The sequence below is a fragment of the Nocardia coffeae genome (assembly GCF_019890715.1).
Taxonomy (GTDB): domain Bacteria; phylum Actinomycetota; class Actinomycetes; order Mycobacteriales; family Mycobacteriaceae; genus Nocardia; species Nocardia jiangxiensis.
The window spans coordinates 57241-172583 of sequence record NZ_JAINZY010000010.1 but is presented as its reverse complement, the minus strand read 5'-3'; the positions used below and the strand labels follow the sequence as shown (position 1 = coordinate 172583).

Here is a 115343-nt window from a genome sequence, read left to right as displayed (position 1 = left end):
GATTGTCGAAGTCGTAGGCGGGCACTCCCTCGTAGGTGCTGTCGCTGTCGACCGGTGTGCTCATTTCTTACCCCTTGGCTGGTGGGCGGGTACGGATATCGCTACGTGATCGCGCCGTCGATCTTGAGAGCGATGAGTTCGTCGTCGCTCAGACCGGTCTCGCGCAACACCTCGTCGGTGTGTTCGGCGAACTGCGGCGCGCGGGTCAAAGTTGCCGGGGTCTGGTCGAATTGCACCGGGTTGCAGACCAACTCGCGGGCGACGCCGTCGGCATCGACGATCTCGGCGATCAGGCCGTTGGCCCGCAGGGACGGGTCCTGACCGACTTCCCACGAGTTCTGCACGGCCCCCCACTGCCCCTCGCCCCGGCCGAGGATCTCGGTCCACTCCGCGAACGGCCGGGTGGCGATGATCTCGGCGACGATCTCCGCGGCGGCCGGCGCGTTGGCCATCACCTTCTCGGTGGTGTCGAAACGGTCGTCCACGGCCAGGTCGTCGCGACCGACGAGTTTGCAGAACTCCGGCCAGTACCGTCCCGGCTGCAACATGGACAGCTCGATCCAGCGATCATCCGCGGTCCGGTATGCCCCGATCAGCGGGTTGGTCGCCGAGCCGTAGCGGCGCGGCGGATTCGGCGGCAGCGGGCCGCCGTTCATCAGGGCGAGGTTGACGGTGAACTGCGTGGCCCAGGCACCGACCCCGAGCAGCGAGACGTCGACCACCGACGGCTCACCGGTCGTCGCCCGGTGGTACAGCGCGGCGGCGATACCGCCCGCGATCGTCATGCCCCCCATCGAATCTCCGTACGCGCCCGCGGGCATCCGGACCATGCGATCGGCGCCCTCGGGTGTCACCCCGGCGGCGCTGCCGCCACGCGCCCAGAACGCGGTGCTGTCGTATCCGCCCTTACCCGCCTCGGGACCGCGCACGCCGAATCCGCTGCCGCGCACGTAGATGATGTTCGGATTGATCGCGCGCACATCCTCGAGATCGATGTGCAGCTTGGCTCGCGCCTCGGGCAGGAAGTTGGTCAGGAACACATCGCTGCCGCGCACCAGGTCCTCGAAAACCTTTCGCGCGGAGGGCTTCTCCAATGCGATGCCGACGCTGCGCTTACCCCGGTTGGGCCCCTCCATGATCGGGAAGAACGAGGACCCCTCGCTGGTCGCCGCGTAGCCGAGCACGCGGCTCAGGCCGCGCTGACCGTCACCGCGTTCGGCGTGTTCGACCTTGATGACATCCGCACCCCAGTCCGCGAGCACCGCGCCCGCCGCCGGGACGAAGGTGAACTGCGCGACCTCGAGCACGCGCACGCCTTCCATCGGTCTCTGCATCGGGGAAGCTCCTTCGCCGGTCGATCCGCTGAATCCTGAACAGGACACGCAATTATTCATCCGTCGTGGATCACGGGCGGATTCTTCGCCCATCCAGTGGGATGCACCAGAGAGCCGTATGCAGTTCCGTTCCAACGGCGAGGACGAAGGTTGTTAAAGAGTATCCTTTTTGGTAACGATTGGCCGGACTGTATAACCCCCTCGGAGGACCGATGCTGGATTATTCGATCGAACCGGAGTTCCAGGCCAAGCTGGACTGGGCCACCGAGTTCGTCCGGACCGAGGTCGAACCCCTCGACCTGCTGTTCCCACACGGCGGTGACCCGTACGACACCCGCAACGAGAAGGCGCGCGCCATCCTGAAACCGTTGCAGGAGAAGGTGCGAGACCACGGCCTGTGGGCCTGCCACCTCGGCCCGGAGCTGGGCGGACCGGGATACGGCCAGGTGAAACTCGCCTACCTCAACGAGATTCTGGGCCGTTCCTACTGGGCGCCAACGGTTTTCGGCACCGCCGCGCCCGACACCGGCAATGCCGAGATCCTCGCGATGTTCGGCACCCAGGAGCAGAAGACCCGCTATCTGCAACCGCTGCTGGACGGCGAGATCGTCTCCACCTTCTCGATGACCGAACCGCAGGGCGGCGCGGATCCGAAGGAATTCGTCTGCCGCGCCTGGCAGGACGGCGACGAATGGGTCATCGACGGGGAGAAGTGGTTCTCCTCCAACGCCCGCTACGCCGCGTTCCTGCTGGTCATGGCCGTTACCGATGCCGACGCCGCACCGCATCGCCGGATGTCGATCTTCATCGTCCCGGCCGAGACCCCCGGCATCGAGATCAAGCGCAACGTCGGCACCATGGACGAGCGCGACGAACTGGAGGAGGGCATCCACGCCTACATCCGGTACCACGAGGTCCGGGTGCCCCTGGACGCGATGCTCGGCGGTCCGGGCGACGGGTTCAAGGTCGCGCAGGCGCGCCTGGGCGGCGGGCGCATCCATCACGCCATGCGCACGGTCGGCAAATGCACCCGCGCCTTCGACATGATGTGCGAGCGCGCGCTGTCCCGCCACACCCAGGGCAACGTGCTGGCCGAGAAGCAGGCCGTGCAGCAGTTCATCGCGGACTCCTGGATCGAGTTGCAGCAGTTCCGGTTGCTGGTGCTGAACGCGGCCTGGATCATCGACACCCAGCCGCACGGCGCGGCACGCACCCAGATCGCCATGTGCAAGGTCGCCACGGCCAAGGTGCTGCACGACATCATCCAGCGGGCGGTGCACCTGCACGGCTCACTCGGCACCACGAACGAACTGCCGCTGGCGAAATGGTGGATGGCCGCGCCGAATCTCGCGCTCGCCGACGGCCCGACGGAGGTGCATCGCACGACCGTCGCCAAACAGCTGTTGAAGAACTACCGGCCCGCCGAGGGATTGTTCCCCAGTGAGCACATTCCGCCGAAGCTCGAGGCGGCGCGAAAGCGTTACGCTCACATCATCAATGACGACAGCCTGACAGGTGGGGTGAACGCGTGAACGACGAACGACCGGTCCCACCGAACGCAGCGGACATGTTCGACCTGAGCGGCAAGGTCGCCCTGGTGACCGGCGGCAGCCGGGGTCTGGGCCGGCAGATGGTCCACGCCTTCGCCGCGGCGGGCGCGGATGTGGTGATCGCCAGCCGCAAACTCGACGCCTGCGAGGTCGCGGCGAAGGAGATCCGGCAGCAGTTCGGTCGGCGCGCACTCCCGGTCGCCGCGCACGTCGCGCACTGGCAGGAGATGGACGGCCTGGTCGAGGCCGCCTACGGCGAGTTCGGCAAGGTCGACATCCTGGTCAACAACGCCGGAATGTCTCCCCTGGCGCCGTCCTCCGAGGAAACCACCGAGGACCTGTTCGACAAGGTGCTCGGAGTCAACTTCAAGGGCCCGTTCCGGTTGGGCTCCCTGGTGGGCCGCCGGATGGCCGACGGCGAGGGCGGCTCGATCATCAACATCTCCTCCTCGGGCGCCCTGTTCCCCCAGCCCAGATTCGGCCCCTACGCCGGCGCCAAGGCCGCACTCAACGCCCTGACAACGGTTTTCGCCATGGAGTACGGTCCGAAGGTCCGCGTCAACACCATCTCCGCCGGCCCCTTCCTCACCGACATCTCCAAGGCATGGGCCCCCGAGAAGCGCGAAATCTCCCGCAGCGCCCTGGGCCGTCCGGGCGATCCCTCCGAAATAGTCGGCACCGCACTGTATTTGGCGAGCTCGGCCTCCAGTTACACCACCGGATCGCTGATCCGGGTGGACGGCGGGCTCTACTAGTCCGTCTCGTCATTCGTTGTGCCGGCTGGGCAGTGGTAGCCCGGCTACCGAGATCGGGCCCGGCCGGCACTTCGACCCTCGGCAATTCCCACGACCGGGAAGTCGCATTCCCACTGTCGGCGATGACCCCCTCGGCTGAATGTACGGTATGTCCCCAATGCACAATTTCGCGACAAGTTGTTGGGGAGTATGTCGAGATTCACGAAGCTACTGACGGTTGCGGCCGCGGCTGCGGCCCTGTCGCTGGCGGTCGCGCCGGTACAGGCCCAAGAGGAGAAGCCCGGATACGCGCCGACGATGCTCGTGCTGGACGCGTCCGGCTCCATGCAGGCGGCCGACCCCGGCGGTGGGACCAAGATGGACGCCGCCAAGGCGGCCGTACACACATTCGTGAGCGCGGCGCCGGCCGAGGCGAAGGTCGGCCTGACCGTGTACGGGACCGGAACCGGGTCCTCGGATGCGGAGAAGTCGGCCGGCTGCGCGGATGTGCGGACGCTGCACGAGGCCGGCACCATCGACAAAGCCGCACTGAATTCCGCGGTCGACCAGATCCGGGCCAGCGGATACACCCCCATCGGGACCTCGCTGCGCAAGGCGGCCGAGGCGCTGCCGAAATCGGGTCCGCGTTCGATCGTGCTGGTGTCCGACGGCGAGGACACCTGCGCCCCACCGGATCCGTGCGAGGTCGCCCAGGAGCTGAATCGGCAAGGCGCGACAATCGTCGTGCACGCCATCGGATTCGGTGTCGACGCGGCATCGCGCGACCAGCTGACCTGTATCGCGCAGAAGACCGGCGGCACCTACACCGACGCGATCGACGGCAAATCCCTCGAACGCATACTTCCGCGCGTCACCCAGACGGCCTTGCGCACCTACAAACCGATCGGCACGCCGATTTCCGGCACCGCGACCTATCGGGACGCACCGACCGCGACACCCGGTCAGTATCTGGACACGATCGGTCAGCGCGAGACCAGGTTCTACGCCATGGATGTGCCGCAGGGCGCCATGGCGTATTTCAGTGCGACGACGGCCTTCCCCCATGTTCGGCAGCCGGGCGGCGCCAACGACAACAGCGTGCTGTATCTGCGGGTCTACGGCGCCGATGGTCAGGACTGCAACGTATTCCAGTTCGAGCAGGTGGTGAACACCGGCAACGGAGTGCCCCTCACCGTCACCAAGGCTTGGGACGGCGCAACGAAGACCAAGTCGGCGACCAGCGGTTCGGCGGACAAATGCCGTGGCGGCGGGCGCTACTACTTCGCGCCCGAGTGGCACGGCGTCGCGGACAACATGCCACAGCGGGTGCCGATCGAGCTGCTGTTCGGAATCGAGCCGGCCGTCACCGACGCGGGCGCGACGTCCTCCACGGCCTTCACCGCGCCCACCGGCACGCCAGCGCCGGTGTCGGGCGGTGGATCATTCAATGCCGCAACGGTATTGAACGGTTCCGGCAGCTACACCGATACCGTGCAGCGCGGGGAGTTCGTGTTCTATCGGGTCAAGCTGGACTGGGGGCAGGGCCTGGCGTACCGGGTGAACTTCCTCGACTCGGGCAGGCACGGCCTCGATGGCGTATCCAATGTCACCTCCACGCTGTACACACCTGTGCGCGAGAGGATCGACGGCGATTTCAGCTCCTTCGACGGTGACCCGGACAGTATGCCGACCGGTCGCCCCGCATTCGCAACCCTGCCCGTGCGCTACCGCAATCGCGACGCGAGGCCCACGGCAGGCAAGGAGCAGAGCCTGGCCGGCTGGTACTACATAGCCGTCTCCGTCGGCCCGTCCCGAACCGAAGGAGTCGGCGAGCCCGTACCGATTCGCTTGGAACTGACCGTGGCAGGGCAGCCCGAACCTGGACCGCATTACGAATCATCCACGGCGAATGGCATTTTCGGCGAGAACGCGACGCCATCGTCGACCGATACCACCAAGTCGGGCGGCGGAAGCGGGCAGTCGACGGTGTCGGCGGCGCCGGAGTCCGACGACGGAGTATCACCGGTGATCCTCGCGGTTGTCATCGCGGTTTCGGTGGTGTTGCCGGCACTGATCGTCGGCGCGGTGTTCGTGCTGCGCAGCCGTAAGTCCCTGCGCAAGTAGGGCCCAGGACCGGTGTGGCGGCCACCCGCCGCCACACCGATGTCGTCAGGACTTACCGGCCTCGATCGTCTTGGCGGAATCCCCGGCTCCGGTGATGCTGATCCGGCGGGGTTGGGCTTTCTCGGCGATCGGCAAGGTCACCGACAGGACCCCGTCGTTGTAGGTGGCGCTGATGTTGTCGGTGTCGATGCCGTCGCTGAGCGACAGTTGCCGCATGTAGCTGCCGGCGAAGCGCTCCGATGCCACCCATTGCACATGTTCGTCACTGGGCAGACTGCGTCGGGCCTGCAACGTCAGCGTGCCGTTGTCGACATTGACATCGATCGACCCCGGGTCCACACCCGGCAGGTCGGCGTTGAGCACATAGTGATCGCCTGCTTTGAACAGGTCCATCGGCATGAATCGTGGAGCACGCGTGGTTCCGACGGTTTCGCCGAGAAGTTGACGAGCGACGGTGTCGATGTCGTGAAATGGATCGAACCTCAGCACAGAAATCACCTCCGTGGCGACGATGGCGCCCACCACGGCGGTGAGCGCCGTGAGCTGTGCACCACCCAAGTTAGCACTCACCACAGCCGAGTGCCAGCATCGTCTCAGTCGGTCCCGCGAACCGTAGCAACACAATCCGACCAGCCGAATCCGGCCGAGATCTTGACGGCGCTGCCGACCATCCCGGAGGTCGTCTTCGGTGCTCACAGCGCAGACCGTGAGCACCGAGGACGTTCGCTTATTTGGCGGTGACCTTGACTCCCGGGATCTGTTTCCCGCAGACCGGTGAGCCGTTCGGGTCGGGGACGAAGGTGTTGCCTCGCAGGATGGTGATGAAGGTGCAGTCGCCGGGGCCGCCTACCGAATAGGCGTTGGGGTGTTCGAAATCGGTTGGCTGGGTGAACAATCCGCCGGCGGTCCAGGTTTTGTCGGGGCGTAGTGCGCTGATGAACTGTTTCTGGGTCGCGGTGCAGCCGGCCTTCTCCAGGCCGTGCAGCAGGAGGTCCGCGCTGAGCCAGCCGACTGCCTGGGAGAACGACGGGATTCCGTTGGGGGCGCCCGCGTATTTCTGCAGGGCGGCGGACCACGCCTTGGTCGCGTCGGTGTTCAGCTCGACCGGGGCGTAGGAGGTCATGAATCCGACGCCCTGAGCGGGTTCGATCGAGGGCGGCGAGTCGAGCAGTTCGGAGCCGTAACCCGTCGCCAGGAGTACGGATTTGAGCTGGACTCCGGCCTGGTGCAAACCGGTCACCAGGGCGAACGCGGTGTCGGGGTTGATCGGCGCGTACAGCACGTCGGCGCCGGAATCCTTGATGCCCAGCACTGTCGCGCCCACATCGGTGGTGCCCAGTTGCAGCCGCTCATTGACGTAGCCGCGCGCCAGACCGGCATGTTCGGCCGAGACCGCGGCGCCCTCGGCGGCCTTGGAGGAACTGGGCACGTTGTAGCCGACGACCGCGACCTTGGTGCCGCCCAGCTTCTTCCAGTAATCGCCCAGAGTCGTTGCCGCACTGTCCCAATCGTCGTTCGACATGGCCGGGAACAGATTCTCGAACTTCGGATTCGACCACTGTGCGCCCGCGTCGAACGCACCCCCCAGGAACGGGGTGGTGCGGGCCTGAGTCCCCGCGTACTGACCCGCGCCGAAGAAGAAACTGCTCGCGGGCAGGACCGCGAACGCCTTCTCCTGCTGGACGAGTCGCTGCGTCGCGGTCAGCGCACCCTGCGGCGTGGACTGATCGTCGGCCATGACGACGTCGAATCGACGGGAGGCGCATGTGCCGCCCGAGTCCTTGTATGCCGCCAGCCGCGCCTTCACCCCGCTCTCGGTCTGCGCCCAGTGCGCGACCGAACTGCCGCTGAGCGAGGTGAGCACGCCGATCTTCAACGGCCCGTTGGGGTCGTTCGCCCCGGCCCCGCCGCCACAGGCGGACACGAGCAGCGCCACGGAACACAGTCCCGCGGCGATCGCACCGAATCTGCGCATGTGATTTCCTCCGTTCTACGTCCGGCGACATTGCCGGACGGTCCATCTCGATACTCTCGACGCGGCAGATCAGTTACGGCGCAACAGGATTGCGCATCCGGGCGCGCCGCCGCCGGTCGTCACCACCGCGACCCGCGCGTCGCGCACCTGACGCTCGCCGCCCTCGCCGCGCAACTGCAGGATCGCTTCGCGCACATGGCCGAAACCGTGCAGCCGTCCGGCCGAGAGCTGACCGCCGTGCGGATTCACCGGCAGACGTCCGTCGAGCGCGATTCCCTTTCCCCCAGCGATGAATTCGGCCGCGCCGCCCGCCTCGCAGAAGCCCAGCCCCTCGAGCCAGGACACCGCGTTGAAGGTGAATCCGTCGTAGAGCAGGGCGAGGTCGACATCGTCGTGGGTCAGCGAGGTCCTGGTCCACAGGTGCCGGGACGGGCCCTGGGTCTGCGGCTCGTGGGTGAAAGTGTCCTGATCCCAGCTCAATCGCTCCAGCACCTGGGTGCCGACCGCGTCGACCAGGACCGGGGGCCGCGGGCGATCGGCGGCGGTCTCCACGGCCGACACGATCACGGCGATGGCGCCGTCCATCGGAACATCGCAGTCGTACAACCCGAACGGTGTCGACACCATCCTGGCGGCGAAATAGTCGTCCACGGTCAGCGGATCCCGGTACACCGCTTCGGGATTGCGCATCGCATTGGCCCGGCTGTTGACCGCGATCGCGGCCAGCATCGAACGATCAGCACCATAGCGGTGGAAGTAGTGCGAAGCCTGCATGGCGATCCAATTCGCCGCGGACATCGCGCCGAACGGCGCACGCTCGGCCATCATCCCGATCGCCCGACCCGACTCCGCGGCATATCTGCCCGACCGCACCAGCGCCGAATGCGAAGACTCCCAAGAGGTGTGGAAGCACAGCACATGACGGCACAACCCGGACGCCACCGCCAGCATGGCCGCGATGATCGCTCCGGCCTGTCCCGGAGTGTCACCGACGGCGTTGATCCAGGTGGGATGCAGCTGCAACGCCTCGGTGAGGGGCACGATCCCGCCCTCGGACATACCCGGCGGACCACTGCGGCCCGGATATGTGGATAGGCCGTCGATCTCGTCGAGTGTCAGTCCGGCGTCCTCGACGGCCCGCTGACACGCCTCGACGGTCAGCGACAGCGGATCGACGAGCAGCCTACGTCCGACCCGCGACTGACCGACACCGGTCAACGCGACCCGATCCTCGAATTTCGACACCGACGCCATCGGCCGCAGAGCGGAGCCGAGCTCCCGTGGTTCGGGAAGAGATACCTTCTCCCCCAACCGATCCGGGTCCGGCTCGAACAGCGGCAGATAGATCTCCTCGGTCTCGGGCCCGCACCGCTCGAACAACACCCGCACGGGCATACCGACATACACGTCCTCGGCCGCACAGTGCACGATATTGGTCGTCAGCCGCGCACCGTCGTCCTCGGCCAGCGCCACGATCGCGACCACGTACGGCGGCGGGAAGTCGGGCAGCCACTGCTGATGGTTGACGGTGAATCCCAGCACCACACCACGTCCGGACACCGCTGCCGCGTCCACGTCGGCACTGCGGCACACCCGGCACCGCGGCAGCGGCGGATGCGTGTACGCCCCGCATTCGTTGCAGTGCCCGATACGCAGCACACCGTCCGCGCCGGACGCCCAGAATCCGGCTGTGGCCGGCGTGGGTTGCGGAACTGGGCGCACGATGGGATGTGCTGCGGCAGAGTCACTCTCGGTTGTGTTGCTCATGATCGTGCCTCCTGTGGACTACGGACGCTCGGCGGTCAGGGTGGCGACGATGTCGCGGCGCACCAGCTTGCCGGTGACCGTGCGGGGAAGCTCCGGCCAGAAGTTGATGCGGTCCGGTGTTCTGGAGCCGCGCAAGGCTTTTCGCACTTCGGCACGCAGTCCTTCCGGATCCGGCTCTGCTCCGGCCCGGGACACCACGACCGCCTCGATCCGCTGGCCCCATTCCTCGTCGGGGACCCCGATCACCACCGCGTCGAGCACGTCCGGATGACGCAGCAGTACGTCCTCGATCTCGGCGGGCGCGATGTTCTCCGCACCGCGGATGATCGTGTCGTCGGCGCGGCCCGCCACGAACAGGTAGCCGTCGGGGTCCAGGTGGCCGTGGTCGCGGGTGTCGAACCAGCCGCGCTCGTCGGTGGCGCTGCCCTGTCCGGCGTATTCGCCCGAAACCTGTTCGCCGCGAACCCATATACGGCCGGAGACGCCCGGCTCGGTGACCGCACCGGCCTCGTCCCGGATCTCGAGTTCGATGCCGGGCACCGCCCGTCCGGCCGAGCCGAGCCGAGCGCGCACCGCCGGATCCGGGCTCGTCATCGCGGTCCGGTGATCGTCGGGTCCGAGTACCGCGATGGTCGAGGAGGTCTCGGTCAGCCCGTAGGCGTTGACGAACTCGACCCGCGGCCACTCGCGCAGCGCGGTCTCGATCACCCGGTGCGGCATGCGCGCGCCGCCGTAGGCCAGGGTGCGCAGGGAGGGCGCGGAGCGGGACAGGCCGGGGGCGTCCATGATCCGGGCCAGCATCGTCGGCACCACCATCGCGTTGGTGACCCGCTCCGAGCGCACCAGATCCAACCAACCCTCGGGGGTGAACTGCTCGAGGGTGAGCACCCGGCGGCCGGAGTAGAGGTTCGTCAGCACATTGGACACCGCCGCGATGTGATACGGCGGCACGCTCATCAGCGCGGCCTCGTCCTCCTGGGCTCCGGCGAATTCCACGGTGCCCAGGACGTACGACACCAGATTGTGGTGCCGCAGCACGACCCCCTTCGGGGCGGAGGTGGTGCCGCTGGTGTAGATCAGCACCGCCGGGGCGTCGGATTCCACCGGATCGCCGCCGTCGTCCGCGGCCTCCGCGTCGGCGAGCCATTCGGCCGGGCTGCGCACACCCAACCCTGCCGCGCGCAATGCGCTCGCTTGTTCCGGATCGCAGATGCCCAGCGCCCGTGGATGATTCACCAGAAGGGCAGCCAGCTGCTCGGCGCCCAGCCGGTAGTTCACCGGGACCAGCGGCACCCCCGCGCGAGCGGCGGCGAACAGTGCGACGTGGAAGGCCGGGCCGTTGACGGCCAGATAGACCACCGAGTCGGCATCGCTGCCCCGAATCAGGCGTGCCCCACCGGCGGCGAGTTCGCGAAGCCGGACCGGCGTCAGGCCGTCCACGCTGCGGCCCACCACCGGCCGGTCGCCGAATCCGTCGGTGGCCATGTCCAGCAACATAGAGACATTCACCCCGAGAAGAGTATACGACTTTAGTCTCCTCGGGCATGATCTTTCATTCTGCGGGACGGCCCGTTCACGGGCGTCTACCATGCAGATAACACCTTCCTCCGATGCCTGCTCACGTTACCCAACCGCATCTGACAGCCTTAATTTATTACACTGAATAAGTCTGACAACGAGGGAGTATCCGAATGGACCCGACAACCGTGCTGTTCGAAGTGGTCGAGCACGTCGCCACGATCACGCTGAACCGGCCCGAAGCGATGAACAGCTTCAACCAGACGATGCTGGAGGAGTTCACGCAGATCTGGCAGCGCGTCCGCGATGACGACGACATCCACGTCGTGGTACTGCGCGCCGCGGGCGATCGGGCGTTCAGCACCGGCATGGACGTCAAGCAGGGCTTCGACCGACACGACAACGTCTGGTCGCAGACCGATCCCGGAGAACGCCTGTCCCCCAAGCTCAATCAGGTCTGGAAGCCGATGATCTGCGCGGTGCAGGGCATGGCCGCGGGCGGCGCGTTCTACTGGCTGAACGAGGCCGACATCATCATCTGCTCCCAGGACGCCACCTTCTTCGACCCGCATGTGAGCTACGGCCTGACCGCGGCACTGGAGCCGATCGGCCTGGCCCGGCGCATCCCGCTGGGTGAGACGTTGCGCATCGCGCTGCTGGGTCTGGACGAGCGGGTGTCGGCAGAACGGGCGCTGCAGATCGGCATGGTCAGTGAAGTGCTTCCGCGCGAACAGCTTTGGGAGCGAGCGGACGAGCTGGCCCGGATCATCGCGGCCAAACCTGCTGCCGCCATCCAGGGTACGGTCCGTGCGATCTGGGAATCTCTGGACACCAACCGATCTCACGCGCTGCGCACCGGACTCTCGTACACCCAGATCGGCAATCCGATCGGCAAGGCCGAGGTCGATCGCGCGAGCATGGCACGGCCGAATTGGACCCTGCGATGAAATTCGGCATGTCCTGGCCGGGCCGCGAGGTCGCCCGCGAGGCGGAACAGGCCGGGGTGGCGGCCTTCGTCACCGGCGATTTCGTCGACCACGACGCCTATCTGAACCTGGCCGAGATGGTCGCGGGCACCGAGCGCGCCATGCTCGGCCCGGCCATCGCCTACGCCTTCGCCCGCACGCCCTACGCCCACGCCACCGCGATGCGCCAACTGCACGCGCAGGCCCCCGGCCGCCTGTTCCTCGGCCTGGGCACCGCGGCCTTCCGGATCAACCGGGACTGGTTCGGCGTGCCCGCCGACCGCCCGATGGCCCGGATCGCCGAGACCGCCGAAGCCGTGCGCGCCTGGTTACACGCGGAGAACGGCGAAAAGGTCAGGTACTCGGGCGAATTCCAGCAGATCGACGCCGATGTCCGCGCGCCGGTACTGGGACGCCTCGAAATCCCCGTCCTACTGGCCGGATTCAACACGCGCATGGCCGCCACCGCGGCCCGGGTCGGCGACGGCATCATCGGCCACGGCCTGTTCACCGCTTCCTGGTGGAACGAGATCATCCGTCCCGCTACCACTCTCGGTGCCCAGCAAGGCGGGCACGATCGAACTCCGCTCGAACACGGATGGATCATCACCGCCGTGGACGACGCGTCTCCCGAACGCGCGATCGCCGACGCCCGCCGAATGATCGCGTTCTACCTGACCGTCAAAACCTACGACCCGTTCGTCGACCACCACGGTTGGCAGGAACCGGTCGCCCGGCTACGCGCAGCCTTCCGCTCCGGCGACACCACAGCCATGGCCGACGCGGTCACCGACGAAATGCTCACCGAGATCGCGATCTGCGGCACCACAGCCGAAGCCCGCGCCACCCTCGCCCGCCGGGCGAAGGACCTACCGCGCGACATCGGATACCTCGCTCCCCCTTCATATCTCGTGAGCCACAAGCGCCGCGCCGCCTACGCCCGCTCCAGCCTCGCCCTGATCGAAGACCAGCCGAGCCGATAAGGCACTTCGCGGGTGCGGCCTCCACAACGCATTCCCGCGGCGAGCGGCCGCACCCGCGAGAACTCGGCACGACGACCACCAACCGCACCGGCGAGGACGTTGTGCGGTGACCTCACCTGAAGCGAGCCAGGCGAATTCGATCCGGGGTAGCTTCACTCGATTCGCCGGGTGGGCCGGGCGGGCGAGAATCCGCCCGCCGCGAGACCGTGCCACACCACTCAGCGGTGCACCCAGCCCGCGTCGTGCCAGTACGTCTCCAGTTCGGCCATCGGTGCGGGCCAGGTCTCGATGTAGGTGACGCCCTCGGGGCCGGCGGTCATCAGGTAGGGGGTTCCGGCGGTGCTGATCCAGAATTCGCCGGGGCCGATGGTGCGGCTGCCCTCTTCGCCGTTCTTGCCCCACGCGACGTGGAACTGACCCGCGAAGACGATGATCAACTCGTCGAGGTTGTGGTGGTGACGTGGCACGGCGAAATTGGGGACGCAGCGCAGGCCGTTGAAATTGAAGGTCGGATCGACCTTCGTGCAGAGTTGCATATTGCGCCCGAAAGTCTCGGCGAAATCGACGGGAGCGTCGGCGAGTAGTCCGCCGTCGGCCCAGAGGTACGAGGGCATGACATCGAGCGGCATGTCCATCCATCCGTCGTCGGACAGCAGGGTGAAGTAATCGATTCCCAGAGCGGTAGCCATAGGCCGACTCTCCCGAATTACTTCGTGGTGTGTCATCATCAAATTTCACTGGACGGGAATGTGTTCGGGGCCACAGATCGGCGCAATCACCGTCCCAACGAACGGAAAACTCCAGGTGGTCGGGCACCGCCGCGGACGTACCGTCGGCGATGTGACACTCATTTTCGGCGATCTCGTAGCGGATTCGGATTGGGTCCCGATGGACCTGAACCAGCAGAACGATCCGGCATACCTGTGGAAAGACGGCGGACTGCTGGCCGACGCACCGATAGATTTCGCGGCGACGTTCGACGGCGGAATGTGGGTGACCACCAAGCCGATCGACGTTCCGCGATTCAATCGCAACCCCTTGCGGGTGCGCCCCTACTTCACCGTGCCCCGACACCACCACAATATCGATGAGATGTTGTTCGTCTTCGCGGGCGAATACCACATCGAATTCGGCTATCCCGACGACGTGCAGACCGTCACGATCAGGCCGGGGGAAATGTTCCTGAGCCGGGCGGGCACGCCCTACACGATGACCGCCGGCCCCGAGGGCGTCACCTACATCGAGACCTGGCAGGTGCCGGTCACCCAACTCCAGACCGTATGGCACGACTTCGGCTGGGTGCATCGGTAAGCACCCGGAACACCGGCCCCGGTCACCTGCCCTCCGGGCCCCCTGCCGACAAGTCCCTCGCTGCCCGCCCTCAGCCCTGGCCGACGGCACTCAGCCCCTTCGAAGCCCCTCAGCCCTGCAAACTCGGCCCCTGCAAAGCCCTCGGCCCCGTGGCAATCACATTGCCACGGGGCCGATTTCGATCTTCGCTCAGCCGATGTCGCGGGCCGCACGAGCCGCGACATGCCGTCCGGCGCGATACCCCATCGTCACACTCGAGCCGATGCACGCCCCGCCGCCGGGATAGGTCGCCCCGAGCACCGCGGCCGAGGTGTTACCGGCCGCGTACAGCCCATCGATGATCGGCACCCGGTTGCCCAGCACGCGTGCGTCGGCATCGATGCGGCAGCCGCCGTTGGTACCGAGCGTGCCCGGCCACTGCTGTATCGCACCGTAGGGCGGCCCGAGAATCGGTTGGTGGTCAACGGTTTCGGGTCCGGTGAGCACATGGGTCTGTAAAGGATCGCCCCAGTCCGGATCCTGGCCCTTCTCCGCGAATTCGTTGTATCGCTGGACGGTGGCTTCGAGCGCGTCGGGATCGATGCAGATCTTCTCGGCCAGCTCGCGGATCGATCCGGCCGTGGCCACCCAGTCCGGCGGAGCCTGGCCGTCGGCCCCGGTCAGATTCATCTCGATCCCGGGTTTGGACCCCATGACGCCCTCTTCGAAATGCCGCTTGCCGAAGATCGCCCACGCCGGTGGCTTGTTGACGAAACCCGGATGACGCTGATCGTAGAAGCCGAAGGGATGCGAGAAATCGTTGTAGGTGTAACCGCCGTGCATGAACCGGCGGCCGAGTTTGTTCACCAGAATCGAGCCCGCGCCCAGGCCCATCATCATCTGCGGCAACGGATTTCCGTCGCGGCCCAGTTCCCACGGGTCGTAGATGACGCCGTAGCTGAAGAAGGTCGTCATCGAACCGAGCTTGGCCCCGGCTGCCATGGCCATCAGATGCCCGTCGCCGGTGTTGGACCACGGCGTCATCGGCTTCACTTCGTATCCGAGATAGGTCTTGACCATCTCCGGATTCCATTCGAAACCACCGCAGGCCAGCACGACGCCCTTGCGCGCGCCGATCCGGCGGCGGCCCTGCTCACCCTCGACGACGACGCCGATCACCGCATGATCCGCATCGGTCACCAATTCGACTGCGGGCGTGCTGATCCGCACCTGGACGTCGAGATCCAACAGCGCCTTGAACAGCGGCGCGATCAGGCCACCGCCCTTGGCGCGCCAGCCTTCTCGCTCACGCCGGGCCAGTTCCTCCGGCCCGACCTCGCCGCGCCGCTGCTCGGGAAAACTGACCTCACACGGCGGCACCCACGGCCCCTTGTTGATCAGCTCCGCGAGCTCGCCCAGCTCCGCACCGGCCGGATACGGCTTGACCGCGACACTGCGCGGAAACGGGCGAACCCCGGGAATCCGATCGCCGATCACCGAGTAGTAGTCGTCCAGCATGATGTGCGGCTCGGACCGGTACCCGGTGTGCGCCTCGAGGTATTCGTGCGCCTCGTGCGCGGTGTCGACGTAGACCTCGACCAGCGACGGATCCGATTCCCGCCCGTCCGACAACCGGCGCACATACGCGATGGCGTCCTCACGCGAATCCCTTTCCGCGACAAAGCGATTGTTCGGAATCCACATATCCCCGCCGGATACCGCGGTGGTGCCGCCGATGTACCGGTCCTTCTCCACGACCAGAACGCTCGCGCCGCCGTGCCGGGCCAGCAGCGCGGCGGTCAACGCCCCGCCGCCACTGCCGACCACGACGACGTCGAACACTTCGTCCCAGGCGCTGTGCTGTTGTTCAGACATCACGATCCCCCCGTCAGGGCGCCCAGATGAACCGGTCGGCGACCCGGTGGTGGTTGTAGATGGTCATCTCCTGCGCCTCGCTCAGGCGATGCCCGTCGAAGCTGGGCGAATGCATACCCACGGTCACCTCCTTGGCGTTCGCCATGTCCTGGTTGAAGACCTGGCCGAGTTCGGCGTCGTGATAGTCCTCGAAGATCTGCGGAGTGTGCTGATGCTTCTTGTCGTAGTCGGCGACCGCGATCTGATCCAGCGCGAAGATCTCGAACAGGCAGCTGTCCGGATCCGAGCCGTTGGGCCGTGCGCGGTACATGAACGACGAGCCCTGATTGGGCAGCAGGATGGTGTTCGGGAAGACGTTCCACGCGGTGCCCGCCTCGGCCCATTGCTGTGGCGAGATGTCCTGCCACGTATAGCCTTCCGAGATCACCAGATCCTGGTAGATCTGCATGAACAGATCGCCGGGAGTCATGCCCTCGGGCAGTTCGGTGGTCTTGAGCTTCTCCGCGGCACGCCAGCTGCGCTCGTTCTCCAGCCCGCCCATATCGTCGTAGATGTACTGCACGCTCATCGCGAATGCCTCGCGTGGATCGATCTCACCCTCGGTGGTCCGCTTCAGCGGATCCTTGGTGGCGTTGTCCTCGGTGGTCTCACTCTTCTTCTGCCCGAGGCTCGAATAGTGCGCGTGCCGTTCGTAAGTGGTCGTCGGCGACCAGACCCGGTTCTCGAGTTCCTTCATCGACAACAGGTTGTCGTTCGACTTGTCCAGGCGGAACAGCTGCGGATGCGTCCCGGCGACGTGATACGCCTCCAGGAAACCGTCCAGCGCCGTTTTCCAGTTGCAGGGCAGGATGATTCCCTTCTGCCACCGGATGCGCATGTTCTCGTAGTGGAAGGGCTCGAAGATCCGCGGGATCGGGTCGAGGTACTCGAGCAGCGGCACGGCGTTCGGATCCATGTTGATGAACACGAATCCGGCCCACGTCTCGGTGCGCACCTTGACCAGTCCCAGGTCGTCGTCCGAGCGCGGGGCGAACTCCTCCCGATCGAGCACGAGCCGGATGGAGCCGTCCAGATTCCACCGCCAGCCGTGGAACGGGCAGATGATCGAGCCGACCCGGCCCCGGTCCTTGGCCAGGCGAGTGCCGCGGTGCCGGCAGGCGTTGAAATACGCCTGCACCGAATCCTTGGCCTCGCGCACGATCAGAATGGAGTGCGCGCCGATCTCGTATTCCACATACGATCCGACGCCTGCCAACTCCTCCAGGCGACATGCCATCAACCAGGTGCGGGTGAACAGTTTGTCGAGTTCCAGTTGCAGGAACTCCGGATCGAGGTACCGCGCCTTGGGCACGAACGCTCGGTCGAGCCGGTATTTCTCCGGAACCTGTTCGGGGGGAACATCTCCCGTGAACCAGGGGGTCGTCCCGGTCAGCTTCCCGGCCTTCCCGGGTTCGAGCACCACGGACATTCGAATCAACTCCTCAACGGGTAGTACGTCGGACTGCGGGCTGTCAGTCCGCGTCGGGACCGGCGACCTCGACGCCGTCGGTGCGACGCACCACGTGAATGCAATTGCCGGGGCATCCGTCCGCGGCGTCGACCACGTCCAGGCGCAGGCTGTCCGGCACATCGGCCTGTGCGCCTTCGGATTTGAGCAGATCCGCATCGGCCGACTGTTTGACGTAGGCCAGCCCGTCGTCGCCGAACTGGAATACGTCCGGTGCGTACTGGGTGCACAGACCATCGCCGGTGCAGAGTTTCTGGTCGATCCAGACTCTTACTTCGTCGCTCATGAATTCATGCCCTTCCAGGTGACGAGACGCCGCGAGGACTCGGCGGCTCTCGGCCAGGCTGTAGCGGGCCGCCGGTCGTTCGGGATCACAGCGGGATCACCGTGATCGGGGTCTGCGCCGACTGTCCGCTACCGACGGCGGCCCGCGCATCGCCTCTCCCGCAGGACGGGAACGACCATTCGAGGCCGTCAATCCGGTGATCCAGTCATCCCATCAGGCGGAAAACCGCCAGGCGCCCGACCGGGCCGGTCATAGGCTCCGCCACGCCGCAGTACTGTCCCTTCACCTAGTTCAGGAGGTCGCATCCGTGGCCATCACCATGTCCACCGACATCCTCATCGTCGGCGCCGGGCCGGTCGGCCTCTACGGGGCCTACTGCGCGGGATTCCGCGGACTGCGCACCGTGCTCGTCGACGCGCTGCCCGAATGCGGCGGCCAGATCACCGCGCTGTATCCGGAGAAGCAGATCCGCGATATCGCGGCCGTTCCCGGCTCGCGCGGCCGAGAGGTCGTGAATGCGCTGAAGGCTCAGGCGGATTCGTTCGACACCGAATATGTGCTCGGCCGGGAAGCGGTCGGGCTGAGCTTCGCATCCGATGGACGTCCACAGGTCACGTTGTCGGACGACACGGTGATCGATGCGGGCGCGGTCGTGGTGACCGCCGGAATCGGCACCTTCACACCGCGCACACTGCCCGCGGGCGAGGAGTTCCTCGACCGCGGACTGAGCTATTTCGTTCCGGCACTGGACGATTACGCCGACAATGATGTACTCGTCGTCGGCGGCGGAGACAGCGCGGTCGACTGGACGCTCGCCCTCGCCCCGATCGCCCGCTCGGTGACCCTCGTGCACCGGCGCGGCCAGTTTCGGGCGCATGCGGCGAGCGTGCGCGAGATGTACGACTGCGGCGCGCAGATCATCACCGACGCCCAGGTCGTCGCCCTGCTCGGAGACGAGCGGGTGCGCGAGGCGCACGTACGGGTCGACGGCGAAGAACAACCGCGAGTGCACAAGGTCGACGCGGTCGTCGCCGCACTGGGTTTCCTGAGCAACCTCGGCCCGCTGGCCGAATGGGGAATGCAGCTGGACCGCAGGACGATCACGGTGGATACCCGCATGCGCACAACCCTGGACCGCGTCTACGCCGCCGGCGACGTGACCTCCTACCCCGGCAAGGTCAAGCTGATGTCGGTCGGCTTCGGTGAAGTCGCCACCGCGGTCAACAACGCCGCCGTCGTCCTGGACCCGGATCTCCCACTGTTCCCGGGACATTCGACCGACCACGCCTGATCGGGCCCGACCTGATCGCGAATGTGGCGAAGTCCTTTTCCTGCCACCATCGGGTGAGCGCCCTCCCCTTCCGCAGCCGCGTCAAAGGACGCCCCGGTTACATCTACTGCCTGCTGGAACACCAATCCGGTCCGGACCGGTTCATGGCGTTCCGGATGCTCGAGTACACCGTCCGAATCTGGAGCAAATACCTCGCCGACAATCACAAAGCGCACGAACTCGACCCCGGCAACGTACCGAGGACCACAACGCTGCCGGTGGTGATCCCGGTCGTGCTGCACGTCAACGGCGAGGGCGCTACTTGGTCGGCGACCGCGCCGACCGAACTGGCCGACCTGTACGACATCGACTCGGCGACGCGGGCGGCACTCGGTCCGCATCCGGCGCGGCTGGAGTTCTTCCTGGATGACGTCGCGGCCCAGGACGTGGGCCAGATCCGGGCTCGCGCGGTCCCCTCAGCGGAAGCAATCGTGACCACCGCAGATCGTATGGAAGCCAGGGGCGAAGCGCGTGGAAAAGCGACGGGGCGTATGGAACTTCTGCTCGACCAGATGACCGCGAAGTTCGGGGTCCTACCGACCGCCGTGATCGAGCGAGTTCGGTCCGCCGCCCCGACGCAGATCGACACGTGGGCGACACGGATCCTGACCGCCTCCACCCTCGAAGAGCTCCTCGCCTGAGCCCTCGGGTCCGAACGCCGGTCAGTCGCGTCCGGCGTTCGAGGCGATCTCGAGCTGGGTGAAGCCGTCCGCGCTCGCCTCGTCGAGTTCCATCACCTCTACGAAGTGGCCGAGTTCGGCGCGCAGATCGAGGTAGCCGAAGCGGATTCCGCCGCTGCGGCCGTACTGGGCCCAGCTCTTGCCTGCGGCGGTGACGACAGCGTCGACCTCGTCGAAATCGTCCACCACGAAACCCAGGTGGTGCAGGGTCGCCGGGACGCCGGGACGCACTGCTGCGCGATAGAGGTCGACTGCGCCGCCGACCGGGCGGATGATCTCTACATTCGTCGGCCCGGCATTGACCAGGGCTACGTCGATCGTCCACTCCTGTGCCGGTTTTCCGTCCACCACGACGAAACTCGCGCCGGGCTCGCCACCGGCCGACGGCGGCAGACCGCCGCCCAGCTCGGAACGGTAGTGCTTGACGCAGGTCACCGTGCCGAGGGTGGCTTCGAGATATGCGGCGGCGGCGTCGATATCGTCGGTGACGTAGCCGAGTTGCATGAAATTGCGCAACAGATCGCTGAGGGTTCGCATCGAACATCCTTTTCCGTCCGGGTGGCGACGCGGCCGATTGCCCTCGTCCGCCGGAGAACCCGGTGCCCGCCGCCAACCATCCATCGACCGGACCTCCGCGTCCACCGGCCATCCCGTTCTGCGGAAAGCGCGGTGGCCGTGCGTTTGCCGCGATGGGACCATTCGCCTCTACCAGCGGCCCGACCCGGAGGACAGCAGCCGTGACCACGTTCTCGAAGCAGGAATCCGTTGCCAACAAACTGATCACGATGCGCAAGTCGATCGGGCAACTCGAATCGCTGGGACCGGTGAACGGCGTTCGCCTGGAGAGCATTCCGCAGATCGGATTGGTCGCCGAACGAATCCTCACGCTCCTGCACGACCTGGCATTCGAGATCAACACACAGACCGCCGCCGCTTTCCTGAGCGATTCCCCGCACACCGCCACGGCCGCCTTCCGCGCGGCCACGAAGGCCGGGGTCATCGACGCGGCGCTGACCGCCCGGTTCACATCGGCAGACGAACCGCATCACACCCGATTCCAGCTGTGCCTGGACATCGACCCCGCCGACGCGGCGAAGATCGCATGCGACGGATTGTCCGCGTACGGCCAGTACACCGAACAGGTCTCCTGCTGGATCGCCCAGGGATGAACGGGGACCGGCCGCCCCAAGCAGCCGGCCCCCTGCTCGGTCAGTGCGCGACCACCGAAGCCGTCCCCTCGACCTCACCCGCATCGGACACCACGATCTGCTGGATCCGGCGCGGCAACGCCAGCGCCAGCACCGCCCCGATCAACCCGGCCGCCGCACCGATCAGGAACGCAACCTGGAATCCCCTCTCCGTGTACAGGATCGCGCCGTGCGAACCGCCCGGCAGCTGGGCGATGAACGAGTTGTTCAGCACCGCGAACGCGATCACCGGCAGGGCCGCGGACATCACGCTCTGCGCGACGTTGACCACGCTCGCCGTACTGGCCTGCAACTGCGGCGGAACGGCCTCGATGAGCAGGTTGGGCGTGGCTCCGTAGGCGAATCCGGTTCCCGTGCCTGCCATCGCGCTGAAGACCAACAGCAGCACCCGATCGTGGTGGTCGACCGCGACCAGGGCGTAGGCGGCGGCCAGCAGCAACGCTCCGAGCAGCAGTAGCGGACGTGGGCGGACCCTGCGGCCCATCAGCATGCCGACGACCGCGCCGCCGACCACCACCATCAACCCGAACGGCGTCTGGTAGAGGGCGTATCCCTTTGCGCTGACACCGAATCCGTAACCGAGACCCAGCACCGCGGGTGTCATGATCATCATCGGCAGCAGCAGAGCCAGCGTCGTGGCGCATCCGTAACAGCACGCCGAGGACAGGGTGATCAACAGGATCGGCCGGCGGCGCAGCACGCGCAGTTCCAGCAGCGGCTCGCGAATCATTCCCGCCGACACGACCCACGCGATGATCAGCACGAGTCCCCCGAGCAGGTACACCAGGGTCGAGGTCGCGGACCAGCCCCAGCTCGGTCCGAGGCTCAACGCGATGAATACGCCGCCGATCCCGGCCCCGAGCAGCACCGCGCCGAGTACGTCGATCCGGGAGCGCACCCGCACACTCGACTCGTCGGTGCTGATCGCGATCATGGCGCCGAATATGACGGACCCGGCGGCGAGCGCCCAGAAGATGCCACGGAATCCGGACTTGTCGATCAACCATCCGGCGAAGAACGGCGAGGGCACCGCGATCAGGCCAAGCCCGCTGGTGGCTATGCTGACCGCGAGGCCGATCGTCTTGGGCGGGAACACATCCCGGATCAGCGAGTACCCCAGGAACACACAGGGCGCGATGAATCCCGCGAGCGCCCGGCCCACCAGCATCATCGCGAAATTGGCGGCGATCGCGCACAGCAGCGAACCCACCGCGGAGACGGCTATGCAGCCGAGCATCACCTTGCGCTTGCCGTACAGATCGCCGAGTTTGCCCAGCAGTGGACTGGATACCGCGCCTACCAGCAGGAATACGGTCAACAGCCAAGCGCCCTGCGCGGTGTGGAAGTGCGCGGAGATCGACGGCAGTGACATCGAGATCATCAGATAGCTGAGGGTGAGCATCTCGAGCAGCAGCACGATGGATGCGAGGGAGAAGATCAGCCGCGGCGTCCAGGATTGTTCCGCGGGCGACGAGGTGACGGAAGGCGTATCAGGGCTCATGATCGAGTCTTTCGGGACAGAGCACGGTGACCTCGCGCGATGCGCCGGGCAGTCGAGCCGTGCCTAGGAGAGGAACCGCATCACCGCCACCCGGCGAGATGAATGCGTAACCGGAATAACAAGCTATCTGTGTCCCAGACCACAAACCGCCATCCCATCCAGTGGAAATTCGGGACGTTCACGTCGGCGAGCGAGTATTCAGGATACTTAACGTGGGATTGCCGGGCGTGCGGCACCACGACGCGCTCGGCATCAGGAGGGCATATGACCGCGGCCTATTCGTTCTCTGCACAGCTCTACATAGATGGACGTCGCACCGACGGTGAGTCCGACACTCGCCTGGTCGTCCGCAATCCCGCGACCGAGGAGACCATCGCCGAAGTCCCGCAATCCACTCCGGCGGACGTCCGGCGCGCCATCGCCGCCGCCCGCACGGCATTCGACGAGGGCCCCTGGCCCCGGATGCGGCCCGCCGACCGAGCCGCGGTCCTGCTGCGCATGGCCGACGAGATCGAGCGCCGACTCCCGGGACTGATCGATCTGAACATCGCCGAGGCGGGCTCGGTGCGCGGCCTCGCCGAGACGCTGCAGACGCGAGTTCCGTTGGCGCACTTGCGAGATATGGCCGAGCGGGTCATGCCGACGTTCCGCTGGGAGCGTCCGATGGATCCCACCATCGCCCCCGGCGCGGGCATCGGCCAGGGTGTGCTGCGGCGCGAACCGTACGGCGTCTGCGCCCTGATCGCCGCCTACAACTTCCCGTTCTTCCTGAGCATGATGAAGGTGATTCCGGCACTCGCGTCCGGATGCACCGCGGTGCTCAAACCCGCCCCGGCCACTCCGCTGGAGTCCCTGCTGCTCGCCGACTTCGCCGAGGCCGCGGATCTGCCGCCGGGTGTGCTCAACATCGTCACCGGTGACATCGAGGCGGGCCGCGAGCTGACCACGAATCCCATGGTCGACCTGGTCAGCTTCACCGGATCCGACACCGTGGGCCGGATGGTCTACAGCCAGGCCGCCGATTCGATCAAGAAGGTCGTACTCGAACTCGGCGGCAAATCGGTGAACATCGTGCGTGCCGACGCCGATCTGGACGGCGCGGTGCGCGCCGCGTTCATGGGGATGACCGCGCACGCCGGACAGGGCTGCTCGCTGCTGACCCGCACGATCGTGCACGAGTCTCGGCACGACGAATTCGTCGAGCGGCTGCGCGCCGCGCTGGGCCGGGTCCGGGTCGGCGATCCGGCGCACGAGGACACCACCATGGGCCCGCTCATCACCGAGGCACAGCGGAACAAGGTGGAGGCGCTGATCCGTCGCGGCGAGGCGGAGGGGGCCGAAATCGTCTGTGGCGGAGGGCGTCCCGCGGGGCTGGACCGCGGCTGGTTCGTGGAGCCGACCCTGTTCACCGGCGTCGACAACGCGATGGCCATCGCTCAGGAGGAGTTCTTCGGCCCGGTCGGCGTGGTCATCGGATGCCGGACCGATGCGGAGGCGGTGCGGATCGCCAACGACAGTCCGTACGGGCTGGCGGGCGCGGTCTGGAGTGCGGACACCGCGACGGCCTATTCGATGGCGTGCGAGATCCGCACCGGCGGCGTCTCGATCAACAGCAGCAGCGGCGGGGTGAATCCGCGCATCGCGTTCGGCGGATACAAACGCAGCGGCGTGGGCCGCGAATGGGGCGAGTTCGGGCTCGACGAATTCCTGCAGACCAAGAGCATCAGCTGGGCCGCTCGCTGAGCCCGCGAGCTGTGAGGAGCCACCGTTGCTGTCCTATGTCCTGGCCGGGCTCGCACTCGGTTCGATCTACGCCATCGCCGCCGCGTCACTGGTGGTCACCTACGTCTCGGCGGGCGTATTCAACTTCGCGTTCGGCGCGCTCGCCTATGCGGTGGCGCGCTTCTACTACTTCCTGCACGTCCAGCACGGCTGGGCGATCCTGCCCGCCGCGGTGGTCGCGATCGGCGTGTTCGGTCCGGTACTGGGCGCAGCGCTGTACGCACTGTTGTTCCGGCACTTGCGATTACGCTCATCGCTGATCAAGATCGTCGCGACGATCGGGTTGTCGGTGGCGCTGCCGCCGCTGGTCGATCTGATCTTCGGACAGCTGTCGAATGCGACCGCACCGGGACTCGCGCCGCAACCGGTGCGTACCTTCCGGGTGCTCGGCGGCGTGGTGAACCTCGATCAGCTGATCACCTATCTCGCGCTGATCCTCGTACTGGCCGTCGGGACGATCGTGTTGCGGTACACCGACATCGGGTTGCGAGTGCGCGCCCTGGTCGATTCCGAGGCGCTCACCGCGATGTCGGGCGTCAGCCCGACCCGGGTGTCGCTCGGAGTGTGGGCGGGCAGCACTCTGCTGGCCGGACTGGCCGGTGTGCTGGTCGCCCCGACCTCGGGGCTCACGGTGGACGGGATGACCTCGCTGATGGCGGCCGCATTCGCCGCGGTGGTGGCCGCGCGGCTGCGCAACCTTCCGGCCGCCGTCGCGACGGCGGTGGTCATGGGCGTCGCAACCACGGTCGTCCAGCGTTTCGTCGCCCCGCAGAGCGCACTGTCCGCGCAACTCGTGCCGAGCATCCCGTTCCTGTTCATGCTCGTGGCCCTGCTGTACTACGCGGTGCGCGGACAAGCGGGCGACACCGCGACCGGCGGAGCCCTGGATCGCGCCGTACATATCGCCGCGACCGGACCGCCGGGAGCAAATGTACTGCGCGGCAAGGGAATCAGATGGTCCTCTGCACTCGGCCCGGCCGTAGCGCTGATCGTGGTCGCCACGCTGCCGCTGGTGCTCGAGCTGTTCTGGGGCGGCGTGGTGGCCGGTGGGATCGCGCTGGCGATCGCACTGCTGTCGTACACGATGGTCACCGGCGAAGGCGGCATGATCTGGTTGTGCCAGACCACATTCGCCGGTCTGGGCGCGGTGCTTGCGGCCGAACTGGCCACCGACGCCGGATGGTCACCGCTACTCGCTGTGCTGGTGGCGGCGATCATCGTCACGCCGGTGGGCGTCGTGATCGGCATTCTGACCATCCGCCTGGGCAATCTCTACGTCGCCCTGGTGACCCTCACCTTCGGCCTGCTTGTACAGAACCTCGTATTCCTACGGGACCACATCTACAACTCCGGGCAGGGCGTGGTCCTGCTCCGACCCGAATGGGCCACGGACAACCGGGTTTTCGCGCTGTTCGCCCTCGCGGTATTCCTCGTCCTCGGCGTGATCGTGCTGAATCTGCGGCGCTCCACCGCGGGCCTGGCGGTCACGGCGGTGCGGGCGAGCGAGAGCGGCGCGCGCACCATGGGATTGAGCATCGTCCCGGTGAAGGTCCTGGTCTCGGCGCTGGCAACCTTCATCGCGGCCATCGGCGGCGGCTTGCTTGCGCTGAACTATCAAGCCGCGCTGCCGGATTCGTTCAACCCGTTCACCGGACTGGTCTGGCTTGCGGTACTGGTCACCATCGGCTCGCGCTCGATCACCGGAGCGCTGGTCGCGGGCGTGGCATACGGCCTGTTGCCCAGCGTCTTCCAGACCTACCTGCCCTCGACCTGGGCGCAGGTCCCGGTCATCCTGTTCGGCCTCGGCGCGGTCATGCTCGCCCGCAATCCCGACGGACTCGCAGCCATGCACGCACGCCAATTGCGGGCAGTGCGCGCACGGTTCGGCCGACCCGATGCGGCCCCGACATCGGCGGACACGGACGCACCTGCGATGGCGGGAGAGCACGCATGACGACGACAACGCCGCCTCGCCTCGAAGCACGCGGCGTCACAGTGCGATTCGGCGGGCTTGTGGCGTTGAACGACATCGATCTGGCTGTTCCGGCGGCGGGCATCGTCGGGCTGGTCGGGCCCAACGGCGCGGGGAAGAGCACTCTGTTCGCCGTGTTGTCGGGGCTACTGCGGCCGCATTCGGGGGCGGTGTTCCTGGACGGGCAGGAGGTGACCCGGACCAGTCCGCAGGCCAGGGCGCGGCGCGGACTTGCTCGCACGTTCCAGCACCCGGAGCTGTTCTCCGGCTTGACGATCCGTGATCACGTGGTGCTCGCCGATCGGCTCCGGCACGCGCGGGGGCGGATCTGGACCGATCTGCTGACCGCGGGCGGGTTCCGCTCCCCGGCCGCGGCGGAGAACCGGCGGGTCGAGGAGATCCTCGAGCTGTTGCATCTGAGCGACCAGGCACATCAGCCCGTCGCGGGATTGCCGCTGGGCACCGCCCGGCTGCTCGAGGTCGGCCGGGCGCTGGCCCTCGAGCCGAGCGTCCTGCTACTGGACGAACCATCCTCCGGGCTCGACACTCGCGAAACCGAGGAACTGGCAACGGTTTTCACCGACATCTCGCGGGAGCGCGGAGTGTCGCTGCTACTGGTCGAGCACGACGTGGAACTGGTCCTGGGGCTGAGCGACACGGTGCACGTCATCGATTTCGGCGTCGAGATCAGCGTGGGCGACCCGGCGCACATCCGCGCGGATCCCGCAGTGCGCGCCGCCTATCTCGGCGCGGAACCCGACGCCGATGCCGAGAGGACCACATCATGACCAGCACAACCGATCTGCTGAAGGTCCGTGAACTCAGCGTGCAGTACGGCCCGGCCGTGGCGCTGCGGGACGTGTCCTTCGACCTTCCGCCGAACAGCGCGCTGGCCGTGCTGGGCCCGAACGGAGCCGGTAAGAGCACGCTGGCGCGCACGTTGTCCGGGCTGGTGCCGCCGGTCGGCGGCAGTATCGAACTGGACGGACGGGATATCGCGGGACGCTCGCCGGAGTACATCCGCCGGACCGGACTGGTGCATCTGCCCGAGGGGCGAGGCGTGTTCGCGGGTCTGACCGTTCTGGAGAACCTGCGCATGGCGACCATGGGCGATCGCCGACGGCGCGCCGAGGCTCTGGACCGTGCGCTGCAGATCTTTCCGGTGCTGGGTGAGCGGTCCGGGCAGGTGGCGGGCACGCTGTCCGGCGGCGAACAACAGATGCTCTCGCTCGCCAGGGCGCTGATAGTGGATCCGCGGCTGGTGATCGCCGACGAGATGTCGCTGGGCCTGGCGCCGAAGATGGTGGACGTCGTATTCGAGAGTCTGGAGCGGGCCCGCGCGGCGGGCATCGCGGTGCTGATGATCGAACAATTCGCCACGCGCGCACTGGATTTCGCCGATCAGTGCCTGATCCTGCAGCGCGGCCGGGTCGCCTGGACCGGCCCCGCCGCCGATGCGGGCAGCGAACTGCTGCACCGCTATCTCGGCGATACCACCGCAGCGTGAACCACAGCCGATTTCCGCACACCGCAAGCACATCAGGAGGCCGACCGTGACCACACCGCCACACCTGCTCGTCGAACGCACCGACGCCGTCGCACGACTGACGTTCAACCGGGCCGATCGCCTCAACGCGCTCACCGCCGAACTGCTGAACGAAACCGCCGCGGCCGTAGAGGATTTCGGCGCTGATCCGGAGGTCCGGGTTCTGGTGCTGACCGGCGCGGGCCGGGCCTTCAGCTCGGGCGCGGACCTGTCCAGGTCCGCCGTGGCAGGTCCGCAGGGCGTCACCATCGATGCGGCCAACCGGCTGATCCGCGCATTACGCGCAGCCCCGCAGCCGGTGATCGCGGCGATCAACGGCCCCGCCGTCGGAGTGGGATGCTCGATCGCCCTGGCCGCCGACCTGACCGTCGCTCGCGAATCCGCCTACCTTCTACTGGCTTTCACCCGCGTCGGCCTGATGCCCGACGGCGGAGCCACCGCCCTGTTGCCCGCGCTGATCGGGCCCGCCCGCGCCGCACGCATGGCCATGCTCGCCGAACGCATACCCGCGACACAGGCCGCCGAGTGGGGCCTACTCTCCCACGTCGTGCCGGACGCCGACTTCGACACCGAAACAGGCTCGCTCACAACACAATTGGCAGCAGGCCCGACAGCCGCCTATACCCGCATCAAACGTGCTTTCAACAAGACGGCCCTGACTCATCTCGAATCAGCCCTGCAACTCGAACGCGAAGGCCAAGCCGAGTTGTTCGAGACCGCCGACGTCCAGGAGGGCATCGCCGCGTTCGCGGCCAAACGCCCACCACAGTTCCTCGGCCGCTGAAGATCACACTGTCAGGACCATCGCCGACCCCATACCGCCGCCCGCGCACATGGCCGCCACGGCCGTGCCACCGCCGCGACGACGCAGTTCGTGCGCGAGGGTGGCGATCATGCGAGTGCCGGTGGTCGCGACCGGATGTCCGAGACTGCATCCGCTGCCGAACGGATTCACCCGTTCGGGGTCCAGGCCCAGTTCGCGGACCGCAGCCACGGTCACCGATGCGAACGCCTCGTTGATCTCGAACAGGTCGACCTGCGCGAGGTCGAGTCCGGCGCGGTCGAGGGCCTTTCGGATCGCGGCCACCGGGGCCAGTCCGGTGCGCACGGGATCCACGCCGACGCTCGCCCACGCGCGCACGGTAGCCAGCGGGGTCAGTCCGTATTCCTCGGCGACCGCGCTGCTGGCGACCGTCACCGCGGCGGCTGCGTCGTTCACACCGCTGGAGTTGCCCGCGGTGATCGAGAACCCGTCGATCTCGGGATGCAGGACCTTCAGCGACGCCATTTTCTCTTCGCTGGTATCGCGTCGCGGATGCTCGTCGGTATCGAATACCGCTGTCCCGCCGCCGATCTCGACGGGCACGATCTCGTCGGCGAATTGCCCGGCGTCGATGGCGCGCACGGCGCGCTGATGCGATCGCACCGCCCAGGCATCCATCTCCGCACGGGAGATGTCGGCCAGCCAAGCGGTATTCCAGCCGACGAGTATCGACATGTCGTTGTGCGGCGCGTCGGGTGTCGACACGTGCGAGGGCGAGGACCACGGATCCTGCCACTCCTGCGTGCCGGGAATCCGCCATCGCGACATCGGCGCGGTCGAGGACGAGTGTGTGCCGCCCGCGATCACCGCACGATCCATCCCGGCGCGGATACTCGACGCGGCGGTGGCGACGCTGGCCAGCCCGGACGCGCAGTGCCGGTTGTGCGCGAGCCCGGGAACGTCGGTCAGCCCGGCCTCGAGCGCCGCATAACGCGCGATGACCCCGCCACCGGCGAGGGTTTCCCCCAGGACGACATCGTCGATGATCTCCGCCGGAAGCCCACTGCGCCGGGCGGCCTCGCCGACGACGCGGGTGGCCAGGTCGAAGGCGCTGGTGTCGCGCAGGGCGCCCTTGCGCGCAGTGCCGATCGCGGTGCGGCAGGCGGAGAGGATCACGGCATCAATCATGAATTCGTTATACTCTTATATTGCGCTCAGCGACAGAGTCGAACACTCCCGACGGCCGCGACCGCACGGAAAGCCAACTGGCAGATAGGCATTGAACAGCTCTTTCGCCGTCACGCGAGCAGATCTCCCACAGGCGCTGATACTTGACAGCTATGACAAACAGCGCATCCTCAAATAGGCAGGATCCGACCCGGCGACCGATTTGGATATCCGTTCGGCAGACAGGACGATGAGCGCATGGACAGTGAGATCGCCGAGGCGGTGCGCAACCTGCGGCCGATGCTGGCCGAACGGTCGGCCGCGGTCGATGCCGACGGCGTGATCCCGGACGAGAGCATCGCCGCGCTGGTCGAATCCGGCCTGTTCCGCATGCTGCGCCCGCGGTGGTCCGGCGGCCTGGAATCGGATCCGGTGGATTTCTACGACGCCGTGCGCACGGTGTCGGCAGCGTGCGGTTCCACCGGCTGGCTGGCCAGCATCCTGGGCGTGAGTCCCTGGCACGTCGCACTGTTCGACGAGCGGGCCCAGCGCGAGATCTGGGCCGCGGACCCGGATGCGCTGATCTGCTCCGCCTATGCCCCGGTCGGACGATTCGTCGCGGTGGAGGGCGGATTCGAGCTGACCGGGCAGTGGCGCATCGCCACCGGCAGCGCACATGCCTCCTGGGGATTGATGGGCGGAGCCCTGGTAGCCGAGAACGGTCAGCCGATGGATCTGGCCACCGCACTGGTTCCGCTGTCGGAATGTCGCGTGACCGGCACCTGGGACGCGGTGGGCCTGCGCGGCACCGGCAGCCGGGGGCTCCAGGCCGACCGGGTCTTCGTGCCGAGCTATCGCACCCTGCGGAATTACGACGTCGTCCTGCGGCACGCACCGGGCCAGAAGCTCAACACCGGTCCGCTCTACCGCATGCCGTACGGGGCGATGTACAGCACGTCCGTGAGCGCGCCGATCATCGGCATGGCGGAGGGCTGCCTGGACGCGTTCGTCGCACGGGTGCGCGGCGACAGTCGCCTCAGCTTCGGCAGCGGCGGCCCCGAAACCGCACAGCAGGTCGCGGTCGGCCGGGCGGCCTCGGAAATCGACGCCGCAGTCCTCCAGATGCACCGGAACCTGCGCGAACTGCACGACTGCGCCCGCCGCCGGGTCGAGATCCCCATGCAGCTGCGCCTGCGCACCCGCCGCGATCAGGCGGTCGGCACCGAACGCGCGGTGACCTCGGTGGACTCGATCTTCGCCGCGGCGGGCGGGATGGGGCTGCGCCGGGGGAATCCGATCGAACGGGCCTGGCGCGACGCCCACACCGGCCGCATCCACCTGTCCAACGACGTCAGCGCGGCACTGGAGCTGTACGGCCAAGGGGCACTGGGCCTTCCGGTCGACGACATGCTGGTCTGACCGAAAGGCCCGTGCGGCCTAGAACCACTCGCCGCGCTCCCCCATGGCGACCAGACGTCCCAGCGCCTCGTTCGCCGAGACGCCGCGCGCCGCGCCGACGGGAAGTACCGACTCGTGCCGCAGCCGATGCTGCTGCCGCGAACCGCCGCTCATCTTCTCCGAAATAGCGTGCACCGTATTGACCATCAGCGGCGCGAGCCGCTCCAGTGGCGCCTGCGCGTCACCGACCAGGGAGACTCCGGCGATCGGCCCGTCCGGCCCGCGCACCGCCATACCCGCGCAGGCGATGTTCGGGAAACATTCGCCGCGTTCGAAGGCCAGCCCGTGCCGGTTGCGAATGCGGTTGAGCTCCATGTGCAGTACGCCGAGCGCGTCGATACTGCGCGTCGTCCGCTTGTGCAGTCCGTGCTGCAATCGCGAATCGACCTGCTCGGCCGGCAGCCAGGCCAGGATCGACTTGCCCGCCGCGGTACACCACGCGGGTGCGTGCCCGCCGACCACCGATGGCACGCTCGAGGCGGCCCGGCCGCCGAACTTGTCCACGTAGACCACATCGGTCCCGTCGAGTACGGCCAGGTGAACCACCATATCCGTGCGCATCGCCAGCGCGTGCAGCAGCGGGAAGGCAACGGACCGCAGGGCGGTGTGCCCCTCCTCCCGGCCGCCCAGCCCGAGGGCCCGATCGCCCAGGCAGTAGACCCGGCCGTGCCGACCCAACCACGCCAGTTTGACCAGCCGTTCCAGGATTCGATGGCTCGTGGAGCGCGGTAACCCGGTGCGGCCCGCGATCTCCTCGAGCGTGAGACGCGTGTGCACATCCCCGAACGACTCCATGATCAGGGTCATACGATCGACCACCGAGGGGGGCAGCGTGCCGCGATCCCGCACACCGGTATCGCCATTGAGTACCGAGGTCATGCCACGGCCTCCTAACTTCGGAGACTGTCGCCTCCGAATTCCGGAGACTGAAACTTCACGAGTGATTCTAGCCACAGCCTAGCCAGGCGCAACGCTCTGGGCCAATATTTGTTATACCGATTTTCGCTGTGTCAGCACATTGCGGCTGTATCTACGCAACCAACCCGACTATAGGTACACTCTTCTATGTCCGAATTATCGGCACCTCGACTTGACAAGGACACTGGGACCTGATTCCGGAACCATGACAGATTCGCTTCTCTTCCAAGACCATTGGTCACGAACCGTCGCCGCCCACGGGGCCGCACCGTTCCTGATCTTCCACGACCCCAGCGGCACGACGCGGTACACCTACGCCGAGTTCGACGACATCGTCGCCCGGACCGCGGGCACCTTGTCCGCGGGCGGAGTGCGGCCTGGCTCGGCCGTCCACGTCGCGTTGCGCAATTGCCCCGCGTTCGTGGCGATCTGGCTCGCCGTCGCCCGGCTCGGCGCGTGGTTCGTCCCGGTCGACCCGGCCTCGGCCCCGCGCGATATCGCCAACCAGACCCGGCGCACGACGCCGGCGCTGGGCGTGTGCGCCCTCGCGCGCCAGGCCGAATATGTCGCTGGTACAGGGGATTCGGTCCCGGCAGTCATCGCATTGGCGGAGAACGCCGACGATCTCGCTCCCGGCGGAGCTCTGGTGACCGGTGCACCGATCACGACCGCGCAGGCCGATCTGTCGCCCGCCGATCGTCTGGCGGTCATGTTCACCTCGGGGACGACCTCGGAGCCCAAAGGCGTCGTGCTCACCCAGCAGAACTACGCGACGGTGGCGCAGACCATGGCCGAGGCCGTCGGCCTGACAGCACAGCACCGCTGGCTGGTGACCCTGCCACTGTTCCACGCCAACGCCCAGTACTACTGTTTCGCCCCGGCGATCACGGTCGGCGCGAGTGTCGCACTGACACATACGTTCTCGGCATCGCGCTGGGTTCAGCAGGCACACGACCTGGAGGTCACCCACGCCAGCCTGTTCGCCGCGCCGATCCGGATGATCCTGGCCCGCACCCCGGAACAGGCGCCGCCGCTGCATCTGTCGCACGTGTGGTTCGCGCAGAGTCTCGGGCGCGAACACTACGAGCGCTTCGCCGAACTCATCGGCCGCCGCCCTCGTCAGCTGTACGGGATGACCGAAACCGTCGCCGCGGTCACCGGCGATACCAGTGATCCGTTGCGGCACGACGTGATCGGATCGGCACTCGGCGGTCGCCGCATCGCCGTGGTCGACCCGCAGACCGGTCACCCCCGCGACCCCGGCGAGCCGGGCATGCTGCTGGTCCACGGCTCCCGCGGCGCGGACCTGTTCGCCGAATATCTCGACGCGCCGGAGGTGAACGTTCGCAGCTTCACCGACCTGGCCGACGGGACCAGTTGGTTCCGGACCGGAGATCTGGTCGCGGCGAACCCGGCGACCGGAGCGCTGCGCTTCGTCGGCCGCGCCGACGACGTCATCAAGGTCGCGGGTGAGAATGTCAGCCTGACCGAGGTCGAGGCGGTGATCTGCCAGGCGCCCGGGGTTCTCGAAGCCGTCGTCCTCGCACAGCCCGACCCGATCCGGGATCAGGTCCCGGTCGCCTACGTGGTCGCCCGGGATCCGGCCGCGCCACCCGATTCCGCGCAGCTCACCGACTGGGCGATGGGCAATCTGCCGCCCGCGGCTCGGCCGCGCGAGTGGCACGTGGTGGACTCCATCCCCCGCACCAGCGTCGGCAAGATCCGGCGATTCCAGGTCGCGGAGCGCAGATCCTGACCGAAGTCGTTCCGGCACAGGGCTTTCGCCTCGAAGCACCCGGACCGGCGACCACACCGCATTCGACGCACCGATTCGCACGAACGAAGGAGACTCGACATGGCCACCGAGACGGTATACGACAGCTTCCGGATGGAAGCCGGATCGGTCGCCGAGACCGGGCCGCGGACCGAAACCGAGCAGCGGATCCGCCGCGATCTGGCGGCGGCGTACCAGCTCTGCGCCAGGTTCGGCTGGGACGATCTGATCTATACGCACATCTCCGCGCGAATCCCGGGTCCGGAGCACCATTTCCTGGTCAATCCGTTGGGTCTGGCCTTCGACGAGATCACCGCATCGAATCTGATAAAGATCGATCTGGACGGGAATGTGGTCGGTGAGAACCGGCACGGGTATCAGCCCAACGCGGCCGGGTTCGTGATCCACGGCGGCATCCACTCGGTCCGCGAGGACGCGGGATGCATCATGCATCTGCACACCGAGGCGCAGATGGCGCTGTCCTGCCTCGAGGAGGGGTTGCTGCCGTTGACCCAGCACGCCATGCGATTCCACGATCGCATCGGCTACCACGATTACGAGGGCATTGCGCTCACCACCGACGAGCGGCGACGTTTCATCGCCGATCTCGGCGACAACGCCGCACTCGTGCTGCGCAATCACGGATCGCTGACGGTCGGGCGCGATGTGGCGCAGGCGTTCGTCGAGATGTACTACCTGGAGAAATCGGCGAAGACGCAATTGCTCGCGCGGGCCACCGGCCGGCCGCTGCGGCTCCCGCCGCGGGAGGTCGTCGAGTTGACCGCCCAGCAGTGGACGGCGTCGTTCTCCGCAGGTCTGGAATGGCCCTCGCTGCTGCGCACCCTGGACCGGACCGGTTCGACCTATCGGGACTGATCCGGCCGGAGCACGCACAGCGTTCTACAAGCCGAGTCCGGCAAGTAATTTCTCGCTCTCGATCCACAACCGGGCCGCGGCGGCATCGTCCTGCGCGCAGGGAGCCGGTGTTTCCTCGGCCTCGTTGTGAAAGTACCGCCCGCCCGCGCGGCCGCCCTCGTCCGAGGTGGCCAGCCATACCAGCGTGCGCGCCGGTTCGTCGGGCGAGACGGTATCGGCCGCGGCCATGTGCGCCTGCATTCCCGCATTCCCGTGCGCGGCGAAATTGCTGGCCACCACGCCGGGGTGCATCGCCTGCGCGACGATTCCGGCCGCCTGCTCACGACGGGCCAGCTCGCGGGTGAACAGGATGTTGGCGAGTTTGGCCCGCGCGTAGGCCATGGTGGTGTCGAAATCGTTCAGGCTCTGCAGATCATCCCAGTCCAATTCGGTGCTGATCCGATGAGCGCTGGAGGACACCGCGATCACCCGGGCCGCACGCGCGCGCAGCAGCGGCAGCAACTCCCGGGTCAGCAGAACGGGCGCGAGGTGGTTGGCCGCGAACGTCGCCTCGGTCCCCTCCGCGGTGACGATCCGCCGGTCGCGGACACCACCGGCATTGTTGATCAGCACATCCACCCGCGCGGTGTGCGCGGCGATCTCCCCCGCCACCCGCCGAACCTCCGACATGAGCGTGAAGTCGCCGCGCAGCATGGTGAACGTGCCGCCGTCGCGAGCGGCCGCGCCGAGCTGTTCGGTGGCCTCGGCACAGCGTCCCGGATCACGGCCGACGCCGATCACCTGCCAGCCGAGTGCGGTGAGCCGCCCGGCGGTGGACCGGCCGATCCCGGAGCTGGCACCGGTGACAACCGCGACGGGAAGATTCGAATCGATGGGCAAGATGTTGTCTCCCAAATACTTTCAGCACGACCTCGGGCATCGCGCACAGTGACGAAGCAGCTTAATGATACGCTTCAGTAGCTATTTTTGACACACTTCACTCGCCGCCGAGGCGCTCCCACCGCGACCGGGCCTGGTCAGTCGAAGGTGACGACCACTTTCTCGGCCGCCCCGGGAGTCAGCGTGAGTTCGAACGCGTGCGCCACCTCCGAGAACGGCACCCGGTGACTGATCAGTTTCGCGAAACGCTCCGCATGTTCGGCGATCTCGGGCGTCACCTCGAAGATCTCGGTCGGATACCCCTGCGAGGCGATGATGACCATCTCACTGCGCAGCATCGCGCCGATATCGATCGGCTCGGGCTGCTTGTGCATGGCGACCACGACGAGCTTGGCGCCCCACTTACCGGTGCGCAGCGCGGTGTTCACCACGACGGTCGCGCCCGCGGCATCGATGTAGACGTCCGTGTCGGGACGCGTCTGCCCGAGCGCGTTGCGCCCCGCACCGTGCAGTTCCAGCAGTCGCGCCGGAACGTCCTCGGCCGAGGAGTCGATGACCGCGTCGGCCCCGACCGCCAGCGCGGTCTCGAGCCGCGAGGCGATCACATCGGCCACCACCACATGCGCCACACCGCGCAACTTCAGCCAGATCACCGCGCCCAGACCGATCGGACCCGCGCCGAACACCACCACCTTGTCGCCTGGCCCGGCCTCGGATCGGTTCACGCAGTGCCGCGCGACGGCCATCGGCTCGTTCAGCGCGGCCACCTCGAAGGGCACCGAATCGGGAAGTACCGCAACACTTCTGCCGACGACCGCATTCTCGATCAGCAGGTATTCGCCCATCCCGCCGAGCGCACCGCCGCAGCCGATGATGCCCGAGGGCGCGGCCTGCGGATTGACCACCACGTGATCCCCGGCCTTCAACTCGGCCACCTCGGCCCCGACCTCGACGACCTCACCGGCCGGTTCGTGGCCCAGCGGCAGCGAACGCAGCGCGCCGCCGCCGAGTGGATCGCCGAGTGCGTCGATGGGCGTGCCGCCCATGTGCAGGAAGGTCACATCGGTGCCGCAGATTCCGCAGGCCCGGATCTTCACCAGGGCGTCGTTCGGGCCGGGGACGGGACGTTCCGCCTCGGCGACCCGGATCGCGTCCACGCCGCCGGTCTGCACGAGCTTCATCGAGGACATCTGCTGCCTGCTTTCTCGGTCGATGGATTCACCACTTCCTACGATTCCCCCTCCGACGTGCGACGACGAGGGGGCATGGTCCCGAACCGATGGTGTAGCGGGCTACACCATCGCCGCCGATTCACACCAGTGCGACGCCACCATCGACCTGCAACACCTGGCCGGTGACGAAAGCGGCCTGTTCCGAGGCGAGATAGACCGCGGCAGCGCCGATCTCGTCGGAGTACGCCTGCTGGCGGGGCAGTGCCGTGGGCCGCCCGATCGTGTGGAGTTGATCGGGCCGCTCACGCAGCGCCCTGCTGAACAGGCCGGACTCGGGATGGTACCGGCTGCCCGCACTGAACTCCTCCTGCGGATCCCGGGGCCGGGTGCCGTAGGGCGCGACGGCGTTCACCGTGATGCCCGTCTTCCCCAGCTCCAGCGCCAGCACCCGCGTGAAGGAGTGCACCGCGCCCTTCGCCGCGGAATACACCGCCAGCTGGGGGTCGCCGATGATCGCCGCCATCGAGCCGATGTTGACGATGCTCCCACTACCCTGCTCGAGCATGTGCGGCAGGACCGCGTGCGTGCACAGCAGTGTGCTCAGCACGGTCATGTCCAGGTCGGCGCGCCACTGCGCGGGCGTCGTGGAGACGAACGGCCCGAAATCGCCACTGCCGCCGACGTTGTTCACCAGCACGTCGATCCGGCCGAACCGGGCCAGCACCGCTTCGACCAGACCGCCGACCCGATCCTCGACGGTGACGTCGGCGGCGTGCCAGAGCGCGTCGGCCGCACCCTGTTCACGCGCACGTTCGGCCACTCGTAGGCCCGCCTGTTCGTCCCGGCCGACCACGACGATCCGCGCCCCCTCTTCAGCGAACGCGAGCGCGATACCGCGCCCGATATTGGCCGTCGCACCCGTGACGACCACGACCTTGCCGGCCAGTCCGGTATCCATCGATTGCCCTCTCGCCCTGCGTGATTCGAAATCTCACGTGCCGTCTCGATGCGGCTACATCAACGAATATCCACCGTCGACCGTGATCGTGGCACCGGTGACGTACGCCGCCCCCGGCCCCGCCAGAAACAGGTAGACGCCCGGCAGATCCGCGGATCGGCCCCAGCGGCCCAGCGCGGTGTGCCCGACGATGTCGTTCTCCCGCTCCGCATCACGATGCCAGTGCGCACCCATACCGGTGTCGAACCAGCCGAGCGCGACGGCGTTGACGGTGATCGCCCGCGGCCCCAGCTCCTGTGCGAGGGCCTGGACGAGCGCGTGACCGCCGCTCTTGGACGCCGCGTACGCGGCCAGCCCGGCGCGCGGACGACTCCCGATCACCGAGCCGGTCACGATGATCCGCCCGCCCTCCCCCATCACCGCGGCCGCCGCGCGCGCACCGAGGAAGGCCCCGGTCAGATTGACGTCGACGATATCCCGCCACACCTGCGGATCGGTCCGCTCGACCGTCGAAACCTGTGGTGAGACACCGGCATTGGCGATCCAGACGTCGACGCCGCCGAAGCGTTCGACCATCCGCTCGGTGACCGATTCGTTGAATCCCTCGGCGCGCACGTCCCCCGGGCACTCCAGCGGTTCACCGTTCAGCGAGCCGGCCACCTCGTGCAACGCCTCGGCCGACCGCGCCACCAATCCCAGCTGCGCACCGGCGGCATCGAATGCCGAGGCCAGGATGCGCCCCAGTCCGCGGCCCGCACCGGTGATGACCACTCGCCGACCGGCCAGGCCGGTATTTCCGATATCCATATCCACACTCCGCACACATTCGATCCCCAGACCGGTCGGTACATCACAGCGAAGCTAGCACAAAGTTCCCGTTGATTGTACCGACCGATTGTTCTAAAATTGGATCCCGATCAAGAGATACGTGACCCGATCGCGGCCGGATGGATTCGCCCGCAGCAGTGCGTGATCGCCACGCACACGCCCCGGCAACGGCGCCGGCCAGCGTCCCCGACGATGTGGTGCTGGGGGCGAATCCGGGCCGCGTGATGCCAACGCGAAGGAAGGCCAGATGAGGATCGGAGTCGTCACCGAATCGGTGGCCGAGGAAACGCGGGTCGCCGCAACCCCTGCCACGGTGGGGCAGCTGGTGAAACTGGGGTACGACGTCGCGGTCGAATCCGGCGCGGGCACGCGATCGGGTTTCTCCGACGAGGCGTATGCCGACCGCGGCGCGGCGGTCGTGCGGACCGAGGAAGCCTGGGACTGCGATGTCGTCCTGAAGGTCCTGGCCCCGGCCGAGCACGAGATCCCCCTGCTACACCATCAGGCCGTGCTCGCCGGATTGCTCGGTACCGCACAGCAACCCGAGCTGCTGGACACCCTGGCCGCCCGATGCGTGACCGCCCTGGCCATGGACGCCGTCCCCCGCATCTCCCGGGCGCAATCGCTGGACGTGCTGTCCTCGATGGCGAATATCGCGGGCTATCGCGCGGTGATCGAGGCCGCGCACGAGTTCGGGCGTTTGTTCACCGGCCAGGTCACCGCCGCGGGCAAGGTGCCGCCCGCGAAGGTCCTGGTCGCCGGTGCGGGTGTGGCCGGCCTGGCCGCCATCGGAGCCGCGAGCCGGTTGGGCGCGATCGTGCGGGCCACCGACCCGCGGCCCGAGGTCGCCGAACAGGTCGCGTCGGTCGGCGGAACCTATCTTCCGGTCGAGGTCGAGGAGCGGATGGACTCCGCCGACGGATACGCGAAGGCCACCAGCGAAGCGTACGACCGGCGTGCGGCCGAAATATATGCCGAGCAGTTGCGCGAGGTGGACATCGTCATCACCACGGCCCTCATCCCCGGCCGCGCCGCGCCCCGGCTGATCACCGCCGCCGATGTCGCCGCGATGCACCCGGGCAGCATCGTGGTGGACATGGCCGCGGCCCAGGGCGGCAACGTCGAGGGTTCGGTGGCCGGGGAGAAGATCGTGACCGCCGAGGGCGTGACGATCATCGGCTATACCGATCTTGCCGGTCGGCTGCCGGCACAGGCCTCACAGCTGTACGGAACCAATCTGGTCAATCTGATGAAGCTGCTGACCCCGGGCCAGGACGGCCGGTTGACGCTCGATCTCGATGATCCCGTACAACGCGGTATCACCGTCACCCATCACGGCGAAAAGCTCTGGCCGCCACCGCCGGTGGAGGTTTCGGCGGCTCCGCGTACCACACCCGGGACGATCGCGGTGACACCTGAGCCGGAGCGGACATCCCGATTCGGCACGCGGAGCAAGTACGCCCTCGGTGTGCTCGGAGTGCTCGTACTGTTCGCCGCCGTCGCGACCGCACCCAGCCCGCTTCCACAGCACATCACCGTGCTCACCCTCGCGATCGTGATCGGCTACTACGTGATCGGCAAGGTGCATCATGCGCTGCACACACCGCTCATGTCGGTCACCAACGCGATCAGCGGCATCGTCGTGGTCGGCGCGATGCTGCAACTGTCCGCCGGCGACACGGCCGTGCGGATCCTGGCCTTCGTCGCCGTACTCGTGACAACCATCAACGTCTTCGGCGGATTCGCCGTGACCCGACGCATGCTCGGCATGTTCTCGAAGGACTGATCGGCCTATGACCATATCCGGCGCGGCCACCGCCGCGTACATCATCGCCGCCCTGCTGTTCATCGCGAGTCTCGCGGGCCTGTCCCGGCACGAGACAGCCCGTCGCGGAACGACGTTCGGCATCACGGGCATGACCATCGCGCTCGCGGCCACCCTCGTGCTGATCGTGCACGCATCCGGGCTGCTCGCCGTCGCGCTGTTCGTCGTCGCCGTGGCGCTCGGCGCGCTCACCGGACTGACCCGGGCCGCGCGCGTCGAGATGACCGGCATGCCGCAGCTCATCGCGTTGCTGCACAGCTTCGTCGGGCTCGGTGCGGTGCTTGTCGGCTGGAACGGGTACCTCGCGTCCGGCGATATTCCCGGCAATCTGGTGCGGATCCACGACGCGGAGGTGTTCATCGGCGTTTTCATCGGCGCGGTCACCGTCACCGGGTCGCTCGTGGCCTTCCTCAAGCTGTCCGCGCGGATCGGATCCGCGCCACTGATGTTGCCAGGCAAGAACATTCTGAATCTCGGTGCGCTGGTGGTGTTCGTCGCGTTGACCGCGTGGTTCGTGGTCTCGCCGAATATCGGGCTGTTGATCGCGGTGACGGTTCTCGCGCTCGCGCTGGGCTGGCATCTGGTCGCCTCGATCGGCGGCGGGGACATGCCCGTGGTCGTCTCGATGCTCAACAGCTATTCCGGTTGGGCCGCAGCAGCTTCGGGGTTCCTGCTGAACAACGATCTGCTGATCGTCACCGGCGCACTGGTCGGCTCCTCGGGCGCGTACCTGTCCTACATCATGTGCACCGCGATGAACCGCTCGTTCCTGTCCGTGATCGCCGGAGGATTCGGCATCCAGGCAAGTACCGGCACCGATGCCGAGTACGGCGAATACCACGAGACCAGTGCCACCGAGACCGCCGAACTGCTCGACGGTGCCAGTTCGGTGGTCATCGTGCCCGGCTACGGCATGGCCGTCGCCCAAGCCCAGTACCCGGTCGCCGAACTCGTCGGGGCACTGCGCGGGCGCGGGGTACGGGTGCGATTCGGCATCCACCCGGTCGCCGGACGCCTGCCCGGCCACATGAACGTGCTCCTGGCCGAGGCGAAAGTCCCGTACGACATCGTGTTGGAGATGGACGAGATCAACGACGACTTCACCGACACCACAGTCGTTCTCGTCATCGGCGCGAACGACACCGTGAACCCCGCCGCCCAGGAACCCGGCAGCCCGATCGCCGGAATGCCGGTACTGCGGGTATGGGAATCCGAGAACGTCATCGTGTTCAAACGCTCCATGGCCGCCGGATACGCGGGCCTGCAGAACCCGCTGTTCTTCCGCGACAACACCCGAATGCTCTTCGGCGACGCCAAGGACCGCGTCCAGGACATCGTCCGCGCCCTGGACCGCGAAACAGTCCACTGACACCACCCGACACGACGAAGCCCCGCCCGGATGAGAAAGACGGGCGGGGCTCGTCGCGCAACGACTGTCGTGATCAGCCGTTGGCGGGCGCCGGGGCCGGGGCGGGCGCACCGCCACCGGCCGCGGACTTGGCCTGCAGCGAGTTGAACGTGGTCACACCGGAGTAGATCCCGGCCGGGACGGCCAGCGCCGCACCGCCCAGCACCGCGCCCAGACCACCGACCGCGGCACTGCCCACCAGGCAGCCGGCGGCGGCGGCCGGGATGCTGAGTGTCCCGGCGGTCGGAATCGCCATCAGCGTTCCGCCGGTGATCGCACCCAGCGGGCAACCGACCGCCACGCCGATCACCGTGCCGGCGGCGACACCGGGCCCAGTCGCGATACCTGCCGCGGTGTTGGCGGCCTCCCACGCCGCGTGCAGGTTGGAGTTGAAGTCGCCCGGCTGCTGCGCGGGAGCCTGATCGACCGGCTGCGCGGGCGTAACCGTCTTTGCCGCAACCTGTTCCGCGGCCGGGCCGGAGGCGCTCGCGGTGCCGGTCGCGGTCGCCACCGCAACCGCGGCCATGGCCGACAGGGCAGCCATCTGAGTCTTCTTGTTCATCGATCGCTCGTTTCTACGATTGGGGCGCCGGTACGGGCGCGGCGACCAGGCCGTTGGAGTGCAGTTCGCTGTACGCCTGCGGCCAGGCCGCGGCCACGGCCGGAAGACCCGTCACCGCACCACCGATAGCGCCGCCGAAGAAGCCGAAGGTGCCCGCGCCGATGATGCAGCCACCGACCGCGCCGAGCGGGGTCAGGGTGCCCGCGGACACGAGCATGGTGAGCGACCCACCGGTCACCGCGCCGACGCCACAACCGACCGCTGCTCCGGTGACCGCGCCGACAGTACGCCCGACATTGCTGTCGTTGCCGTACGCGCCCGCAAGCATGGTGAATGCCTTGTTGTATTCGGCAGCCGGATCCACCGGCGCGGCGGGAGCCGCAGGCTGCGCCGAATTCGGCTGGGCCGCAGGCTGTTCGGCGGATGCGGGTGATGCGCCCACCGTGGCAGCGGCCACCGCCGCCGCAGCGACGGCCGTCGCGAGCGCACCGGCCCGCGCGATACCGGTCACCGGACCGGAACTCGATTCTCCGCGGACCGCCGCGGACGTTCTGATGTGCATAGAGCCACCCCTCATCGGGTTTCCAAAGGATCGACCCGAAGTGTGACCACCCACACATTGCTTCATCGACCGTTTCCCACTGACCGGAAAACAGACGGGGGACGAGATCCTCCCCGCAGGCCGCGTCTCGCTCAGCGGCAATCGGGGGGCAACCCCCGGCAACGCAGCTCCCGAATATCGTGGCGGCACAACCCATCACGATGTCGGCGATCCCGGCGGTTCGAGAATACCGGGATTGCCGCGCACCCTTCCCCGCCCGCCGGACTCCGCCTCCGGAACAGCGTCGACCAACTCATCCAGCGGGGCACACCTTACTTCGACCGATCGGTACACTAAAGTCGGGCGGAACCCGATCGGAGGCACGAAGTGACCAGCGAGAGCACATCCGCAGCGGTGCGGATCGAACCCCATCCCGACGAGTCGCGACTGGGCATCCTGCATATCGACCGCCCGCCGGTGAACGCCCTGGATCAGCGGATGTGGGATCTGCTCGAGACGCACGCGCGATCCCTGCACGGCGAGACCGCCTACTCCGCGATCGTCATCACCGGCGACGGCAAGCATTTCGCGGCGGGCGCGGATGTGAAGGAAATGGTCGACCTGAGCACCGATGCGTTCGATCGGCGGAACCGGGTGTTGCAGAACGCCTTTCACCTGCTGGCCACCGCACCACAGATCACTGTCGCCGCGATCCGCGGCTACGCGCTCGGCGGCGGATGCGAGCTGGCACTGGCCGCCGATTTCCGCATCGCGGGCGAGGGCGCAACCTTCGGACTACCCGAGACCACCCTCGGCATCATACCGGGATCCGGTGGTACCCAACGTCTTTCCCGCACCATCGGCGTAGCCCGCGCCAAGGACCTCGTCCTGTCCGGCCGCTTCGTGGACGCCGCGGAGGCACTGAACATCGGCCTGGTGGATCAGGTGGTTCCCGACGCCGACGTCCTGGATACCGCGATCGAGCGAGCGCTCGAGTACGCCCGCGGCCCGATCGCGCTACGCTACGCCAAACAGGCCATCGACGAGGGCTTCGACCTCCCGATCGAGCAGGGCCTGGCCTTGGAGGCCGACCTGATCACCCGCTGCTTCGCCACCGAGGACGGGCGGCACGGACTGCACAGCTTCCTCACCGACGGTCCCCGCAAGGCCCGATTCAACGGCCGCTGACCTCGGCCGTCATATCCGCCACGATCTTGTCGACGGTTTCCGCAGCGCATCGTCGGTTGTCCCCGAGGCCCCCCTTCGCGCCCCGCTTGGCCCAGCCGACCACGTACAACCCGGCCACCGGCACGCCACTGTCCGGGCAGACCACCCGCCCGCCGCCGTTCGATACGACCCCGTCCGGGCGCATCGGCACGCCGTCGAGCACCGCGGCGGTGAAACCCATGGCGCACACCACCGAATCCGCCGCGAACACCCGGCCGGTAGCGGTGAGCACTCGCACTCCCGAACCGGTGGGGCAACACGCGGTCACCTCGTTCCCGAAGGACAAGGTCACCGTGGTGCGCCCGGCGATCTCATCGGCGACGCGGTCGGAAAGCAAGCGCCGCAACGGCTCCGGAAGGAGTTCCGCGCCGCGATCCACTACCGGCACCGCGCCCAGTTCGGCGAGTTCGTGGAGCGCCGACGCGGTGAACGAGGGCCGGCCCGGAGCCGATCGGGAAATCACCCGGATCCGCGTGATCGACTCTCCGGCAACGGTTTCGACACGGCCGCGCACCATACTCGCCACGACGTCCAGCCGCGTCACGGAATTGAGCAATCCCTCTTTGTCCAGGAAGACGATCAGGGGCTCGGCCGCGCGCCGGAACATCAGCCGATGATGCTCGTTGCGATCGATATCCCGCCGGACCGCTGCCCAATCCAATTCGGCCTCGCGATACAGCGCGGGATTCACCAGACCTTTGGCGATGAGATGCGCACCGATGGCGATGACCAGCATGCTGAGCACGCGCCTGAGTCGGCTCGCACGAAACAGCCGCTCCCGCAGCTTCTCCCGCGCGAAGGCCATATGCCGCGACTCTTCGACGACATGTACGTAGGAGGTTCGTCTGATCGGTTCGGCGACGCGGTCGTCGATCATCCAATCGCGTTGCATGACATCGAACATCTGCTCGCCCACCAGCACGATCCCGTAGGCGACCTCGTCCCACGCGAAGGTCCGGAACAGCCAGCCGAGAAAGGCCATGGAGCGATCGAGCCGGTAGTACCGCACCCCCAGACTTTCCAGGGCGTTGACGAACATCAGTGAATGCATGTTCTCGTCGGCACATTCGTTGAAGAGGAACTTCACGTCCGGCCGCATGGGATCCACGGTGTGATGCCGACGCAGCAGCGCGACCGATACCAGACTGGAGATCGCTCCAGGGCTCCCATCTCATCGAACGGAAGCACGCATCGTCGCAGGTCCGTGAACCGGCGCCACGGCTCCGGCCACACTCAGTGGTCGAGCCCCTTGTCCACCAGCACACCGAGCACGGAACGTCCGTGGGCCAATTCGGCCTCGAACGCGTCCGGATCGATCGGCTCGGCGAGAATGCCGTTCAGGAACAACTCGCAGTAGAAACCGGCGAGTTCGGCGACCGTCAGCCCCTTGCGGCGATCGAGCCACTGGTAGGTGTAGTTGTGCAGGTTCAGGAAGGTGAGCATCGCCAGCTCCAGATCCCGAACCCGCAGTGCGCCCGCACGTTCGCCGTCGGCGAGCACCGACAGAATCTGCGATTCGAAGTATCGTCGCTTGCCCCGGAACCGGACCCGATGCTCACCGCGCAACTGGCGATATTCGTGCAGGAACACCCGGACATGGTCCTGGCGGTGCACGATCTGGCGCAGCAGCGATTCCGACAGCAACCGCAGCCGGGCCTGAAAACCTATGTCCGCGTGCACGATCGCGGACGCCTCGGTGAGCAGCGGATCCATGACCAGGTCGTGGATCTCGGCGAGCAGCGCCTCCTTCGAACCGATGTAGTAGTAGAGCGCGCCGCGGGCCAGCCCGGCGGCCTCGCCGATATCCGCGACTCCCGTACTCGCATAACCATTTCGGGAGAACAGCTCGACCGCGACGTTCACCACCTGTTCGCGCTTGCGGTAGTAGCGCGCGGTCTTACCCCGCTCGGTTCGCGTTGCCGACATGATCCCGTTCCCCTCGCCATCCGTCATCGTCCCGTTCGGGGTGCGGCGATACCTCACCCACCCCGAACGGGCCCTCACCCGACCCTCGTACCAGTACTCAGACGGTCGCGACCGGCGTGAGCGGACTGCCCATCGTCCCGGGCAGCCGCAGCGGCGGCGCGGTGAGCAGGAACCGATTCCGGCCGTGCTCGCGCAGCCAGCTCGCCAGATCCGAGGTGTACCAGAGCTCACCGAGCGGAACGCCGAGCTTGAACAGGCACAGGTGGTGGATCGGCAGCAGCGTGTGCGGCTCCTCGTCGGGTCCGGGCCATCCCTCCACGGCGTAGTTGTCCGAGATGAGCGCGGAGATCTGCGATTCGTCGATCCACCGCAGCAGGGACTCGTCCTCGGCGTCCAGGTACGGGAACATCGCCTGGATCTCGGGTCCCGGGTTCTTCTCCCAGGCCATGATCTGATCGCAGAAGCCGGTGTGGAAGACGAGCATGTCGCCCGGCTCCACGACGACGTTCTGCTCGTCCATGAAGCCCTGCAACATCTTCAGGTTCACCGGCTGCCAGTCCTTGCCCAACCGGGAGACGTCCACGAGCACGCCGCGGCCCTGCACACCGTGCGCGGCCATATGCTCGAGACCCAGGTTCTTGGCGAACGCGACGCTGCCGCTGCCGTCTCCCTTGGCGTCCTCCTGCGGCCCGACGATCTCGACACCGGGCCGGAATCCGTTGTAGTACACCGGTTCCGCGACACCGTCACCGTCCGCGTCGAACAGTGCGCCCTGATGCGCCAGACCGTCCCACTGCGTCGAGTACTGCAGCCACAACGTCACCATGTCATCGCTCCACAGATCGATGAACGTCGGATCGATCTTGTCCTTGGCGATCACGTTGTAGAACGTGTCCTGATTGTGCTGCAGGTCCTCGGTCGGCCGCAGGATCGGCGGGTAGCGCCGCTGGTTCATGGCGCTGCCGCCCGGGTAGTCCAGCGGCAGGCTCAGGCTGAAGCTGATTCCGTGCTCGACCTCGCGAACACCCTGCAGCACCTTCTCCGGCGTCAGCAGGTTGATCCGGCCCAGCTGATCGTCCTCGCCCCAGTCACCCCAGGTCGATCCCGGTGGCCGCTGCTTCCATCGCTTCGTCACGGGTGGTCCTCCTTCTGTCAAACAGTCCGCATCGACTGAGGTCCCCATGCTATTTTGCATTGTACCGATCGGTCAACGAAATGAACTAATCAGGAGAAAACGATGAGCCAACCAACGGCTGCGGAGGTCGCCGCCGGGATACGCGCCACGATCGGCGCGCACACCCAGGCGCAGGATGCGGGCAGGGTCGACGATGTCGTCGCGCAGTACACCCCGGACGGCGTACTCGAGGTTCCCGGACAGGAGCCGCTGCGCGGGCACGAGGCCATCCGCGCCGCCTTCGAGGGGTGGGCGTCGCAGATGACGGGACCCTCCCGGCATTTCATCGCCAATACCGTCGTCACCTCGTGGAGCGAGGAGGAAGCCACCGCCGAGAGCGATGCGGCCCTGTTCGCCCGCGGCGAATCCGGTTGGGGCGTACAGCTTGTCGGCCATTACGAGGACACCCTGCGGCTACGCGACGGCGTGTGGCAGTTCCAGCACCGCAAGACCACCTACCTGACCTGATCCAGGAGAGACACGATGAACGCAACCACCCCGGCCGAAGTCGCCCACGGCGTGCACACCGCGATCGCCTCGTACACCCAGGCCCTGGACGCGGGCCGCACCGACGACATCGTCGCGCTGTTCAGCGCCGACGGCAGCAGCGAGATCGCCGGTGTCGGCGTCTTCGAGGGGCACGAGGCACTTCGTGCCGCCTACGCCGGAATGATTCCGACCGCGCCGCAGCGGCACATGACGGCCAACACCGTGATCACCTCCCGGAGCGCCGACGAGGCGGCGGCCACCAGTGATCTGGTCTTCCTCCTGCGCGGCGAGAACGGCTGGGCCGTCCAGCTCCTCGGGCGTTACGAGGATCTGCTGGTCCGCGACGGGCAGACCTGGCTGTTCCGGAGCCGGAAACTGTCCCTCACGATGTGAGCGCATCGACTCGATAGTCGGCCGAGCCACCACCCGGCGATGGCCTCGACGGAATCCGTTCCGGCGAGGCCACTTTCGGATACCGGCGTCATACGGCCGGGCGTCTCGTCACATTCGTCATTGATTGTATCGACCGGTTGTTCTAAAATTGAGCCTGCTTAACCGCCGCGATCCGCCGACGGTCGTCGAGAAGGAGTGATCATGACACTACGAGGCAGGAATGCCGTCGTCACCGGCGGCGGTCGCGGCATCGGCGCCGCCATCGCGTCCGTGCTCGCAGAGAAAGGCGCGGCGGTCGCGGTGTGGGATCTGGATGCCGAAAGCGCGGAGAAGACGGTGGCAGCCATTCAGGCCGCGGGTGGCACGGCCGTCGCCGTGGTAGGCGACGCCGCCGACCTCGATGCCGTCGCCGATGCCGCCTCGCTGACCCAGAGCGAGCTCGGCCCTGTCACGATCCTGGTCAACAACGCGGGAATCAACGCGGTCGAACCTTTTCCGATCATGAGCGAGGACGCCTGGGACCGGATGATCCGGATCAATCTGAAGGGCCCGTTCCTGGTCACCCGAGAGTTCGTCTCCGACATGCTGGCCGAGGGCTGGGGCCGGATCATCAACATCTCCTCGTCCTCGGCGCAAACCGGCGCACCCGGCATGGCCCACTACGCCGCCTCCAAGGGCGGGGTCATCGGCCTTACTCGAGCGCTGGCGATGGAATTCGCCACCAAGGGAATCACCGTCAACCACGTGCCCCCGGGTTTCATCGACACCCCGTTGACCCGCGCCACGGTGAACGTCGGCGCGGTCGCCTCCGCGATGCCGATGCGGCGGGCCGGTAGCCCGGAGGACATCGCCCACGCGGTGGCCTATCTCGCCTCAGAGGAAGCTGGTTACGTCACCGGGACGACCTTGAGTGTGAACGGCGGACGCTATCTGCTCTGAGTGGCATCCGCCCCGAGTGCTGTGCTCGGGGCGCAATGCTGTGCTCGGGGCCCGGCTTCCCGGATGTCCGCATCGCCGGCGAGTTACCGGTACACCGAAGTGCCGGGCGAGATTCGTTCTCGCCCGGCACTTTCCGAATCCGGCTCTACGGCTGCAGGACCACCTTGCCGAACAGCTCGCCGGCCAGCATCGATTCGAATGCGTCGCGAGCATCGGCCAAAGGCAGGACCGAGTGCACGGGCGGCTGAATATCGTTGTCCGCCACGAACTTCACCAGCTGTTCGAGATCATCGCGGGTTCCCATGGTCGTCCCGACGATCCGCAATTTCGCCATGTAGACGCGTTCGAGATCCAGCGGCGGATTACTGCCGGAGGTCATCCCGGCCACCACGATCGCACCGCCCGGACGAACCGCCTTGAGCGAGTGCGCCCAGGTTGCCGCACCGACCGTCTCGAGTACCGCATCGACCCGTTCGGGCAGCCGGACGCCCGGCTCGAACGCCTGATCCGCACCCAGTTCGACAGCCCGAGCGCGCTTTTCGGCGCTACGTCCGGTCACCCAGACCCGCACACCCGCCGCCCTGCCCAGCATGATCGCCGCCGTCGCGACCCCGCCCCCGGAGCCCTGCACCAGGACCGTACTGCCCGCGCTCGCACCGGCGAGCACGAACAGCATCCGGTACGCGGTCACCCAGGCCGTGGGCAGGCAGGCGGCCTGCTCGAAACTCAGCGACTCCGGTTTGGCGACCAGATTGCGGCGCGGAACGGCGACGCGTTCGGCGAAGGTGCCGTCCACCAGGTCGGACAGAATCGTCACGCCCGGGTCGAGGATCTCCTCCCCCGCCCAGTCCGGGTTGTTGATCAGCGCGTGGATGATCACCTCGCAGCCTTCCGCGTCCACGCCCGCGGCATCGCAGCCCAGCACCCGCGGCAGCGGCGCGCCCTTGGGGGTGCCGACGCCCCGCAACGACCAGATGTCGTGGTGATTGAGCGATGCCGCGCGCACCCGCACGACGGTCCAGCCCTCGGGCGCGACCGGGTCGGGATGCTCGCCGACGCGCAGGCACGACAGTGGATTCGACGCGTCCACACCGGTGATCGTGGCGGCTAGCATCGCGCACCCAGTTCGGTCGGCCGCACCTCGGTCACGAGGATCACCCGTTCACCGACATCCATGAAATTCTCCTCGTCGACACGCAATGCCGCGCCACCCTCGCCTCGATACCACTCGCCCCAGATCCGCAGTCCGGCAAGATCTTCGAACTCGAACTCGGTCACACAGTCGTAGGCCGGATCGGTATTTCCGCGACCGATGCGCACCGCGTGATCCTGTCGGTAGTTCTTGATCGCCGCCGCCACGTGTGCGGGAAGGATGCGCGCCGCCAGCGGCGCGTGCTCGTATTCGTAGTATCTGCCGAATTCCTCGGCGCTGACATCCGGACGGCGTTTGATCAGCACGATCATCTTGATCATGGTTAACTCCCTCACCGGATCATCGACACAGCGTCGATCTCGTTGTGCCGGTTCCGGTTCCGTGCGCCTATTCCTCGATGCGGATGGCCAGCGCGGGACATACCGCCGCCGCTTGCCGGACATCGTCGGCGAGTTCGGCGGGCGGATGCTCGTTCAGCAGCACCACGATCCCGTCTTCGTCGCGCTGGTCGAATACCTCCGCCGCGGCGGCGACGCACTGTCCGGCCGCAACGCACTTCTCTTCGTCGATAACGACTTTCATCTCATACTCCTGTCGGATTCAGCTGATCGGGCTGGGGGTGAACAGCGCGTCGAGGATCTCCTGTCGGCGCAGCCGGGTCTGTTTGGGCATATTCCAGCCGAGGACGCCGGTCACCAGGCCATCGGTGCGGTACACCGCGACGAAACGTCGCGCCGCCACCTCACCCTCCACGACCTGCACCTCCGCCTCGGGCCGCAGCACGCCGTGCACCTGGAGCTTCGCGTCGAACTGATCGGTCCAGAAGTACGGCACCGGGACGTACGGACGGTCCGAACCCAGAATGGTCTCGGCGACGGCCGCGGCCTGTTCGGTGGCATTGGTACGGTTCTCCAGCCGGATCAGCCCGAACTTCTCGTGCTCCCAGCGCGCGACGTCGCCGACTGCGTACACGCCGTCGGCGGCGCGGCAGCGCGCATCGCACACCACGCCGTTGTCCAGCCGAATCCCGCTGTCCTGCAACCATTGCGTGCACGGGATCGCGCCGATGGCGACGACCACCAGATCGGCGGGCAACTCCTCACCGCTCGCCAACCGCACGCCGGTGACCCGGCCCTCGCGCCCCAGAAGCTCGCTCACGCCCGTACCAAGCCGCAGCCGCACACCCCGTTCGGTGTGCAGTTCGCCGAGCACGCCCGCGACGAGCGGGCCGACCTGCATCGCCATCGGCGCGGACAGTGGTCCGGCGATGGTGACCTCGGCACCGAGAGTTCGTGCGGTAGCGGCGATCTCGGCACCCAGTACGCCTTCGCCGACCACCACCAGACGGGCGCCCTCGCGCAGCGCGGCGCCCAGTGCGAGTGAGTCCTCCAGGGTGCGCATGACATGCACACCGGCCAGGTCAGGCTGTCCGGGCAGAGTGCGGGGTCGAACTCCGGTGGCGATCACGATCGCGTCCGCTCTCAGGGCGCGCCCGGATTGCGTGCGCACCGTGCGGGATTCGACATTCAGCGCCGTCGCGGCATCACCGAGCAGGAATTCCGCTCCCAGCGAGCGGATGTCCTCCGCGGAACGCAGCTGAGCCTTGTCGGACTCCCAGGCGCCCGAGAGCACCTGCTTGGACAGCGGCGGACGATCGTAGGGCATATGCCACTCGTCGCCGAGCACTGTGATCTGACCCTGATACCCCTTGCGCCGCAGAGATTCCACCGTGGACAGCCCGGCAGCGGATGCGCCGACCACCAGCACGTGCGCGCAGTCGGAATGACTCATGGACGACTCCTGTCTCGTTCTGCGGCATGCGCCTGAGGTCAATATTAGAACAATCGGTCGGTACAATCAAACCACTATGGATCGGCAACATCGTGCGCCCGACTCGGCTCAGGCTTCGCTGTCGCGCAGAGTGCGCTTGAGGACCTTCCCCGAGGGCGTGCGCGGCAGCGCATCGATGTAGCGGATCTCCGCGGGGACCTTGTATTTCGCCAGACGTTCCCGGCAGAACTCCTGCAGCGTCGCGGCATCGAGCGAACTTCCCGGACGCAGCACCACGAATGCCTTGGGCACCTCACCCCAGCGCGGGTGCGACATGCCGATCACGGCGGCCTCCAGCACGTCCGGATGCTCGTACAGCACCCGCTCGACCTCGGGAGTGGCAATGTTCTCACCGCCCGAGACGATCATGTCCTTCTTGCGGTCCTCGATGTAGAGGTAGCCGTCCTCGTCCAGCCTGCCGATGTCGCCGGTGTGGAACCAGCCCTCGCGCAGCGCTTTTCGAGTGGCCTCCGGATCGCGCCAGTATCCCGCCATCACCTTGGGGCCGCGCACGGCGACCTCACCCAGCTCGCCGGCCGGAACCGGTTCGCCGTTGTCGTCGAGTACGGCGATGCGCACGTGGGCCACCGGGCGCCCGACCGACCCGACCTTGGTCCGCATATGTGCCGGATCGTTCACGGTGTCGCCGGAAACCGTCTCGGTCAGACCGTACGCATCGGCGAACCATGCCTGCGGGAACGCCCGGCCGATGCGATCCAGCAGCGGAATCGGCATCTTCTCACCACCGCCGGTGATGAACCGGATCGACGAGGTGTCACGCCCGAGAATGTCCGGAAGTTGCAGCAGGGCATTCATCATCGACGGCGCGAGCCACACGTTGGTCGGCCGCAACGTCTCGATCGCCGTCATCACCGCTGCGGCGTCGAAGCGGCGCACCAGGCTCATCCGTCCACCGGCATGCAGCGTGGCCAGGCCCGGCAGATCCATCCCGCCGACGTGGTAGAGCGGACCGCAGACCAGGGTGTTGTCGGCGTCGGTCAGGCCGAATTCGAGGATGTGCGCGAGGTTCTTCCAGATCAGATTCGCATGCGAGATCATCACGCCCTTGGGCCGCGAGGTGGTGCCCGAGGTGTACATCAGCCGTTGCAGCGCATCGGGTTCGACATCCACGATCGGCGCGCTCGAACCGAGATTCGAGGTCAGCAGGCTCTCGTACCCGAGCCAACTCCCGTTCGCGCCATCGACACTGAGCTTGTGTCGCACAGCGGGCAGCTTCGGCGTCAGATCGTCCATACTGCCGATGAACTCGGCCTCGGTCAGGATCGCGGCCGCCTCGGAGTGTTCCAGGATGAACTGCCACTCCGCCGGCGAGAGCCGGTAGTTCAGTGGCAGTACGGCCGCCCCGATGCGGTTGGCCGCCAACATGATCTCGACGAACTCGAGCCGGTTGTAGAGCAGTACCGCGACGATGTCGCCCGCGCCCAGCCCCAGCTGTCGCAGGGCGACGGACAGGGCCTGGACGCGGACGGACAGTTCCGCGTGGGTGAGTTCACGATCGGCTTCGGACAGGGCGACCCTGCCGGCGTATCGGTGCGCGCTGCGATCCAGCACGGAGGCAAAGTTGAACATGCACGGCCTCGCTGTGGGGAGGAGAATCCTCGAAGTTTCATGTACCGATTAGCCTAATAAACTCTGGCGTGGCTCACAACCAGCAATCCACCCGAAACAGGTGGGCGCTCACGGCAGCGAGTAGCCGCCGTCCACCACCAGCGAATGCCCTGTGACCCAGGAGGATTCATCGCTGGCGAGATAGACGACCGCACCCGTGAGGTTTTCCGGAGAGCCCAGCCCCAGCGGATGCTTCGCCTCGATGGCCTGCATCGCCTCGGCGGGCAGCGTGTCGTGCAGGGCCGTCGGAAAGGTACCCGGGCACACCGCGTTCACCCGGATGCCCTCCTTGGCGTATTCCAGCGCGGCCACCCGGGTCAGATGGATCACGCCCGCCTTGGACGCACAATAGGGCGCGGCATACGACCACGCGGTCAGGCCGCTGACCGAGGCGATGTTCACGATCGACACCGGCGAGCGCTTCCGCATGGTGCGGGCCACCGCCCGGATCGCGTGAAAGGTTCCGGTCAGGTTGACCGAGACGGTGCGTTCGAAATCCTGCGTGGACAGGTTGTGGATGCGCGCGTTCGGGGACACGATGCCCGCGGTGTTCACCAGGCCGTCGAGCGTGCCGTACCGCTCGGCGGAGGCCGCGACCAGCGCGTCGAACTCGTCGCCGTCGGTGACATCGAGCCGTTCCGCCGATGCCGTCCCGCCCGAAGTTCCGATCTCGTCGGCAAGTGCCCGCACGCCCTCGACGTTCAGATCGGCCAGTACCAGGCCCGCCCCCTCCGCGGCACAGCTGCGAGCAACCGCCGAGCCGAGCGCTCCCCCGGCCCCGGTCACCAGAATCGTCTTGCCCTCGAGTCTCGAACCCATGATCGGCCTCTTTCGGATATCGGCGTCGATTGTTCGGGAAAAGTTATTCCGAACAATCGGTATAAGAAACCATACGCCGCAATCCTGTCAAGACTCGCCGCGAGATCGCTACCGCTATGCGGCCGGTGCGGTGCGGTACACCGCCACGCCCGCTTCCACTGCCGCCAGATCGCAAGCGCCCCCGGCAAATCCGCCGAACAGTGTGGCGCAATAGGTCGCGGACAGGAACTCCGCATCCCACTTCTGCCCCGGCTTGACCCACTGATAAGTGTGGTTGTGCATATTGAGGAACTGCAACGTGGCCAGGGTCGGATCGGATCTGCGGATCGAGCCCTCGTCCATGGCGGCGGTCAGCAGCGCACGCACCACCCCCTCGAAGGCTTGCCGCCGCTCCAGCATACGGGTGCGATTCTTACCTGTGAGCTGGCGATAGTCGTGCTCGTAGACCCAGATGTGGTCCAGTCGCGCGAAGATCATGCTCAGCAGTTCACCGGACAGCAGGCGCAGTTTCACCAGCGCCGGAGCCTCGGACTCCAGGATCCGCAGCGCGGCGTCGATGAGCGGGTTCAGCACCCGCTCCTGAATTTCGACGAGCAGATTCTCCTTGGAGCCGATGTAGTAGTACAGCGCCCCTTTCGCGAGGCCGACCTTGTCGCCGAGTTCGACGATCCCCGTGGCGGAATAACCTTTCCGCGCGAAGAGTTCCGCGGCGGTATCGATGATCTCCTGCCGCTTGACCTCGTAGGCGGGGCCGTGTCCGGGTGGGCGGGGCATCGGATCCTCTCTTTCGCCTGATTTGCGCCGAAAGTCTGATCATATACTGTACCGACCATTCGATCTAACATGTCGGCGCTGGTCAGAACCGCGTGTCAGGACCGCATATCGAAGGACTCCCGGATCGCCGCCTCGATGCGCTCCTGATCCGGCAGCCAGAGTTGCTCCAGAGCGGGCGTATACGGCGCGGGCGAGGTACCGGCGGTCACCCGGATCACCGGCGCGTCCAGATGCCAGAATCCCTCCCGCACGGCACGCGCCGCGATTTCGGCCCCGATCCCGAACTCCCCCACCGCCTGATGCACGACGACCAGGCGATTGGTCTTGCGCAGTGAGGCCAGTACCGTGTCGAAATCCAGCGGGCTGATCGTGCGCAGATCGATCACCTCGACCGACAACCCCTCTGCCGCAAGGCGTTCGGCGACCGCGAGACAGTCGTGGATCGGCTTCGAATAGGACACCACGGTCACATCGGTACCGGGACGGCGCACGATCGCCTTGCCCAGCGGAACGATGTGATCGGCCGGCGGCTGCGGCCCCTTCATGCCGTAGAGCAGGCGGTTCTCGATGAACACCACCGGGTTCGGGTCCTGGATCGCCGCGCGCAGCAGCCCGTAGGTGTCGGCGGGAGTCGAGGGCATCACCACCGTTAGCCCCGGAATGTGCGCCAGCAGCGCCTCGAGGCTCTGGGAATGCTGACTCCCCGAGGATTTCCCCGCGGCGAACTGGGTGCGCACCACCAGCGGGACGCTCACCGCGCCGCCGGTCATGAACCGCATCTTCGCCGCCTGATTCATCAGCTGGTCCAGGCAGACGCCGATGAAATCGAAGTACATCAGCTCGACCACCGGCTTGAATCCGGCCATGGCCGCGCCGACGGCGGTGCCCATGATGGCGCTCTCCGAGATCGGAGTGTCCCGCACGCGATCCGGAAAACGTTGTGCCAGACCGCGAGTCAGCGCGAAGACGTTGCCGCCCTTGCCGACGTCGATACCGGCCAGGAATACCGCCGGATCATCCTCGAGCTCCTTGGTCAGCGCGTTGGTGACCGCGTGCATGACCTTCCAGGTTCCGGTGTCCGGCACCGCGGGTTCGGGCAGCTCCGGACGCGGCGAGGTGACGTAGTCCGCGACCGTCTCCGGAGCCGGATACGGTGCGGCCGTCGCCTTCTCGATCGCGTCGGCGATCTCGGCCTCGACCTCGCTCTCGATGGCCGCGAGGTGATCGCCGAGTCCGCGCGCGCGCATGCCCGCGCCCAGGATCAGCAGCGGATCGCGCCGCTTCCACTCGTCGAGTTCGGTGGTGTCCCGGTAGTTCTCGGGATCGCCCTCGTAATGTCCGTGCCAGCGATAGGTGCTCGCCTCGACCAGGATCGGGCCCGCGCCGCCGCGCACCCGGGCGACGATCGCGCCCTGCAACTCCGCCACCGCGAGCACATCGTTGCCGTCCACCGCGTGGAACTCCACGCCGTAGCCGATCGCGCGCTCGCGCAGGCTCGCGCGGTGCTGGTCGGCGGCGGGTGAGAATTCCGAATAGCCGTTGTTCTCACACCAGAACACCACCGGCAGATTCCACACCGCGGCCAGGTTGACCGCTTCGTGGAAGACGCCCTGGGCTACCGCGCCGTCGCCGAAGAAGGCGACCACCACTCCCCCGGCGCGCCGCAACTGGGCCGCGGTGCCCGCACCGACAGCGATCGGCAGGCCCGCGCCCACGATGCCGTTCGCGCCGAAGATGCCCCGGCGAGGATCGGCGATGTGCATGGAACCGCCACGGCCCTTGCAGGTTCCGGTCTCCTTGCCCATCAGCTCGGCGAACATGCCCTCGACGTCCAGACCCTTGGCGATGCAGTGCCCGTGGCCGCGGTGCGTCGAGGTGACCACGTCGCGATCGTCCAGCGGCCAGCAGGCCCCGACGGCGGATGCCTCCTGCCCGATGGACAGGTGCAGGAAACCGGGTATCCGGCTGTCGGCGTACAGGCGCGCGGCCTGTTCCTCGAACCGCCGGATCCGGAACATCCTGCGGTACATCTCCGACAACGCCGCCGGACTCGTCGTATCCGGTGGGGTCAACGCTGCTGCGGTCATAGGTCTTCTGCCAATCGGTCACGGGAGTCGCGGGGCGCACCGCCGGTTGACGCGGCGCGCCGATAGAGTCAATATTATACCGATTGTTCTAAAGAACAAGGGTCACCGACGTGACCACCGACAGGACGGACCCCCGACATGGATCTAGACCTACCCGCCGAGGCGCTCGAGCTACAGAAGCTCTGCCGTGACTTCGCCGCGGCCGAGATCGAGCCGTACGCCGAATCCTGGTCGGAGGCAGAGCGATTCCCCGCCGAGGTATTCCTGAAGATGGGTGAGCTGGATCTGACCGGCCTGCTGATTCCGCAGGAGCACGGCGGCACCGCCGCCGGATATCTCTCCTACGTCGCGGCCATGGAGGCGATCGGCGCGGCCGATCAGTCCTTCGCCGCCTGCTGGAACGCGCACTCCACGATCGCCTCGCTCCCCCTGGCCGTCTTCGGCACCGACGAGCAGAAGCGACGATGGCTCACGCCGCTCGCACAGGGCACCCACATCGGCGCATTCGGATTGACCGAGCCCACCGCCGGATCCGATGCGAGCGGGATCCGCACCACTGCCCGCCGCGAGGGTGACGAGTGGGTGATCGACGGCACCAAGATGTTCATCACCAACGCGGGCACCGAGATCAGCCTCGGGGTCACCATTCTTGCGGTCACCGGCCGAAACGACGACGGCGCCAAGCGGTTCGGCACCTTCTTCATCCCGACCGGCACCCCCGGATATTCCGTGGGCGCACCGCTGCGGAAGATCGGCTGGCACGCCATGGACAGCCGCGAACTGATCTTCGAGAACTGCCGCATTCCCGCCGAGAACCTGATCGGCGAGGAGGGCAACGGGTTGCGGCAATTCCTCGACGTCCTCGATGCCGGGCGCATCAGCGTTGCGGCACTGGCACTTTCACTCGCGCAGGAGGCGTTGCGCCTGGCAACCGCACATGCCGCCGCGCGCGAGCAGTTCGGCAAACCGCTCTCGGCGTTCCAGGCGGTGCAGCACATGATCGCCGATATGGCCACCGAGGTCGAGGCCGCGCGTGCCCTGGTCTACCGGGCCGCCTGGCTGGCCGACAACGGCCGGCCCTTCGGCCAGGCGGCGGCCATGGCCAAGCTGTACGCCTCCGAGGCGGCCAACCGCGCCGCCGGTGCGAGCGTGCAGATCCACGGCGGCTACGGCTACATCCGCGAATCCAAGATCTCCCGACTCTACGCCGATGCCAAGGTCCTCGAGATCGGCGAGGGCACCAACGAGATCCAACGAAACGTCATCGCGCGCAACGTCCTTCGCGCAGTCCCGCACCGGGCGTAGTGCGGATCAGGCCGGGCGGGCCCGGCGCAGCCACAGCGCCGACCCCGCGCCCAGCGCGACCGCACCCATGCCCGCGCAGGTGACCACCTGCCCGATCCCGGCCGCACCGACGGCCTCGGCGACCGGGGCGAACCCGACGGCCAGGGCGACCGCGGCGTTGAACAGGAACAGGAACCAGAGCGTGGACTTCTTGGCGAGCAGCGATTTCATGACGGATCCTTCGGAATCGAGGTGGTGAATGTCTGCGGTGAACGATTCCGTTTTTCGCCTCGCACAACGAGGGAGCGCGATCCCGAGTCCGTGGTGTAGCGGGCTACACCACGGACCGGTACCGGATTTCACCGGCTTGCGGCTCGCACTCGCATAGCCTGAGCACATGCGAAGGACAGTGCGACAGGCAGCACGGGCAACCCTGCAGCTAGCCGATGCCGCCGCGCTGGCGATCGGCAACTATCTGTTCATCACCATCCTGCTGCTCACGGTGGCGGGCGCGGTGGTGGTCGTCGGCATCGGCATAGTGCCCGTGACCGTCACTCTGGTGCGGCGGTTCGCGGGCGCCAAACGACGGCAGGTCACGGCGTGGACCGGCACCCCGGTTCCGGAGGCTTATCAGCCGATCGAGGGCGCACTGCGAGAGAGCCTGCGCGCGGTCCGCCACGACCCCACCGCGTTCTCGGATCTGCGGTGGATGGTGGCGTACTACGTCTACGGGCTGCTGGCCGTCGTGGTGATTCCGCTCTGGATCGCCGGAATCCTCGTCGACGGGGTGTGGTGTGGACTCCTCGGCCGGACGGCTGTCGTTCTGCCGCTGATCAGCCGGGTGGCAGATCTGGATGCCGAGTGGTCGCGGCGTCTGCTCCAGCCGCCGCCCAAAGCGCTGCTGGCCGCACGGGTGGCCGAACTGACCCAGACGCGAGCGGGCGCGATCGCCGCCCACGAGGCGGAGCTGCGGCGCATCGAACGCGATCTGCACGACGGCACCCAGGCCCGGCTGGTCTCCCTCGGGATGCGGATCGGCCTGGCCGGACGCGCCCTCGACAACGACCCGATCGCCGCGCGAACCATGCTCGATCACGCACAGCAGCAGGTCGAACAGGCATTGGCCGAACTGCGCCACATCGTGCGAGGCATCCACCCGCCGATCCTCACCGACCGCGGTCTCCCCGGCGCGGTCCGGGCGCTGGCAGCCGACAACGGGCTGGAGGTCACCGTGGACGCCGATCGCGCACTCGACACCGCACGCGCACCCGCGGCACTCGAAGCTGCCGCGTATTTCGTTGTCGCAGAAGCGCTGACGAACGCGGCCAAACACAGCGGGGCCCGGCATGCCGAAGTGACCCTGACGCACATGCCGCGCGGATTGCGGGTGTCGGTGTGTGACGACGGTATCGGCGGCGCGCAGGAGAAGCCGCCGGACACCGGCAGCACGCCGGGCGGTTCCGGCCTGGCCGGGATGCGCCGTCGCATCGCCGCGTTGGACGGCACCTTCTCCCTCACCAGCCCCGGCGGGGGCCCGACCGTGATCGAGGTGGAGTTGCCGTGCGTGTGGTGATCGCCGAGGACAACGCGCTGCTACGCGAAGGTCTGGTGCTGTTGCTGACCTCCGCCGGACACCAGGTGGCGGCCGTCGCGGGTAGCGGTCCCGAGATCCTGCCCGCCCTGCGCGAACATCGGCCCGATATCGCGGTCCTCGATGTGCGCATGCCGCCCGACTTCCGGGACGAGGGGCTGCGCGCCGCGCTCGCCGCCCGATCCGAACTGCCGGATCTGCCGTTGCTCGTGCTCTCGCAGTACGTCGAACACGCCTATGCCACAGAACTTCTCGGCGGCGGCGCGGCGGGGATCGGCTATCTGCTCAAGGACCGGGTCGGCCGGGTCGGCGAATTCCTGGACGCGCTCGAACGGGTCGCGGCCGGGGGCACCGCGCTGGATCCGGAGGTGGTGAGCCAGTTGCTCACCCGACGCAAGAACTCGCCCTTGGACTCGCTGACGCCGCGCGAACGCGAAGTGCTCGAACTGATGGCCGCCGGACACGACAACACGACCATCGCGGCAACCCTGGTGGTCACCGAGCGCGCGGTCAGCAAACACATCGGCAACGTCTTCCAGAAGCTGGGGCTGCCGCCGACCGACAGTGGGCACCGCCGTGTCCTGGCGGTGCTGGCCTATCTCGAGAACGCCTGAGCTCAGGCCGTCGCGGAGGTCTGCTCGAGCAGGGCGAGGATCTCCTCGGTGGTCCCGGTTTCGCCCAGGGACGGGAAGATCCGGGTGACGCTGCCCTCGTGCGCCTCGACGCTGAAATCCGTCATCGCGTCGGTGGCCAGGGTGACGTGGTAGCCGTGCTCGTACGCCTGGCGCGCGGTGGACTCGACGCCGAAACTCGTCGCGATACCGATCACCACGACCTGGGTGACCGCCAACTCCCGCAGCAGCCGGTCCAGCTCCGGGTTCATGAACGCACCCCAGGTCTGCTTGACCAGCTCGTAATCGGAGTCCTGCTGATTCAGCTCCGGAACGAGGTCCGCCGCATCGGCCGGTGGGCGCGGCGCATCGGACCTGCTGAACGATCGTTCGGTGCGGCCCGGAGCCATACCGGTCGCGCGGACCAGGATCACCGGCAGCTTGTGCGCCCGGAACCCTTCGGCCAGCCGGGCCGCATTACCGGTCACCTCGGTGACCGGATGGGCCAGGGGCAGCGCCGCGACACCCTTCTGCAGATCGATCACGATCAGGGCCGAATGCGGATCCAGTACGGTCAGCGACACGGTGACTTCCTTTGCGGGACTTGGGAAAAGACTGATCCGACGGTCACTCTACGGCAATCGCCCGCTCGGGACAGGCCAGCGCGCCCTCCCGGGCCGCGGTGGCCAGTTCGGCGGGAACCTCGCCGTCGTAGGCGACAGCGTAGCCGTCGTCGTCGAGTTCGAATACGTCCGGAGACGTCGCCCAGCAGCGCGCGTGACCGGAGCATTTGGAGGTATCGATGGTGATCTTCATGAGGCGGAACCGTTCTCGATGGTGGTGTGGTGGCGCAGGTGCATCGGCCCGGTGTAGGCCGCGGACAGCAGCGTCGACAGATCCGCGCCGGAATCGGCCAGCGCCTCGCGGACCGCGGCGACATCCTTGCGCAGGAAGGGCTCGACCGACGCGGTGAAGCCCGCGGATCCGCCGCGGGCGGCGATGTAGCGTCCCGCGGTGCTTCCGGCGCTGGCGAGGGCGAGCGCATCGAGCATCGCGGATTCGGTGATGTTCTGTGCGGCAGCGATTTCCGTGGCGTTCAGGGTCAGCTGGGCGATCGCGGCGAACAGCAGATTGTTGATCAGTTTCACGTGCAGGGCCGAGCAGGCCGGGCCGGTGTCGATGATCGAACCGGCGTAGCTGCCGATGACCTCGCGGGCCACCGCCACGTGCGCGGGCTCGCCGCCCAGGAAGACCACCAGCTCGCCCGCGCGCACCGCGTCGGCGGTGCCGCTGAACGGCGCGTCCACGATCGCGGGCGCGCCGTCGCGCGCGAAGTTGCGCAGACCGCGCAGGGTGGCCGGGGTGCCGGTGGTGTGCGAGAGCAGAACCGTCCCCGACGCCATCGCCCCGACCACCGCAGGCAGGACGGCCGCGATCTGATCGTCACTGAACAGGCAGCTGATCACCACGTCCGAGTCCGCGATATCACGAACCTGCGCAACGGATTCGGCTCCCGCGGCGACCAGCCGATCGCGGACCTCCGCCCGCCGCGCATACAGCCGCACCCGATGCCCGGCAGCCAGCAGCCGCTCCACCATCGGCTCGCCGATCCGGCCCGCGCCGACGAATCCGATCGTCCGACTCACGACTCGAACACCGTTCTTCCGCATACCGCACCGAATCTCGTCCACGACGGCAATCGCATGGCCGTGCTCCCTCCTCGTCTGGCAGTTCCTCGGGTGGCCGCGTGGGGCCGCATCCACGCCAGGACATCCCATCTGTAGCACCGCCCGAAAAAGGCGTCGCACATCATCTCGCCCAGTGGAAAGTCCTGCGCCGTCGCCCGTTTCGACTCGGTCGCCGGTGCCGCCGCACGCGGCGGACCTCCGGTCTCCGGCACCGGCGAGCTCACCGCGGCGGCGCCTCGCGGGGCAATCCCAGCCCGCGCTCGGCGACCTGCGTACGCAGGATCTCGTTGGCTCCTCCCGCGATCGTGTAGGCCCGCGAGTACAGCTGCGCGTCCTGCCACCAGCCACCGGCCACCGCCGCCGGATCTGCCTCGCTCAGCAGACCCGCGGTGCCCTGCAGCCGGACTCCGAACGCGACCAGGTCGTGATTGAGTTCGCTGAAGAAGATCTTGCCCAGGGGCGCGTCGGCGGGCTGCTCGCTGTGATGCAGCATGCGGGACTGGGTGAGCCCGAGAATCGCGGCGTTCACGTGCACCCTGGTGGCGAGTTCTCCGATGGTCCGGCGGGTCGCGGAATCTTCCAGTGCCGCAACGTTGTTCACATTGGTTTCGGATGCCAACCGGAGCAGGTCGTCCAACGTGGTGAGCAATTCCGCCCCGCGTGCGGCCACCCCCGAACGCTCGTGCCCCAGACTGCTCATCGCCGCCCGCCAGCCCTCGTTCACCCGGCCGATCACATTCGCTACCGGAATGCGGACCTCGTCGAGGAAGACCTCGTTGAAATCGGTGGTTCCGGTGATCTCGCGCAGCGGCCGGACGGTGACGCCGGGCGTGCGCATATCCAGGGCGAAGGCAGTGATTCCGCGATGTTTGGGTGCGCCGGGATCGGTGCGCGCGAGCAGATAGCCCATATCGGCGTGCTGGCCATTGGTTGTCCACACCTTCTGCCCGTCGATGACGAATACCGCGTCCGGCCCCTCCCCCTCGAGCCGGGCCCGGGTGCGCAGCGCCGCCAGATCCGAGCCCGCACCCGGTTCGCTGAACAGCTGACACCAGATGTCCTGGCAGCCGCGAATCCGGGGCAGCAGCCGTTGCCGCAGCTCCGGGGTACCGAAATCGATGATCGCGGCGGCGGCCAGTGTCGCGGCCCCGATCGGCGACCAGGTGCGAGCGCGGGCGATCTCCTCGGCGACGACGAACGATTCGAGCGGATGGGCGTCGGGACGACCGCCGAATTCCGCGGGCCAGTCGATGCCCAGCAGACCCGCCGCGTACAGCTTCGCGGTCCAATCCCGGATCGCCGGAACGAGTTCGGGATCGGGGGCGCGGACTCCGGCGTGCGCCTTGATGCCGGGGGCGTGTTCGGCGACGAACGCGCGTACCCGCTGCCGGAACGCCTCCAGCTCCGGCGTGGACTCCAACCGCATTACCCCACGCTCCTCGCCTCGAGCCCACAGCGCTCGCATTGAATACACTCAATATTCAGAGTTTCCGACGACTGTCCGGAAAATATCCCATTGATCGGGATGAAATATCTAAAAGAGTAAACTTTCTTCTGATGCCCACCTGACCGGAACAACCTACCCACCCCAGCGAAACAGTGGCCCGTAATCCAACTCGTCGCACGACCGGACCGCACGTCATGCCCGTCCCGGTCGCACCGCTGACTACACTGAGGATCCGAAACCCACCCCGAGGAGTGTCCATGGCGACCGCCATCGAGACCGAGCCCGCCGACGGCGAGCCGCGTGTCGAGACCGAAGCCGTGGGCGGCAAACTGGCCGCCCAGATCGCGCACCGCATCGAGGAAAGCATCATCCGGCAGGGCTGGCCCGTCGGGCAGTCGCTGGGTTCCGAAGTCGGCTTGCGCGAGCAGTTCGGAGTGAGCCGATCGGTGCTGCGCGAGGCGGTGCGGCTGCTCGAACACCATCAGGTCGCCCGGATGCGCCGCGGGCCCAACGGCGGGCTGTTCATCTCCGCACCCGACGCCGGTCCCGCCACCCGGGCCATCGTCATCTACCTCGAATACGTCGGCACCAGCGTTGCGGATCTGCTCGAGGCCCGGCTGCTGCTGGAGCCGATCGCGGCGGGCCTGGCGGCCGAGCGGATCACCGAGGACAGCATCGAATCCCTGCGCGCGATCCTGGCGCAGGAGTCCGCGCGCCGGGAGGAACCGGGAGCTTCCTCCGAGGACCCGCTGCACCTCATGCTGGGCACGCTGTCCGGAAATGCGGTGCTGCAGTTGTTCATCGAGGTGCTCACCCGCCTGACCGCCCGCTACGCGCACACCTCCCGCAGACTCTCCAAGGCCGAGGTCCTGGACTCCAAAACCGTTGCGCACGAGGCACATCGAGCCATCGCCGACGCGGTGATCGCGGGCGACGGCGCCCGCGCCCAGACCGAACTGACCGCCCACCTGGAAACGGTGGCCGAGTGGATCGAGAAGCATCGCGTCCGACGCACCTCCCGAATCAAGGGCCCGGTGGTCGAACCCGAGGTCGTCGAGAGCCCGGGGGCCAAACTCGCGGAGCTCGTCGCAGGCCGGATCCACGAGGACATCGCCGCGCGCGGCTGGCAGGTCGGTATGGTGCTGGGCTCCGAGGCCGATCTGCTGGCCCGCTACGGCGTCAGCCGCGCGGTGCTGCGCGAGGCGGTGCGACTGCTGGAGTACCACTCGGTGGCCCGGATGCGTCGCGGTCCGGGCGGCGGACTGATCGTCGCGGAACCCGAACCCCAGGCCAGCGTGGACACCATGGCGCTGTACCTGGAATACCAGGGCGTCACCGCAGCGGATCTGCAGACCGTGCGCAACGCCATCGAATTGGGCCTGGTCGCCCGAGTGACCGAGCGCCTCGCCGACGGTGATCCGGACGCGGCCGAGCGACTCGGCCAAGCCGTGCGCTGGCCGTCGGAGGGACCACCGGAGGATCCACGCAAGGCCGACCTGTTCCACACCGAACTGGCCGCGCTCGCGGGCAATCCGGTGTTGTCGCTGTTCCTGGCGATCCTCACCGAACTGTTCCGACGGCACGCGGCCGGCAGCGAACAGCCGCTGCCCGGCGCGCAGGCCGCCGACGAGGTCGAGCAGGCACACGGCCGCATCCTCGACGCGATTCTGCAGGGCGACGCCGGGATGGCGCGGCATCGCATGCGCCGCCACCTCGACGCCCTCACTCCTTGGTGGCAGTGAAAACCCTTGTGACACAGGCATTACGCGACGGGCCGTTCAGACACTGAACCGGGCCAGTTCGTGCGCCACCATGCCGTCCAGATCGGGAGCCGGGGGCGCGGGTAGTTCGACCGCGCGCTCGCGGCTGGGCAGCAGGACCACCGCCGTGCCCGGGGTGGTGATCTCGCCGCGCTGGTTCTCACAGCGCACCTCGAGGTGAACCTCGTTGCGACCGTCCACCTTTCGCTTGTCCACCACCGATCCGCGCACCCAGGTGGTGTCACCGAGGTAGTTGAACTTGCGGTGCTCACAGCGCAACTTCCACAACCAGCCGTCGTCACCGATCCAATCGGTGAGCAGATGCACCAGCCAGGTCTCGCGCATGCCGCCGTAATCGTAGGGATTCGGCAGACCGAGTTCGCGGGCGCGTTCGGGCTCCCAGTGCAGACGCTGCACGGTGTCGGGGATGTTCAACGGGTTCGGCGGATACAGGCCCGGTGCCTTGCGCCGGATCCCGGCGGCGATCTTGAACGCGCCCGGCGGGGTGAGCTGCATACCCCAGCCCAGATGCCACACCACCACATCGGTCGTGGTCAGCGGCCCTTTCACCCTGGGCTGCAGGACATCTCCGATTTCGACGTCCTCCCACCAGCGTGCCCGGGCGCCGCGTCTGGTCTCCGCGGCATAGGCGGCGTCGATCTCGGCGAGTTCGGCCGGAGTGTAGGGCTGCTGCACGAGCGTCTCGGCGGATCGCTTCTTGGAGGTGTGCCGCTCGGCGTTGATCCAGGTGCCCCGCCGGACCGCGTGCATCTCGCCGCGCCCGTTGGCGTACAGGTAGTCCTGGGTGACATGCGCTGTGCGCCCACCGAATCGGCTCGGCTTCAGGGCGACGCCGACCTGGGTCTGCAACACCCGGCAGCGGTCACCCAGCCGAAGTGGTTGCCACCATTCGTATTCCATGACGGCCTGGTACGAGCCGAGCCCGGCGAACGGGTCACCCTTGAGCAGCGCCTTCGTCTCGGCGTCCGGTGTCGGCGCGGCGTCCTCGCCCATGGTGTACAGGAAGGTGGGCGGCGCGATCAGCGAACCCCAGCGGGTGTTCGCCGCGTGCTCCGGATCGCAATAGAGCGGGTTGTCGTCGCCGTAGCCGAAGGCGAAGTGCCGCACGCCATCCCAGGTCACCTCGTAGTTGTGCGGCGGATTGTGCTGCGGCTTCGGCACACCCAGGCGCAAGCGGGATCGCTCCACCGCCTCGTCGGTCAGTACGCCGAACTGCGCGGCGCGCTGCGAGCTCGTCATCGAAACTCCTTCTCGATCGTTCACGTCGTGGCCCCCGTCGCGAGGCGGGCGCGCAGGAGGTCGAGAAGTTCGACCCGGCTCACCTTGCTCGACGGGGTGCGCGGCAATTCCTCCAGCACGACGACGTGCACCGGCACCTCGTACGGCAGCAGATGCGCCCGGCACAGCTCGACAAGTTCGGCCACTTCGGGTCCGGGCTGCCCGGAAGCGATCTCGACCGCCGCCACGGGCACCTGACCGAGCCGCTCGTCCGGCATGCTGACCACTGCGGCTTCCCGAACCGCTGCATGCTTTTCCAGTACCCGCTGCACGGTTTCGGGCTGCACCTTGAACCCGCCGCGGATGATCGCGTCGTCGGCGCGGCCCTCGATCCACAGGAACCCGTCGGTGTCCATCCGGGCCAGATCGCTCGTGCGCACCCAATTTCCAGCGCCCTGCCCGGTCTGCGCGGTGCGGACCTCGAGCCGACCCGGCTGTCCGTCCGGGAGTTGCGCGCCGTCGTCACCGGTGATGCGCAGCTGTGCACCCGCGAGCGCACGACCGGCGCTGCCTGCTTTGCGATCCCACCACTGCCGGTGCAGTGGCAACGTCCATCCCGCGACCGCACCGGCGAATTCGGTGGCGCCGTAGGTCATCAGCACCGGAATGCCGTAGGTGCGAAAGAATCTGTCCGCCAACTCCTTCGGGCACGGGGCGGTACCAGAGGTGACGACCTCCAGACTGGCGATCCGGTCCGCGGGCACATCGGCGTCCAGGACGGTCCGCAAAGCCGCCGGAACCAGGCTCGCGGCACGCAGCTTGTGTCGTTCCACGGCCGAGACCCATTCGTCGAGAACGAATTTGGGCATCAGGATCATCCGGCGACCGGTGGCCAGGCAGGCCAGCGCCCGCCACAGCCCGCCGATATGCACCAGCGGGGCGGATACCAACGAGGCCGAGCGGGAGAGCAGACGGTCGGCCCTGGGCACCTGTCCGCCGGAGACCAGCGCCTGGTCGAGTTGCTCGAACCGCAGATTCACCGTCTTCGGTGCGCCGGTTGTTCCGGAGGTCAGCATCTCCACGGCCACACCGGGATTCACCAGAGGGGAGGCGTTCGAGTCGCCATTCGGACTACGAACCTCCCCGCCCGCCCGATGCACCGTGCCATCAGTGCGCAGTTCGAGCGCCAAGCCCCCCTCCCGCCGCACCGCGTCGAGTACGCCGGGCCGGGACAGCGCTTCGGTTCCGGCGATCACGACCGGCGGTCCGGACCGCGCGATGTGGGCGGCAAGACGGGCAGGGGGCTGCAACGGGCTGAGCGTCACCACGCAGCGACCGGAAGCGATCAGGGCCGCTACCACGGCGACATGCTCGGGCCGGTTCTCCAGCACGACGCCGACGCGAGCGTCCTCCCCCAGACCGGCCGCCTCCAGTTCGGCGATCACGGCTTGCGCGGTCTGCCGCACGCGCCCCCAGGTCCACCAGTGCTCGTCGTGCTCGATCGCCTCGGCATCGGCGGGCGCCTCTGCCAGAAGCTCAGACAGCCGGTCGCGAATTCCCACGTGGTCAGCCTTTCGCCAGAACCGAGCCGCGCTCGGCACGATTGTTCGTTCCCGGGTCCTCCCGCACGATTCCCACCAGCTCGGCCAGCCTGGACCGATGCAGTGCGGGAGCGCCGAACAGCTGCTCGGATGCCTTGGCGCGCTTGAGATACAGATGCGCGTCGTGTTCCCAGGTGTATCCGATGCCGCCGTGAATCTGAATGTTCTCCTTGGCCGCCCGGGTGAAGGTCGCCGAGCACCAGGCCGCCGCCATCGCCGCAGCGGCGGGCACTGCACTCGGTTCCCCGGCCGCGACCGACGCCGCGTGATACGCGGCCGAGCGCGCCGCCTCGAGGTCGAGCAGCAGGTCCGCGCATTTGTGTTTGATCGCCTGGAACGAACCGATCGGCCGGTCGAACTGAACGCGGATCTTGGCGTACTCGACCGCCGCGTCCAGGCATGCCTGGGTTCCGCCGACCTGTTCAGCGGCCATGGCTGTCACCGCCAGATCCAGCACTTCGCGCAGATAGTGCGTCGCATCGCCGTCGGGTCCGACGCGTTGCGCCGGTGCGCCGTCCAGGTCGATCCGCGCCAATCTTCTCGTTGCGTCGAATGTTTCGATGGGACGGCGAGTGAGACCGGCCGCCTCGGCGGCGACCGCGAACAGCCCCGGCCCCGATTCGGTCCGCGCCACCACCAGCAGCAGATCGGCGTGGTGGCCATCGATGACGAACATCTTCGTGCCCGAGAGCGTCCAGGCCCAGGGGCCGGGCGCGGCGACGGTCGAGACGTCTTCCAGCCTCCAGGACCCGGATTCCTCGGCGAGGGCCAGGGTGGCGATCACCGAACCGTCCACAATGCCCGGCAGCCAACGCTCTTGGGCCGCAACATCATTCGATGCCATCAGGGCCTGGCCCGCCAGCGCGACCGTGGCGAAGTACGGCGAGGGGACCAGAGCCCGCCCCAGCTCCTCCAGCACGATACCCAGCTCGACCGGGCCGCCACCCGAACCGCCGAACTGCTCGGGCAGCGCCACACCGTGCAGGCCCAGTTCCGTGGCCATCCGACGCCACAGCTCGGGGTCGTAGCCGTCGACGCTGTCGATCCAGCGTCGCACCTGCGCGCTCGGTGATTTGTCGGCCAGGAACCGGCGCACCGTCGCGCGCAGCTCATCCTGTTCGGCGGTGAAGACCAGGCTCACAGCGCCGCCCCCGGTCGCGGGAGTCCGGCTGTCGCGACGCGGTCCACGATGCCCGTCCGGGCGCGATTACATACCCTCTTCATGATCTCTCCCCGCCTTTCCACCGAAGTTTTCTGAGCATCTTCGATAAAGAGGATACTCTATATGGCAGGCCCTGGTCGTGGCCGCGGGCGGACACCGCGAACGTGTGCCGGTCGTATGCGCGGCAGACCAGGGCGAACAGCAGGACCGACAGGTTGGCTGCCACGATGAGCCCCAGCATCACGTGACCACGCCGTCGGCCGTGCGCACACCGCGCTCCCGCTCGGACCGGCCCCCGGGAATCGTCAGCGACGGCAGCACCGCGGCGGCCGGTATGTTCGCCGCGAGCAGCCAGGCACCCTGGACGATCCGGAAATTCGCCGACACCACGGGCGGCCCGGACGATTCACGCGAATGCACAACAGCATTCATCGTCGACTCCTTTCGAGATCTGCACATGCGCGTCGCGGCCCGCGACGCATGTCGCACATCACAACCGTTGCGCGCGAACAACACCCGCGTCCTTCCATTGAGCGGAAACTCTCGCGCAGGCGGGCAACGAGCCGATCCGAGCCTTCCGTCGCCAGACATGTGCTCGAACATGTCCGCAGTCTCGGATCGGCCACCGGATCGGCAGCGATGCAGCCGATCAATACCACATCCACTGCGTCAATTTATTACACTCTGTTTGCGCCTCGGCGCTCGTGGCCGGGTAGTTATTGAGACGAGAGGTCGACTTAGGTCGTAAAAAAGGATACTTTCATCTACGCAACGACCTCTTGCGGACACGGGTGGTGACTGATGAACTTCGAGCTCAGCGAAGAGCAGGCGATGCTGCGAGAGATCTCGCGCGACCTGTTGTCCGACCGGGCCCCGATCGGAGTCGTACGAAGTTGGCTCGACAACGAGCAGGACGTGGATCCGGAATTGTGGCGGCTGGCCGGGGAACTCGGCTGGCCCGGTCTGGCCCTCCCTGAGCAGTACGGCGGCACGGGTCAGGGTTTGATCGAACTCACTCTCGTCGCCGAAGAGGCCGGTCGTGCACTCGCTCGCGGACCGTTTCTGTCGACCGCGATCGTCGGGGCCGCCGTGGCGACAGCCGGGCCACCGCATCTGCGCGAACGTGTCTGCACCGAGCTGGCGAGCGGATCGAGCTGGGCCACTTGGGCTTTCGGTGAGCGAGACACACCTTGGACGCTCGACGGCATCCGAACCATCGCCCGCACGGACGGCGACTTCGTCGTACTCGACGGAGTCAAGACCGCGGTACAGGACGCGGGCGGTGCGCGCTGGCTGCTCGTCACCGCGATCCACGACGACGCACCCGCATCGTTCCTGGTCGACCGGAACGCGCCGGGGGTTCGGCTACGGCGCGAACACTCACTCGACTCGACCCGAGCGTTCTACGAAATTCGTTTCCAGGACGTGCGCGTCCCGGCGGACCACCGGCTGACCGGCGGACCGGACGAGGTGCAACGCGCACTCGACTACGCGACCGTCCTGTGCTGTGCCGATGCCCTGGGGGCCATGCAGCGCACGCTCGAACTCACCGTCGACTACACCAAGGTCCGGGTGCAGTTCGATCGCCCGATCGGCAGTTTCCAGGCGGTCAAGCACGCGTGCACCGATATGGCGATGCTCGTGCACGGCTCCCGCGCTGCCATCTACTACGCGGCCATGGCCGCCGATGGCGAGGCGCACGACCGCGCGCGGGCCGCGTGCGTCGCCGCCTCCTACACCTCCGGCGGGGCCGCCGACGTCGCGGATTCGGCCCTGCAACTGCACGGCGGCATCGGATTCACCTGGGAACACGATCTGCACCTGTACATCCGCCGCGCCAAGACCGACTGCGTGCTGTACGGCGACACGGACGTCCACCGCGACCGCCTGTGCACCTTGCTGCAACAGGCCGCGACAGCTCTTTAGCTCGAAAGGAATTCGATGGAGATCAGCAACCGGAAGGCCGTGGTGTTCGGCGGCGCGTCGGGCATGGGCCGGGCCACCGCGGAACTGCTCGCCGCGCGCGGGGCCAGTGTCGCGATCCTGGATCGGACGGGCTCGGCGGGAGCCGAGGTGGCCGCGACGATCGGCGCGAGCTTCCACGAGGTGGACGTCACCGACTTCGACGGTACCGAGAAAGCACTCGCCGCCGCCGTGGAAACCCTCGGCGGACTGCACATCTCCGTGACCACCGCAGGCGGTGGCAGTGTGCAGCGCACGCTCGGCAAGCAAGGCCCGCACGATCTGACGGCCTTCCGCCGGATCCTGGACCTCAATGCTGTGGCGACGTTCAACATCAGCCGGCTGGCCGCATCCCATATGAACCACAATGAGCCCGAGGATCCCGACGGCACCGGGGAGCGGGGCGTCATCATCAACACCTCGTCCATCGCCGCCTTCGAGGGCCAGATCGGGCAGGTCGCGTACTCGGCCGCGAAGGCCGCCATCGCGGGAATGTCGCTCACCATGGCTCGCGATCTCGGCTCCCGCGGCATCCGCGTGGTGGCCATCGCGCCCAGTCTGTTCGAAACCGGTGCGACGGAGAAGATTCCGGCGGAGACCAGAAGCGCGCTGGTCAAGGATGCGGCTTTCCCGCACCGGCTGGGACGGCCGCAGGAGTACGCGAAACTCGCCCTCGCCGTCGTCGACAACCCCATGTTGAACGGCCAGTGCCTGCGCCTGGACGCGGGCCAGCGATTCGCACCGCGCTGACCCGGTGAAGTACGAGAGGTAAGTGAGTAATCTTATGGCAGACAACGAATTCCAGGACAAGGTCGCCTTCATCACGGGCGGCGGGCGAGGATTCGGCAAGGCGTTCGGCGCGGCCCTGTCCGAACGCGGCGCCCGGGTCGTCCTGGCGGACATCGACGGCGAGGCCGCCGCATCGGCCGCCGCGGAACTGTCCGCGAACGACGCGGACGTCACGGGACTGGCCTGCGATGTCGCGGACGAATCCGGCGTCGCCGCCGCGATGGACGCGGTCGCCGCACGCCACGGCGGCCTGGACATCCTGGTCAACAATGCCGGACTGCACGCGGCCTACAACCGCCCGTTCACCGAACTGGGCCTGCCCACGGTCCGGCGGGTATTCGACGTCAACGTGCTGGGCACGGTGGTCTGCACGATGGCCGCGCATCCGCTGATGACCGGTCGTCCCGGGGCTGCGGTGGTGAACATCTCCTCCTCCGCCGCGTACGCGAACCACACCGTGTACGGCGTCTCCAAACTCGCCGTGCGCGGTCTGACGATGTCCTTCGCGCGCGAGTTCGCCCCCGACGGCATCCGCGTCAACGCGATCGCGCCGGGACTGATCCTCACCGACACCGTCCGCGCGCAGTTGCCCGAGGCCGACCTGAAACGCGTTCTGGGCCAGCAGATTCTCACGCGCGAAGGCAGCGAGAACGACATCGTCGAGGCGTTGCTGTATCTCGCATCCTCGAAATCCGCCTTCGTCACCGGTGAAACGCTCAGGGTGACAGGCGGTTTCGCACTTTCGGCGTGAGCAGTTCGCGGTGCCAAGCGGGTTCAGCCCGCCAGCACCGCGGTACGCGTCGCCGCCGGAGCATGGACCGGGCTGATATCGGCGGCGGCACACGCACCGCCATCGACCAGCAGATCGATGCCGTTGAGGAAACTCGCCTGTTCGGACAGCGCGAAAGTCACCACCGCGGCCACCTCCTCCGCGTGCCCCATCCGTCCCAGGGGCGTCGTCTGCACGATCCGGTCGATGCCCGGGAACTCCGCGGCATCCATCCGCATCGAGGGGAGGTCGATGATGCCCTTGGACACAGAGCAGATCCGCGCACCGACCGCGCCCAGCCGCACCGACTCCCGGCGCACGAAACGGTGAATGCCGCGGTTGGCCCAGGTGGACGCCGCGGCCGGAGTGTCGATGGAGGCTCCCAGGACCTCGCGCATCCGCTCCGCGAATCGCGGGTGCAGCGGATCGTCGAGAACCGCCAGCGCGGCCGGATCCGGGATGTTCGGGTCCAACATCGGCGACATGGCCGACAGCACCACAGTGGCGGTTCCGTTGCCGGCCAGCGGCCGGAGTGCTTCGGCGAGCCGGGCGGTGGCGACCAGATCGGTGAGCAGTTCCCCGGCGGTGGCCATGGACGGTGTGCAGAAATCCATGTGTGCCACCGCACGCAAGGTGCCGAGTTCACGGATTCGCGCGGCCAGCCGCTCCGGACCGTCCTCGTGGGCGACGTCGAGAGTGAACGGTTCGGCGGCCACACCGGCGTCGTGCACGAGTTCGCGCGCCGCGGCCGCGGCGGCATGCGGATCCCGGTCCGCCAGTAGCAGCCGGTCGACGTGATCGACCAGCTGACGGGCGCAGGCCGCGCCCAGTGTGCCACCGACACCGGTGACGACGCCCAGCGTCGTGTTCTGGAGTTCGTAGCTGCTGTGGTTCATGACACCTCCATACCGGACACCGCTGTCCGGTACTACGCTACACGCATGCCGCAATCTCCGAAAGCAAATCGCGGACCCAGTGCCGGGCCCGCCAATCGGCAGGCCCTCATCGACGCCGCGCGGGAGGTCTTCGCCGAGTTGGGCTACACCGCCCCCATGAAGGAGATCGCGCGTCGGGCGGGCGTCGGACAGGGCAGCATGTACCGCCATTTCAGCGACCGGATAGCGCTCGCCGCGGCGGTCTTCGAGCCGAGTATCCACGAGTTGGAATCGCTTGCGGTACAACCGGACACCACTCTGGCCGACCTGTTCGACCGGGTCACCGAACAGGCGCTGAGCTCGGCGGCGCTGACCGAGCTGATGAACTCCAACCGGGGCGATCCGCGGGTGACCCTGCTGGGCGATCGCACCCGCGACACGATCGCCCTGATCGTCGAGCGCGAACAGGCCGCCGGGACCCTGGGCACCCACCTTTCCACCGATCACGCGATGGTCGCGGTCGCGATGCTCGCGACCATGATCGCGAAATCCGACCCGCAGGACCGCGCGGACACCGCGCGCCGCGCCCGGGACATCTTCGACGCCGCCTTCACCCGAACCTCCCCCGGACATGCCGCAGCCGCCGCACCGCGGACTCGACAGCACGCAGCGCGGCGGCTGAACAGCTGACCTGTCGTCCACCACGGGCATCCCCTGTTCACGAACAGATCTCCGTCGATCTACCAGCCGACCATCCGGTCCAGCACAACCGGCGCGGTGGCGAGGTAGTCGCCGTAACCACCGCGGAAGAACAACAGCGGAGTTTTGATCGACTCCGCCCGCAGCTCGTGGACCCGCCCCACGACCAGGTAGTGATCGCCCAGTTCCACATCCCGCTCGACCAGGCAGTCCACCCACGCCACCACCCCGTCCAGAATCGGATTCCCCAATTCTGAAGGCCGCCAGGACACTCCGGCGAACCGGTCGACGGCGCGCCCGGACAGCTTGCGGGACAACGGTTCCTGATCCCCGGCGAGCACACCGGCGCAGAATCGCCCGGCGGCCAGGATCGAGGGCAGTGTGGACGAGGAGCGGTCCACCAGGAACGACACCAGCGGCGGATCGAGCGAGACCGAGGCGAAGGTGCCCACGACCATGGCCCGCGGGCGCGCGTCGGCGTCCGTGGTGGTGATCGCGACGACGCTGGTGGGAAAGTGCCCGAGCACGTCCCGGAAGTACCGCCCCTCGATCATCAGATCAGCACCTGCATAGACGGGGGCAGTTCCAATCCCATCGCGGTCAGGGAGTTGGCGTGGTATGCCACACCCGGCACGTGGATCATGTGCGCCAGCCCGACGTGGGCATCGCGCCAGAACCGCTGCAGCGGGTTGTCCCGCCGCGGCGCGTTGCCGCCGGAGCGGGCGAAGATCTCGTCCAGCGCCGCGACCGCCCGCCACGCGCAACGAACCTGGTTGCGCCGCACCATCGATCGGTCCTCGATGGTCAGTTCGACACCGGCCTCCATCTTGTCGTAGAGCCCGCTGATCCCGTCGATCAACTGCATCCGCGACGCCTGGATCTCCGCCGCGGCCTCACCCGCGGCGAACAGCACGTAAGGATCGTCCTTGACCTGCACGCCGGTCACCGCGACGCGATCGCGCTGCTGAGCCAGGTGCAGCGCAAGCCCGCCCTCGCAGATGCCGATCACCGCGGAGGTGATGCCCAGCGGGAACATCGAGGTGAAGGGCAGCTGATACAGCGTCTCGGTCCGGCCGAAACGCGCTGCGGCAGTGCCGAATTGCACATCGCTCTGATCGACGGTGCGATACTCGGGCAGGAACGCGTTCTCGACGACGACATCCTTGCTCCCGGTCCCGCACAGGCCGATGACATCCCAGGTGTCCGGCATGATCGGCGCGTCCGAGCGCGGCACGAGCACGTGCAGTACGCCGGGCGGCTGCGCGGGCTTGCCCTTGCCGTCACCGGCCAACGCGCCCAGGAAGTTCCAGTCACAGTGGTCCGACCCCGAGGAGAACGGCCAGCGGCCGGTGAGGGTGTAACCGCCGTCCACCGGATCGGCGATGCCGTTCGGCATGTACGGCGAGGCGATCCAGGTGTCCGGGTTCGCGCCCCAGACATCTTGTGCCACACGGGGATCCATCTGCGCCAGTTCCCACGGATGCACGCCGACCACGCCCGCGACCCACCCGGCGGCCCCGTCGTACCGGGCCAGGGCCATCACGGCCTCGGCGAAATCGCGCGGGTGCGCGGCGTATCCGCCGTACTCCTTCGGCTGCAGCAACCGGATCACCCCGGCCGACCGCATCAGCTCCGCGGTCTTGTCCGAGAGCTTGCCCAGCTTCTCGTTCTCCGGCGCCAGGGCGGCGAACTCCGGGCCCAGCTTCTCGATGCGTTCGACTACTTCGTGTGCCACGCCATACACCTCCGGAATGCTGATTGGTTGTCCCGGCCCCCGCGACGCGGAGAACTCACGCCGCACTGTCCCTGGTGAGGAATTCGATCGCGACACGCTCGAATTCGGCCTTGCGCTCGACCTGCAGCCAGTGCCCGCAGCGGGCGAAGGTGTGCAGTTCGACCTCCGGCAGCCACCGGTTGGCGAAATGCGCCTGGTCGTAGGGCAGCATCCGGTCGTCGCGACCCCAGAGCATCAGGGTCGGGGTGGTGAAGCTGCTCGCCCGGGTCCACAGCGGGGTGTACGTCGCGCGCCGGGCCGGATCGAACATCGAGCCGAAGATCTGCTTCATCCGCGGGATCACGCCCTCGGCGGTGGCGTTGGCCATGCGCTCGTCGACGAGTTCGTCGGTGATCAGCTCACGGTTGAAGACCATCGTCTCGATCCACGCGATCATGCCTGCGCGACTTGGCGTTTCGAGGAATTCGAACAGACGCTTGAAGCCCTCGCTCGGTTCGGCGCCGAAGATGCCGACCGACAGTCCGCCCGACCCCATGATCGCCATGCGCCGCACCCGTTCGGGATACAGCGCGGCCAGATCGGCGGCGACCGCGCCGCCCATGGAGTTGCCGATGAACGACGCGGATTCGATGCCCAGGTGATCCATCAGGCGCACGATCCAGCGCGCCGCCGCCACCGTGTACACCTCGTCCAACTCGGGCAGTCCGGACGCACCGAACCCCGGCATATCGGGCATGACGGTCCGGAAACGCTCCGCGAAGACCGGTAGGTTGTGCCGGAAGTTCGTCCAGGCGCTCACGCCGGGCCCGGAGCCGTGCAGCATGATCAGCGGCTCGCCGGTCCCGGCCTCGTGGTAGTTGAGCGTGAGACCGTCGATTTCGGCTGTGGCGCGGGTGGATTCGTAGGTGAGCTCGGCCGTCGCGGTCATGCTCGCAGTCCCGCCGACGGCGTGGTCTCCAGGAACTTCGCCCCCGGGCCGACGTCCAGCACGTTGCCGTACCAGGTCTGGCCGTACTCGGCCTCCAGCGGCGTCCATTCGATCTCGGGGAAGTCCGGATCCATGATCTGGTACCCACCGGAGTAGAGCTCGACTCGGTGGCCCGAGCCCGGATCGTGGATGTACAGGTACATCGCCTGACCGATCCCGTGTTTGCCCGGCCCCGCGCCGAATTCGATGTCGATGTCCTTGAGTTCGTCGGCGATACGCAGGACGTCGCTGTAGTTCTCGATATTGAACGCCACGTGATGGAACCGGCCGTTGGTCTCGTCGGGGCTGATGCCGATCGCGATGTCGTGCGACTGATGCGTCACCGACAGCCACGAAGCCATCACCGTCTGCGGGGCCTGCGGCACCATGATGTACTCGCGGCGCTTGAACCCGAGCGCCTCGCGCAGCCAGCCCTCGGCCTGGTTCACGGTGCTCGGACCGGTCTGCACGTTCAGGTGGTCCAGGCGGCGCACACCCCAGCCGCGGCGGCGCGAGCTGTTGGTCGGCAGCTTCGAGCGCAGTTCTTGCGGTGCGAGCGGCTTATCGATGTCGTAGTACAGCTCGATCGGATGCTCACCGCCCGGGATCAGGAACCGGATGGCGGTTCCGCGACCGGTCTCGTGGCCGGCGGGCAGTTCGATGACCTCGACGTCGGATTCGGTGAGCTGCTGATGGAACAGCTCGACGTCCTCTGGCCGCCGGACCCGGAAGCTGTAGGTGTTGACCTGCGCCTCGGGCTGCTCGGTCAGGACCAGCGAATGGTGCGTGAGCTCCTGATAGCCGCGCAGGTAGGCGACACCGTCGGACTGCGCGGTGACCTCCATGCCCAACAGGTCGCGGTAGAACTTCAGCGAGCGCTCGAGATCCGGCGTGCCGAGGTTGATACCTGAGGCGTGGGCGATCTGTGGGCCCGGATCGTAGTCGCGGGAACCGGCCATGCGAGTTCTCCTTCGAATCGGCAAATGCGTGCTGGCACGCAAGTCTGGGCACCCGCCGAACCTCGCACCCGGGACTTTCCACACACCGGAAGGGCACCGCCGCCTACCCGAACTCTCCTGCCCGGCAACGCCGCAGCGGCGCGTTCTCCCGCTCAGCGGAAACGCGTCCGCGGCCGCGCGCATACCCCCACGAGACTTTCTCGAATTCCGGACTGCCGACGCAGTTCACCGTGCGGTTCCAATCCACGGTCCCGAATCCGAGCCATGAAAATCGAAGGAGATGGTCATGTCCGCTGTCGAGGAAACCTACGACGTCATCGTCGTCGGATCTGGAGGAGGGCTGGTCGGTGCGTATACCGCCGCGTCCCGCGGTCTGCGCACGCTCGTCATCGAGAAGACCGATCGCTTCGGTGGAACCGTCGCGTATTCCGGTGCGGGACTGTGGTTTCCGGGCAGTGCGCCGTTGCGCCGGGCCGGGGTGTCCGATGATGTCGAGCCCGCGCGGACCTACCTGCGCGATATTGTCGCGGACCCGTCGCGCGAGGCGCGCCAGGACGCCTATCTGGCCACCGCGCCGCAACTGATCGACGAACTCGAGCAGAACCCGTCGTTCGGGCCCTTCGAATACGGTCCGGTGCCCGACTATTTCAAGGGACGTCCCGGCGCGACGGCCGAGGGCCGCACCATCTTCCCCGTCGAGATCCCGGCTGCCGAACTCGGTGAGCTCGCCGCGCTGGTCCGGGACAACATTCCCGTCGAACGTCATGGCCGGGAACGCAATCCGGTACTGGTCGGCGGACGCGCCCTGATCGCCCGCGCGCTGCGCGCATTCCTGAACACCGGCAACGGTTCCTACCTGCTCGAGACCGCGGTGCAGGGGTTGATCGTCGAGGACGGCCGGGTGGTCGGCGTCGAGGCCGTACGCAACGGCGAGCAGCTGAGTATTCGTGCCTCGCGCGGGGTGATCCTGGCCGCCGGAGGTTTCGAACGCAATCGCGAACTGCGCGAGAAGTACGGTGTGGCGCCCTACAACGGCGACTGGTCCAACGGCTCGCCCGGCAACACCGGCGACGTGTTGCAGGCGGCCGTCGCGATCGGCGCGGCCACCGATCTGCTCGACGAGGCGTGGTTCATCCCCGGCCTGGTCCAGCCCAACGGCCAGCCCATCTTCCACACCGGCGTGCGCGGCGGATTCTGGGTCAACGGCGCCGGCGAGCGGTTCATGAACGAAGCGATGCCCTACGACCAGGCCGGGCACGAGATGTTGCGTCTGCACAAGGCCACCGGCATCCCGCACATCCCCGCACACTGGGTGTTCGATCAGCGACAACTCGACCGGGACAGCTTCGGCGGCGACCCGTCCCTGCCGCCGCGGCCCGAGTGGTTCGAATCCGGTGCGCTGCGCAAGGCGTCCACGCTGGCGGAACTCGCCGAGATCATCGACGTTCCGATCGAGAATCTGCGTAAGACCGTCGCGGAGTACAACGATGCCGCGGCCAAGGGCGTGGACGAGAAGTTCCATCGCGGTGAGGGCGCCTGGGACGGAATCCACGTGCACGTCGTCGGATTCCCCGCGGGACAGCCGATGAACTACGTCACCGGCCCGAACACCGACGCCCCCAATCCGCTGCTCCCCCTGCTGGACACCGCGCCCTACTACGCGGCCACGATCGTGCTCTCCGACATCGGCACCAAGGGCGGCCTCCAGACCGATGAGAACGCCCGCGTACTGCGGGAGAACGGCGAGCACATCCCCGGTCTCTACGCATCCGGCAACACGATGGCCGCGATGTCCGGGCGGGTCTATCCGGGCGCGGGCACGCCGATCGGTTCCAGCCTCGTCTTCTCCTACCGAGCGGTGCTCGACATCACCGGAGCCGAGCAGTGAGCGAGAGCCACAGCGCCTGATCACACGGTACGTCGAACGGTCCCGGACCTCTCAGGTCCGGGACCGTTCGGCTTTTCCGACCATCTAAGCCCGAACAGCGAATCATGTTCGCGTTCAGCGCTGTTCACCTGCTGCCGAGGCATCCCGACACATCGAGATGCCGCAGATGCGCGGCGAGGTCTCGGCGCCGGGACAGCCCGCCGTATTCCGGCCCCGGCACCGATGACCATCGGCGGCGATCAGTGCGCGAGCACCGGTACGTCCTCATCGCCTTCAGCACCGGCAGGTGCGGCGAACCGCTCGATCCGGCGCGGCAGGCCTATGGCGGCCAGGGCGCCGATCAGCGCGCCGACTGTGCCGATCAGGAAGGCCACCCGGTAACCCTCGTTCGTGTAGAAGGTCGCGCCGTGCGTCATCTCCGGCGGGAACGGCGCGCGGAAGGAGTTGTTCAGCACGGTGAATACCACCAGCGTCACCACCGAGGAGATGATGCTCTGGATCGCGTTCACGACGCTCGAGGTGGTGGCCTGCAACTGCGGCGGAACCGCCTCGATGAGAATGTTCGGAATCGACGAATACCCCAGGCCGATACCGATACCCGCGACACCCATGAACACCATCAGCAGCACCTTGCTGTCGTGCTTCACCGCGATGAGTGCGAAACCCACGGCGAGGATGGTCAATCCGGAGGCCAGCAGCACGCGCGGGCGGATGTTGCGGCGACCGATCAGGAGTCCGGTGATTACGCCGGCGAGTACCACCGTGATGCTGTTGGGCGTCTGGAAGATCGCGAATCCCTTGGCGTCGACGCCGAATCCGTAGCCCAGGTGCAGCATCGCGGGTGTCATGACCACCATCGGCACCACGACGGTGAGCAGCGCGCTGCCGCCGTAGCAGAACGAGGAGGCGATCGCGGTCAGGAACACCGGACGACGTCGCAATACGTTCAGGTCGATCAGCGGTTCGGCGACCTTCATCGCGGACACCAGCCAGAACGCCAGCAGCACGACTCCGCCGATGAGATAGGCGAGCGTCGACCCGTTCACCCAGCCCCAGGTCGGCCCGAAACTGATCGCGACCAGAACCGCGGCGATGCCCGCGCCCAGCAGTACCGCGCCCAGCCAGTCGATCCTGGACCGCAGGCGGACGGGGGATTCGGGAGTGCTGAGCATGATCATGACGCAGAAGACCGCCAGCGCGACCGTGAAGAACCAGAACATGCTCCGGAAGCCGTAGGAGTCGATCAGCCAGCCGCCGAGGAATGGTGCGGCGATGGCGATCAGCCCCATCCCGCTGGTACACAGGCTGACCGCCAGCGCGACGGTCTTGCGCGGGAAGATGTCCCGGATCAGCGAATAGCTCAGGAATACCGCCGAGCCCAGGAACCCCGTCAGGCACCGGCCGAAGATCAGCAGGCCGAAGCTCGGCGCGACCGCCGAGATGAGCGAACCGACAACGGAAACGGCCACACTGCCCAGCAGCACCTTGCGCTTGCCGTAGACGTCGGCGAGCTTGCCCAGAATCGGCCCGGTGATCGCGCCGACCAGAAGGAACGCGGTGATCAGCCAGGCGCCCTGCGCCGTGCGGAAATGCGCCGAGATCGATGGGATCGCCATGGAGACCATGGCGTAGCTGACCGCCAGCACTTCCAGCAGCAGCATCATCGAGACCAGGGAGACGATCAGCCGCGGCGTCCAGCCTTCGTCTCTACCGGGTGAATCGCCTTGTGTGACAACGTTGTCCATTGCCGATGTCCTTTCGAGCGGAATACGCTCCGCGACGGTGAGTGGCGGAACGTAAGCCACATCACAGCTTGCGGCCGAACGAGGGCCCCGGCGACCTTCCACTGAGCGGAAACTCGAGCACCCCGGCGACGAGGCCGAAACGTCCGCGCCGGGTTTCCGCTGAGCGGGACATGAGCGCGGCCCCGGGTGTTTTCTCCCCGGGGCCGCGCGAACGTGCTGCTGCTCAGGCATGCACCGGAGCCTTCTTCACGCTCTTGTCGAAGCCGACCACGTCGGCCAGGGTGCTGCCCAGGATGATCGCGCGCTCGTCGTCGGGGACGCCGCGGAAGTTGAACTCGATGCAGTCCCGGCTGCCGCGGAAGGTGCCCTCGGCGTGCGGATAGTCGTTGCCCCACATGATCGTCGACATGCCGGTGATGTGCCGGGCCTGCACCGCGACCGGATCGTCGGCGAACTGCACGTGGATCTGCCGTTGCAGGTATTCGCTGGGCTTCAGCGGATAGGGCCAGCGGCCGTTGACGGCGAACAGGCGTCCCATGGCGGGCTGATCGTTCGCCGGGCGCGAATCGTCCCAGAAGCCGAGCCACCAGTCCGCGTCCTGGCCGATGCCCGTGCGCCAGGACTTGTCCATCATGCCGACGAACGAAACCAGCCATCCCGCACCGAATTCGGTGAGATTGAAGTGCAGATCGGGAAACCGCTCGCACACCCCGCCGCCGATCAGCGAGGCGATGATCAGCTGCGGACTGGCCGAGGCGGTATTGCCGCCGCCCATCGTCCGTCCGGCGACCATATCGTCGGTGAGCTGGCCCTTGCCCATATTCATCGCGGTCATCAGGCCGCGCACGGTGGTGGCGGTTTCCGAGACCTGCTCCTTGACGTATACCCCGCCCGTCGCGACGTGGAAGAACACCGCCAGGCCGTTGGCCTGCGCCGCAGCCCAGATCGGGTCGTAGTCACGCGACCAGTACGGCATCGGCGGAGTCTCCGGCAGCAGGATCGCCCTGATTCCCAGCCGCGCGACCCGCTCGATCTCGGCGACCGCGTCCGGAACGTCGGTGAGCGGGATCGCGGCGGTGGGGCACATGCGGTCCCGGTACGGCAGATAGCGTTCGACGACGTAGTCGTTCCACACCCGCGCATGCGCCATGGACAGTTCGTGATCGTCGGTGAACAGCACGAACAGCGACAGATTCGGGAACATCACCGAGGCGTCGACGCCGTCGAGATCCATATCGCGGATGATGTTGTCCGGATCGCCGTCCGGCGTCCGGCCACCGGTCTGCCGGTACTTGGAGATGGTCCAGCCGTCGAAACCGATGGTGTGCAGCTTCTTGAACTCGGTGTGCCCGCCCGCCACGATCGGCTCGTCGAGGGTGAATTCCTCCTCCCACAGCGCTCGGTTCCGCATACTCTTCGGCAATCTGGTCTTGAACAGATCCACCGGCTCGATGATGTGCGTGTCGCCGGACACGACGAAATACTCCGCCACGACGTACTCCTGGTTGTGCTTCTTCGGACTCGAACTCATGAATGAGACTCAGTGTCAGAATAGATCCTGACACTCAATTATGAAACGGGATTGCGAATGGTAGCTTCAGGCTCATGATCGGAACCCCCCGTTCGAGACTCGTCGCCCGTGCCGCGGTACGCGCGGCCCTGGCCCAGGCCGCCTTCGAGATCACCCGGGACCGCGGATTCCAGAACGTCACCGTGGACGACATGGCCACCGCGGCCGGAGTGTCCCGCAGTACGCTGCTGCGCTACTTCGGTAGCAAGGAGGAAGCGGTGCTGAGCGCCTTCGACTCGCACGCCGCGCATTTCGCCGAGACACTGCGCGCCCGCCCCGCCGAGGAGGACGACTGGACCGCGCTGCGCCGCGCGCTGGACGGAGTCGCCGACTTCTACCTGCAGGATCCGGCCGGTGCGCTCGCCTTCACCCAGCTCATCCTGAAAACCCCCGAACTGTTCGGCAGGCATCTGGAAACCCAGCACAGCTGGCGTCCGGCCCTCACCGCGGCTCTGGCCGAGCGCGCGGGTCTGACACCGGACGAGGTGCCGCTCGAGATGGCGGTCAAGGCCGCCGCGGCGGTCGGCTGCCTGACCATCGCCGTCGAACGCTGGGCCGACTCCGACGGAACTCTCGACCTGACGAGCCTGCTCGACGCGGGCTTCGATGCGCTGGCCGCCGGGCACGACTCCTCCGGCCCCCGCCGTGCGGGCAGCGGCCGGACGTCGGCGAGCCATCACCGACGCCGATCGGCCGACCACGCCTGAGCCGCGGATCGGGGCCGAAACGCCGATGCCACCGCAGATCCGTTGCGGGACAGACATTCACCTCACGGGAGGGGCGCATTCTGCCTGTCCGACACAGGCAGCCTCCAGCACTCGAATTGAGTACCCTTATTATCGACAGGAGGTATGGTCGAGACCGTGGTGGTCGCACCGTGAACGGAGTGAGCAATGGATCCACAGACTTACGAGAAGGGCCGCGCGATGCGGACCGCGGTGCTCGGCGAAGCCTACGTCGCCGCGGCCGCGGGTAACGCCGACGAGTTCTCCGCTCCCTTCCAGGACCTGGTCACCGAGTACTGCTGGGGCGCGGTGTGGAGTCGCGAAGGTCTGCCGCCGAAGATTCGCAGCATGCTCAACCTCGCGATGATCGCCACGCTCAACCGCCCCCACGAATTGCGTACCCACGTGGGAGGCGCGCTGACCAACGGCGTGACGCGCGAGGAGATCCGGGAGATCTTCATGCAGGTCGCGGTCTATGCCGGTGTTCCGGCGGCCGTGGACAGCTTCCGCATCGCCCGGCAGGCGTTCACCGAGTACGACCAGGATGCGTGAGGATATGACCGTCGGTTTCATCGGCCTGGGCAATATGGGTTTTCCGATGGCCCGGCGACTCGCCGACGCGGGCAACGACCTGGTGGTCTACGACACCCGCAGCGAGATCCTCGACGCGGCAACCACATTCGGTGCGACAGCCGCATCCTCGCCGCGAGACGTGGCCGACCGGGCGGATACGGTGCTGGCGAGCCTGCCCTCGTTGCAGGCCTCCACGGAGGTGGCCACCGGCGTCCTCGGGGGTACGCGAATTCGCCGGTTCGTCGATCTGTCGACGGTGGGAAGCACAGTCGCGCAACATAATCGGCAGCAGCTCGCCGCACATGACATCGCCGCGCTCGATGCCCCGGTCAGCGGCGGGGTCGGCGGTGCGGCCAACGGAACGCTGGCCATCATGGTGTCCGGCCCGCGCGAGGCGTTCGACACCGTCGCACCGCTGCTCGAGGCACTCGGCCGGCCGATTTTCGTGAGCGCGGAACCCGGTGCGGCACAGACGATGAAGCTGCTCAACAACCTCATGGCCGCCGCGACGCTCGCCGCGACCGCAGAGGTCATGGTGACGGGCGTGAAGGCCGGTCTGGATCCACAGGTCATCCTGGATGTACTCAATGCCGGTTCCGGCGCGACGCACGCCAGCCGTGACAAGTTCCCCCGAGCGGTCCTGCCCCGGACCTTCGATTTCGGCTTCGCCACCGGTCTGATGGTCAAGGACATCCGGCTCTATCTGCAGGAGGCTCGGGCGATGGAGCTGCCGACGGGAGTGGCCGATGCCGTTGCGCGGCTGTGGGAAACGACTGTCGAGCGTGAAGGTCCGGAGTCCGATTTCACCTCGGTGGTGAAACCGGTGGAGGATGCCGCCGGGGTGATCATCGGCGGCCCCGGGCCCTCGGCCACCGACCGAGCGCTCTGAACCCCCTGGCGGCGGCCACATTTCGGCACGACCGCCGACGCACGCACAGAGGAATGACTTGTGTGCTCGTTGACGCCTCGGCCGGTTTCAGGCGCTCAGTGCTGTGTCTGGGCCCGTTCACGTACCTGCGCCCGGGGCAGACCGAGATGATCACGCAGAGTTCTGCCCTCGTACTCGGTCCGGAACAGCCCGCGCTGCTGTAGCACCGGCACCACCAGCCGGACGAAATCCTCGAACGCGCCGGGCAGATGCGTTGCGGCCACGACGAATCCGTCGCATGCCTCGCCGAGGAACCACTCCTGCATCTGATCCGCGACCTGCTCGGCGGTGCCGACGAAACGCGGACCCTGCAACAGGGTCGCGCGATGTGCCGCGAGATCCCGCAGCGTGATGTCCTCCCGGCCGAGATGACGGCGCACGCTCACGGCCAGCCCGCGGATGCCGGAACTGGAGTCGATGATGTCCGGGGTGATGACGTCGTCGAGGTCGTGCCCGGAGAAGTCGTAGTTCAGCACCTCCGACAGCAGGGTCAGCGATGCCATCGGGTGCACGTACCGGTGCAGGAACAGCTGTTCCTTCTCCGCGGCGATGGTCTCGGTCTCCCCCACCACCACGTAGGCCATCGGCAGGATCTTCACCTCCGCGGGATCCCGCCCGGCGGCTGCGATCTGCGCCCGCTGCTCGCGGTAATGCTGTTGTGCGACATCGATTCCGGGCGCCGCGGTGAACAGCAGATCGGCCCACTGCGCGGCGAATTCGCGCCCGCGCCCGGACTGCCCGGCCTGCAGCAATGTCGGCCTGCCCTGCGGTGTGCGCGGCACGGTCAGCGGCCCGCGCACATCGAACCACTTGCCGTGATGGTCGACCTCGTGCACCTTGTCCGGGTCGGCGAACAGGCCCGTGTCCTGGTCCATGGTCAGCGCGTCGTCCTCCCAGGAGTCCCACAGCGCGCTGACCGCCTCGAGAAACTCCTCGGCCCGGTCGTACCGCTCGTCGTGCGCGAGGTGCTGGTTCACGCCGAAGTTCTGCGCCTCGGAGTCGTTGACGGAGGTGACCACGTTCCACGCGGCCCGGCCGCCGGAGAGGTGGTCGAGTGTGGCGAAGGTGCGAGCCACGTGGAACGGCGAGTAGTAGGTGGTCGAATAGGTCGCTCCCACGCCGATTCTGCTTGTGGCACCGATGATTCCGCCGAGGATGGCGGTCAGATCGAGTTTGATCGGACGCGCGCCGTACCGCACGGCCTCGGCGACCGAATCGCCGTAGACGCCGGGCATCGCCAGGCGGTCGTCGAAGAAGACGAGGTCGAACTTGCCCTGTTCCAGGGTTCGCGCGACCCTCAGGTAGTACTCGAGTTCCAGGAAGGACAGATCCGCGGACGGATACCGCCAGGACCCCGAGTAGACGGTCACGTTACCGGCCTGCATGAAGCCGACCAGGGTCATCTGCCGCTGCGGCTCGGATGTGGTCATGAGATTCCTTTCGGTCAGAGTCCGAACAGGTCGGCCCTGCGGGTGATGTTGTCGGCGTGCCGCAGATGCGCTGCGTCCACGAGCATTCCGTCCAGGGCGCTGGCGCCGCGGCCGGAGGTTTCGGCCGCGTGGTAGGCCGCGACGACCTTGCGCGCGTGCGCGATCTCCTCGGCCGTGGGGCTGAACGCCGTGTTGGCGATCTCGACCTGGCTCGGGTGAATGGCCCACTTGCCCGCGTACCCCATCGCCCCGGCCCGATCGGCGGCGACGCCATACGCCTGCGGATCGCGGTAGTTGGGGAACGGTGCGTCGATCGCGTCGACACCGGCCGCGCGCGCCGCGACCACGACCCGCGCCCGCGCGTACCCCCAGAAGTCGCCCGGAAAGTCGATCAGCGGATCGAAATTGGTGTCCACGCGAGCGCCCTGCGAGGCCGAGAAGTCACCGGCGCCGAAGATGATCGCCTCCAAACGGTCACTCGCACGGGCGATCTCGTCGACGTTCTGCAATCCCTCGGTCTCCTCGATGAGCACCTCGAGCCCGATCCGCTTGCTCAACCCGAGCTGCTCCTCGAGCTGGGTGAGCAGCACGTCGACCCACCACACGTCACGGGCCGAACGGACCTTCGGCACGATGATGATGTCCAGTGCCTCGCGCGCACCGGTGACGACCTCGATGACGTCGCCGTAGGCCCAGTGGGTGTCGATGCCGTTCATCCGGATCGCGCGAACCGTTGTGCCCCAGTCGAGTTCACGCAGAGCGGTGATCACTTTGCCGCGCGCCGCCTCGCGCTCGGACGGGAGGGTCGCATCCTCCAGATCCAGGAACACCAGATCCGCCCCGGATTCGATCGCCGTGGTGAACATCCAGTCGTTGCTTGCGGGAGTGGCCAGTTCCGACCGGCGAGCCCGAACGGTCATGAGTACATATTCCTTTCGATTGTTGTGAACCGGATATGGTTGCTATAAAATGGGTTTCAGATAATTCCGTCGTGCTGCAACCGCTGATAACGGTCCGCGTCGAGGCCGAGCAGATCGCGATAGATCTCCTCGTTGTGCTCGCCCAGCCGCGGACCGAGGTGGTCGATCGAACCGGCGGTATCGGAGAAGCGGGGTACCGGGCCCTGCACCGTCATCGACCCGAGTTCCGGATCTGGATGCGAGGTGTAGACGCCGCGGGCCCGCATCTGCGGATCGGCCAGCAGCTGTGGCGCGTCGTAGACCGGGGCGGCGGCCACCTCGGCCTCCTCGAAGACCGTCATGGCCTCGTCGAGGGTGCGCTCGGCGATCCAGTCCGCCATTATCTTGTCGACCTGCGCTGCATTGGCCAGCCGCTGCTGTGCCTCGGCGAACCGCGGATCGGTGGTCAGATCCGCACGCCCGACCGCCCGCAGGGCGCGCATCGCGATGGTCGGCGCGCTGCCGGACATCGCCAGCCAGTGCCCGTCCTTGGTCCGGTAGGTGTTGCGCGGTGCGCTGATATCCCAGCGATTGCCGGTTCTCGTCGGCACGGAACCGGTTTGATCGAAGGTCAGCACCGGCTGCTCGATCAGCCGGGCCAGGGGTTCGATCAGGTTGATATCGATGAGCTGACCGTCCGCACCGTGCACGTCCCGGTGATACAGCGCCATCATCACCGCATAGGTCGCGGTCAGCGCCGCGACGCCGTCGGCGAGCATGAACGACGGCAGCGTCGGCGGGCCGTCGGGATGTCCGGTGAGATGGGCGAATCCGCTCATCGCCTCGCCCAGGGTGCCGAATCCGGGCCGGTCGCTCTTCGGACCGCCTGCGCCGAATCCGGTGACGTGCAGCAGCACCAGACGCGGGTTCTCCGCCTTCATCCGCGCGTAGTTCAGCCCCCAGCGATCGAGGGTGGAGGGGCGCAGATTCAGCACCAGGACGTCGGCTTCGCGCGCCAGGGCGCGCAAGATGTCCCGGCCCGCCTCGTGGCGCAGATCGAGGGTGATCGATTTCTTGTTGCGCCCCAGGCTTTTCCACATGAGCCCGATGCCGTCTTTCTGCGTTCCCCACTGGCGCAGCGGATCTCCGCCCTCGGGCTGCTCGACCTTGATCACCTCGGCGCCGAACTCGGCCAGCCAAGTGGCCACGAGCGGCCCCGCGGCGAGGGTGGCCGCATCGATCACCCTGAGTCCCGACAGCGGGCCTTCGGACATAGCGGCCTTCCTCTCCATAGACAGGTCGTGCGGAACCGCGGGTGGTCGCTCGACCACGGCCACGAGCCGCAGAGCCAATGTAAACGATTACATCGGAATTGAGTAGACCATTAGATCGCAAGTACCGTCAATAGCGCGAGTAATCTGACCTACAGTGGCGTTACCCGAGAGAACAGTGAACTTAATGAAGTCAAGGAAGCCGCGGGTGATGGCCGCTCGGTGGCGCGGTGGAACCGCCCAAGCGGAACTCCGGCGTGATCAGATGCCGTTCAGCGGCAACCTCCACACCGGATTCCCGGGCGTCCAGAGCCTCCGAGAGCAGACGCGCGGCCGTGCGCGCCAGCTCCGCATAGGACACCCGGAGCGTCGTCAGCGACGGATTGCTCAACGCGAACCACTCCGGATCGCCGTACACGATCAACGAGAGCTCGTCCGGGACGCGAAATCCACTCGCGCGCACGACCTCTGCCGCCCCCACCGACAACGCCCCGCCGCCGACCAGCAGTGCGGTCGGCCGATTCGGCATCGCCAACAGTTCGGCGGTCGCCACCCGACCGTTCTCCTTGGTCGGCTCGAGCAGCCGGATCGGCATCCGATCCGGATCCAGCCCGGCCAGCTCCATCCCCCGCCGCACCGCCCCCAGCCGGATCGCGCCGTGCGAGAGCTCGCGCGGCGTGCCCACGTAGGCGATCTCGCTGTGCCCGAGCTCGGCGAGGTGCGCCACGGCATCGATCAGCGCCTGTTCGTCGTCGCTGAACACACCCGGCGCGCGGATCCCGCAGGCGCGGTGCAGTTCGACGACCGGCATCGCCCCGAGTATGGTCAGGGACTCCTCGAGGATCCCCGCGCTCGGCGAAATAATCAGCCCCGCAACGCGGCTCGCTGTCATCTCGCGCAACTGGCGCAGCTCGCGCTCGGGATCGTTCTCGGTGATGGTCAGGATCATCTGCGTGCCGTCGGTGGACAGCAAGCGAGCGCACTCCGCCGCCACCGTGGAGTACGCGGGTGTGTCGACGTATGGGACGACGAAGCCGACGAACGCCCGGCTCCTGGACGCCGACAGACCTTTCGCCAGCCGATTCGGGACATACCCGCGGGCCGCGGCGTGGGCTCTGATGCGCTCGGCCTGCTCGGGGCGCACGGCCGGGCTGCCGTTGAGCGCGCGCGACACCGTGGCCGTCGAGACGCCCAGCTCACGAGCCAGGTCGACGACCCCGACCGAATCGGAGCGTGCCCGCTTGCCCACAGTCCATCCTCGCGTCCGAATGCAGCGCCCCACTGCGCTGTTCCGTCACACAAGCATGGCATATGCCCACCCCCATCCATCTCCGCAGGAAATCAAGGAGTCCTCCGATGACGAAGTCGCACACCTCGAATCACACCGCAGCACCCACCCTGTCGTTCATCGACGGCGCCTCGCGCGAGTCGAGCGCCTGGTACCCGAACATCGATCCCTCGACCGGCGAGCCGCTCGGCGATATCGCGCGTGGCGGCGCGGCGGAGATCGATGCGGCGGTCCAGGCCGCCCGGGACGCCTTCCCGACCTGGCGACGCACCACCCCCGAGCATCGGGCGCAGTTGCTGTGCGAACTGAGTTCCCTGATCCTCCGCAATCTCGAGGCGCTGGCCCGGCTGGAGAGCGAGGACTCCGGAAAACCGTTGTCCCAGGCGCGAAACGACGTTCGCGTCTGCGCACGATACTTCCGGTTCTACGGCCAGGCCATCGAGTCCTACTACGGCCTGGCGATTCCGCTGCGGCCCGATCTGCACGTGTACACCCGGCGCGAGCCGCACGGGGTGACCGGCCACATCGTCGCCTGGAACTATCCGCTGCAACTGTTCGCCCGCGGTGTCGCGCCCGCGATCGCGACCGGTAACTGCGCGGTGGTCAAACCTGCCGACGAGACGCCGCGATCCGCGGTGTTCGTGGCCGCGTTGGCGATCGAGGCCGGGTTTCCGCCCGGTGTGGTCAACGTCGTCACCGGTCTGGGGCCCGAAGCCGGTGACGCGCTGGCCAATCATCCAGGCGTGGACCATCTCGGATTCGTCGGTTCGACGCGGGTCGGCAGCATCGTCGCGGCCGCGGCCGCCGAGCGGGTGTCGCCGGTGGTGCTGGAACTCGGCGGAAAATCGGCGCAGCTCGTCTTCGACGACGCCGATCTCGACAAGGCGGCCCAGGTCGTGGCCTCGGCGATCCTGCAGAACGCCGGGCAGACCTGTTCGGCGGGCTCCCGCGTCCTGGTGCACGAGAGCGTTCACCAGGAGCTGCTGAGCCGTCTGGTGACTCGCTTCGAAGGCGTGTCGATCGGTCCCGCCGTGCAGGACAACGATCTGGGCCCGCTGGTCTCGCGCAAACAGCAGGAGCGGGTTCAGGGATATGTCGAATCCGTTGCGCCCCAGCAGATCATCTACGGCGGACGGGTCGCCGAGCCGCACGGAATCACGAACGGCGCGTACTTCGCGCCGACCCTCATCGATGGCGTCGATCCGAGTTCACCGATCGCCCAGGAGGAGATCTTCGGCCCGGTCCTGACCGTCATGCCATTCGCCGACGAACAGGAGGCGATCGCCCTGGCCAACAGCACCGATTACGCACTGCTCGGAGCGGTCTGGACCGCCGATCTGTCCCGCGCCCACCGCCTGGCGGCCGAGTTGGAGGCCGGTCAGGTGTACATCAACACCTACGGCGCGGGCGGCGGCGTCGAATTGCCCTTCGGCGGGTTCCGCAAATCCGGATACGGCCGCGAGAAGGGCGTCGAAGCACTCGACTCCTACACCGCCACGAAGACCGTCGTGGTCCAGATCTGAGCACCGGAAATGACTGTGCTGCAACACTATAGGTCGTCTAATCAATACTCCTGGCATCCGGCTCCGACTCCGTGAGACGGTGTTGCGCGGCCGGACGCCGGGGACCGCCGAGCGTGTCCGCACCATACCGGTCGGTCTCGGCGGCAAGATCCAGCGGCATCGACGGCGCCGTCATGTTCCCGAGTTCCGTTTCGACCGCGGCATCGGGAACCAGCCAGCACACTTCGAACTCGATGCCATCGGGGTCCATCCCGTAGAGCGATTTGGTGACCGCATGATTCGCGGCTCCGGTCAACGCATCGGCCGATCGCAGCACGATTTCGAGCCGTTCCAGCTCACGCAGGGTGTCCACCTCCCAAGCAAGGTGATACAGCCCGACCCGCCCGGTGCGAGATGCACCGGGCGGGGGCTCCGCGGTCTGGAACAGACCCAGGTCGTGGTCATTGGACGACCCCGCCGCCTGCAGAAAGACTCCGCCGGGAATCGCACCGATCAACCGAAATCCGAGAACATCGCGGTAGAACGCCGTCGAGCGCTCTACATCGGACACGAACAGGACGGCATGGTTGAGGCGGTGGATCGGCACGGGAACGGCTCCGTTTCGAAATCGTGGTCAGCAACTGCCCGAAGCTGATCAGGATTCTGTTTCCGGCGCAACGGATCTCCCGCTCCGTGGTGAGCGAAATCGATCATGGAATCGAGACCGCAGTGTCGATGCCACATCCGCGCTCCAACCGGGAAATCCACCGCGGACAGCCTGCACCGAGCGCCCTCGACGGATACCAGCCCTCCACAGCGCCGTATCGCTCCGCGCCATGCGAGGGCCGCGCCGAGGCCCTGTGCAGCAGCCAATTTCGTGAGCTCTTCGCGTTCGGGGGTGTGCGCGGAGTTCAACACCGCCGCGATATCGAGGTTGGATTCGACCGCACTGGTCAGCCCCATCGCGTCGTACGCGCGGGTGATCGCTCGGTTGGTGTAGCGAAGGATCGACAGCGGGGTCAGCGCGATATTGCGGGCGAGTTGGTCGACAGTGTCGGCGAGTTCGGCCTGGCGACAACCCGATTGACCATGCCCAGCTCCTCGGCCGGCTCGGCGGCGAGGTGGCTTTCCGGCAGGCTTTCGGTCACCGTCCGTGTCGATATCCTTTCTCGGCGAAGTTGGTGGCTACCGGTGTGCTCTGACGCCACCGGTGGGACAGCGGGACTCCGGCAGCACCTGCGAGGCGTGGACCTTCGGAGCGGCGGCACGTTCGTCTCGCTCAGCGGAAATCGGGCGCCGACCGAACGGGCGTACCCATCACACTGTGGGCCGCCACTCTGCCATGACCCAGGTCACTCATCGCACGGCGCGGGGCGAGCAGCCGCTCGAACTGCGGTGCGGCCGAGGGCTTTTCGTCGACTTGGCCCGGTGCCGAGTGGTTCTGAGACAAGACAGCAAGGAGATAGCTATGTCCACTGACGAGGAAGCCTTCGACATCGTGGTCGTCGGATCCGGAGGCGGTGGCCTGGTCGGCGCCTATGTGGCCGCCTCCCGGGGCCTTCGAACTCTCCTCATCGAGAAGACGAGCTTGTTCGGCGGCACGACCTCGTATTCCGGCGCAGGAATTTGGTTTCCGGGCAGCGCTCCGCTGGAACGGGCCGGTATCACCGACGGCGTCGACGGCTCCCGGGCCTACCTGCGCAGCATCGTCGCGGACGACTCGCGAGCCTCGCGTCAGGATGCCTATCTGCGAGCAGGGGCTCAACTGATCGACGAACTCGAACAGAATCCGTGGTTCCAATCGTTCGTGTACGCACCGGTGCCGGAATACTTCGCCGGCCATCCCGGCTTCTCCCCCGCGGGACACACGATTTTCCCACCCGATGTCGCGATCTCCGACCTCGGCGAACTCGGCCCACTGGTGCGGCGCTCCATCCCCGAGGAACGCTGGGGTGAGCCGGAAGGCCCGGCCCTGCGTGGAGGCCGCGCCCTGATCGGCCGTGCCGTCAAGGCATTCGTGGAGACCGGCAACGGTTTCTACCGCCTCGACACCGCACTGACCGGCCTGCTGGTAGAGAACGACCGGATCATCGGAGTGCAGGCGGTGAGCAAGGGCGAACCGGTGACGATTCGCGCCCGGCGCGGGGTACTGCTGGCCGCGGGCGGCTTCGAGCACAATGCCGAGCTGCGGGAGAAGTACGGTGTGGTACCTCCGGCCGACGAATGGTCGCACGGCGCACCGGAGAACACCGGTGATGCGCTGCTGGCCGGAATCGCGGTCGGTGCGGCCACCGAACTGCTCGACGAGGCGTGGCATGTCCCCGGCCTGATCCAGCCCGACGGGCGGCCGGTCTTCTTCGCCGGTCTGCGCGGCGGAATCTGGGTCAACGGCGAGGGCCGGCGATTCATGAACGAGATCGAGCCCTACGACCGCGCCGGACACGATATGCGCCGGGCGCACACCAGCACCGATGTCGAACATTCCCGCGTCCATTGGATTCTCGATCAGCGGCAACTCGACCGGGACAGCTTCGGCGGCGACCCGGCCGCGCCGGTGCGACCGGAATGGTTCGATTCGGGTGCGCTGCGCAAGGCCGACACGCTCGAGGAACTGGCCGAGATCATCGGCGCACCGGTGGCGAATCTGCGCGAAACCGTCAGGGAATTCAACAGTTACGCCCCCGGCGGGGTGGACGAACAATTCCATCGCGGCGAAACGCCGTGGGACCAGATGTACCAGCATGTGGTCGGGTTCTCCGCCGTGCCGGGCACCCCGGAGTCGGGCACGACGCTGAACTACCTGGTGCCGATCACCGGCGAATGGCCCAATCCGCTCGTGCAACCGATCGAGCAGGGACCGTTCTACGTCGCCACCATCGTGCTGTCCGACATCGGCACGAAGGGCGGACTGCGCACCGACGAGAACGCGAGAGTTCTGCGCGAGGACGGTCGGCCGATCGAGGGGCTCTACGCCACCGGTAACACGATGGCCGCGATGTCGGGCGGGGTGTACCCGGGGGCCGGCACGCCGATCGGCTCCTCGCTGGCATTCGCCTACCTCGCGGTGCTCGACATCGTGAATGGAGGAAAGTGATGACGGCACCGAAATCCGATGCGGCACAGGAGATCAACACCACTCCGGCACACAGCGACGCGGTCGCCGAACTGATCGCCAAACAGGCGATCACCGAACAACTGCACTCTTACAGCCGCGGGCTCGACCGGATGGATCGCGCTCTGGCCGAACAGGTCTGGCACTCCGATGGCACCGCCGACTACGGTCCCGGCTATCGCGGCAGCGGATCCGGATTTCTGGATTTCGTCTGGGCGTACCACGCGGGCTTCCGAGCCCATTCACATCTGGTGGGCAACACCCTGATCACGGTGGACCTCGAGGCGGGCACCGCGGTCAGCGAAACCTCTGTCGCGGTGTGGCTGCAGACCGTCCCTGCGGATGGGATGGTGACCGACCAGCAGCATCGCGGCCGATATCTGGATCGATGGTCGCGGCGCGAGGGCCGGTGGGCGATCGATCACCGGATCTATGTCGCCGACATCCTGTACGAGGGACAGCACGCAGCGATACCCGACACCGAGTATTCGGCACCGAGCGGGACCCGGGATCGGACGGATCTGTCCTACCCGGCTCTGGGCTGGTAACAGGGCGATGGCCCGCCGCGATCACGCGGCGGGCCATCGAGCACTCTCCGCCGAGTAGTTCATTCAGTCAACTTATCGAGCCGTATCCGAAGAGTCAGTGGCCGAGAACCACCGATGCGGCACCGGGCTCATCCTCACCCGCCACGCCCCCGACAGCCGCGGCTTTCACCTGCTGAATCTTCCGCGGCAGCAGCACCGCGGCGATGGCCCCGACCGCCGCGATCACCGCGCCTATCTGGAACGCGACCTGAAATCCGTTGTCCGTGTACAGAGTTGCGCCATGCGTGAGCGCTCGCGGGATCGGCGCGATATACGAGTTGTTCAGCACGGCGAACACCACCACCGGCATCGCCGCCGACGATATGGTCTGGAACGTATTGGCGATACTGGAGGTGCTGGCCTGCAGCTGCGGCGGGACCGACTCGATCAGCAGGTTCGGCACGGCCGCATAGGCGAATCCCAAACCGGTGCCGGTGATTACGGCGAACACGATCAACAACGCCTTGTCGTCGTGTAGCAGCGAGGTGAGCAGAAATCCCGCGACCACGAGAACCATGCCGATCGTCATCAATATGCGCGGCCGGACGTTTCGCCCCACCAGCACCCCGACGAGTGCGCCACCGACCACGATCATGCCGCCCTGCGGCGCCTGGAAGATCGCATAGGCCTTCGCGCTGACACCGAACCCGTAACCGAGTCCGGTCGAGCGGGGCGGCATGGTCATCATCGGCATGAGGACGGTATAGACAGTACTGAGACCGTATGCGGCGGAGGCGGATACGGTGATCATAACGATCGAGCGCTGCCGCAGAACATTCGGGTCCAGCAGCGGCTCACGCACCATCCGGGCCGACACCAACCAACCGACGATGAACGCGATACCGCCCAGCAACCAAGCCAGCGTCGAACCGTTCGTCCACCCCCAGGTAGGACCGAAGCTCACGGCCACCAGTACTCCCGCGATGCCCAGACCCAGCAGTGCCGCGCCGAGGAAATCCATCCGCGACCGCAACCGCAGGGTGGACTCGTCGGTGGTGAGCAGGATCAGCAGCCCGAAGACCGCGGTCGCGATCGCGAAGAACCAGAAGATGCCGCGGAAGCCGAAATTGTCCAGGCACCAACCGGTCAGGAACGGCGCGGGAATCGCGAACAGCCCGAGGCCGGTGGTGACGATACTGACCGACAGTGCGATCGTTCTGGGCGGGAAGACATCTCGGATCAGCGAATAGGCAATGAACACGCAGGGCGTCAGCGCACCGGCCAGCGCCCGGCCTGCCACCATGACCCCGTACGTCGGCGCGGCCGCGGTGACGGCCGAACCCACCGCCGACAACCCGATGCAGATCAGCAGGATCTTCCGCTTGCCGTACATGTCCGCCAGCTTGCCGAGCAGCGGAGTGGCGACCGCGCCGACCAGCAGGTACGAGGTGAGCATCCAGGCGCCTTGCGTCGTCTGAAAATGTGTCTCGATCTGCGGCAACGCCACCGAAACCATGATGTAGCCGACCGTCAGCATTTCCAGCAGCAACACGATCGAGGTGAGGGAGAGAACCAGGCGTGGTGTCCACGTGCCGGCGCCGCCGGTCGGTTCGCTCGGATGAGCAACAGCACTCATCGTCGAGTCCTTTCGAGAATCTGCACGTGCTCTCGATTTCAGCGTCTTCGAGCGCCGGATCCGTGCAGGAGTGAGGATCGCATTCGCCGGTGGTCCGTAAGTCTCAGGCCGCGACGAGTGCGATCGGCTCGACCGTCGCGGTGCCTTCGGCCAGTTCCTTCTCCTCGTTCTTGACCGCCTTCAGCAGCAGAATCGGCGTGGCGATCTTCCACACGAAGTACACCAGCGTCGGAATGGTGTTCGCGAGCAATCCATTCCACGCGAGCGGGCCCGACTTGAACATGAATACGAACGCCCCCGGGATCAGCAGAACGCCCAGCACAATGCTCAGCCAGCCATACCAGCGCGGGAACACCGGCTTCGCGCCCTTCGCGCCCTGCTCACCCTTCCCGCGCCTATCGATCAGCGCGGCATAACCGATCGACCAGACCTGCAGCACGAAGATGCAGGCGTCACCCACGAACATCAGCCAGAACAGATCGTTCATCGTGGAGAGCATGTCGACCGAATGCCGCTCCGGGTGGAACGCCGCGGCCGACAGCACGGCCATCGGGAAGAAGAAGCCGATCGGGGCCACCACACCGGTCAGGAGCTGGATCATGGAAAGAATTCCCCATCCGCCCTCGATCCGACGCATTTGCAAGCTCGTGACAACGACATACGGATACTCGAACGGTACGGCCAGCACCATGATGCTCGTCGCGGCCAGAATTCCGCCCTTGTGCTGAATGATGAAGTCACGCACCTGATCCGGAGCCAGATTCGGGTCCATCGGCGTCAGGATGCCCGCGAGGGCGAAGGCGATGACGAACCCGACCAGGAGCAGGAATCCGAACCACGCGGAAATGCGTTCCAATCTGAAGTAGGTATGCCTGTTCACGAATAGATCTCCTTCGATCGCTGTGCCGTCGCCGGCGCGCAATGTCGTCCACATCGACGACAGCCCGATCAGTGTGATCAGGCGCACTTGCGTAGGCGTCCCCGATTTCCGCTCAACGGAATCTTCGACCGAACGCCCGAAACCCCACTCGTGCACTTCCGTTCAGCGGTGTTCACCAAGCCCCGATGAATGCCCGGCGGCCGGTGCACACCCCCAGCGCATGGCTGACCTCGATGTGCCCGAGCCGGAGCGGTATGTCCGCTACGCACTGCGATCAGCGGTCGGCCGGCGAGACGATGCCGCACAACAGGCACCCGTACAGTGTCAGCTAGATATCAACGGCCACGAAGACCGTCGTGGTCCAGATCCGAGTTCGGCGTCCGGCCACGACCTACCGCTGGATCGGAATATCCAAGCGGCCGAACGCTTCTCGCACGATGTGTTCGGCGATGGCCAGCGCGGAGGTGGCGCCGGGCGACGGGGCGTTGCGCACGTGCACGGTTCGGGCGGTGCCGCTGATGGCGAAATCGTCCTCGAGGCTGCCGTCGCGGTTCATCGCCTGGGCCCGGACTCCTCGCGGGCCGCGGTGCACATCCGAGGTCGTGATGGCCGGGACGTAGGCGCGGGCCTGTTCCACGAAGGATCGGGTGCTGAACGCGGTGCGCGTCTCGCGGATCGCGGCGGGGACGTTGTTCGCCGCGAATCGCCAGAATCCGGGAAATCCGATGGCGCTCAAGGTGTCCGGGAACGATATCCGGCCACGGCGGTAGGCCTCGCGACCGAAGGACAGGAACGCGTTGGGGCCCAGCACGATGGTGTCGTGCACGGTGCGGGTGAGGTGTACGCCCAGGAACGGGTACTTCGGGTCGGGAACCGGATAGATCAGCCCGTTCACCAGATCCGTCTTCGCGGCGTCGAGCACGAAATAGTCGCCGTAGAAGGGCACGATCCGCGGATACGCGGCCTCACCGGAGGACACCGCCAATCGGTCCGATTGCAGTCCGGCACAAGCGATCACGAGATCGAACGATTCCGCTGAGCCGTCGCTGTGCAGCAGAACCTCACCGGAGCGCTCCTGAATCCGGGTCACCCGGCGACCGAGCCGGACGGTACCGCCGGCCGTCTCGATCTCGGCGGCAAGGGCCCGCGCCACCGCCGGGTAATCCACGATGGCCGTCTCGGGTGAATGCAGCGCCGCCAGGCCGCGTGCGTTCGGTTCGATGTCCCGGATTTCCTCCCCCGGGATCATCCGGATCCCTGGAACACCGTTGGCCACAGCGCGTTCGTGGATGCCCCCCAGCCGCACCTGCTCCTCGGCGCTCTGAGCGACCACGAGTTTCCCGCACTTGTCGTACCGGATGTCGTGGCGGTGTGCGAATTCCTCCAGGAGTCCGACCCCGCGACGACACAGCGCGGCCTTGAGACTCCCCGGCTCGTAGTACAGACCCGCGTGGACCACCCCACTGTTGTGACCGGTCTGATGCGTGCCCACCGCCGTCTCCTTCTCGAAAACGGTGACCTCGGCGTCGGGAGCCCTGCGGACGATCTCGCGTGCCACGGCCAGACCGATGATGCCCCCACCGACGATCGCGGTCTTGTGCACGGACATGCAGCTGTTCCTTTCTCCCCGAGCCGGAGGAGTCTCAACGGTATCTCCTGTCTCCCCCGGCCGTATCCGCACCCGGCGAGCACCGCACCGCCGCCCTGCGGGAACACCCGATCCGGTCAGCTCCGGACCAGGGCGTCGCCCACTTCGGTCTGATTGTCGTTGTGTCCGAACGGATTCGGTCGGGCGGGCGGCCGAACTCGGTGCAGGACCGCATAGCCCGGTATGGCGATGACCAAGGCAACGAGGATCCCGAGGTTGCTGTTGCCCAGACTTCCGGCGCGCGCCGCCGGAGTGAACAGATAGCCGAGCAGTGGGCCGATGTGCGGGTCGGGAGAGGTGATCAGGCCGAATCCGATCACAGTCGCGACAGTGAGACAGCCGATTCCGGCGAGGTTCAGTTTGCCGTAGCTGCCGACCGGGCTGAACAGGGCCGTGCGGTCGTATCCGATCCGGCGTCGCTGCCACAGGTCGACCAGGAAGATCCCCGACCAGGCGGCCATCACCACTGCGGTGGTGGTCAGGAACGCCTGGAACGGCGCGAAGAAGCCGGGCGCGGCGAAGACGACGTAGCCGCCCGCGCCGGCGATCACGGCGGCATCGATCAAGACGGTGTAGTGCCGGGGTATCCGCACGCCCAGGGTCTGCAAGGCCAGCCCCGAGGAGTACAGGCCGATGATGGAGCCCGAGACGAAGCCGACCAGTGCCAGGATCAGGTACGGCACGAGAAACCAGGTCGGCAGATGGGTCGACAGTGCGGCGATCGGATCGGTTTCGGCCATGGCCGCGATCTTCGGGTCACCGGAGGCGAGCAGTGTTCCGAATCCCATCAACACGACGGCGGGTGCGGTGCCTCCGAAGGTGGTCCAGCCGACGAGTGCCCGCTTGCCGGATTCGCGTGGCAGGTACCGGGTGTAGTCGGCCGCGGTGTTGACCCAGCTCAGGCCGAGCAGACTGGCGATCAGCAGGACCCCGCCCGCGAACGCGCCCACGCCGGCTCGACCATGCGTCTCGAACGAGATGTTCGGCAGCGTCAGCACCATGTAGACGACGGTCAGCGCGGTGAATGTCAGCGCGAACCACTTCTGGATCCGCAGGATCACGTGACAGCCGTACATTCCGACCACCGCACTGGCGAGGATGACCGTCACGAGGATGGCCACCATCAGCGGCGTGGTGGACATGTTCGGATCGAGCCGCCGAGCCACCGTCCGCGCCGCGAGGGTCGCCAGGACGGCGGAAAAGGTCTCCCAGCCGACCAGTGCCACATAACTGATCAGGGTGGGGATCTTGTTGCCGTGGAACCCGAATGCCGCTCGGCCCGCCACCATCGTCGCCGCGCCGCCCTGCTGCCCGGCCAAGGACACCAGGGCCAGCAGCAGGAAGGACAACACCGCGCCCACCGCCGCCGCCAGTGCCGCGAGCTGCCAGTCGAGACCGAGCGCGGTGACGTACGGTCCGAACGACACCAGCAGGACATTGCAACTGGTACCCGCCCACGGCCAGAACAGCGCGCGCGGCGTGCCCCGCCGCTCCTGGTCGGTGACCCATTCGGTGCCTTTGCGTTCGAAAGACCACCCCGAAGGGTTCGCTGAACTCATCTTCATGCCGAATCCATTCATCGAACGGGTTGACACCACGTACGTGCCGCCAGCCCCGTAATGCACACTTGTTCATTGTGCCGTTAAATAACGACTCATTATATGGCGTTCTATAGATCGCCGATATGATCGTTGACGTAACATGGTTGCGCCACAACGGATCCGGCAGCGATGACCACCGGTGAACCTGCGCCGGTGCACGATGGATCGGTACGCAGATGAGGGAGCCTGCCGATGCCGTTACGACCGACGGTTCCACGGCAGTGGTTGAGCTCGGATTCGGCCCCCGGAGTTGCGCTGCTCGGTGCGACTGCGGCAGCCATGGTGTGGCTGAACTGCGCGGGTCACAGCTATACGACATGGTGGAGCATCGAGTGGGGGCCCTCGGGCGTCGGGCTGCATCAGGATCTACGGGCGTGGGTCGACGATGCGCTGATGACGCTGTTCTTCTTCGTCATCGGTCTGGAACTCAAAGCCGAGCTGACCCGGGGTCGGCTCAGGCATCCCCGCCAGGCGATCGTGCCCGTGGTGGCTGCCGTCGGCGGGGCGATCGTACCCGCGGTGCTGTTTCTGACATTGATTCGCGGCGGCGACGCGGCCGCTGGGTGGGGCGTACCCATGGCGACCGATCCGGCCTTCGCGCTCGGCGTGCTGGCCCTGATCACTCGACGAACACCGGGTGGTGTGCGAACGCTGTTGCTGGCGATCGCCACCGTGGACGATGCGCTGGCAGTGCTGGTGATCGCCATCGGCTACGCCGAGAGCGTCGGATGGGGATGGCTCGCCTGCGCGGCAGCAGGCTGTCTGCTGGTTGTCGGCATGCGCCGGGCAGGCATCTCGAGCATCTGGCCGTACGTACCGGTCGGCGTCGCCGTCTGGTTCGCCACATTCCACAGCGGAGTGCACGCCACGTTCGCCGGTGTGGTGTTGGCGCTGCTGACCCCGGCCGGGCCGGTGGACGGCCGGCACGTGCTCGACGATCTACTCCACGTGCTGACCCCGATCTCCACATTCGTCGTGGTGCCGGTTTTCGCGCTGGTCAACGCGGGTGTGCGCCTGGATGCGGCGGCACTGGGCGCAGCGGCGGGCTCGATGGTCATGTGGTCGGTGTGGGCGAGTCTGCTCATCGGCAAGTTCGTCGGTGTCGCGGGTTCCATCGCGGTGACCACCGCCAGCGGACTCGGGCGGCTTCCTGCCGACGTGGGCGCGGGTCACGTGATCGGCCTGGCGCTCACGGCCGGACTCGGATTCACCGTCTCACTGTTGGTTGCCGAACTCGCCTACACCGATTCGGCGATGATCGAAGATGCCAAGATCGGTGTGATGGCAGCGTCACTCGTCGCTGCCATCGCCTCGGCCGTGGCTCTGACACTGGCCGATCGCCGTATCAGGATCTGAATCGTCATGGACGTCGCCACATCCGGTCGCGAGGACGAGGATGGACGGATGTCGCAAACCACGAATCCACTGCCCCGAGCGGTCGCCGACGCCTATGTCGACGAGCTCATCGCCCTCGATCCGGTGACCGGCACTTACCTTGGCGTACAGGAGAGTTCGAGCAGACTGCCCGATCTGTCGCCCGCGGGTCAGGAAAAGCTCGCCGACCTGGCGCGGCGGACGCTGGCCCGGCTCGACGAAGCCGAGCCAGGGCCCGGCGCCGACAGTGATATCGAACGCCGGTGCGGTCGCCTGCTGCGGGAGCGGCTGACCGCGGAGTTGGCGGTGTACGAGGCCGGAGAGGGCCTGCGGCAGGTGGGCAATATGGCCACGCCCGCGCATTCGGTGCGCGAGGTGTTCACCGTGACGCCGACCGAAACCGACCAGGACTGGGCCGCCATCGCCGAACGGCTGCGTGCCGTACCCGGCGCGTTCGCGGGCTATCGCGAATCCCTCGCACTCGGCCTGGAGCGCAACCTGTTCGCGGCACCGCGCCCGACCGCCACCTTCGTTCAGCAGCTCACCGAGTGGTCGGATCCGGACGACACCGGCCGCGGCTGGTTCGAGGACTTCGCCTCGGCGGGCCCGGAATCGCTGCGCGCGGAGCTGGACGCCGCCGCCCGCACCGCGACCGCCGCCGTCGTCGAGCTGCGCGACTGGATGCGTGATGTGTACGCACCGGCGATCGAGGGCGCGCCGAATACCGTGGGCCGCGAACGCTATGCGCGCTGGGCGCGCTTCTTCAACGGCGCGGACCTCGACCTGGACGAGGCGTACGCGTACGGCTGGTCCGAATTCCATCGCCTGCTCGACGAGATGAAGCGGGAGGCGGAGAAGATCCTGCCCGGTGCCGAAACCCCTTGGGTCGCACTGGCATACCTGGACGAACACGGTAAGCACATCGAAGGCGTGGACGAGGTCCGCACCTGGCTCCAGGGATTGATGGATCAGGCCATCGACGAGCTCGACGGCACCCACTTCGACCTCGCCGAACGGGTGCGGAAGGTCGAGTCGTGCATCGCGCCTCCCGGCGGAGCCGCGGCGCCCTACTACACCCAGCCCTCGGAGGACTTCTCCCGGCCGGGCCGCACCTGGCTGCCGACCATGGGGCAGACCCGTTTCCCCGTCTACGACCTCGTCTCGACCTGGTATCACGAGGGCGTCCCGGGACATCATCTGCAGCTCGGGCAGTGGGTGCACGTCGCCGAGAACCTGTCCCGCTACCAGGCCACCGTCGGCGGCGTCAGCGCGAACCTCGAAGGCTGGGCGCTGTACGCCGAGCGACTGATGGACGAACTCGGCTACCTCACCGACGCCGAACAGCGGCTGGGCTACCTCGACGCCCAGATGATGCGCGCCGCCCGGGTCATCGTGGACATCGGCATGCACCTGGAACTGCCGATCCCCGCGGACTCCCCCTTCCACCCGGGCGAACGCTGGACCCCCGACCTGGCCCAGGAATTCTTCGGCGCACACAGCAGCCGCCCGGCCGACTTCGTGGAGAGCGAACTGACCCGCTATCTGACCATGCCGGGCCAGGCGATCGGCTACAAACTCGGCGAACGCGCCTGGCTCACCGGCCGGAACAACGCCCGCACCCGCCACGGCGACGACTTCGACCTCAAAGCCTGGCACATGGCCGCCCTCTCCCAGGGGTCCCTGGGCCTGGACGATCTGGTGGACGAGCTCTCCCGGCTCTGAGCTCGCAGCGCCTGCGCACCTCGATCACTCGGGGTGCGCAGGTCCGGGTCACCGGACGAGGCGAATCACCTTGCGCCGCTACGGTTCCGCGGTCAGTCGATCGTCCGTTGCCAGTTCGGTCAATTCGTCACGAAGCCGATCGGCACCCGGTGAGCCCAGGACCGCGACGACGCGCTCCTGGGCAGCGCGCCACAGCTCGAGCGCTCGCTCGAACCGCCGCCGCCCCTCCTCGGTGAGCGTGACGTTGACGCTGCGCCGATCCGCGACGTCCTTGTCCAACCGCACCAGACCGTCGCGCTGCAACGGGCGCAACGAGTGGCCCAGACCCGAGCGGTCGAGTACGAGAGTCCGCGCCAGTTCGTTGATCGTGACCGGCTCGCCGTCGGCGAGTTCGGCGAGGATGGCGTACTGCGTCGAACGCAACCCCGCCGGGGCCAGCACCTCGTCGTAGAGCGAGGTCAACCGGCGCGAAGCCTTGCGCAGCGCCGTGGCATAGCACTCGCGCGTCACCGAAGCTCGCGGATCCACCATCTGCACACCTCCGGTCCGTCACGGATCCGCTGCGGATCCGGTCCTCGCATACCTGGTCAACGTCCCGTCTCCCGGCCGCATGCCCAAAATACGGGCATGCGCCCCTGATCACAACGGGCATATGCCCCTATCTCTCGGCGTTACACGAGTCGGTTGCTCAGTCATCCACTCTCGGAAGGGACTTCGTCATGACCGGCCACATCCTCATCACCGGCGCCACCGGCAAGACCGGCGCGTACGCCGCGACCACACTCCTGGACCAGGGCCAGCACGTTCGTGCCCTGGTGCACCGCGCCGACAGCCGGGCCGACCGGCTCGCCGACGCCGGCGCGGAGATCGTGGTCGCCGATCTGCTCGACATCAACGCGGTCAGCGCGGCCGCCGCAGGCATGGACGCGGCCTACCTGACCTACCCGATCGCGCCGGGCCTGCTCGAGGCCACCGCCACCCTGTTGCAGGCCGCCGAGGAGAACGACCTGCACGCGATCGTCAACATGTCCCAGATCTCTGCCCGACGCGATGCCGTCAGCAACGCCGCCCGCCAGCACTGGCTCGCCGAACGCATCCTCGACCACTTCAGCGGTGCGGTGACGCACATCCGGCCCACCTTCTTCGCCGAATGGCTCACCACCTTCTACGACCCGAAGACCGCACAACTGCGCCTGCCGTTCGCCGACGCCCACCACGCTCCCATCGCGGCCGAGGATCAGGGACGCGTCATCGCGGCCATCCTCACCGACCCGGACGCCCACGCCGGGAAGACCTATCCCCTCTACGGCCCGGTCGAACTCGACCACCACCGGATCGCCGCCGCCATGAGCCGCACCGTGGGTCGCGAAATCACCTACGTGCCGATCGAACTCGACGAATTCCGAGCCGAACTCGAACAGCGGGGCATGCATCCCCATCTGGTGCAGCACCTGGTGAACGTCGCGATCGACTACCGCAACGGCATCTTCTCCGGCACCGACGACACCGTCCGCAGGATAACCGGCGTCGATCCGCTCACCGTCGAAGCCTTCACCGAACGAAACAAGCAGCACTTCGAGCGGACGTGAAGGCCGGTCAACTTCCTGAAGTTCGGTTGCGGGACGAGCCGACCGCGCGCCCGTCCCGCAACGTGAACTACCGCTCCTCGACTCCGTCCTCGTGCGCCATCCAGTGCACGAACCGGTGTAGTGGATACATCGCGTCGTGCGGGTTGCCGATGGTGCTGGGGCCCGCTTCGCCGAGGTGGACGATGCGTTGCGCACCGCCGCTGGCCAGCCGGTCGCGGTAGTCGGACATGCGGTCGAACGGGTAGAATCCGACCGTCTGCGTGGCCACGTTGACGTACCGCATCGCATCGTCGAGCGAGTCGACCCGGACCACGTTGGAGATCTTGTTGATCGGGTGGAAGTCGACCGGTTCGTCCGAGCGGATCACCAGACCGGTGCCGTCGGTCCTGCCGAACACCCGGAACTCGTCCAGCATGGTGAGCATATCGACCTGATCCCGCAGTTCGCCGTCCAGCGGACGGGCGTCGCCGGAGGCCGCGGCCTTGGCCACGATACGCGCGTGCAGCCGCTGCGCGAAGCGGTCCACCTCGTCCGCGCCCGCCTCGACGAATACGAAACGGCTTGCCACACAAGCCTCTTGGTTGAGCACCATGACGTCGGAGGCGGCGAGTTCGGCGGCGGTGTCCAGCGATTCGTCGGACTCGAACGCCTCTCGCCCCACCATCGAGATCGAGGTCTTCGGGTCGAAGGACACCAGCTGGAAACCGGGACCCAGGTACTTGATCACGTTGTCGATGGCGTCGCCGCCGCCCCACGCCACGATCTTGTCGAAGTACTGCGGCCGGTACAGCGCGCGCTCCACGGTATCGTCCCCGCCGCGCCAGTAGACCGCCGACATCGATTGCACCACAGCATGATCCGGATCGATATCGGCCATCGTGCGCAGGATCGCGACGGTGGTGAACGGATCACTGGAGGACATCTTGAACAGGTTGACAGCCTTGACCAGCGCCCCCTGCGCGATCGACTTCACCGCGGTGCCGGGCGAATTGCCGGGCAGCACGTGCACCAGCCGCGGCGCGAAGGCCCGCACGAAACTCTTACGGCCGGTGAAATCCCGCTTCGGAATCCACTCGTCCAACGCCCGCGGATCGGGGAAGTTCTGCTCCACAACGGTTTCCAGCAGCCGCTTGTCCAGATAGTAGGCGGCGCCGGTGACCTGCGCCTGCAGCACCGCGCGCGGCAGCACATGGGTCGAGGTCATCCGGTCGATGCAGTCCTGCACGAAGGGATTGTTCGGGTCACGCAGGCGATCACCGGTCGCGACCAGGAAATCGATGATCTCCGCCAGCGGCACGTTCAGCAGCGGCGGCACCTCGGTGCGCGGGTGCACAGCCTTGTTCAGATCGATCGCCGGGGTGGCGAAGGTGACGCCCAGATCGCGCGAACGATGCCGCGCAGCACCGCCCTCGACCAGCTCACCCCGCAGGAAGAACGGTGCGGAAACAACGGGCTCGGAGGCGGTTTCGCGAATATCGGCAGTGGTCACGACAGTCCTCGCACATAGGCATCGACGGTTCCGGCGCAACCGATCTTGTCGTCACCGGCGATGTCCGCGTAGCGGACGATATTGTTGCGCACCGACGGACCCTTTGCCCCGCAGGCACATTGATCGAAATCCAGCGAGATCTTGTCGCCGGTGATGACTCCGCCCCAGCGTCCGTCCAGGGACAGATCGAAGAATCCGGCCCGGCCCTCGACCTCGCCGGAGGCGTGCGGCACCAGGGCATCACCGGATTCGTCCAGGATGATCGGCACCACCCACGGCGGCACGTGATATCGATCGCCCTTCTGACACTTGGGCATTCCGGAGTTGAGCTCCTGCATCGAGTAGTTCTGGAAGTCCCGGTTGGGCGGGATGTTGAATGTCTCGTGCACGAACTGCTGGTAGTCCGGCGGCAGCTGAGCGCGTTTGAGGCCGCCGCCGACGTAGATGCAGTTGTCCGGATGGAAATCCTTTGCCGCATAACCACGTTCGCGCACGAGCTTGGCGACCTGGTACAGCGCGTTCCACATCCCGCCGATGTAGAGCTTGTCCGCGCGGTATTCGATGAACGCCTCGGCGGCCGCGACCAGCGCGTTGTCCAGCGACTCCTGACGCTCCTTCGAGGTGCGTTCGAACGCGACCAACTCGGCGGGCGTGGCGGTGCCGTCGGCCATCTTCTTGCGCAGCACCACCATCATGGTGAGCGCGCCGACGGTCAGCGGCGGGATCGGCAGCCGGAACCGCTTCTTGTCCGGATCACCGAACGCCGCTTCCTGGGCCTCGCCGCTGATCAGGTTCTTCGGCACCGCGGCTGTGGGCGCGACACCCATCATCCGGCGGTCCCGGCCCGGCTGTACGCCCGAACCCCAGGAGAAGACGTTGACGGTGTCCTTGCGGGACCACGCCATATCACGCTCGGAGGCCAGCAGCATCGCGGATTTACCGGTGGTGCCGCTGGAGCACGAGACGTAGTGGCCCGCGGCCTGCAAGCGCGCGATCCACTCATCGATGTCGCCGATATCGGCGGTCTCGATCGGCGCGATCGGATACGGGGAGATGGTGCCGAGCCATTTACCCAGCCGGTCCCACCGCTCATCGATCAGGAAGCTCTCCGGATAGCTCTTGTAGGCGGTGTGCGGAAACAATAGCGGCACAACGTCTTCGAAGGCGGTGACCGCGGTGACACCGGCTTCGGCGGCCCGGTGGCCGAGCAGCCTGATCCGGTCCTTGCGGTCCTGGAACCGCTCGTCGATCGCCTCGATCTGCGTCTCGCGCAGATCGGCGTGCGAGTGGTCGAAGCGATCCTCGGCATCGACGAGTCGCGTCAGTTTTTCTATGGCTGAGCCCACAGGGAGCGTCCTTCCTCTGTTGCCGTCGGTACGCGTCACACCAGATTCAGTAAATGGCATCTCATGCGTATCATTATTCGCGCAAACCGGGTGGCGGCGCAAGGGGCAGCGAGAAAGGACTGTGCCGGAACGGATCTCGTCGACGACGATGTCAGGCAGGCAGATTCGCGAGGAGGCTCCGCGCGGCCCGCACGCACAGCGCGAGCCGTTCCTCCGGCCCCATCCCGGCCGTCATCCGGCTGCGCAGGGGAACCTCGAGTCCGAACACCCGGTCTGCGGGCAACGCCGCCAAGACCTCCGACAGACCCAGCTCCCCTTCGCCGGGCACCATCCGCTCGTACATCGCCTCTTCGAAGTAGTCCTCGATCCGGGGCGTCCACAGCGCGTCGGACACCTGGACGTAGCCGATCAGGGCAGGATCCAGGGCCGCGAGGTCCTTCGGGCCCGCCCCGGAGCGGACCAGATGCATGGTGTCCACGAGCAACCGGAACCGAGGGTCATCGACGTACTCGATCGCGGCCAGCGCAGTGGGCAGATCACGCACGGCCAGGCACGGCGCGAATTCGAGTGTCGTTTCCAGATCTCGGCGGGCGGCCATCGCGTGCAGCGCGGCGAACCGGTCGAAGCTGCGCACCAGATCGTCGTCCATGCTCACGACATTGATGCGGGGCGCGCCCAGCTCACAGACGATATCCAGATCGCTGTCGTACTGGACCGCATCCACGCCCGGCCGTACGACGAACCCCTCCGCCAGCGATATCGACACCCCGGACGCGTCCATCGCATCGATCATCCGTCGCCGCAGCGCACGATCCTCGCGCAACGAATACTCCGGGTAGTAACGCTGCCCGTACGGGAACGACGCCAGTCCGGCCGAGATGTGCCGACATCCGAGTCGTGCGGTCAGTTCCACGAATTCGACCGGCGGCAGGTTGAATACGCTCGCCTTCTCGATCCCCAACTCGGCCATCGGGCCACTCCTCTCCGGCACGGGCGCGCTCACGCGCCCAGCATCTGCAACCCTCCGTTGACCGCCAGCAGCTGCCCGGTCATGAAACGCGCGCCGGAACCGGCCAGGAAGACCATTACCGGCCCGAGATCCGCACGCGGATCGCCGAGTTCGCCGCGCAGCGGCATGGTCTGCCGCAGGCGGTCCCGGAACGCCGTCGCGGCGTCCGGGCCCAGGTGCTCCCACAGCCGTTCCGCGCCCGGGGTCGCCATCGCGGGCGCGAGCGCGTTGACCGTCACACCGTGCGGACCCCAGGCGGTGGCCGCCGATCGGGTCCACGCCTGCACACCCGCCTTCGCCGCCGCGTAGTGCGGAGCCATGGGATTGCCCCGGATCGCCTCGCCCGAGCCGAGATTCACGATCTGGCCGCCGCCGTCCCGCATGCGCGCGAATGCGGCCTGATTCGTCAGGACGGTCGTGCGCAGGTTCGCGTCGAGGACGAGCGTCAGCTCGTCCTCGGTCAGCGTTTCCGGTGTGCTGGGCCGCCACACCCCCGCCGCATGCAGCAGCACGTCGAGACCGCCGAGGATCTGCACCGCGGCGTCGAACGCGTCCTCGACCGACCCGCGATCCCGGGCGTCGCACTGCACCCACGCGCACGAGCGCTCCAGCTCATCGGACGGACGCGTGTGATGGAACAAGCCGACGACCTGCGCTCCGGCTTCGGTGAAACACGCCACCGCCGCCGCACCGATCCCGGTCGCGGCTCCCGACACGATGATCCGCCGACCGGCCAGCAGCCCGTCCGGGCTCGCGGGCAACCCCTCGTCCAGCACTGATCGGCTCCCTTCGACATCCTGCCGACACATCGCCGCGCGACGTCTCACGGCCAATTCATTGCACTATATCAGCGAGCAGTCCAAGGTGGAGCGACACCGAGAACCTCGCATCCGCGTCTCGGAGAACATCCAGATCACGTTGCTGAACATCACATATAGTCAACTCACCGCATCCCCGAACTTTGACACACAGCAGCGACGACCCTTGATTGAGATCACGCCCAGCGCTGCATTAGGTATCCTTTATATCTTCTGCATCGAAGTCGGGCTCGCCGCCTACACCTGATCCCGGCCGGATACGTCGACTCTGGTCGGCACGCCTTTACGCCCCAACACTTTCGACCTCGGCCGGGCGTCACTGCACTTGCTCGAACGTCCGCCCGATCAGGGCGATATCCGCACCTGCCCCGGACCCTCGCCCCACCGACGGTGGCCGCAGAGCCGACAAGCCCCGCGTCGAGCAGGTTCCCACTCGCGCAGGCGTTCCGGATGCCCGTACGACACCCGATCAGGCCCGAGAGCACGGTCGAAGCAGCACGAGCCCATCTGTGACCCGCTGATAAGTCAGATGACCGGGAGGCGACTACGAGCTAGTCTTTTCTTAACGTCCCGTTGACATTCTGGAGTTCGATCATCCTGCCGGGCGGGCCGGGCGGGAGGGGGAAGCGAGCGAGTATGACCGACAACGTGCAGGTGACGCCGGGTGAGCTGCGCAGCGCCGCAGACGATCTGAAGGATGTCGCCGGTGAGGTGCAGCGCGTGCTGAACACCCTCGCCGCGGCTCGCCACGCCCACTGGGGCGCGTGGGGCGACGACGATTTCGGCAGTAGCTTCTCCGGCGGAAACGGCTACATCGCATCGGATGCGAACCTCGACGATGCGGTCGGCTCCAAAGTCCAACTGCTGCAGTCCTATGCGGGTGGTCTGCGCGATGCCGCCACGAGGTTCGAGGAGATGGAGTCCGGCAACACCGACAGCTTCCGGGCCTGATCGGACGACACTACCGCCGCGGGCAGGGAGGACGTCATGTCGAACGAAGCCGCCAAAGCGCGCCTGGCCGAGTTGATGCAGTCGGTCCAGGCCGGAATCGGCGAAATCGCGCGCATGCAGCGGGAACACGCGAAGATCACCGCGTCGGCCACCGCCGCGCGCCGACGGGTCACGGTGACCGTCAACGCCGACGGCGACGTCATCGAGACCAGAATCGCCCCGAACACCACCGATCTCACCCACGAGCAGCTCGCGCAGGCGTTCACCAAGGCCGCGCAGGACGCGGCCGCCCAGGTCCGCCGCCGGACCCGAGAGATGGTCGCCGAGGTACAGCAGAACAACGCCAGGCTGCCCCGGCTGTCCGAATTCGTTCCCGGCGTGGCGGATATGCAGGATCTGCTGCCGCGGCCGCCGGAGCCCTCGCTGGAGCCACCGAAGGCGCGGCACCGGGTGACACACACCGAGGAACCCGAAGAACCGGCAACATCCGAGGCGACGGAATTCACCGATTTCGATGTGTCGCAGCATGATTCGGGATCATCGGCGAGCGGCGGCGTACTCGATTCGGGCTGGTGAGCGACACATGGCGAACAGTCGGTCCGGCCCGATGCGGGTGCGGTGATGTCCGGCATCACCGACCTGTGGAGCTGGATTCCGACCTGGATCATCGAGGGCCTCAATTTCGGCCAGCACTACCCCTCCGGTGACGAGGAGGCGCTGTTCGCCCTCGGCGATGCCTGGAAGAAGGCCGCCGACGACTTTCGCGCCCTGGAACCGGATATCAGGCGAGTCACCGACCACACCGAGACCTACTACACCGGTGACGGCGCGACCCAGGTCCACCAGGAGTTCGGGAAACTCTTCGACGGCAAGGCCTCCATCGAGGAGAACGCCGAGGCGATGGAGGAATTGGGCGATTACGTCCGAGGCGGCGGCACCCAGCTCGAATACACCAAGATCATGGAGGCCACCTTCGCCGGTATCACCGCCTACACGATCATCAGTCTGATCGCGGCGTGGCCGTGGGGCGAGGCGGGCGTGCCGATCGCGCTCGCAGCCGGACGCGAGGCGGTGGGGGCGGCCGGTGAGAAGGGCCTACAGGAATTGGGCGAACAGGCCGCGAAGGTCGGCCTGAAGAACCTGCTGAAGCCCTATCTCAAACAGATCGGCATCGCGGGCCTGAAGGCGACTGCCCAGGGCGCCGGTCTGGACACCGGCATCCAGCTGTATCAGATCGGTGCGGGCCATCGTGATTCGTTCGATCTCGGGCAGACCCTGAAGACGGGTCTGGAATGGGGCGCCGGCGCGGTGGTGGGCGCGCCCTTCGGCATGGGCGCGGGCGCGCTCGGCGCCCGTCTCGGGCTGGGGCCGAGGCTGAACGGGGTGTTGGGCGGACTCGTCGGCGGCACGGCGGGCGGGCTGGGCATGTACGGCGCCGATCTGGGCTGGCAGGTCGGAAACCAGCTGATTCACGGGAATTTCGACCCGAGCGGGATAGATACGACCTTTCAGCCGCAGATGCTCGTCGGCGGTATGGCGCTCGGCGGCATCCACGGCTTCAAGAGCGGCGTGGAGCAGGCTCACGCACGCAGTGCCCGGTTGCCCGCACCGAACGGTGTGACGACCGGTGACGGATCGGCGCCGAAAGCGGCGCTGCCGCTCACATCGGATATCGCCCAACGGGATCCGGCGATCTCCCACCAGACCGGCGACACTCCCGCCGCCTCGATGCCGGCCGAATCCCGCAGCACCCATCCGGCCGAGGCGGCCCAGCCCAGCGACGTGCAGCCGGAGGCGCGCCACGCGGTCACGCACCCCGCGCCGCAGCCCGAGGCCGGAACCCATGAGCCGCAGTCGTATACCGCCCCGGTCGGATCCGATCAGTCGGCGCATGCGGGCGCCGGATCCGCCGTGGGCGATCGTCCGGCCGATGTCGCGGCCGAACGCCCGGCGGTCGGCTCCTCGGCGATCGGCAGGTCCTCGGCGATCGACAAGCCGGATGCTCCGGTGGACAGAACCGTCAAACCGAGTGCCCCGGAACGTAATACGCATTCGGCATCCTCCGATCGGCCCGGCTCGCGCGCGAGCGCGAGCAGCACGGACGGTTCGGACGGACGGGCCAATATCTCGGCGGGTCAGAAGGATTCGCCGGTCGTCCGGAAAACCTCGCTCGGCGACGGCACGGCGGAGCCGGGCCTCGAACCGAAGCGCCCGATCATCCCCGCGGCACCCCCGGAAACGCCGAGTTCGCATGTGGCCGAAGCGGATCGCGCGGGGAGCCCGCTTCCGGGAGAAGGTATCTCCCCGCGCGAATCGTCCCAGCTGCCCCCGGACCGGGAGGTCGCCGAGCGACCGGACGAACCACGATCGGGACTGCCGCCCCGGGAACCCGCCGGCGTCGACGAAGCGGACGCACACGCCGGTACCGCGTCGAATGTCGGTGAATTCCGGGGAGATTCGCGCAGCGGCGTCGAGAATCTGACAGCGGGCCAGGTGCAGCGGGAGCTCGAGGCCGATCTGCTGCTCGTCACGCCGGAGGCGATGGCGTGGAATCCGGATCAGAAGGTCTTCGTCATGGACGACGGCCGCACCATCGCGATCCGAGTGGCGGACCGACCCCTGTCCGACGAGGTCGCCGGATTCACCGAACGCCCCGACCGCACCGGATACGACATCGAGATCTCCCCACGGGCGCGCACCCAGGACGTTCCGCGTGCCGTGGCGCACGAACTCGCCGAGATCCAGCTGGCTCAGGAGCCGAGTATCGGCCGGGATCCCGGCGCCGACCGAACCGACCGGCTCACCGCGCATCTGGGTGGCCGGTACGCGGAATTGAAGGTGCTCACCGCCGAAATCGACGCGGCGCGTTTGGATCCCGCGAAGGGTGAGCGGCTCGACGGCCTGATCCGGGATCGCGACGACCTCCTCGATCACCTCGGCCTGCACAACCAGGGCCCGGACGGAACCCAGCGCAGACAGCTGCTGATCGAGCACGACCGAGCGCTGGCCGACCGAGCCGGATTGACCGGCCACGGTATCGAATTCGACCGCCCGGTGATCGGCCGGGATCTGTCGATCGCGGATTATCGGCAACGATCCGCCGAGCATCTGGCCCATTTCGACGAACAGGTCACCGGCGCGCATCACGACCAGGTGCTGCGCGCGGAGCGGATGTCGCTGGGCGCGCG

The 115343-nt window shown here is 67.1% G+C and carries 106 protein-coding genes (2 of these 106 only partly in view); 44 read left to right on the top strand and 62 right to left on the bottom strand.

The genetic code is table 11. The annotated features are described in order from the left end of the window. Both K7711_RS31265 and K7711_RS31260 read right to left on the bottom strand, forming a co-directional pair. Window positions 1-64, bottom strand: the start of a protein-coding gene (locus tag K7711_RS31265; RefSeq protein WP_222973626.1) for a cytochrome P450. Its footprint begins 1136 nt before the window's first position; only the first 64 of its 1200 coding nucleotides appear in the window; its start codon is at window positions 62-64; its stop codon lies beyond the left edge, outside the window. 37 nt (window positions 65-101) lie between these two features. Then, on the bottom strand, window positions 102-1334 hold the full coding sequence (locus K7711_RS31260) for a CaiB/BaiF CoA transferase family protein (RefSeq protein ID WP_222973624.1): 1233 nt from the start codon (window positions 1332-1334) through the stop codon (window positions 102-104). 212 nt (window positions 1335-1546) lie between these two features. Here K7711_RS31260 and K7711_RS31255 point away from each other — a divergent pair, with 212 nt between their 5' ends. The 3 genes from K7711_RS31255 (at window position 1547) to K7711_RS31245 (ending at window position 5742) form a co-directional block, all read left to right on the top strand. Next, on the top strand, window positions 1547-2866 hold the full coding sequence (locus K7711_RS31255) for an acyl-CoA dehydrogenase family protein (RefSeq protein ID WP_222973618.1): 1320 nt from the start codon (window positions 1547-1549) through the stop codon (window positions 2864-2866). A gap of 35 nt (window positions 2867-2901) precedes the next feature. After that, window positions 2902-3639 carry an SDR family NAD(P)-dependent oxidoreductase gene (locus tag K7711_RS31250; protein WP_222974095.1) on the top strand — a complete coding sequence of 246 codons (738 nt, stop codon included), beginning with the start codon at window positions 2902-2904 and terminating at the stop codon, window positions 3637-3639. Window positions 3640-3828: 189 nt separating this feature from the next. Then, complete coding sequence (locus tag K7711_RS31245; protein WP_222973614.1) at window positions 3829-5742, top strand: vWA domain-containing protein; 1914 nt, start codon at window positions 3829-3831, stop codon at window positions 5740-5742. Window positions 5743-5787: 45 nt separating this feature from the next. Here K7711_RS31245 and K7711_RS31240 read toward each other — a convergent pair whose 3' ends face one another. From K7711_RS31240 to K7711_RS31225, 4 genes are all read right to left on the bottom strand, one after another. Beyond that, the gene (locus K7711_RS31240; protein ID WP_222974093.1) at window positions 5788-6231 is read right to left on the bottom strand and encodes an Hsp20/alpha crystallin family protein; all 444 of its coding nucleotides are present in this window, start codon (window positions 6229-6231) and stop codon (window positions 5788-5790) included. A gap of 238 nt (window positions 6232-6469) precedes the next feature. Next, entirely contained in the window at window positions 6470-7717 is a 1248-nt protein-coding gene (locus K7711_RS31235; RefSeq protein WP_222973605.1) for an ABC transporter substrate-binding protein, read from the bottom strand. A 69-nt stretch (window positions 7718-7786) separates the two neighbouring features. Then, complete coding sequence (locus K7711_RS31230; RefSeq protein ID WP_222973603.1) at window positions 7787-9484, bottom strand: thiolase C-terminal domain-containing protein; 1698 nt, start codon at window positions 9482-9484, stop codon at window positions 7787-7789. Between the two features lie 18 nt (window positions 9485-9502). Continuing rightward, complete coding sequence (locus K7711_RS31225) at window positions 9503-10993, bottom strand: class I adenylate-forming enzyme family protein (RefSeq protein ID WP_222973602.1); 1491 nt, start codon at window positions 10991-10993, stop codon at window positions 9503-9505. A gap of 182 nt (window positions 10994-11175) precedes the next feature. Between K7711_RS31225 and K7711_RS31220 the strand changes: the two genes are divergently transcribed. Both K7711_RS31220 and K7711_RS31215 read left to right on the top strand, forming a co-directional pair. Then, entirely contained in the window at window positions 11176-11949 is a 774-nt protein-coding gene (locus tag K7711_RS31220) for an enoyl-CoA hydratase/isomerase family protein (protein WP_222973600.1), read from the top strand. Beyond that, the gene (locus K7711_RS31215; RefSeq protein ID WP_222973593.1) at window positions 11946-12950 is read left to right on the top strand and encodes an LLM class flavin-dependent oxidoreductase; all 1005 of its coding nucleotides are present in this window, start codon (window positions 11946-11948) and stop codon (window positions 12948-12950) included. Before K7711_RS31220 ends, K7711_RS31215 begins: the two co-directional genes overlap by 4 nt. Before the next feature lie 218 nt (window positions 12951-13168). Here the strand turns inward: K7711_RS31215 and K7711_RS31210 are convergent, their stop codons facing one another. After that, window positions 13169-13639 (bottom strand): cupin domain-containing protein, encoded by a 471-nt coding sequence (locus K7711_RS31210; protein ID WP_222973591.1) that lies wholly within the window; start codon window positions 13637-13639, stop codon window positions 13169-13171. Window positions 13640-13790: 151 nt separating this feature from the next. On the opposite strand from K7711_RS31210, the gene K7711_RS31205 reads away from it, so the two are divergent. Then, window positions 13791-14261: a cupin domain-containing protein gene (locus tag K7711_RS31205; protein WP_308015036.1), complete on the top strand. Its 471-nt coding sequence runs from the start codon at window positions 13791-13793 to the stop codon at window positions 14259-14261. A 189-nt stretch (window positions 14262-14450) separates the two neighbouring features. Here the strand turns inward: K7711_RS31205 and K7711_RS31200 are convergent, their stop codons facing one another. From K7711_RS31200 to K7711_RS31190, 3 genes are read right to left on the bottom strand one after another with little or no spacing between them, the layout of a single operon-like run. After that, window positions 14451-16115, bottom strand: a complete 1665-nt coding sequence (locus K7711_RS31200) for an FAD-dependent oxidoreductase (protein WP_222973583.1) — start codon at window positions 16113-16115, stop codon at window positions 14451-14453. Window positions 16116-16128: 13 nt separating this feature from the next. Then, window positions 16129-17583 (bottom strand): aromatic ring-hydroxylating oxygenase subunit alpha, encoded by a 1455-nt coding sequence (locus K7711_RS31195; protein WP_222973581.1) that lies wholly within the window; start codon window positions 17581-17583, stop codon window positions 16129-16131. 43 nt (window positions 17584-17626) lie between these two features. Next, window positions 17627-17908 (bottom strand): ferredoxin, encoded by a 282-nt coding sequence (locus K7711_RS31190; RefSeq protein WP_153412344.1) that lies wholly within the window; start codon window positions 17906-17908, stop codon window positions 17627-17629. Between the two features lie 307 nt (window positions 17909-18215). Here K7711_RS31190 and K7711_RS31185 point away from each other — a divergent pair, with 307 nt between their 5' ends. Together K7711_RS31185 and K7711_RS31180 are read left to right on the top strand one after the other, a co-directional pair. Further along, window positions 18216-19199, top strand: coding sequence for an NAD(P)/FAD-dependent oxidoreductase (locus K7711_RS31185; RefSeq protein ID WP_308015035.1), 984 nt, complete (start codon window positions 18216-18218; stop codon window positions 19197-19199). Between the two features lie 23 nt (window positions 19200-19222). Next, complete coding sequence (locus tag K7711_RS31180; RefSeq protein ID WP_222973580.1) at window positions 19223-19879, top strand: Rpn family recombination-promoting nuclease/putative transposase; 657 nt, start codon at window positions 19223-19225, stop codon at window positions 19877-19879. Window positions 19880-19900: 21 nt separating this feature from the next. On the opposite strand, the gene K7711_RS31175 is transcribed toward K7711_RS31180, so the two are convergent. Beyond that, entirely contained in the window at window positions 19901-20455 is a 555-nt protein-coding gene (locus K7711_RS31175; protein WP_235748071.1) for a VOC family protein, read from the bottom strand. 200 nt (window positions 20456-20655) lie between these two features. Between K7711_RS31175 and K7711_RS31170 the strand changes: the two genes are divergently transcribed. Then, on the top strand, window positions 20656-21087 hold the full coding sequence (locus K7711_RS31170) for a hypothetical protein (RefSeq protein WP_222973578.1): 432 nt from the start codon (window positions 20656-20658) through the stop codon (window positions 21085-21087). A 40-nt stretch (window positions 21088-21127) separates the two neighbouring features. On the opposite strand, the gene K7711_RS31165 is transcribed toward K7711_RS31170, so the two are convergent. Beyond that, window positions 21128-22627, bottom strand: coding sequence for an MFS transporter (locus K7711_RS31165; protein WP_222973576.1), 1500 nt, complete (start codon window positions 22625-22627; stop codon window positions 21128-21130). A gap of 264 nt (window positions 22628-22891) precedes the next feature. Between K7711_RS31165 and K7711_RS31160 the strand changes: the two genes are divergently transcribed. The 5 genes from K7711_RS31160 to K7711_RS31140 are packed head-to-tail and all read left to right on the top strand — an operon-like array spanning window position 22892 to window position 28711. Further along, window positions 22892-24370, top strand: coding sequence for an aldehyde dehydrogenase family protein (locus K7711_RS31160; RefSeq protein ID WP_222973574.1), 1479 nt, complete (start codon window positions 22892-22894; stop codon window positions 24368-24370). Window positions 24371-24395: 25 nt separating this feature from the next. Beyond that, window positions 24396-26363 (top strand): ABC transporter permease, encoded by a 1968-nt coding sequence (locus K7711_RS31155; protein ID WP_222973572.1) that lies wholly within the window; start codon window positions 24396-24398, stop codon window positions 26361-26363. After that, a complete protein-coding gene (locus K7711_RS31150; RefSeq protein ID WP_222973570.1) occupies window positions 26360-27169 on the top strand; it encodes an ABC transporter ATP-binding protein in 810 nt (269 codons plus the stop codon). The genes K7711_RS31155 and K7711_RS31150 overlap by 4 nt, the downstream gene beginning before the upstream one ends. Next, window positions 27166-27888 (top strand): ABC transporter ATP-binding protein, encoded by a 723-nt coding sequence (locus tag K7711_RS31145; RefSeq protein ID WP_222973569.1) that lies wholly within the window; start codon window positions 27166-27168, stop codon window positions 27886-27888. The genes K7711_RS31150 and K7711_RS31145 overlap by 4 nt, the downstream gene beginning before the upstream one ends. 46 nt (window positions 27889-27934) lie before the next feature. Further along, window positions 27935-28711 carry an enoyl-CoA hydratase gene (locus K7711_RS31140; RefSeq protein ID WP_308015034.1) on the top strand — a complete coding sequence of 259 codons (777 nt, stop codon included), beginning with the start codon at window positions 27935-27937 and terminating at the stop codon, window positions 28709-28711. 3 nt (window positions 28712-28714) lie between these two features. On the opposite strand, the gene K7711_RS31135 is transcribed toward K7711_RS31140, so the two are convergent. Then, the gene (locus tag K7711_RS31135) at window positions 28715-29878 is read right to left on the bottom strand and encodes a thiolase family protein (protein WP_222973562.1); all 1164 of its coding nucleotides are present in this window, start codon (window positions 29876-29878) and stop codon (window positions 28715-28717) included. A 237-nt stretch (window positions 29879-30115) separates the two neighbouring features. Between K7711_RS31135 and hsaA the strand changes: the two genes are divergently transcribed. Beyond that, on the top strand, window positions 30116-31276 hold the full coding sequence (gene hsaA, locus K7711_RS31130) for a 3-hydroxy-9,10-secoandrosta-1,3,5(10)-triene-9,17-dione monooxygenase oxygenase subunit (protein ID WP_222973561.1): 1161 nt from the start codon (window positions 30116-30118) through the stop codon (window positions 31274-31276). Window positions 31277-31294: 18 nt separating this feature from the next. On the opposite strand, the gene K7711_RS31125 is transcribed toward hsaA, so the two are convergent. Further along, window positions 31295-32194, bottom strand: a complete 900-nt coding sequence (locus K7711_RS31125) for an IclR family transcriptional regulator (RefSeq protein ID WP_235748070.1) — start codon at window positions 32192-32194, stop codon at window positions 31295-31297. 244 nt (window positions 32195-32438) lie between these two features. On the opposite strand from K7711_RS31125, the gene K7711_RS31120 reads away from it, so the two are divergent. Both K7711_RS31120 and K7711_RS31115 read left to right on the top strand, forming a co-directional pair. After that, window positions 32439-33989 (top strand): class I adenylate-forming enzyme family protein, encoded by a 1551-nt coding sequence (locus K7711_RS31120; protein WP_222973560.1) that lies wholly within the window; start codon window positions 32439-32441, stop codon window positions 33987-33989. Window positions 33990-34088: 99 nt separating this feature from the next. Next, complete coding sequence (locus K7711_RS31115) at window positions 34089-34883, top strand: class II aldolase/adducin family protein (protein WP_235748069.1); 795 nt, start codon at window positions 34089-34091, stop codon at window positions 34881-34883. Between the two features lie 24 nt (window positions 34884-34907). Here K7711_RS31115 and K7711_RS31110 read toward each other — a convergent pair whose 3' ends face one another. The 4 genes from K7711_RS31110 to K7711_RS31095 all read right to left on the bottom strand — a co-directional run bounded on the left by K7711_RS31110 (window position 34908) and on the right by K7711_RS31095 (window position 38699). Continuing rightward, a complete protein-coding gene (locus K7711_RS31110) occupies window positions 34908-35762 on the bottom strand; it encodes an SDR family NAD(P)-dependent oxidoreductase (RefSeq protein WP_235748068.1) in 855 nt (284 codons plus the stop codon). 137 nt (window positions 35763-35899) lie between these two features. Then, window positions 35900-36943: a zinc-dependent alcohol dehydrogenase gene (locus K7711_RS31105; protein ID WP_222974082.1), complete on the bottom strand. Its 1044-nt coding sequence runs from the start codon at window positions 36941-36943 to the stop codon at window positions 35900-35902. A 130-nt stretch (window positions 36944-37073) separates the two neighbouring features. After that, on the bottom strand, window positions 37074-37892 hold the full coding sequence (locus K7711_RS31100; protein WP_222973559.1) for an SDR family NAD(P)-dependent oxidoreductase: 819 nt from the start codon (window positions 37890-37892) through the stop codon (window positions 37074-37076). Window positions 37893-37946: 54 nt separating this feature from the next. Continuing rightward, a complete protein-coding gene (locus tag K7711_RS31095; RefSeq protein ID WP_222973558.1) occupies window positions 37947-38699 on the bottom strand; it encodes an SDR family NAD(P)-dependent oxidoreductase in 753 nt (250 codons plus the stop codon). A 268-nt stretch (window positions 38700-38967) separates the two neighbouring features. On the opposite strand from K7711_RS31095, the gene K7711_RS31090 reads away from it, so the two are divergent. After that, complete coding sequence (locus K7711_RS31090) at window positions 38968-40506, top strand: Re/Si-specific NAD(P)(+) transhydrogenase subunit alpha (RefSeq protein WP_222973557.1); 1539 nt, start codon at window positions 38968-38970, stop codon at window positions 40504-40506. Window positions 40507-40513: 7 nt separating this feature from the next. Then, window positions 40514-41914: a Re/Si-specific NAD(P)(+) transhydrogenase subunit beta gene (gene pntB, locus K7711_RS31085; RefSeq protein ID WP_222973551.1), complete on the top strand. Its 1401-nt coding sequence runs from the start codon at window positions 40514-40516 to the stop codon at window positions 41912-41914. A gap of 73 nt (window positions 41915-41987) precedes the next feature. Here the strand turns inward: pntB and K7711_RS31080 are convergent, their stop codons facing one another. Next, window positions 41988-42515: a hypothetical protein gene (locus K7711_RS31080; protein WP_222973530.1), complete on the bottom strand. Its 528-nt coding sequence runs from the start codon at window positions 42513-42515 to the stop codon at window positions 41988-41990. 13 nt (window positions 42516-42528) lie between these two features. Further along, on the bottom strand, window positions 42529-43077 hold the full coding sequence (locus K7711_RS31075) for a hypothetical protein (RefSeq protein ID WP_222973529.1): 549 nt from the start codon (window positions 43075-43077) through the stop codon (window positions 42529-42531). A 366-nt stretch (window positions 43078-43443) separates the two neighbouring features. On the opposite strand from K7711_RS31075, the gene K7711_RS31070 reads away from it, so the two are divergent. Further along, complete coding sequence (locus K7711_RS31070) at window positions 43444-44244, top strand: enoyl-CoA hydratase/isomerase family protein (RefSeq protein WP_308015033.1); 801 nt, start codon at window positions 43444-43446, stop codon at window positions 44242-44244. Here K7711_RS31070 and K7711_RS31065 read toward each other — a convergent pair. The 3 genes from K7711_RS31065 to K7711_RS31055 all read right to left on the bottom strand — a co-directional run bounded on the left by K7711_RS31065 (window position 44231) and on the right by K7711_RS31055 (window position 47344). After that, window positions 44231-45409, bottom strand: coding sequence for a diiron oxygenase (locus K7711_RS31065; protein ID WP_268929529.1), 1179 nt, complete (start codon window positions 45407-45409; stop codon window positions 44231-44233). The genes K7711_RS31070 and K7711_RS31065 overlap by 14 nt on opposite strands. Before the next feature lie 107 nt (window positions 45410-45516). Further along, complete coding sequence (locus tag K7711_RS31060; protein ID WP_222973526.1) at window positions 45517-46209, bottom strand: TetR/AcrR family transcriptional regulator; 693 nt, start codon at window positions 46207-46209, stop codon at window positions 45517-45519. A 97-nt stretch (window positions 46210-46306) separates the two neighbouring features. Beyond that, a complete protein-coding gene (locus K7711_RS31055) occupies window positions 46307-47344 on the bottom strand; it encodes a cyclase family protein (RefSeq protein WP_308015032.1) in 1038 nt (345 codons plus the stop codon). A 102-nt stretch (window positions 47345-47446) separates the two neighbouring features. On the opposite strand from K7711_RS31055, the gene K7711_RS31050 reads away from it, so the two are divergent. From K7711_RS31050 to K7711_RS31040, 3 genes are all read left to right on the top strand, one after another. After that, on the top strand, window positions 47447-47851 hold the full coding sequence (locus K7711_RS31050) for a nuclear transport factor 2 family protein (RefSeq protein ID WP_222973518.1): 405 nt from the start codon (window positions 47447-47449) through the stop codon (window positions 47849-47851). Between the two features lie 15 nt (window positions 47852-47866). Then, the gene (locus K7711_RS31045; protein ID WP_222973516.1) at window positions 47867-48265 is read left to right on the top strand and encodes a nuclear transport factor 2 family protein; all 399 of its coding nucleotides are present in this window, start codon (window positions 47867-47869) and stop codon (window positions 48263-48265) included. Window positions 48266-48466: 201 nt separating this feature from the next. Beyond that, the gene (locus K7711_RS31040; protein WP_222973514.1) at window positions 48467-49204 is read left to right on the top strand and encodes an SDR family oxidoreductase; all 738 of its coding nucleotides are present in this window, start codon (window positions 48467-48469) and stop codon (window positions 49202-49204) included. 145 nt (window positions 49205-49349) lie between these two features. On the opposite strand, the gene K7711_RS31035 is transcribed toward K7711_RS31040, so the two are convergent. The 8 genes from K7711_RS31035 to K7711_RS31000 form a co-directional block, all read right to left on the bottom strand. Next, on the bottom strand, window positions 49350-50318 hold the full coding sequence (locus K7711_RS31035; protein ID WP_222973512.1) for a zinc-binding dehydrogenase: 969 nt from the start codon (window positions 50316-50318) through the stop codon (window positions 49350-49352). After that, the gene (locus tag K7711_RS31030; RefSeq protein WP_222973510.1) at window positions 50312-50677 is read right to left on the bottom strand and encodes an EthD domain-containing protein; all 366 of its coding nucleotides are present in this window, start codon (window positions 50675-50677) and stop codon (window positions 50312-50314) included. Before K7711_RS31030 ends, K7711_RS31035 begins: the two co-directional genes overlap by 7 nt. Before the next feature lie 67 nt (window positions 50678-50744). Next, window positions 50745-50939 carry a ferredoxin gene (locus tag K7711_RS31025; RefSeq protein WP_222973508.1) on the bottom strand — a complete coding sequence of 65 codons (195 nt, stop codon included), beginning with the start codon at window positions 50937-50939 and terminating at the stop codon, window positions 50745-50747. An 18-nt stretch (window positions 50940-50957) separates the two neighbouring features. Next, window positions 50958-52148, bottom strand: a complete 1191-nt coding sequence (locus K7711_RS31020; RefSeq protein ID WP_222973506.1) for an NAD(P)/FAD-dependent oxidoreductase — start codon at window positions 52146-52148, stop codon at window positions 50958-50960. A 108-nt stretch (window positions 52149-52256) separates the two neighbouring features. Beyond that, window positions 52257-53777 carry an acyl-CoA synthetase gene (locus K7711_RS31015; protein ID WP_222973504.1) on the bottom strand — a complete coding sequence of 507 codons (1521 nt, stop codon included), beginning with the start codon at window positions 53775-53777 and terminating at the stop codon, window positions 52257-52259. 108 nt (window positions 53778-53885) lie between these two features. Further along, entirely contained in the window at window positions 53886-54635 is a 750-nt protein-coding gene (locus tag K7711_RS31010) for an SDR family NAD(P)-dependent oxidoreductase (RefSeq protein ID WP_222973502.1), read from the bottom strand. A gap of 114 nt (window positions 54636-54749) precedes the next feature. Further along, window positions 54750-55409, bottom strand: a complete 660-nt coding sequence (locus K7711_RS31005) for a TetR/AcrR family transcriptional regulator (protein ID WP_222973500.1) — start codon at window positions 55407-55409, stop codon at window positions 54750-54752. 95 nt (window positions 55410-55504) lie between these two features. Then, the gene (locus tag K7711_RS31000; RefSeq protein ID WP_222973498.1) at window positions 55505-57496 is read right to left on the bottom strand and encodes an alpha-ketoacid dehydrogenase subunit alpha/beta; all 1992 of its coding nucleotides are present in this window, start codon (window positions 57494-57496) and stop codon (window positions 55505-55507) included. A 138-nt stretch (window positions 57497-57634) separates the two neighbouring features. On the opposite strand from K7711_RS31000, the gene K7711_RS30995 reads away from it, so the two are divergent. After that, window positions 57635-58801 (top strand): acyl-CoA dehydrogenase family protein, encoded by a 1167-nt coding sequence (locus K7711_RS30995; RefSeq protein ID WP_222973491.1) that lies wholly within the window; start codon window positions 57635-57637, stop codon window positions 58799-58801. Window positions 58802-58807: 6 nt separating this feature from the next. On the opposite strand, the gene K7711_RS30990 is transcribed toward K7711_RS30995, so the two are convergent. Further along, window positions 58808-59011: a hypothetical protein gene (locus K7711_RS30990; protein WP_222973489.1), complete on the bottom strand. Its 204-nt coding sequence runs from the start codon at window positions 59009-59011 to the stop codon at window positions 58808-58810. 166 nt (window positions 59012-59177) lie between these two features. Here K7711_RS30990 and K7711_RS30985 point away from each other — a divergent pair, with 166 nt between their 5' ends. Further along, window positions 59178-60353 (top strand): sensor histidine kinase, encoded by a 1176-nt coding sequence (locus tag K7711_RS30985; RefSeq protein ID WP_222973487.1) that lies wholly within the window; start codon window positions 59178-59180, stop codon window positions 60351-60353. Continuing rightward, window positions 60341-60985, top strand: a complete 645-nt coding sequence (locus K7711_RS30980) for a response regulator transcription factor (protein WP_222973485.1) — start codon at window positions 60341-60343, stop codon at window positions 60983-60985. The genes K7711_RS30985 and K7711_RS30980 overlap by 13 nt, the downstream gene beginning before the upstream one ends. A gap of 2 nt (window positions 60986-60987) precedes the next feature. On the opposite strand, the gene K7711_RS30975 is transcribed toward K7711_RS30980, so the two are convergent. From K7711_RS30975 to K7711_RS30960, 4 genes are all read right to left on the bottom strand, one after another. Next, window positions 60988-61566: an isochorismatase family protein gene (locus K7711_RS30975; RefSeq protein WP_222973483.1), complete on the bottom strand. Its 579-nt coding sequence runs from the start codon at window positions 61564-61566 to the stop codon at window positions 60988-60990. Between the two features lie 43 nt (window positions 61567-61609). Then, window positions 61610-61798 carry a ferredoxin gene (locus tag K7711_RS30970; RefSeq protein ID WP_222973482.1) on the bottom strand — a complete coding sequence of 63 codons (189 nt, stop codon included), beginning with the start codon at window positions 61796-61798 and terminating at the stop codon, window positions 61610-61612. After that, the gene (locus K7711_RS30965; RefSeq protein ID WP_222974078.1) at window positions 61795-62652 is read right to left on the bottom strand and encodes an NAD(P)-dependent oxidoreductase; all 858 of its coding nucleotides are present in this window, start codon (window positions 62650-62652) and stop codon (window positions 61795-61797) included. The genes K7711_RS30970 and K7711_RS30965 overlap by 4 nt, the downstream gene beginning before the upstream one ends. A 238-nt stretch (window positions 62653-62890) precedes the next feature. Then, entirely contained in the window at window positions 62891-64096 is a 1206-nt protein-coding gene (locus K7711_RS30960) for an acyl-CoA dehydrogenase family protein (RefSeq protein ID WP_222973480.1), read from the bottom strand. 278 nt (window positions 64097-64374) lie between these two features. Between K7711_RS30960 and K7711_RS30955 the strand changes: the two genes are divergently transcribed. Beyond that, complete coding sequence (locus K7711_RS30955) at window positions 64375-65859, top strand: FadR/GntR family transcriptional regulator (protein WP_222973478.1); 1485 nt, start codon at window positions 64375-64377, stop codon at window positions 65857-65859. 36 nt (window positions 65860-65895) lie between these two features. On the opposite strand, the gene K7711_RS30950 is transcribed toward K7711_RS30955, so the two are convergent. From K7711_RS30950 to K7711_RS30935, 4 genes are all read right to left on the bottom strand, one after another. Then, window positions 65896-67137: an FAS1-like dehydratase domain-containing protein gene (locus tag K7711_RS30950; protein ID WP_222973476.1), complete on the bottom strand. Its 1242-nt coding sequence runs from the start codon at window positions 67135-67137 to the stop codon at window positions 65896-65898. Window positions 67138-67157: 20 nt separating this feature from the next. Further along, the gene (locus K7711_RS30945; protein WP_222973474.1) at window positions 67158-68678 is read right to left on the bottom strand and encodes a class I adenylate-forming enzyme family protein; all 1521 of its coding nucleotides are present in this window, start codon (window positions 68676-68678) and stop codon (window positions 67158-67160) included. A 4-nt stretch (window positions 68679-68682) separates the two neighbouring features. Further along, complete coding sequence (locus K7711_RS30940; protein WP_222973472.1) at window positions 68683-69858, bottom strand: acyl-CoA dehydrogenase family protein; 1176 nt, start codon at window positions 69856-69858, stop codon at window positions 68683-68685. Window positions 69859-70119: 261 nt separating this feature from the next. Next, complete coding sequence (locus tag K7711_RS30935) at window positions 70120-70311, bottom strand: hypothetical protein (protein ID WP_222973470.1); 192 nt, start codon at window positions 70309-70311, stop codon at window positions 70120-70122. Window positions 70312-70680: 369 nt separating this feature from the next. Here K7711_RS30935 and K7711_RS30930 point away from each other — a divergent pair, with 369 nt between their 5' ends. Genes K7711_RS30930 through K7711_RS30920 form a run of 3 tightly spaced genes read left to right on the top strand, consistent with a single transcriptional unit; the run spans window position 70681 to window position 73381 of the window. Continuing rightward, entirely contained in the window at window positions 70681-71805 is a 1125-nt protein-coding gene (locus K7711_RS30930) for an acyl-CoA dehydrogenase family protein (RefSeq protein ID WP_222973468.1), read from the top strand. Window positions 71806-71820: 15 nt separating this feature from the next. Then, on the top strand, window positions 71821-72591 hold the full coding sequence (locus K7711_RS30925) for an SDR family NAD(P)-dependent oxidoreductase (RefSeq protein ID WP_222973466.1): 771 nt from the start codon (window positions 71821-71823) through the stop codon (window positions 72589-72591). 34 nt (window positions 72592-72625) lie between these two features. After that, window positions 72626-73381 carry an SDR family NAD(P)-dependent oxidoreductase gene (locus K7711_RS30920; RefSeq protein ID WP_222973459.1) on the top strand — a complete coding sequence of 252 codons (756 nt, stop codon included), beginning with the start codon at window positions 72626-72628 and terminating at the stop codon, window positions 73379-73381. Between the two features lie 23 nt (window positions 73382-73404). Here the strand turns inward: K7711_RS30920 and K7711_RS30915 are convergent, their stop codons facing one another. Next, on the bottom strand, window positions 73405-74295 hold the full coding sequence (locus K7711_RS30915) for an SDR family oxidoreductase (RefSeq protein ID WP_222973457.1): 891 nt from the start codon (window positions 74293-74295) through the stop codon (window positions 73405-73407). A gap of 45 nt (window positions 74296-74340) precedes the next feature. On the opposite strand from K7711_RS30915, the gene K7711_RS30910 reads away from it, so the two are divergent. After that, on the top strand, window positions 74341-74964 hold the full coding sequence (locus tag K7711_RS30910) for a TetR/AcrR family transcriptional regulator (RefSeq protein ID WP_222973456.1): 624 nt from the start codon (window positions 74341-74343) through the stop codon (window positions 74962-74964). A gap of 50 nt (window positions 74965-75014) precedes the next feature. Here K7711_RS30910 and K7711_RS30905 read toward each other — a convergent pair whose 3' ends face one another. Genes K7711_RS30905 through K7711_RS30890 form a run of 4 tightly spaced genes read right to left on the bottom strand, consistent with a single transcriptional unit; the run spans window position 75015 to window position 78634 of the window. Beyond that, entirely contained in the window at window positions 75015-75527 is a 513-nt protein-coding gene (locus K7711_RS30905) for a flavin reductase family protein (protein ID WP_222973454.1), read from the bottom strand. Further along, window positions 75527-76708 carry an acyl-CoA dehydrogenase family protein gene (locus tag K7711_RS30900; RefSeq protein ID WP_222973452.1) on the bottom strand — a complete coding sequence of 394 codons (1182 nt, stop codon included), beginning with the start codon at window positions 76706-76708 and terminating at the stop codon, window positions 75527-75529. The genes K7711_RS30905 and K7711_RS30900 overlap by 1 nt, the downstream gene beginning before the upstream one ends. 55 nt (window positions 76709-76763) lie before the next feature. After that, a complete protein-coding gene (locus tag K7711_RS30895; protein WP_222973450.1) occupies window positions 76764-77636 on the bottom strand; it encodes an alpha/beta fold hydrolase in 873 nt (290 codons plus the stop codon). Further along, a complete protein-coding gene (locus K7711_RS30890; protein WP_222973448.1) occupies window positions 77633-78634 on the bottom strand; it encodes a VOC family protein in 1002 nt (333 codons plus the stop codon). Before K7711_RS30890 ends, K7711_RS30895 begins: the two co-directional genes overlap by 4 nt. 286 nt (window positions 78635-78920) lie before the next feature. On the opposite strand from K7711_RS30890, the gene K7711_RS30885 reads away from it, so the two are divergent. Continuing rightward, complete coding sequence (locus K7711_RS30885; protein WP_222973446.1) at window positions 78921-80522, top strand: FAD-dependent oxidoreductase; 1602 nt, start codon at window positions 78921-78923, stop codon at window positions 80520-80522. A gap of 239 nt (window positions 80523-80761) precedes the next feature. Here the strand turns inward: K7711_RS30885 and K7711_RS30880 are convergent, their stop codons facing one another. Continuing rightward, window positions 80762-82267, bottom strand: coding sequence for an MFS transporter (locus K7711_RS30880; RefSeq protein WP_222973444.1), 1506 nt, complete (start codon window positions 82265-82267; stop codon window positions 80762-80764). A gap of 223 nt (window positions 82268-82490) precedes the next feature. Beyond that, window positions 82491-83798: an amidohydrolase family protein gene (locus tag K7711_RS30875; RefSeq protein ID WP_222973443.1), complete on the bottom strand. Its 1308-nt coding sequence runs from the start codon at window positions 83796-83798 to the stop codon at window positions 82491-82493. 74 nt (window positions 83799-83872) lie between these two features. Here K7711_RS30875 and K7711_RS30870 point away from each other — a divergent pair, with 74 nt between their 5' ends. The 3 genes from K7711_RS30870 to K7711_RS30860 all read left to right on the top strand — a co-directional run bounded on the left by K7711_RS30870 (window position 83873) and on the right by K7711_RS30860 (window position 86024). Beyond that, window positions 83873-84544: an acyl-CoA-like ligand-binding transcription factor gene (locus K7711_RS30870; RefSeq protein ID WP_222973441.1), complete on the top strand. Its 672-nt coding sequence runs from the start codon at window positions 83873-83875 to the stop codon at window positions 84542-84544. A 186-nt stretch (window positions 84545-84730) separates the two neighbouring features. Further along, on the top strand, window positions 84731-85114 hold the full coding sequence (locus K7711_RS30865) for a carboxymuconolactone decarboxylase family protein (protein WP_222973440.1): 384 nt from the start codon (window positions 84731-84733) through the stop codon (window positions 85112-85114). Between the two features lie 4 nt (window positions 85115-85118). After that, a complete protein-coding gene (locus tag K7711_RS30860; RefSeq protein WP_222973427.1) occupies window positions 85119-86024 on the top strand; it encodes an NAD(P)-dependent oxidoreductase in 906 nt (301 codons plus the stop codon). A 95-nt stretch (window positions 86025-86119) separates the two neighbouring features. Here the strand turns inward: K7711_RS30860 and K7711_RS30855 are convergent, their stop codons facing one another. The 4 genes from K7711_RS30855 to K7711_RS30840 all read right to left on the bottom strand — a co-directional run bounded on the left by K7711_RS30855 (window position 86120) and on the right by K7711_RS30840 (window position 90912). Continuing rightward, the gene (locus K7711_RS30855) at window positions 86120-87493 is read right to left on the bottom strand and encodes an LLM class flavin-dependent oxidoreductase (RefSeq protein WP_222973425.1); all 1374 of its coding nucleotides are present in this window, start codon (window positions 87491-87493) and stop codon (window positions 86120-86122) included. A 14-nt stretch (window positions 87494-87507) separates the two neighbouring features. Beyond that, on the bottom strand, window positions 87508-88413 hold the full coding sequence (locus K7711_RS30850; protein WP_222973423.1) for an HpcH/HpaI aldolase/citrate lyase family protein: 906 nt from the start codon (window positions 88411-88413) through the stop codon (window positions 87508-87510). Between the two features lie 56 nt (window positions 88414-88469). After that, on the bottom strand, window positions 88470-89666 hold the full coding sequence (locus K7711_RS30845) for a CaiB/BaiF CoA transferase family protein (RefSeq protein ID WP_222973421.1): 1197 nt from the start codon (window positions 89664-89666) through the stop codon (window positions 88470-88472). 190 nt (window positions 89667-89856) lie between these two features. Next, on the bottom strand, window positions 89857-90912 hold the full coding sequence (locus K7711_RS30840; RefSeq protein WP_222973419.1) for a LacI family DNA-binding transcriptional regulator: 1056 nt from the start codon (window positions 90910-90912) through the stop codon (window positions 89857-89859). Window positions 90913-91019: 107 nt separating this feature from the next. On the opposite strand from K7711_RS30840, the gene K7711_RS30835 reads away from it, so the two are divergent. Beyond that, window positions 91020-92474 carry an aldehyde dehydrogenase family protein gene (locus K7711_RS30835; protein ID WP_222973417.1) on the top strand — a complete coding sequence of 485 codons (1455 nt, stop codon included), beginning with the start codon at window positions 91020-91022 and terminating at the stop codon, window positions 92472-92474. 37 nt (window positions 92475-92511) lie between these two features. Here K7711_RS30835 and K7711_RS30830 read toward each other — a convergent pair whose 3' ends face one another. After that, complete coding sequence (locus tag K7711_RS30830) at window positions 92512-93060, bottom strand: VOC family protein (protein WP_222973415.1); 549 nt, start codon at window positions 93058-93060, stop codon at window positions 92512-92514. 412 nt (window positions 93061-93472) lie between these two features. Next, window positions 93473-93601 (bottom strand): hypothetical protein, encoded by a 129-nt coding sequence (locus K7711_RS48595; protein ID WP_268929517.1) that lies wholly within the window; start codon window positions 93599-93601, stop codon window positions 93473-93475. 320 nt (window positions 93602-93921) lie between these two features. Between K7711_RS48595 and K7711_RS30820 the strand changes: the two genes are divergently transcribed. Together K7711_RS30820 and K7711_RS30815 are read left to right on the top strand one after the other, a co-directional pair. After that, entirely contained in the window at window positions 93922-95547 is a 1626-nt protein-coding gene (locus tag K7711_RS30820) for an FAD-dependent oxidoreductase (protein WP_222973413.1), read from the top strand. Next, complete coding sequence (locus K7711_RS30815) at window positions 95547-96113, top strand: nuclear transport factor 2 family protein (protein WP_222973412.1); 567 nt, start codon at window positions 95547-95549, stop codon at window positions 96111-96113. Before K7711_RS30820 ends, K7711_RS30815 begins: the two co-directional genes overlap by 1 nt. A 94-nt stretch (window positions 96114-96207) precedes the next feature. Here the strand turns inward: K7711_RS30815 and K7711_RS30810 are convergent, their stop codons facing one another. The 4 genes from K7711_RS30810 to K7711_RS30795 form a co-directional block, all read right to left on the bottom strand. Continuing rightward, window positions 96208-97728 carry an MFS transporter gene (locus K7711_RS30810; protein ID WP_222973410.1) on the bottom strand — a complete coding sequence of 507 codons (1521 nt, stop codon included), beginning with the start codon at window positions 97726-97728 and terminating at the stop codon, window positions 96208-96210. 103 nt (window positions 97729-97831) lie between these two features. After that, window positions 97832-98608 carry a hypothetical protein gene (locus K7711_RS30805; RefSeq protein WP_222973408.1) on the bottom strand — a complete coding sequence of 259 codons (777 nt, stop codon included), beginning with the start codon at window positions 98606-98608 and terminating at the stop codon, window positions 97832-97834. 391 nt (window positions 98609-98999) lie between these two features. Further along, window positions 99000-100217 carry an L-2-hydroxyglutarate dehydrogenase gene (gene lhgD, locus K7711_RS30800; RefSeq protein WP_222973406.1) on the bottom strand — a complete coding sequence of 406 codons (1218 nt, stop codon included), beginning with the start codon at window positions 100215-100217 and terminating at the stop codon, window positions 99000-99002. A 116-nt stretch (window positions 100218-100333) separates the two neighbouring features. Beyond that, window positions 100334-101821, bottom strand: a complete 1488-nt coding sequence (locus tag K7711_RS30795) for a purine-cytosine permease family protein (RefSeq protein ID WP_222973404.1) — start codon at window positions 101819-101821, stop codon at window positions 100334-100336. A gap of 228 nt (window positions 101822-102049) precedes the next feature. On the opposite strand from K7711_RS30795, the gene nhaA reads away from it, so the two are divergent. Next, window positions 102050-103213, top strand: a complete 1164-nt coding sequence (nhaA, locus tag K7711_RS30790; RefSeq protein WP_222973397.1) for a Na+/H+ antiporter NhaA — start codon at window positions 102050-102052, stop codon at window positions 103211-103213. Window positions 103214-103261: 48 nt separating this feature from the next. Continuing rightward, window positions 103262-104953 (top strand): DUF885 domain-containing protein, encoded by a 1692-nt coding sequence (locus K7711_RS30785; RefSeq protein WP_222973395.1) that lies wholly within the window; start codon window positions 103262-103264, stop codon window positions 104951-104953. A 78-nt stretch (window positions 104954-105031) separates the two neighbouring features. Here K7711_RS30785 and K7711_RS30780 read toward each other — a convergent pair whose 3' ends face one another. Then, entirely contained in the window at window positions 105032-105484 is a 453-nt protein-coding gene (locus K7711_RS30780; protein WP_222973394.1) for a MarR family winged helix-turn-helix transcriptional regulator, read from the bottom strand. Window positions 105485-105672: 188 nt separating this feature from the next. Here K7711_RS30780 and K7711_RS30775 point away from each other — a divergent pair, with 188 nt between their 5' ends. Continuing rightward, complete coding sequence (locus K7711_RS30775) at window positions 105673-106542, top strand: NmrA family NAD(P)-binding protein (RefSeq protein ID WP_222973392.1); 870 nt, start codon at window positions 105673-105675, stop codon at window positions 106540-106542. A 67-nt stretch (window positions 106543-106609) separates the two neighbouring features. Here the strand turns inward: K7711_RS30775 and K7711_RS30770 are convergent, their stop codons facing one another. From K7711_RS30770 to K7711_RS30755, 4 genes are all read right to left on the bottom strand, one after another. Beyond that, window positions 106610-108031, bottom strand: coding sequence for an acyl-CoA reductase (locus K7711_RS30770; protein ID WP_222973386.1), 1422 nt, complete (start codon window positions 108029-108031; stop codon window positions 106610-106612). Continuing rightward, window positions 108028-109377, bottom strand: a complete 1350-nt coding sequence (locus K7711_RS30765) for a hypothetical protein (protein WP_222973384.1) — start codon at window positions 109375-109377, stop codon at window positions 108028-108030. Before K7711_RS30765 ends, K7711_RS30770 begins: the two co-directional genes overlap by 4 nt. 151 nt (window positions 109378-109528) lie before the next feature. Beyond that, complete coding sequence (locus K7711_RS30760) at window positions 109529-110347, bottom strand: sugar phosphate isomerase/epimerase family protein (RefSeq protein WP_222973382.1); 819 nt, start codon at window positions 110345-110347, stop codon at window positions 109529-109531. A gap of 29 nt (window positions 110348-110376) precedes the next feature. Next, on the bottom strand, window positions 110377-111162 hold the full coding sequence (locus K7711_RS30755; protein WP_308015031.1) for an SDR family NAD(P)-dependent oxidoreductase: 786 nt from the start codon (window positions 111160-111162) through the stop codon (window positions 110377-110379). Window positions 111163-111840: 678 nt separating this feature from the next. On the opposite strand from K7711_RS30755, the gene K7711_RS30750 reads away from it, so the two are divergent. The 3 genes in view from K7711_RS30750 to K7711_RS30740 are tightly spaced (at most 45 nt apart) and all read left to right on the top strand, a layout consistent with a single transcriptional unit that may run on beyond the window. Continuing rightward, complete coding sequence (locus K7711_RS30750) at window positions 111841-112155, top strand: WXG100 family type VII secretion target (RefSeq protein WP_222973380.1); 315 nt, start codon at window positions 111841-111843, stop codon at window positions 112153-112155. Window positions 112156-112191: 36 nt separating this feature from the next. Beyond that, window positions 112192-112731: a YbaB/EbfC family nucleoid-associated protein gene (locus tag K7711_RS30745; RefSeq protein WP_222973378.1), complete on the top strand. Its 540-nt coding sequence runs from the start codon at window positions 112192-112194 to the stop codon at window positions 112729-112731. A gap of 45 nt (window positions 112732-112776) precedes the next feature. Beyond that, window positions 112777-115343, top strand: the beginning of a protein-coding gene (locus K7711_RS30740) for an alpha/beta hydrolase (RefSeq protein ID WP_222973367.1). The gene runs 2809 nt beyond the window's last position; 2567 of the gene's 5376 nt are visible here — the first part of the coding sequence; it begins with the start codon at window positions 112777-112779; the stop codon falls past the right edge of the window.

Bases quoted from the DNA above. Each gene is read 5' to 3' on its own strand.
- K7711_RS31080 (WP_222973530.1), bottom strand. From the start codon at position 42,515: ATGAACAAGAAGACTCAGATGGCTGCCCTGTCGGCCATGGCCGCGGTT.
- K7711_RS30860 (WP_222973427.1), top strand. From the start codon at position 85,119: ATGACCGTCGGTTTCATCGGCCTGGGCAATATGGGTTTTCCGATGGCC.
- K7711_RS31040 (WP_222973514.1), top strand. From the start codon at position 48,467: ATGACACTACGAGGCAGGAATGCCGTCGTCACCGGCGGCGGTCGCGGC.
- K7711_RS30795 (WP_222973404.1), bottom strand. From the start codon at position 101,821: ATGAAGATGAGTTCAGCGAACCCTTCGGGGTGGTCTTTCGAACGCAAA.
- K7711_RS30990 (WP_222973489.1), bottom strand. From the start codon at position 59,011: ATGAAATCGCTGCTCGCCAAGAAGTCCACGCTCTGGTTCCTGTTCCTG.
- K7711_RS31035 (WP_222973512.1), bottom strand. From the start codon at position 50,318: ATGCTAGCCGCCACGATCACCGGTGTGGACGCGTCGAATCCACTGTCG.
- K7711_RS31255 (WP_222973618.1), top strand. From the start codon at position 1,547: ATGCTGGATTATTCGATCGAACCGGAGTTCCAGGCCAAGCTGGACTGG.
- K7711_RS30995 (WP_222973491.1), top strand. From the start codon at position 57,635: ATGGATCTAGACCTACCCGCCGAGGCGCTCGAGCTACAGAAGCTCTGC.
- K7711_RS30950 (WP_222973476.1), bottom strand. From the start codon at position 67,137: ATGACGAGCTCGCAGCGCGCCGCGCAGTTCGGCGTACTGACCGACGAG.
- K7711_RS30915 (WP_222973457.1), bottom strand. From the start codon at position 74,295: ATGAACCACAGCAGCTACGAACTCCAGAACACGACGCTGGGCGTCGTC.
- K7711_RS31020 (WP_222973506.1), bottom strand. From the start codon at position 52,148: ATGAGTCATTCCGACTGCGCGCACGTGCTGGTGGTCGGCGCATCCGCT.
- K7711_RS31060 (WP_222973526.1), bottom strand. From the start codon at position 46,209: ATGTCGGCAACGCGAACCGAGCGGGGTAAGACCGCGCGCTACTACCGC.
- K7711_RS31215 (WP_222973593.1), top strand. From the start codon at position 11,946: ATGAAATTCGGCATGTCCTGGCCGGGCCGCGAGGTCGCCCGCGAGGCG.
- K7711_RS31210 (WP_222973591.1), bottom strand. From the start codon at position 13,639: ATGGCTACCGCTCTGGGAATCGATTACTTCACCCTGCTGTCCGACGAC.
- K7711_RS31235 (WP_222973605.1), bottom strand. From the start codon at position 7,717: ATGCGCAGATTCGGTGCGATCGCCGCGGGACTGTGTTCCGTGGCGCTG.
- K7711_RS31105 (WP_222974082.1), bottom strand. From the start codon at position 36,943: ATGAAGCTCGTGCAGACCGGCGGCGTGGACGCGATCCGGGTCGCCGAG.
- K7711_RS31005 (WP_222973500.1), bottom strand. From the start codon at position 55,409: ATGCCCCGCCCACCCGGACACGGCCCCGCCTACGAGGTCAAGCGGCAG.
- K7711_RS31000 (WP_222973498.1), bottom strand. From the start codon at position 57,496: ATGACCGCAGCAGCGTTGACCCCACCGGATACGACGAGTCCGGCGGCG.
- K7711_RS31090 (WP_222973557.1), top strand. From the start codon at position 38,968: ATGAGGATCGGAGTCGTCACCGAATCGGTGGCCGAGGAAACGCGGGTC.
- K7711_RS30815 (WP_222973412.1), top strand. From the start codon at position 95,547: ATGACGGCACCGAAATCCGATGCGGCACAGGAGATCAACACCACTCCG.
- K7711_RS30960 (WP_222973480.1), bottom strand. From the start codon at position 64,096: ATGCGGTTGGAGTCCACGCCGGAGCTGGAGGCGTTCCGGCAGCGGGTA.
- K7711_RS30970 (WP_222973482.1), bottom strand. From the start codon at position 61,798: ATGAAGATCACCATCGATACCTCCAAATGCTCCGGTCACGCGCGCTGC.
- K7711_RS31145 (WP_222973569.1), top strand. From the start codon at position 27,166: ATGACCAGCACAACCGATCTGCTGAAGGTCCGTGAACTCAGCGTGCAG.
- K7711_RS30965 (WP_222974078.1), bottom strand. From the start codon at position 62,652: ATGCGGAAGAACGGTGTTCGAGTCGTGAGTCGGACGATCGGATTCGTC.
- K7711_RS30955 (WP_222973478.1), top strand. From the start codon at position 64,375: ATGGCGACCGCCATCGAGACCGAGCCCGCCGACGGCGAGCCGCGTGTC.
- K7711_RS31015 (WP_222973504.1), bottom strand. From the start codon at position 53,777: ATGTTCAACTTTGCCTCCGTGCTGGATCGCAGCGCGCACCGATACGCC.
- lhgD (WP_222973406.1), bottom strand. From the start codon at position 100,217: ATGTCCGTGCACAAGACCGCGATCGTCGGTGGGGGCATCATCGGTCTG.
- K7711_RS30910 (WP_222973456.1), top strand. From the start codon at position 74,341: ATGCCGCAATCTCCGAAAGCAAATCGCGGACCCAGTGCCGGGCCCGCC.
- nhaA (WP_222973397.1), top strand. From the start codon at position 102,050: ATGCCGTTACGACCGACGGTTCCACGGCAGTGGTTGAGCTCGGATTCG.
- hsaA (WP_222973561.1), top strand. From the start codon at position 30,116: ATGGACAGTGAGATCGCCGAGGCGGTGCGCAACCTGCGGCCGATGCTG.
- K7711_RS31025 (WP_222973508.1), bottom strand. From the start codon at position 50,939: ATGAAAGTCGTTATCGACGAAGAGAAGTGCGTTGCGGCCGGACAGTGC.
- K7711_RS31250 (WP_222974095.1), top strand. From the start codon at position 2,902: ATGTTCGACCTGAGCGGCAAGGTCGCCCTGGTGACCGGCGGCAGCCGG.
- K7711_RS31200 (WP_222973583.1), bottom strand. From the start codon at position 16,115: ATGTCTGAACAACAGCACAGCGCCTGGGACGAAGTGTTCGACGTCGTC.
- K7711_RS31045 (WP_222973516.1), top strand. From the start codon at position 47,867: ATGAACGCAACCACCCCGGCCGAAGTCGCCCACGGCGTGCACACCGCG.
- K7711_RS30875 (WP_222973443.1), bottom strand. From the start codon at position 83,798: ATGAGTTCGAGTCCGAAGAAGCACAACCAGGAGTACGTCGTGGCGGAG.
- K7711_RS30885 (WP_222973446.1), top strand. From the start codon at position 78,921: ATGTCCGCTGTCGAGGAAACCTACGACGTCATCGTCGTCGGATCTGGA.
- K7711_RS30845 (WP_222973421.1), bottom strand. From the start codon at position 89,666: ATGTCCGAAGGCCCGCTGTCGGGACTCAGGGTGATCGATGCGGCCACC.
- K7711_RS30850 (WP_222973423.1), bottom strand. From the start codon at position 88,413: ATGACCGTTCGGGCTCGCCGGTCGGAACTGGCCACTCCCGCAAGCAAC.
- K7711_RS30905 (WP_222973454.1), bottom strand. From the start codon at position 75,527: ATGATCGAGGGGCGGTACTTCCGGGACGTGCTCGGGCACTTTCCCACC.
- K7711_RS30865 (WP_222973440.1), top strand. From the start codon at position 84,731: ATGGATCCACAGACTTACGAGAAGGGCCGCGCGATGCGGACCGCGGTG.
- K7711_RS30775 (WP_222973392.1), top strand. From the start codon at position 105,673: ATGACCGGCCACATCCTCATCACCGGCGCCACCGGCAAGACCGGCGCG.
- K7711_RS30935 (WP_222973470.1), bottom strand. From the start codon at position 70,311: ATGAATGCTGTTGTGCATTCGCGTGAATCGTCCGGGCCGCCCGTGGTG.
- K7711_RS30835 (WP_222973417.1), top strand. From the start codon at position 91,020: ATGACGAAGTCGCACACCTCGAATCACACCGCAGCACCCACCCTGTCG.
- K7711_RS30820 (WP_222973413.1), top strand. From the start codon at position 93,922: ATGTCCACTGACGAGGAAGCCTTCGACATCGTGGTCGTCGGATCCGGA.
- K7711_RS30810 (WP_222973410.1), bottom strand. From the start codon at position 97,728: ATGAGTGCTGTTGCTCATCCGAGCGAACCGACCGGCGGCGCCGGCACG.
- K7711_RS31030 (WP_222973510.1), bottom strand. From the start codon at position 50,677: ATGATCAAGATGATCGTGCTGATCAAACGCCGTCCGGATGTCAGCGCC.
- K7711_RS30780 (WP_222973394.1), bottom strand. From the start codon at position 105,484: ATGGTGGATCCGCGAGCTTCGGTGACGCGCGAGTGCTATGCCACGGCG.
- K7711_RS30760 (WP_222973382.1), bottom strand. From the start codon at position 110,347: ATGGCCGAGTTGGGGATCGAGAAGGCGAGCGTATTCAACCTGCCGCCG.
- K7711_RS31125 (WP_235748070.1), bottom strand. From the start codon at position 32,194: ATGACCTCGGTACTCAATGGCGATACCGGTGTGCGGGATCGCGGCACG.
- K7711_RS30880 (WP_222973444.1), bottom strand. From the start codon at position 82,267: ATGGACAACGTTGTCACACAAGGCGATTCACCCGGTAGAGACGAAGGC.
- K7711_RS31260 (WP_222973624.1), bottom strand. From the start codon at position 1,334: ATGCAGAGACCGATGGAAGGCGTGCGCGTGCTCGAGGTCGCGCAGTTC.
- K7711_RS30745 (WP_222973378.1), top strand. From the start codon at position 112,192: ATGTCGAACGAAGCCGCCAAAGCGCGCCTGGCCGAGTTGATGCAGTCG.
- K7711_RS31245 (WP_222973614.1), top strand. From the start codon at position 3,829: ATGTCGAGATTCACGAAGCTACTGACGGTTGCGGCCGCGGCTGCGGCC.
- K7711_RS31150 (WP_222973570.1), top strand. From the start codon at position 26,360: ATGACGACGACAACGCCGCCTCGCCTCGAAGCACGCGGCGTCACAGTG.
- K7711_RS31050 (WP_222973518.1), top strand. From the start codon at position 47,447: ATGAGCCAACCAACGGCTGCGGAGGTCGCCGCCGGGATACGCGCCACG.
- K7711_RS31120 (WP_222973560.1), top strand. From the start codon at position 32,439: ATGACAGATTCGCTTCTCTTCCAAGACCATTGGTCACGAACCGTCGCC.
- K7711_RS31115 (WP_235748069.1), top strand. From the start codon at position 34,089: ATGGCCACCGAGACGGTATACGACAGCTTCCGGATGGAAGCCGGATCG.
- K7711_RS30855 (WP_222973425.1), bottom strand. From the start codon at position 87,493: ATGACCACATCCGAGCCGCAGCGGCAGATGACCCTGGTCGGCTTCATG.
- K7711_RS30785 (WP_222973395.1), top strand. From the start codon at position 103,262: ATGTCGCAAACCACGAATCCACTGCCCCGAGCGGTCGCCGACGCCTAT.
- K7711_RS31160 (WP_222973574.1), top strand. From the start codon at position 22,892: ATGACCGCGGCCTATTCGTTCTCTGCACAGCTCTACATAGATGGACGT.
- K7711_RS31195 (WP_222973581.1), bottom strand. From the start codon at position 17,583: ATGTCCGTGGTGCTCGAACCCGGGAAGGCCGGGAAGCTGACCGGGACG.
- K7711_RS31100 (WP_222973559.1), bottom strand. From the start codon at position 37,892: ATGGATACCGGACTGGCCGGCAAGGTCGTGGTCGTCACGGGTGCGACG.
- K7711_RS30985 (WP_222973487.1), top strand. From the start codon at position 59,178: ATGCGAAGGACAGTGCGACAGGCAGCACGGGCAACCCTGCAGCTAGCC.
- K7711_RS30750 (WP_222973380.1), top strand. From the start codon at position 111,841: ATGACCGACAACGTGCAGGTGACGCCGGGTGAGCTGCGCAGCGCCGCA.
- K7711_RS31190 (WP_153412344.1), bottom strand. From the start codon at position 17,908: ATGAGCGACGAAGTAAGAGTCTGGATCGACCAGAAACTCTGCACCGGC.
- K7711_RS31230 (WP_222973603.1), bottom strand. From the start codon at position 9,484: ATGAGCAACACAACCGAGAGTGACTCTGCCGCAGCACATCCCATCGTG.
- K7711_RS30895 (WP_222973450.1), bottom strand. From the start codon at position 77,636: ATGACCGCGACGGCCGAGCTCACCTACGAATCCACCCGCGCCACAGCC.
- K7711_RS31010 (WP_222973502.1), bottom strand. From the start codon at position 54,635: ATGGGTTCGAGACTCGAGGGCAAGACGATTCTGGTGACCGGGGCCGGG.
- K7711_RS30925 (WP_222973466.1), top strand. From the start codon at position 71,821: ATGGAGATCAGCAACCGGAAGGCCGTGGTGTTCGGCGGCGCGTCGGGC.
- K7711_RS31175 (WP_235748071.1), bottom strand. From the start codon at position 20,455: ATGCGAACCCTCAGCGATCTGTTGCGCAATTTCATGCAACTCGGCTAC.
- K7711_RS31075 (WP_222973529.1), bottom strand. From the start codon at position 43,077: ATGCACATCAGAACGTCCGCGGCGGTCCGCGGAGAATCGAGTTCCGGT.
- pntB (WP_222973551.1), top strand. From the start codon at position 40,514: ATGACCATATCCGGCGCGGCCACCGCCGCGTACATCATCGCCGCCCTG.
- K7711_RS31165 (WP_222973576.1), bottom strand. From the start codon at position 22,627: ATGAGCCCTGATACGCCTTCCGTCACCTCGTCGCCCGCGGAACAATCC.
- K7711_RS30890 (WP_222973448.1), bottom strand. From the start codon at position 78,634: ATGGCCGGTTCCCGCGACTACGATCCGGGCCCACAGATCGCCCACGCC.
- K7711_RS30930 (WP_222973468.1), top strand. From the start codon at position 70,681: ATGAACTTCGAGCTCAGCGAAGAGCAGGCGATGCTGCGAGAGATCTCG.
- K7711_RS31095 (WP_222973558.1), bottom strand. From the start codon at position 38,699: ATGGATATCGGAAATACCGGCCTGGCCGGTCGGCGAGTGGTCATCACC.
- K7711_RS30870 (WP_222973441.1), top strand. From the start codon at position 83,873: ATGATCGGAACCCCCCGTTCGAGACTCGTCGCCCGTGCCGCGGTACGC.
- K7711_RS31135 (WP_222973562.1), bottom strand. From the start codon at position 29,878: ATGATTGATGCCGTGATCCTCTCCGCCTGCCGCACCGCGATCGGCACT.
- K7711_RS30920 (WP_222973459.1), top strand. From the start codon at position 72,626: ATGGCAGACAACGAATTCCAGGACAAGGTCGCCTTCATCACGGGCGGC.
- K7711_RS31220 (WP_222973600.1), top strand. From the start codon at position 11,176: ATGGACCCGACAACCGTGCTGTTCGAAGTGGTCGAGCACGTCGCCACG.